This window comes from Streptomyces sp. NPDC027189 (assembly GCF_055566975.1).
In genome coordinates this window covers 452,472-544,587 of record NZ_JBVHRI010000005.1, presented here as the reverse complement: position 1 = coordinate 544,587, position 92,116 = coordinate 452,472, and the positions used below count along the sequence as shown (strand labels likewise).

The following is a 92,116-nucleotide window of genomic DNA, read 5'->3' as shown; positions in this document are numbered from 1 at the left end:
CCCAGAGGCGGCAACCGGCAGCTCAAGCGCGCGATGTTCCTGTCCGCGTTCGCCGCCCTGCACGATCCCGCCTCCCGTTCCTACTACGACCGATGTCGGGCCCGCGGGAAGACCCACACACAGGCTCTTCTCCGCCTGGCCCGACACCGCATCAGCGTGCTGTTCGCGATGCTCCGCGACGGCACCTTCTACGAACCCAGAACCCCACGCCTCGCTTGACGAAAGACATAGAGGCACCCCCCCCGAAAATGATCACCTGACAGGTGACAGGCAACCTTGATGTTCTATATCCAAACACAGGAGGACAAAGTATGAGGATCGCCCGCCTTGGATCCATTGCAGCCATGGGGCTCGCTGCCGTCGGTCTGGCAGCAGTACCAGCCCACGCCGACGGCGTCACCTATTCGACAGAAGGAGGAGCATACGTTGGCTTTAAGTCACTGGGAGACGAGTTCAGCATCTGCGACGAAAAAGCGGACGGCCACTCCGCGGTGCTTAGACTTTGGGTCAACGGCTCCTACTACACCACCGAGTGGAACCCAAACGGGGCTCACACTTGCGTGAAGTTGGACGAGAGCATCATAGCGGAAAATACCTCCATCTACTTCGAAGCCTGTATTGGCGAATATGGCGCCAGGGACATCTGGACGAGCACCTGCAATGGCAGGTCCGACCGCACCTAATGCAGCACACTTGACGGTCCGCCGGTTTCTACGGCGGACCGTCTTCTATCTTTTATACCGGTTACTGTAGCTAAAGGATCATCCCGCTACAGAAGTAAACTCGCCCCCGGGCGCGCGCGATCTACTTCGCTTCTTCGATAATGGCTGCGGTCGTGTGCGCTGAGTCTTTGGCTCGAAAGCAGACCAGGGGCTGCTGAATCGAGAGTGTGGAATCCGGAGCGACTAGCCTCGGCATTTCGTGACGGCTCGTCAGTTCAACTGGCGGGCCGTTTCGGCTTGTCGGGCTGGTGATGGGCAGGGGGCCCGGCTGTCGCGTCGGGTGGGCGCCGGGTTCCACGGCTCCGGCGGGGTGGTGCTGCTCGTAGGGACGGGAAAGTGCTGGTCAGCCGGGGTCAGGGAGGGTGTCGAGCCGGGCCCGGGCTTCCGTGATCAGGTGGGTCCAGGGCCAGTGGTGGGCGAGGCGGAGGTAGCGGCGGCGGCCGGTGGTGGCGAGCTGAGCGGCGGTGGAGAACAGCCGCAGGCGGAGCCGGCGGGGCTCCCACAACCGGGGCTTGCCGGTCAGGGCGAGCATCGGCATCCAGGCCAGCAGGTCGAGGGCGATCTGGACGATCTCCAGCCAGATCCGGTTCTGAGCCGTGTCATGGAGGGGGAGGTTGCGCAGGCCGGTGGCGCGGGCGGCTCGGATGCGGTCCTCGGCTCTGGCGCGCTGGCGGTGGCGCAGTTCGAGTGCGGCGATCGGCAGGTCCTGGGTGTTGGTGGCGAAGCAGGTCAGTCGCATCCCGTCGGCGTCGCTGAAGCGCAACTGGGCGCCTGGATGCGGCCGTTCCTTGCGCACGATCAGCCGCATCCCCGCTGGCCAGCCCTTGAGGCAGCCGCCGTCGAGTTCGGCCACCCAGGCTCCGTCGCGGATCTCGCCGCCCGGCTCGACCGCGACCGTCCAGGCGGTGGCCGGGATGCGGAGCACTGCGGCGTGGATGGCGTCGGTGATGGTCATGCCGACCGAGTACGACAGCCACCGGCCGCGCCGGGCCAGCCAGGCAACGAACTCGTGGGTGCCGCCGCCGGAGTCGGTACGGATCAGTGTCTGTCGCCCGCGTCGATACTTCTTGGGCAGCTGGGCCAGGGCCAGCTTCGCGGCGTCGATGTGGTCGGCGGCGGTATTGCTGCCCGCGTTGCCCGGCCGCAGCAGACCGGCGACCGGCTCCCCGCTGCCGCTGGGCCATGGTCGACGAAGCCCATCAGCGGGTGGTGCCCGAAGGTCTTCTTCCAGGTCGCGGGGGCGTCCTGCTTGCCGGAGTGAGCGATGACGAGCACTCCGTCGAGGTCCACGATCAGCTGTCCGCCCGCGTCCGGAGCCGACGGGCCAGCCAACTTCCACACCTGCTCACGGACTTCAGCCCGTGCCGTCCTGATCGCCTCAAGGGCCTTCGGCCCAGCCGAGGCCAGGGCGTCGACGAGGCGGGAGACCGTCGGGTCGGAGGCCACCGGCCCGAACACGCCCGGCTCGGCCCGCAGCACACCGACGTCCGCGAGGCAGCCCCCACCCAGCGCGACCGCCAGGGCCAAGATCAGCAGAATCTTGCCCGGGTCGTGCACTGTCCGCGGCTTGCGCCAGGGCGCCAGCGCGGTCGATATCGCCTGATCCAGCCCGGTCTTGCGGACGGTCTCCATCAGCAGCACGCCACCCGCCTGGCTGACCACTCCACGGCCACCGCCCTCGACGCGGACACGCGGATAGGACCCGATACGCTTCTTCACCTGGGAAGTGCTTCTTTCCTCGCAACCGACAGGACCGTCGACAAGCCCTATCGTTGCAGGTCAAGAGCACTTCTCTCGTTTTCGATCACACCTCGGACGCTGGCCCACGTGAAAGCGCAAGGCTAGTCAGCACCTCCCGCGCAGCGGGGGAACCTCAACGCCGCACCCTTCGGTACATGGGTTCCTCCCTGCCACGCCGTCCCGCAGCGATCGATCTCCTCCTGCAGATGAACGAGCGCCTGCTCATCAAACCCCTCATTCATACGCAGGGGAATCACGAAACGATCCGCCGCCTCTTCCAGGCAAGCATAAACAAGCTTGAACTCGTGGCGCCCGTACCGTGATCTTTAGAGGTCTCGTCCACCCGCTGCGGTCGTACAACCAATCGCCGAGACGCAGTTCCTTGTACGCGGCTCGGTACAGCACAGGAAATCAGAAAGTTGGCGATCGAACCGAGTACGCCAGCTCGGCGCCTGCTGTCGGTTACCCCTCACTGGCCGTTCTGTTCTTCGAGGTACTTCTCACGATTGCGGTTCTGCTCCTCGTTCGTCTCAGCGAAGAGCGTCTTGTCCTCGCTCACCGAGACGAAGTAATACCAGTTTCCCTCGGCGGGCTTGAGAGCAGCCTCAATCGCCTCGTCACCAGGATTGCTGATCGGCCCAGGGGGCAGACCCTTGATCTTGTAGGTGTTGTACGGGTCGTTGATCTTCCGCAGAGCGTCCACCGATCCGGTGGCCAACTTCGATTCGCCCCTCAGGTAGTTCACCGTCGAGTCGAAGTCGAGCAGGCCATAGGTCTCAGTATTGTCCGGCTTCAGTCGGTTGTAGACGACCCTTGCGACCCTTTCGAAGTCGTGCTTGTACTTGCCTTCCTTTTGAACGAGGCTCGCCACCGTCAGCAGCTGCAGCGGGTCCTTCAGGTTCAGTCCCTTGGCCTTGGCCTGAAGCCCGAAACCGGCGTACTTCTCATTCGCCATGTCGACCATCTGCTTCAGGACGTCCTTGGGCTTCATGCCCTTGGACACCGGATAACTGGACGGATAGAGGAATCCTTCCAGCGGGTCTTTGATGTCCTTGCTCGTATTGGCCCAGTCAGGGAGACCGAGAGCCCGCCATTCCTTCTCGGCTACGTCATTGGTCGTGCCCGATTTGAGCCCGAGACGACTGTCGATCATCTTGTAGATCTCGGTATTGCGCGTTCCTTCAGCGATGATCAGGTTATTATGGCTCTCGTTGCTGAGCATCAACGCCACGGCGTTTTCCGCCGACATTTCCTTCTTCAGCGTGTAGGTGCCCGCCTGAATGAATTTACCCTGGGGATTCCGCCCTTGGGCCGCAACAAAAGCGTCGATGCTCTTGACGACACCGTTCTCTTTGAGCAGTCGGCCGATGTCAGAACCGCCCGCACCCTTGGGGATGGTGACGGTCACCTGCCCGGCGCCCTCCCCCACATAGTCCGGCGTTGGCCCGAAACGGTCTTGGTAGAACTGGTAGCCGTAAAACCCGACGCCGGCGAGCCCGCCACCGAAGACCAGGGCGACCACCAGGCAAGCACAGCCGCTACGGCGCTTCTTGCCCTTGCCGCCGCTCCGCCCCTTCCGGTCACCGCGGGCACGGCCGCCCTTCGGATCGTCGCCGTCGAAGTCGTCGTCATCGTCGCCACGACCGGCGAAGAAGGCGTGTTCGCCCTGGTCGGGACCCGGATCCCAGTCCGTCTGCGGCTCGGGTTCGGCGCGCCGACGAGCCGGCGGCTCCGGCGGCGGGTAGGCGTCGGGGGTGCCGTAGAAGTCGGGCTGCTCCCCGTTGTACTGGCTCGCGTAGGGGTCGGCCGGATCGGCGGCGTACGGGACGTGCGGGTGCGTCCCCGTGCTCCAGCCGCCGTCGCTGTACTGCTGCTGTCCCTGCCCGCCGTACTGCTGTTGCCCCTGGTCGACGTACTGCTGCTGCGCTTGGCCGTTGTGCTGGTGCTGCACCTGGTCCGCGTACTGCGGGTGTCCCTGCGTAGGGAACTGCTGCTGGTCGTGGCCGTAGGCGCCCTGAGGGCCCGGACCCCAGTCGCCGTACTGCGCCTGCTGCTGTTGCGGCTGCTGCGGCTGCGGCTGCGGCTGCTGCGGATAGTGCTGCGGCTGGCCGCCGTAGGGGGACTGGCCGTCGGCAGCCTGTCCTCCCCATCCGCCGTCCCCGTACAACGGGTCCTCCGGATGCCACGGTTCGGAGCCTGCGCCCCGGCCATACTCAGTCATCGATCCCCTACGAGCCGCGAGGCGGTGGGTGCTGAGCGCCCGTGGCCCGGCATCCTACTTCGCCTCTCCTGCTGTGCGGCAGCTGTTCGAACACTGCCACGTCGCGCGGAACGTTACCGTATCGCGATCAGTTGACATTCATTTCTCCGGTCCGGAGTGTCCAGCAGTCGCCTGCTTGGCTTCCTGCTTCACAGCCGACAGCCCCGTCCGAGAAGCATCCCGTTGAGGTCTTACACCAGCTCCACAGGCTGTGACCGCCTGCCCGACGGCCAGAAGGTTCTTCGCCCCGTTCACGTCCCTGTCGTGGCGGGTGCTGCACGCGGGACATGTCCACTCGCGCACATTCAGGGGAAGCTTCCCCAGGTGGTGCCCGCATGTTGAGCAAGTCTTGCTCGACGGGTACCACTGGTCTACAACCACCAGCTGGCGCCCGTACCAGTTGCACTTGTACTCCAACATGCGCCGCAGCTCAGTCCACGCTGCGTCTGAGATCGCTCGTGCCAGCGAGCGGTTCTTCAGCATGCCGCGCACATTGAGGTCCTCGATCACGATCGCTTGGTTCTCACGAACGAGTCGAGTCGTCAGCTTGTGGAGATGATCTTTCCGACGGTCGGTAATACGGGCGTGGATCTTAGCTACGCTCCTGCGCGCCTTCTCCCAGTTCTTGGAGCCTTTCTCCTTGCGCGCCATGCCACGTTGCGCTCGCGCCAGGCGCCCACGATCACGACGTTCGTGCTTTGGGTTGGTGACCTTCTCCCCGGTAGAGAGCGTCACCAGCGACGTCAGGCCAGCATCTAAGGCGACCGCCTCATGCGCCGAGTCCGTCAACGGCTGGACGGTTGGATCCTCGACCAGGAGCGAAACAAACCATCGTCCTGACGGATCCCGTGAAACGGTCACACTCGATGGCTCGGCCCCATCGGGCAATAGCCTGGACCAGGTGATGTTGAGGGGTTGGTCCATCATGGCCAGGGTCAATCGGCCATCCCGCCATCGAAACGCCGAGCGCGTGTACTCCGCAGACGCACGCGACCTCTTCTTCACCTTGAAGCGGGGGTACTTCGCCCGGCCCTCCCAGAAGTTGACGAAGGCTGTCTGAAGGTGACGAAGCGTCTGCTGGAGCGGAACGGACGAGACGGCTGCGAGATACGCGTACTCCTCGGACTTCTTCCACTCGGTCAGCATGGCTGACGTCTGAACGTAGTTGACTCGCTCTTGCCTCTGATACCAGGCCTCAGTGCGCTCCTGAAGAGCCAGGTTGTAGACCTTGCGCACGCACCCGAAGGTGCGTGACAGCTGTGCCGCCTGCGCATCAGTCGGGTAGAAGCGGAACTTGAAAGCCCGCCGTACATGCTTGGTCTTCACATCTCACACGCTAAGGGCATTCTTTCTGAGATGAAGGCCAATCACGAGAATCAGGCGGTGACTTCGACGCCCTCGCCGGGAGACGTACCTGACACCCGTTCGGATTCCAGCGCCTGCTGCAGAATGATGACGGCGGCCGCCTGGTCGATCACCGACCTGCCCTTTTTGGACTTCACGCCCGAAGCGCGCAGGCCCTGACTGGCCGTCACTGTGGTCATCCTCTCGTCCATGAGCCGCACCGGAACGGGGGCGATCCCCCGGGCGAGCTCCTGGGCGAAGGCGCGGACCTTGACCGCGGCCGGGCCCTCGCCCCCCTTGAGGGAGCGAGGGAGTCCGACGACGACCTCGATCGGCTCGTACTCCTCGACGAGTTGCCTGAGCCGGCGATGGGCGGCCGGGATGTCACGCCCCGGGACCGTCTCCACCGGTGTCGCGAGGATCCCGTCGGGGTCGCACGAGGCGACCCCGATGCGGGCGTCCCCGACATCGATGGCGAGACGACGTCCTCTACGCATGTCCCTGTGCCTTACTTGGCCGTCTCGGCGACCAGGCGCTCGACCGCGTCGATGGCCTCGCCGATGGCGGCCGCGTTCTGGCCGCCGCCCTGGGCGACGTCCGGCTTGCCGCCACCGCCGCCGCCGAGGGTCTTGGCGGCGGTGCGGACCAGGTCACCGGCCTTGAGGCCGCGCTCGCGGGCGGCCTCGTTGCTGGCGATGACCGTCAGCGGCTTGCCGCCCGCCACGGTGAACAGGGCGACCACAGCGGCCCGGCCGCCCTGGATGCGGCCGCGCACGTCGAGGACCAGCTTGCGCAGGTCGTCGGCGGTGGTGCCGTCGGGGACCTGGCCGGTGACCAGGGCGACGCCGTGCACGTCCTTGGCGGACTCGACGAGACCGGCGGCGGCCTGCAGGACCTTCTCCGCTCGGAACTTCTCGATCTCCTTCTCGGCGTCCTTCAGCTTGCCGAGCATGGCGGAGATCTTCTCCGGGAGCTCCTCCGGACGGCCCTTGACCAGCTCCTGGAGCTGGGCGACGACCGTGTGCTCGCGGGCCAGGAAGTTGTAGGCGTCGACGCCGACCAGGGCCTCGATGCGACGGACGCCGGAGCCGATCGACGACTCGCCGAGCAGCTTCACCAGGCCCAGCTGGGCGGTGTTGTGGACGTGCGTGCCGCCGCACAGCTCCTTGGAGAAGTCGCCGATGGTGACGACGCGGACGCGCTCGCCGTACTTCTCGCCGAACTCGGCGATGGCGCCCTGCTTCTTGGCCTCGTCGATGCTCATGATCTCGGCCTGGACGTCCAGGTCGCGGGCGAGCACCTCGTTGATCTGCTGCTCGACGTCGGTCATCACGGTCGTCGGTACGGCGGACGGGGAGCCGAAGTCGAAGCGGAAGCGGCCGGGCTGGTTCTCCGAACCGGCCTGGGCGGCCGTCGGCCCGAGGGCGTCGCGCAGGGCCTGGTGTGTGAGGTGCGTGGCCGAGTGGGCGCGGGCGATGGCCTTGCGACGGCGTTCGTCGATGGAGGCCTGGGCCTTGGCGCCGACGGTGACCTCGCCGACCTGGACGACGCCCTTGTGGACGTACACCCCCGGGACCGGCTTCTGACAGTCGCGGACCTCGACGATGGCACCGGTGTCCACCTTGATGCGACCGGTGTCGCCGATCTGACCGCCGCCCTCGGCGTAGAACGGGGTGCGGTCGAGGACGATCTCGACCTCGTCGCCCTCGGTGGCGGCGGGCGACGAGACACCGTCGACCAGGATGCCGACGATCGTCGACTCGCCCTCGGTGCGGTCGTAGCCGATGAAGTCGGTCTCGCCGGCGGCGTCGGCGATCTGGCGGTAGGCGCCGAGGTCGGCGTGGCCGGTCTTCTTGGCCCGGGCGTCGGCCTTGGCCTGGTCCCGCTGCTGCTTCATCAGGCGCCTGAAGCCGTCCTCGTCCACCGAAAGGCCCTGTTCGGCGGCCATTTCGAGGGTGAGGTCGATCGGGAAGCCCCAGGTGTCGTGGAGCAGGAAGGCCTTGTCGCCGGCGAGGACCGTGCCGCCGGACTCCTTGGTCTCGGTGATGGCCGAGTCGAGGATGTTCGTGCCGGCCCTCAGCGTCTTGAGGAAGGCGGCCTCCTCGGAGAGGGCCACGGTCTCGATGCGCTTGCGGTCGGAGACGAGTTCCGGGTACTGCTGGCCCATCATCTCGATCACGACATCGATGAGGTCCTTGACGACCGGACCGGTGGCGCCGAGCAGCCGCATGTTGCGGATGGCGCGGCGCATGATGCGGCGCAGCACGTAGCCGCGGCCCTCGTTGCCGGGGGTCACCCCGTCGCCGATGAGCATGACGGACGTACGCATGTGGTCGGTGACCACACGCAGCGAGACGTCGGAGTCGTGGGCGGCGCCGTACTCGACACCCGTCAGCTCGGTGGCCTTCTTGATGACGGCCATGGAGGTGTCGATCTCGTACATGTTCTGCACGCCCTGCAGAATCATGGCGAGGCGTTCCATACCGAGGCCGGTGTCGATGTTCTTGCTGGGCAGCTCGCCGAGGATCTCGAAGTCCTCCTTCGAGGTGCCCTCGCCGCGCTCGTACTGCATGAAGACCAGGTTCCAGATCTCCACGTACCGCTCGTCGTTGACGGCCGGGCCGCCCTCGACGCCGAACTCCGGGCCGCGGTCGTAGTTGATCTCGGAACACGGGCCGCAGGGGCCCGGGACGCCCATGGACCAGTAGTTGTCCTTCTTGCCGAGGCGCTGGATGCGCTCGGCGGGGACGCCGATCTTGTCGCGCCAGATGGCCTCGGCCTCGTCGTCCTCCAGGTAGACCGTGATCCACAGGCGTTCGGGGTCGAGCCCGTAACCACCCTTGTCCTGGGGCGTGGTGAGCAGCTCCCAGGCGTAGGTGATGGCGCCTTCCTTGAAGTAGTCGCCGAAGGAGAAGTTGCCGCACATCTGGAAGAACGTGCCGTGCCGGGTGGTCTTGCCGACCTCTTCGATGTCGGGCGTGCGCACGCACTTCTGGACACTGGTGGCACGCGACCACGGCGGCTTGACCTCGCCGAGGAAGTACGGCTTGAAGGGGACCATGCCGGCGGGGACCAGGAGCAGAGTCGGGTCGTCCGCGATGAGCGACGCCGAAGGGACGACGGTGTGACCGCGCTCCTCGTAGAAGCTCAACCAGCGGCGGCGGATTTCAGCCGACTCCATCAGTGGTCCTCATTCCGGTTGTACGAGTACGTCGACCTCTCGACATACGTCGGGTTCTTGCTGTACTTCGGGTGGTCGCTGTTCTCGATGGCGGCGACGCGCCGGGGGGCGGGCAGTTCGGGATGGGTGTTGAGCCCGAGCGCCTCGTCGAGTTCGGCCTCCCGCTGGGCCATGCCGTCGCGGACGTCGAGCGCGAAGTCCTTGAGCCGGTGGCCTGCCTCGATCGCCTTGTTCGCGGCCTGTGCCGCGAGGCTTTCGGGGGTCAGCTGCTTGAGCTTGCGGTTGACCTTGGTGGTGGCCCACACACCCGCGGCTGCGCCGGCGGTGAACCAGAACGTACGGCGGAACATCGCTGCGTCAGTCCTTCTTCCGCTTTCCCCGTCGCGCGGACGGGACGGTGCGGCCCACGATCACGGTACGCCGGGACGCCTTGTCGGGCACATTCTCACGACGGCCTCCGATGGCCCGGCGCACGCCGTAGCCGAACGCCGCGACCTTCACCAGGGGGCCGCCGAAGGTGGAGGCGACGGTGGACGACAACGCCGACGCGTTCGACGTGACCTCCTGGACGTCCGAGGCGATGGCGTCGACCCGCTCGATCTGCGTCTGTGCGGAGCGCACGGCCGCGGAGGCGTCGGCGAGCAGCGGGACGGCCTGGTCGGTCACGTCCGCGACGAGCTTGGTGGTCGCCCTGAGCGTCTGGGCCAGCCTCGCCAGCGCGACGGCGAGGAAGGAGACCAGGATCGCCCAGAAGACGGCCACCAGGATCCCGGCCACCTCTCCACCGGACACTGTGCACCCGCTCCCTCATGCGTGCCTGAACATCGAAAAGTCGTCCCCCGAGCCTATCGCGCCGGGGCCGCGGCTCCGTACCGCATTAACGGCTGCTCGCAGCCGAGTTGCGCGAAGTGATGGTACGGACCGCTTACGGGCCAGTACGCTCCGTATCCCATGCGAGGTTCTCAGCGCTCCGCCCCTGCGGCGCCCGGCAATCTGCCCTTGGAACTCGACGCGTTCGTGGGGCGCTCGGCCGAACTCGCGCGGCTGACCGGGGCACTGGAGACGGCTCGCCTGGTGACCGTGACGGGCATGGGCGGCGTGGGCAAGTCGCGGATGGCGGCGCACGCCGCGGCGCGGACGGACGCGCGCGACGGGGCGTGGCGCGTGGAACTGTCCGCGGTGCGCGATCCGGACCTCGTCGAGTACGCGGCCGTCGAGGCCCTCGGTCTGACGGATCAGACGCCGCGGCCGCCGCGCCAGGTCCTGCTCGACCATCTCGCCGAGCGTCAACTCCTCCTCGTCCTGGACGGGTTCGAGCATCTGGCGGACGTGTGCGCCTCGCTCGTGGGCGAGCTGCTGCGCAGCGCGCCCGGGCTTCGCGTGCTGGCCGTGGGGCGCAGACCACTGGAGGTCGCTGGCGAGCGGCTGTTCCCGCTGGCGCCGCTGTCCGAGCCGGAGGCGGCGCAGCTCTTCGAGGAGCGGGCGGCGGCCCGGGTCCCCGGGTTCGCCCTGCACGAGGGCAACCGGTCCGACGTAGGGGAGCTGTGTCGGCGCCTGGACGGGATCCCGCTCGCGGTCGAACTGGCGGCGGGGCGGCTGAGCACCCTCTCCCCCGCGCAACTGCTGTCCCGGCTGAAGGACCGGTTCCGGCTGCTGACCGGCGGCGCGCGTGACGCGCTGCCACGACACCGGACCTTGCGTACGGCGATCGGCTGGAGCCACGAGCTCTGCACGCCCGAGGAGCGGCTGCTGTGGGCGCGGCTCTCGGTGTTCGCCGGGCCGTTCGACCTGGAGGCCGCCGAGTACGTGTGCAGTGGGGGCGGGCTGCACTCCGACGACGTCCTCGACGTGCTGGGCGAACTGCTCGCGCAGTCGGTGCTGTCCCGCGAGGAGACGGCGGCGGGCGTGCGCTACCGGATGCTGGACACGGTCCGGGCCTATGGGGCGGACTGGCTGGAGGCGACGGGCGACGCGGACCGGCTGCGCCGCCGTCATCGCGACTGGTACATGGGCCTGGCCACCTGGTGCGAGCTGGACTGGTTCTCGCCGCGGCAGGGCGAGGTCGCCACGCGCGTCGACACGGAGCTGCCGAATCTGCGCCGCGCGCTGGAGCACTGTCTGACCGAGCCGGGCGAGGTCCATCTGGGCCAGTACCTGGCCGGCAGCCTGTGGTTCTACTGGGTCGGCTGCGGTCGGCTGTCCGAGGGCCGGCATTGGCTGGAGCGCAGCCTCGAGCTGTGCGCGAAGGACGGGACGCAGGAAAAGTCGCGGCTGAAGGCGTTGTGGGTGCTCGGCTATGTGGCGGTTCTCCAGGGCGACACGGTGCCCGCGCTGTCCGCGCTTCTGGAGTGCCGCGAGGAGGCGGAACGCAGGGGCAACACGACCGCCGTGGCGTACGCGGAGCACCGCACCGGCTGTCTCGCGCTGGTCACGGACGACATGACGCGTGCCGAGTCCTTGCTGCGCTCGGCGCTGGACCGCTATCACGAGATCGGCGAGCTCAACAGCAATGTGCTGATGGGCCAGGTCGAGCTGGCGATGACCCTGGCGTTCCAGGGCGATCTGCGGGGCGCGGTGAGGCTGTGCGAGGACGTCCGCCGGGTCTGCGAGGACCACGGAGAGCGCTGGGCGCTGGCGTATGCGCTGTACGTCCTGGCGTACGAGGCCTTGGCCGAGGGGGATACGGCGCGGACCCGGGACCTCCTGGAGGAGTGCCTCGGCATCTCGCACACCTTTCACGATCTGCTCGGCACGGTCCTCTCGGTGGAGCTGCTCGCGCTGGTCACGGCGGTGGAGGGCGATCCGGCCGAGGCCGCGGTGCTGCAGGGGGCCGCGTCCCGGATGTGGCCGTCGGTGGGTCTGCCGCTGTTCGGCTCGGCGTACTACAACGCGCCGCACGAGCGGTGCGAGGCCATGGCCCGGGAGCGGATGGGCGACGAGCGGTACGCGGAGTGCGTCGGCGCGGGAACGCGGCTCGGGCAGGAGGCGGCGGTGGCCCGGGCGTTGGGGCCGGCCCGCGGCGGGCGCACGCTCGGTGCGGTGCCCTCGCCGCGCAGCGTTCCCCCGGAAAAGCGAGAACCCGTCGTCTCCCCCACCTCGAAGGGCGGGGAGACGACGGGCTGACGCGCAGGTGGTGCTACGTCCGCTGGAGGATCAGCGGGCGTAGTACTCGACGACGAGCTGCTCGTCGCAGATCACCGGGATCTCCTTGCGGTTCGGCTCACGGTCCAGGCGGAAGGCCAGGGCGCGGAGGTTCACCTGGAGGTAGCGCGGGGTCTCGCCGTCGGGGGCGAAGCCGCCCTCGCGGGAAACCTGGAACAGGGTCTTCTCGCGGCTGCGCTCGCGGACCATCACGACGTCGTCGGGCTTGACGCGGAAGGACGGCTTGTCGACCTTCTGACCGTTGACCTCGATGTGGCCGTGAACGACCATCTGGCGGGCCTGGTAGATCGTGCGGGCGATGCCCGAACGCAGGACCAGCGCGTCGAGACGACGCTCCAGCTCGATGATCAGGGCCTCACCGGTCTTGCCCTGGACCTTGGAGGCACGCTCGTAGGCGCGGACGAGCTGGCGCTCGGACACGTCGTACTGCGCGCGCAGACGCTGCTTCTCGAGCAGACGGACCTTGTAGTCCGAGTTCTGCTTGCGGCCACGGCCGTGCTCACCCGGCGGGTAGGGGCGGGCCTCGAAGTACTTGACGGCCTTCGGGGTCAGCGCGATACCGAGGGCACGCGACTTCTTGACCTTGGGGCGGGACTGATTCGCCACTTTTTCTCTTTCCTTGATTTCGGCTCACCAGAGTTAAGGGAGGTCGCAATCCGCAGCCTGGGAAACCCCGCGGGCCCTTACGGACCTGCTGGGCAGCCGCTCCCTGGTCTGGGCACATACGTGCAGCACGCGAGTGGCCCACCGACCGTTCCGGAAGACCGGGTGGTGGTGGGCTGCCCGCGACACCTTCGACGGTGCGCGACGCTCCTGGAATCCCTCCGTGGAGGCAGGGGCTCCGGCTGGATGTCCCGTTCTGGTGGTGCCGACCGGAGCCGGACACGGGACGCAGCGCTTCTGGTCATCCTACAGGGGGATCAGGAGCGCTTTCGACCAGAGGCCATCGGCGACCCTGCCCGGAGCCATCAGGGCTTTCCCCGGCCGAGGTGCTTCCTGGTCCACTCCACCGCGTCCGCGTACCGTGCCTCGGCGCCGTGCCGGGTCGGCGTGTAGTACTCGCGGTCCTTGAGCTCCTCCGGGGCGTACTGCTGGGCGGCGATGCCTTCGGGCAGGTCGTGCGGATACACGTACCCCTGGGCGTGCCCCAGTTTGGCCGCGCCCTTGTAGTGCCCGTCGCGCAGATGGAGCGGCACGGGTCCCGCGTGTCCCTTGCGTACGTCCTCCATGGCGGCGCCGATCGCCATCGTCGCGGCATTGGACTTGGGGGCCAGTGCGAGGGCGATGGTGGCATGGCTGAGGGTGAGCGCGGCCTCGGGGAAGCCGATCATGGCGACGGCCTGGGCGGCGGCCACCGCTATGGGCAGCGCGTTCGGATCGGCGAGGCCGATGTCCTCGCTGGCGGAGATCATCAGGCGACGGGCGATGAAACGGGGGTCCTCACCGGCCTCGATCATCCGGGCCAGGTAGTGCAGTGCCGCGTCCACGTCCGAGCCGCGGATGGACTTGATGAGCGCGCTCGCCACGTCGTAGTGCTGGTCGCCGTCGCGGTCGTACTTCACGGCGGCGCGGTCGACGGTCTCCTCCAGGGTCTGGAGGCTGATCTCCGTCTCGCCCTTGTCGAGCGCGGCGCCGGCCGCGGCCTCCAGGGCGGTCAGGGCGCGGCGGGCGTCCCCGCCGGCGATCCGCAGCAGGTGCTCCTCGGTGTCCTCGGGAAGCGCGACGGCGTCCTTGAGGCCGCGCTCGTCGGTGAGCGCGCGCTTGACGAGGCCGCGCAGGTCCTCGTCCGTGAGCGGTTCGAGGGTGAGCAGGAGGGAGCGGGAGAGCAGTGGGGAGATCACCGAGAAGTACGGGTTCTCGGTGGTCGCCGCGATCAGGGTCACCCAGCGGTTCTCGACCGCGGGCAGCAGGGAGTCCTGCTGGGCCTTGCTGAAGCGGTGGATCTCGTCGAGGAAGAGGACGGTCTCCTTGCCGAAGCCTCCGGTGGCACGGCGTGCTCCGTCGATCACCGCGCGTACTTCCTTGACGCCCGCGGTGATCGCCGACAGCTCCACGAAGCGCTTGTTGGTGGCCTTGGACACCACATAGGCGAGGGTCGTCTTGCCGGTGCCGGGCGGGCCCCAGAGGATCACCGAGGACGGTCCGGCCGGGCCGCCGTTCCCCTCGCCGACGAGTCTGCGCAGGGGCGATCCCGGCTTCAGCAGATGCTGCTGGCCCACGACTTCGTCGAGGGTGCGCGGGCGCATCCGTACCGCCAGGGGACTGGCGGACGGGTCCTTCTCCTGGCGTTCTTCTGCTGCGGCGGTGAACAGGTCGGGCTCCACGTGCAAAACCCTATGTCACGCCACTGACAACGCCGCCGGGCCCGGGAGAACAGGGAGGCTCAGCTGGTCCAGAAGTCCCACCAGCGGGTCAGGATCAGCATCCCGATGATCCCGATGTGCAGCACCGGCAGGACCCAGGTGAACTCGCCGAAGAAGCTCTTCAGCCAGCGCGGGGCGGGCAGGAAGTTGTTGCGGATGTTGGACGAGGTCACGTACCAGAACATGATGATCGTGGCGACCCAGGCGAGGGAGCACCACAGGCACAGCGAGTTGATGCGGTACAGCGACTGGAACTGCAGCCAGGTGCAGAATCCGACGCCGAAGAGTGTGCCGAAGTTGAAGGTCAGCCAGTACCAGCGCGGGAAGGTGGCCCGGGCGAGCAGGCTCATGCCGACGCAGATGACGATGCCGTAGGCCACCAGGCCCAGCATGGGGTTGGGGAACCCGAAGGCCGAGGCCTGGTCGCTCTTCATGATGTTGCCGCAGGAGACGACCGGGTTCAGGCTGCACCCGGGCACGAAGTTCGGGTTCTCCAGCAGCTTGAACTTGTCGATCGTGATGACCCACGCGGCAAGGAGACCGGCCGCACCCGTGATCACCAGCAGCAGGGCGAGGGCACGGCTGCCGCCGACCGTCCGGGGAGCGGCGACGCGTTCCTGGTCGGTCGGGACGTCCTTGACTGTCGTCTTGCTCATCACGCCGTTTCCGTAGCTTCGAAGGGGCCTTCGGGCAGGGCCATTGTGCCGCACGCGCCCTCGTGTCCACCGTTCGATGGACATAAGGAGGTACGCACGGTCGTCCCGGAGCGTTCGGTTCGGCGGGAGGCTCGTCGGCATGACAACACACGCGAACCAACTCGCGGTGGACGTACGGGGGCTGCGCAAGCAGTACGGAGACGTGACCGCCGTCGACGGCATCGATCTCGGCATACGGCAGGGCGAGGTGTTCGGCCTGCTCGGGCCCAATGGAGCGGGCAAGAGCACCACGGTGGAGATCCTCCAGGGCAACCGCGGCCGGGACGCGGGCGAGGTCTCGGTGCTCGGCGCGGATCCGGCGACGGGCACGCGCGCGTGGCGCTCGCGCGTCGGCATCGTCTGGCAGGACGAATCCGCGCCCGCCGAGTTGACGGTGCGCGAGACCGTGCGGCACTTCGCCCGCTATTACCCGAAGCCCCGCGACCCGGAGGAAGTCATCGGCCTGGTCGGTCTGGAGGAGAAGGCGGGCAGCCGAGTCAAGGCGCTCTCCGGTGGCCAGCGCAGGCGCCTGGACGTGGCGCTCGGTGTGATCGGCGGTCCCGAGCTGCTGCTCCTGGACGAACCGACGACCGGCTTCGACCCTGCCGCGCGGCGGCAGTTCTGGGAACTGATCCGGAAGCTCGCCGACGAGGGCACGACGATCCTGCTCACCACGCACTACCTGGAGGAGGCGGAGGCGCTCGCGCACCGTCTCGCGGTCATCGCGAAGGGCCGGGTGGTCGCCGAGGGCGAGCCGTCCGCGCTGCGCGAGCGCTTCGGCACCGAGGCGACCGTCGAGTGGACGGAGCCCGACGGCACCCCGCGCGAGGAGCGCACGGACACGCCCACCAGGACCGTCGCCGAGCTCATGCACCGCTTCGACGGCGAGATCCCGGGGCTGCGGGTGAGCCGCCCCACCTTGGAGGACGTCTATCTGCGGCTGACCGGGCAGGAGGACGCGCGATGACCACGACCGCCGTACGCGCGCACAGCGAGACCTCATCGGGCAGGCTGCCAGGCGCCTGGGGGCTCGGCCTCCAGCGGGGCGCCCTGGAGATCAAGCAGTTCTTCCGCCAGCGCGACCAGGTGGTGTTCACCTTCGCTTTCCCGGTCGTCTTCCTCTTCCTCTTCGCCTCGATCTTCAGCGACGACGTCCGGGGAGCCGGCATCACCGCCTCCCAGCTGTACGTCCCCGCCATGATGGCGGCGGGCATCATGTCCACGAGCTTCCAGTCCCTCGGGATCTCGATCGCGATCGAACGGGACGAGAAGGTGCTGCGCCGGCTGCGCGGCACACCCATGCCACCGGCCGCGTACTTCCTCGGCAAGATCTGGCTGGTTCTGGTGACCGGCGCCCTGGAGACCGCGATCCTGCTCCTCGTCGGCACGACGCTCTACGACGTGGACCTGCCCTCGGACCTCGGCACGTGGGCGGACTTCGCCTGGATCTTCGTCCTGGGCCTCACGTCCTGCGCCCTGCTCGGCATCGCGATCAGCTCGGTCCCGAAATCCGGCAAGAGCGCCACGTCGGTGGTCGTACTGCCCTTCCTGGTCCTCCAGTTCATCTCCGGGGTGTACATCGCCATCGACACCATCCCGGACTGGATGCTGAACATCGGCGCGCTGTTCCCGCTGAAGTGGATGTGCCAGGGGCTGCGCGGGGTCTTCCTGCCCGAGTCGGCGAAGGTCCTCGAACAGGCGGGTGGCTGGGAGTTCGGGCGGATCGCCCTGGTGCTCGGGGCCTGGTGCGTCGGAGGATTGCTGCTGTGCCTGCTGACTTTCCGGTGGAAGAACCGGCGCGACGGATGACGGGTCCGGCCGGAGCACGCGAGTCGAACACCTGGGACCGCTCGTTCCGGCTGTGGGACTCGTACTTCGCGATCGTTTGGGTGGCCACCCTGGTGTTCGTGCTGGGCACGAGCCATCCGGGGTGGCACATCCGCGTCGCCGCCGGCGCACTGCTTCTGCTGCTGATTCCCTGGTATCTGGCGGTCGGACGCCCCGTCCTCACGGCCGAGAGCCCGGACGAGCATCGCGCCCTCGGCTACATCGCGGGCGCGGTCGTGCTGTTCCTGCCGCCCGGCGTCCTGGTCGGCGAGACCCGCTTGATGACGTTCGCACTGGTTCCGCAGTGCTTCATCGGCCTCCGCCTTCGCCGGGCGCTGACGGCCGTGACCGTCATCAACATCGCGCCGGTGGTGGGCTGGGCGCTGCTCTGGTGGCCCAGTGACCAGGACGTCTTCTTCAACACCGTCTTCGCCGTGGTCACCCTCGTCTTCTCCGCGGCCCTCGGCAGCTGGATCATCCGCATCATCGAGCAGAGCCAGGAACGGGCCGAGCTGATCGCCGAGTTGGACGCCAGCCGCCACGAGATCTCCCGTCTCTCGGCCGCACACGGCGCGCTGGCCGAGCGGGAGCGGTTCTCCCGGGAGATCCACGACACCCTCGCGCAGGGCTTCACCAGTCTGCTGATGCTGGTCCAGGCCGTCGACGCCGAGCTGGACCACGACGTGCCCCAGGCCCGCCGTCACCTGGCCCTGATGGCCGAGACCGCCCGGCAGAACCTCGCCGAGGCACGGGCCCTGGTCACGGGCGGCGCGCCCGCCGACCTCGACGGCGCCTCGCTGCCCGACGCGCTGCGCCGGCTCGCCGCCCGCCATGACGCGACGGTCGACGTGACCGGCGCGGTGCGCGCGCTGCCCGCCGGGCCCGAGGTCGTCGTCCTGCGCTCCTGCCAGGAGGCGCTGGCGAACGCCCTTAAGCACGCGGGGAGTTCGGCCGCGGTCGCGGTCGTGCTGGCCTACGCCGACGATTCGCTGGCCGTCTCCGTGCGCGACGACGGCTGCGGCTTCGACCCCGCCGCACCGGTCGACGGCTACGGTCTGGCGGGGTTGCGCGCACGGGCCGCCGAGGTGGGCGGTACGGCGCAGGTACGCAGTACGCCCGGCACCGGCACGACCGTCACCGTGTGCCTGCCCGTCCCCAGGAGCGACTCGTGATCCGGATCATCCTCGCCGACGACCATCCCGTCGTACGCGAAGGGCTGCGCGCCATGCTCAGCGCCGAGCCCGACCTCGATGTGATCGCCGACGCGTCCAGCGGACCGCAGGCGGAGGCGCTGGCCGCCGAACTCCGGCCCGACATCGTCCTCATGGACCTGCGGATGCCGGAGGGCGGGGGCGTCGACTCGATCGTCCGTATGACGCAGGCGGGATTGTCGTGCCGGGTCATCGTGCTGACGACGTACGAGACGGACCGGGACATTCTGCGGGCGGTGGAGGCGGGGGCCGCGGGCTATCTGCTGAAGGACCTGCCGCGGGCCGAACTCGCGGACGCGGTTCGCGCCGCTGCCCGTGGGGAGACCGTCTTGGCGCCGTCCGTGGCCGCGCGTCTCGTGGACCAGCTGCGTACGAAGCCTGAGCGGCCGCGGTTGTCGGAGCGTGAGACCGCGGTGCTTCGGCTGGTCGCCGAGGGGTGCACCAACGCCGAGATCGGGCGTCGGCTCTTCATCGGGGAGTCCACCGTGAAGACCCATCTGCTGCGGGTCTTCGGGAAGTTGGGGGTGGATGACCGGACGGCTGCGGTGACCAGTGCGATGCGGTTCGGGTTGCTGGAGTGAGGCCCGCGGCGGAGCCGCTGACGGATGCAGTCGCCCCCTCCGCCCCTGCCTGTCCCGTACCTGGGGGCTGCGCCCCCAGACCCGCAAAAGACTGCGCGGTTCCCCGCGCCCCTTTTTAGGGCTGGTACGGGACGGGCAGGGGCGGAGGGGGCGAAACACCGCTCCGGCGCCCGCCCGCGCCCCTCAGCCCAGCCTCGACTCCAGCTCCGCCACGATCCCGTCGACGGACACCGCGGTCTGCTCGCCGGACTCCATGTCCTTGAGCTGCACCACGCCCTCGGCGAGATCCCGCTCACCGGCGACGATGGTGTACCGCGCACCCGACCGGTTCGCGTTCTTCATCGCGCCCTTGAGCCCCTTCGCGCCGTAGGAGAAGTCCGCCGCGACCCCGGCCTTGCGCAACGCCGTGACCACACCGAACAGCAGCCGCCGCGCCTCCTCCCCGAGCGGCACCGCGAACACACTGGTGGACGCGGGCAGTTCGAGCGAGACACCTTCGGCTTCCAGGGCGAGGACCGTACGGTCGACACCCAGCGCCCAGCCCACCGAGGGCAGCGCGGGACCGCCGATCATCTCGGACAGGCCGTCGTAACGGCCGCCGCCACCCACCGCGGACTGGGAGCCCAGACCGTCGTGGATGAACTCGAAGGTCGTACGGGTGTAGTAGTCGAGACCGCGCACCAGCTTCGGGTCGTCCTCGAAGGAGACACCCGCAGCCGTGATCAGCTCGCGCACCTCCTCGTGGTACGCCTTGCACGCGTCGCACAGGTAGTCCCGCAGGAGCGGGACTCCCACCAGCTGCTTCTGGACGTCGTCGCGCTTGTCGTCGAGGATGCGCAGGGGGTTGATCTCGGCGCGGCGGAGGGTGTCCTCGTCCAGATTCAGGCCGCGCAGGAAGTCCTGCAGGGCGGCCCGGTAGACGGGGCGGCACTCCTTGTCGCCGAGGGAGTTCAGCAGGATCCGGAAGTTGCGCAGCCCCAGCGAGCGGTACGCCTGGTCCGCCAGGATGATCAGCTCGGCGTCCAGCGCCGGGTCCTCGGCTCCGATCGCCTCGGCGCCCACCTGGGAGAAGTGGCGGTAACGGCCCTTCTGGGGACGCTCGTAGCGGTAGTACGAGCCCGAGTACCAGAGCTTGACGGGGAGGTTGCCCGCCTTGTGCAGGTTGGCCTCCAGAGCCGCGCGCAGCACGGAGGCCGTGCCCTCCGGACGCAGGGCCAGCTTGTCGCCGCCCTTGGTCTCGAAGGCGTACATCTCCTTGGTCACGATGTCGGTGGACTCACCGACCCCGCGCGCGAACAGCTCGACGTTCTCGAAGCCGGGGGTCTCGATGTAGCCGTAGCCGGAGTTGCGCAGCGGCGCGGCGATCGCCTCGCGCACCGCGAGATACTTCGCGCTCTCCGGCGGAATCAGGTCGTACGTGCCCTTGGGGGCCTTGAAGGTGCTCACGGAAGTCTCTCGTCACATTCCTCGTCGAGGAGCGGAGGTCGGGTCCGCTCCCAGGCCGGCGGCCACCTGCCGCACGTACGGATTGGTGGCGCGTTCCTGGCCGATGGTCGTCTGGGGGCCGTGGCCGGACAGCACCACGGTCGAGTCGTCGAGCGGCAGGCACACACGGGCCAGCGAGTCGAGGATCTCGGCGTGGGAGCCGCCCGGCAGGTCGGTGCGTCCGATGGAGCCGGCGAACAGCAGATCCCCGGAGAAGAACACGGACGGGATGTCCGCGCTCTCGGGCATCTGGAAGGTCACCGACCCCTTGGTATGACCGGGCGCGTGCGCGACGGACAGCTCCAGACCGGCCAGCGCCAGCTTCGCGCCGTCGGTCAGCTCCTTCACGTCGTCCGGCTCCCCCACCGTCAGCTCGCCCATCAGCGGCATTCCGATGGACCGGCCGAGCGCCTTCTCCGGGTCGCTCATCATGTACCGGTCCTCGGGGTGGATCCACGCCGGTACGTCGTGCGCTCCGCAGACCGGAACGACCGAGGCGACGTGGTCGATGTGTCCGTGGGTGAGGATGACCGCGACGGGCTTGAGCCGATGCTTCTTGAGTGCGTCCTCGACTCCCTGGGCGGCCTGATGGCCCGGGTCGATGATCACGCACTCCTCACCCGCGGCGGGGGCGACCAGGTAACAGTTGGTCCCCCAGGCCCCGGCGGGGAACCCGGCAATGAGCACGATCGTCCTTCGTGGTGGCGTACGCGGTTGTCTCGTACGAGGTGGGCGGCTGTGGATCAGAGCCTACCGGCGCTGCCGATTCCTCAGCGAACCCATATACGGTACGGGGCACACGCAGGCGGTCGGCTCACAAGACGCACGCGTCCCACTTGACGTACGAGACGCATGAGGAGAAAACCCGGTGGTCAGCCAGGAACAGCGGCGGCGTCAGCTCGCCCGGGAGAAGTTCTTGCGACAGCAGCAGCGGCGCACGGCCGCGCGACGCAAGACACACGCACGCAACGCGGTGGTCGCCTCGGTCCTCGGCATCGTCGTGGTGGGCAGTGTCGTGTCGTACGCGACCGGGGTCTTCAAGAACGACGACAAGAAGGCCAACGCGGGCGCCGAGGTGACCCCGAGCGCCACGCCGACGAGCAAGGCGCCGGATCCGTGCGAGAAGGCCGCGGCGGGCAAGGTGAAGTCGCTGAGCTGGAAGAAGGAGCCGGCGATCATCATCGACAAGTCCGCGGACTACACGATGAAGATGGCGACGACGTGCGGTGACATGGACATCGCGCTCAAGACGGCCGCCGCCCCGCACACCGTGAACTCGTTCAACTTCCTCGCGGCCAAGGGCTTCTTCGACCACACCAAGTGCCACCGGCTCACCACCGACGGCATCTACGTGCTGCAGTGCGGTGACCCGCAGGGCACCGGCGCCGGCGGTCCCGGCTACACGATCCCGGACGAGAACCTGAAGGACAAAAGCCTCACAGGCAACGTGTATCCGGCGGGCACCGTTGCGATGGCGAACCAGTACAACGCCCAGACGAAGCAGGGACGCCACACAGGTGGCAGCCAGTTCTTCCTCGTCTACCAGGACAGTCAGCTGCCGCCCGACTACACACCGTTCGGAACGGTGTCCGATGCGGGAATGAAGGTCCTCAAGAAGATTGCTGCCGCCGGTGCGCAGCCCGCCGATCCTCAGACGGGCAACACCGCACCGAACGCGACCGTGGTGATCAACAAGGCGACTGTCACGAAATCCTGACCGTCAACTGCGGAACTTCGGTCGCGCGGGATGCGGACAGGCAACCCGCTGGTCGCCTATGTTGGCCGTGACGAAACTGTGGACGATGCCAGGGGGCGCTGACGCCCCTGACAGGCATCATGTGGAGGAGGCGCTGTGAGCAGCGACCCGTGGGGCCGCGTCGACGAGACGGGGACCGTGTACGTGCGTACGGCCGACGGCGAGCAGGTCGTCGGTTCCTGGCAGGCCGGCTCTCCTGATGAGGCGTTGGCCTACTTCGAGCGCAAGTACGAAGGCCTGGTTGTCGAGATCGGCCTCCTCGAGAAGCGAGTGAAGACCACCGACCTGTCGGCGAAGGACGCCCAGACCGCCATCGACCACATCCGCGAGCAGGTGGACGCCCACCACGCGGTCGGTGATCTGGAAGCGCTGCGGAAGCGGCTGGACAAGCTCGTCGAGACGGTCGACGCGCGCCGTGAGGAGCGCAAGGCCCAGCGGGCCAAGCAGTCCGACGAGGCGCGGCACTCCAAGGAGGCGCTGGTCGTCGAGGCCGAGGAGCTGGCGCAGAGTGACCAGTGGCGGGCGGCCGGTGAGCGGCTGCGCTCCCTGGTGGACACGTGGAAGGGGCTGCCACGACTCGACCGCAAGTCGGACGACGAGCTGTGGCACCGCTTCTCGCACGCGCGCTCGGCGTTCTCCAAGCGCCGCAAGGCGCACTTCGCCTCGCTGGACGCGCAGCGCGAGGAGGCCCGCAAGACCAAGGAGAAGCTGGTCGCCGAGGCCGAGTCGCTGTCCGGCTCGGCCGACTGGGGTCCGACGGCGGCGCGCTACCGCGAGCTGATGGCCGACTGGAAGGCCGCGGGCCGCGCCCAGCGTGAGCACGAGGACGACCTGTGGAACCGTTTCCGCGGCGCCCAGGACGTGTTCTTCGCAGCGCGCAGCTCCGTCTTCGCCGAGCGAGACGCGGAGCAGTCGGAGAACCTCAAGCTCAAGGAGGAGCTGGCCGAGGAGGCCGAGAAGCTCGTCCCGGTGACGGACCTCAAGGCCGCCCGCGCCGCCTTCCGCTCCATCAACGAGCGCTGGGAGGCCATCGGCCATGTGCCGCGCGACGCCCGCCCGAAGGTCGAGGGCCGGATGCACGCGGTGGAGCGCGCTCTCCAGGAGTCCGAGGAGGCCGAGTGGCGCCGGACCAACCCGGAGGCACGCGCGCGTGCCGAGGGGCTGACCGGTCAGCTCCAGGCCGCCGTGGACAAGCTCCAGAGCCAGATCGAGGCGGCTCGCTCCGCGGGCAACACGTCCAAGGCAGACAAGCTCCAGAAGGAGCTCGAAGGCCGCCAGGCGCTGCTCGACCAGGCTCTGAAGGGTCTGCAGGAGTTCGGCGGCTGACAGGTCGACCGGTGGGTCGCCGCGGTGCGGCCCGGTTTTCCTTCGCAACGGCCCGGCGGTGGGTTTCCCACCGCCGGGCCGTTCCGCGTTCATGAGGGGGTTCGCCGACCGCCCTGCTCGGCGATGTCGAGGGCGTGCTTGAGCACCTCGCACGCCTGGATGTGATTGCCGGACTCCTGCAGCAGATCGGCGAGCCGCCGGCAGACGAGGATCGCTTCGGGCCCGTACAGCTTGTGCACCTGCTGGAAGGCGAGCTCCAGGACCTCGATCGCCTCCCGGATCTGCCCGGACTCGGCGAGCAGCTCGGAGAGTTCCAGTTGTACGGCGAGCAGGTCGCCCTGTCCGTCGCCGGCCTGCTCCTGGAGAGCGAGCCGCAGCACGGGGAGGGCGTCGCGGGTGTTGCCGGCGGCGCGCAGGGCCCGGGCCACGTTGAGGCCGGTGGCGACCATGGCGGCGTGTACGTCGGCGGCGAGGACGGGGCCCGCGGGCGTGTGGCGGCCGGCGCGGGCCTTGTTGCGGGCGAGGGGCAGCCGCCCCACGGCGTTCTCCTGGGAGCGCTGCGGCAGCGGGCGGTTCTTGGCGCGCAGGCGTTCCTCCAGGACGCGGTAGAGGGTGTCGAGGTCGATCAGTTCGGGTCCGTCGTGGACGCCGTGCCGCAGGACGGTCAGCAGCTCGCCGGTGAATGCGGTGTAGCGCTCGCCGTCGGGCGCCAGCGCCACCCGGTCGCGGGGCGAGGCGGTGAGCACGAAGGCGCCGTCGACGGCCGCCTGCGCGGCAAGCACGTCGCCGCCGACAAGAGTGCGTGCGGCGCGGCCGCTGAAGCAGCAGTCGAGGACAACGACCTTGCGCCGGGCGCGGGAGGCACGCAGGGCGGTCCGCAGATGCTGGTAGGCGACGGCGGTGTAGCCCATGTGGTCGCGGGAGTCGCCGAGCGCGAGGTACAGGTCCGCGGACTCGGAGTCGCGCATGCCATGCCCGGCGTAGTACACGATCAGGGTGTCGGTGGCCTCCTCGCCCGCCCGGTGGACGGGGTCGAGCATGGCCGGGGGGCTCTGCGGGTCGGTGACGACGGTGCAGTGCTGGACGGGGAGCCCCCAGACCGTGGCGTCGCACAGCTCGGCGGCCAGGTCCACCACGTTGGCCTCGACGGCGGGCAGTTGCGGCAGGTGACGGTACGAGGCGGTTCCTATGAGGACGGCCCGGGAACGCGTCGGGTCAGGGAGCGTCGAGGTCACGCCCGGCTTCCTCCCGGTCGAGGAGTTCGACGATCCGGCGCAGCGCCTCCTCGTCGCGTGCCGTGTCCAGTGTCAGGAGCACCTCGATCTCGCCGCGGCGCAGCGTGACGGCGGGGCCACTGCGCCGCGACGTCTGCCATTGGAGCACGGAGACGACCAGCGAGGCGGTGGACAGCCCGCTGCCGACGGCGAGTTGGAGCAGGTCGAAGCCCGATCCCATGTGGTGTGCGGAGAGCGGCTCGCCCATGATCCGGGCGCGTACGTCGAGCGTCTCGTCCTCGTGCAACCAGCGCAGCAGGGAGCGGAGTTCGTCCTCGGCACCCGGCGCCGTCGCGGCCCCCGTGGCCGCCGGGATCGCTGCGATCCCCGCGACGAAGTCAGTCATCGGTTCCGTCCGTTCTTGGGCCGACATGTCTGTTCACCTGGGAGAAAAGCTCCAGTGCCTCGCCTCCGGCACCGAGCCGGGCCAGGCACACCGCCTGCCAGTACTGGCTGGTCAGGGTGGTGGGATGTGCGGGGCCGAGCGACGACAGACAGACCGGTACGATCACCGACAACATCTGTGCCGCTTCCCGGAGTTCGCCGCGCAGCACCAGGTTGACCGCCTCCCGCTGCCTCGACAGCGCGTTCTGCGGGGTCATGCTGCTCAGGACGATACGGCGGGTGGCGTCGCTGAGGGTCGGCGGCCGGAACGGACCGGGCTGCGCGGCGTCCGGCGGTGAACCGGTGCGTGCCTCGGCCCAGTCGTACTCGGGTACCTCGATCACGCTCGGGTTCCGCTCAAGGGCGCTGTGCACGGCGTCGTCGCGGATGTGCAGCGCCAACAGGTCGGCGAGTGCGTCCGTGCCGTCTCCCGCCAGGAGTTCGAGCCGCGACTGGGCGAATGCCAGGGCGGGGCGGTCGCCGGGATCCTGCGCGCACAGCCGGTCCACGAGCTGTCGCAGGTCGGCCGGATACGGCAGATCACGGCCGCTCAGCCGGGGGATGCCGACTCCCAGCGCCCGCTCCACCACGGCACCGACGTCCATGGTTTCGCCGAACGGCAGCTCGCCCGTGATCATCAGGTACATGCACGCCCCGAGACCATAGAGGTCGGCGGACGGCCCCGGCAGCACCCCGCGGATGGTCTCCGGCGCGATGAACTGCGGGGTCCCCATCAGTACCCCGGTGCGGGTGATCGCCGACTCACCGGCGAGGCGGGCGAGCCCGAAGTCCTGGAGGACGACCCGTCCGTCCCTGCCGATGCCGACGTTGGAGGGTTTGACGTCGCGGTGCAGCACCCCGGCCTCGTGCGCCGCGGCGAGCGCCCCTGCGACACCGAGCGCCACCTCGCACACCGCGGCCGGCGCCAGCGGGCCCGTCGCCGCGACCAGATCCGCCAGGCTCATCCCGTCGAGCACCTGCATCACGAGGTACGGCGTGCCCTCGTGCACCCCGGTGTCGTACAGCGTGACCACGCCGGGGTGATCGATCCTGGCCAGGGCGCGGGCCTCGCGCCGGAAGCGGCTCAGGGTTTCGTTGTGTTCGGACAGCCCCTCGACGGCAGTCAGCAGCTTCACGGCGACACGGCGGCCCAGGAGCGTGTCCTCGGCCTCGTAGACGACGCCCATGCCGCCGCGCCCGAGTATCCGCACCGGCCGGTAGCGGTCCGCGACCAGCCCCGGGCCGGCTAATTCATCGCTTCCGCGACCGTCCATCTCGTCCCCCGTCGCCCGGTCAGGGCCTGCGCGCCGACGTCACGCGATACACGTCGTACACGCCCTCCACGCCCCGTACCGCCTTCAGGACGTGCCCCAGGTGCTTGGGGTCGCCCATCTCGAAGGTGAAGCGGGAGGTGGCGACGCGGTCGCGGGAGGTCTGGACGGCCGCCGACAGGATGTTGACGTGCTGGTCCGACAGGACGCGGGTGACGTCCGACAGCAGCCGGGAGCGGTCCAGGGCCTCGACCTGGATGGCGACCAGGAAGACCGAGGACTGGGTGGGCGCCCACTCGACCTCGAGGATGCGCTCGGGTTCGCGGGAGAGCGAGTCGACGTTGACGCAGTCGCTGCGGTGAACCGAAACGCCGCTGCCGCGGGTGACGAAGCCGATGATCGGGTCACCCGGTACGGGCGTACAACAGCGGGCGAGCTTGACCCAGACGTCGTCGACGCCCTTGACGACGACACCCGGGTCGGCGTTGGAGCGGCGTTTGCGGCCGCGGCCGCGCGCGGGCGGGACGCTCTCGTCGATCTCCTCGGTGGCCGCCTCCTCGCCGCCGAGTGCCTGCACCAGCTTCTGCACGACGCTCTGCGCGGCGACATGGCCCTCGCCGATCGCCGCGTACAGGGACGAGATGTCGGGGTAGCGCATCTCGTGCGCGAGGGTGACCAGGGAGTCGCCGGTGAGGATGCGCTGGATCGGCAGGTTCTGCTTCCGCATCGCGCGGGCGATGGCGTCCTTGCCCTGCTCGATCGCCTCGTCGCGGCGCTCCTTGGAGAACCAGGCGCGGATCTTGTTGCGGGCGCGCGGCGACTTCACGAAGCCGAGCCAGTCGCGGGAGGGGCCCGCGCCGGCCGCCTTGGAGGTGAAGACCTCCACCAAGTCCCCGTTGTCCAGGGTGGATTCGAGCGGGACGAGGCGTCCGTTGACCCGTGCTCCTATCGTGCGGTGGCCGACCTCCGTGTGGACCGCGTACGCGAAGTCCACCGGGGTCGCGCCCGCCGGGAGCGCTATGACGTCGCCCTTGGGTGTGAAGACGAAGACCTCGTTGCGCGACAGGTCGAAGCGCAGGGACTCCAGGAACTCGCTGGGGTCCTCGGTCTCCTTCTGCCAGTCGAGCAACTGGCGCAGCCACGCCATGTCGTTGACGGTGTCCTGGCCCGCGCTGCCCTTGGCCGCCCGGGGCACGTCCGTACGGATTTTGGAGGAACCGGCGACGGTCTCCTGCTTGTACTTCCAGTGCGCGGCGATGCCGTACTCGGCGCGGCGGTGCATGTCGAACGTACGGATCTGCAGTTCGACCGGCTTGCCGTTCGGGCCGATGACCGTCGTGTGCAGCGACTGGTACATGTTGAACTTGGGCATCGCGATGTAGTCCTTGAACCGGCCGGGGACCGGATTCCATCGCGCGTGCACGGTGCCGAGGGCGGCATAGCAGTCCCGCACGGTGTCGACGAGGACGCGGATGCCCACCAGGTCGTAGATCTCCGCGAAGTCGCGGCCGCGGACGATCATCTTCTGGTAGACGCTGTAGTAGTGCTTCGGGCGCCCGGTGACGGTCGCCTTGATACGGGCCGCGCGCAGGTCGGACTGGACCTCGTCGGTCACTATGGCGAGGTACTCGTCGCGCTTGGGGGCGCGCTCGGCGACCAGGCGGACGATCTCGTCGTACATCTTGGGGTAGAGGATCGCGAAGGCGAGATCTTCCAGTTCCCACTTGATGGTGTTCATGCCCAGGCGGTGGGCGAGCGGCGCGTAGATCTCCAGGGTCTCGCGCGCCTTCTTCTCCTGCTTCTCGCGCTTGAGGTAGCGCATGGTGCGCATGTTGTGCAGGCGGTCGGCGAGCTTGATGACCAGGACGCGGGGGTCCTTGGCCATGGCGACGACCATCTTGCGCACGGTCTCGGCCTGCGCGGCCTCGCCGAACTTGACCTTGTCGAGCTTGGTGACGCCGTCGACGAGGAGGCCGACCTGGTCGCCGAAGTCGCGGCGCAGGGTGTCGAGGCCGTACTCGGTGTCCTCGACGGTGTCGTGCAGCAGCCCCGCCATCAGCGTGGCCGGGTCCATGCCCAGCTCTGCGAGGATCGTCGTCACGGCGAGCGGGTGCGTGATGTACGGGTCGCCGCTCTTGCGCTTCTGACCGCGGTGCCAGCGCTCGGCGACCTGGTAGGCCTTCTCGATCTGCCGGAGCGTCGCCGTCTCGATCTTCGGGTCGTTGCTGCGCACTATCCGCAGCAGCGGCTCCAGGACCGGGTTGTACGGGTTGGAGCGCTGCACGCCGAGACGGGCGAGGCGGGCCCGCACGCGGTTGGAGGAGCCGCCGGTGCGGGCGGGCAGGCCCGCCGCCGGTCGGATCGCCGGGGTGCTCGCGGGTCGCTCGGGAGGAGCCGGCTTGGGCCGTGGCTGCTCCGCCGCCTTGTCGTCGGGCGCGGACTGGGCGTGCTCGACCGGCCCGCTCGTGGCGTTCTTCGCGGGCTTGTTCGCCGGGGCCGAGACAGGCTCGGGCTTGGCGGCGGTGAGTGGCTGGGCCTCGTCTGGCAAGAGGGCTCCTCGTGCGCGTTCCGGGTCCCCCGGTCAGGCTCCGGAAACCCCATGGTAGCGATCCTGAGTGTCGGACTCTCTTTCGGCCGCTGGGACGGCCTCGTACAGGAGGAACGCGAGAGGCGGGCGCCGGATTCCTCCGGGCCCGCCTCCGCGGTGTCCTGCGGGTGTCTCAGGCCTTTCCCGAGGCTTGCCCGGGGCTTTCCCCGGGGTGCTCGGACGCGACCCTCAGACTCGATCCTCAGACCTTGAGCAGCGCCTCCAGCGGAGCGCCCTCCAGGGCCGGCTCCAGACGGCCGCGGCCGCCCAGGAAGCCGAGCTCCATGAGCACGGCGACGCCCGCGACCTCGGCGCCCGCCCGGCGGATGAGCTGCAGCGAGGCCTCGGCGGTGCCGCCGGTGGCGAGCACGTCGTCGACGACCAGGATGCGGTCGCCCGCGGCCAGGTCCTCGGCGTGCACCTCGATCTCGGCGGAGCCGTACTCCAGGTCGTACGCCTGCGACAGGGTCGCTCCGGGGAGCTTGCCCGCCTTGCGTACGGGGATGAAGCCGAGCCCGGCGCGGACGGCGACCGGGGCGCCGAGGATGAAGCCGCGGGCCTCCAGGCCGACGATCTTCGTCGCTTCGTTGCGGACGGCGATGTCCGCCAGCGCGTCGGTGAGCGCGGTGAACGCCGAAGGGTCCGCCAGGAGCGGGGTGATGTCCTTGAACATCACGCCCGGCTCCGGGTAGTCGGCCACGTCGCGGATACGGCTGAGCAGCAGCTCCTCGATGCCGGTCATCGGCGCTTCCCCGAGGGACGGCCGCGGCCCCGGTTGCGGGACGCGGGCTGGTTGCGCGGGCCGACGACCGCGGGCGCGGCGTCCTCCGGCTCGTCGCCGTACGACTCCTCGCTGACCCCGGGCTCCAGGGACTCGCCCGTCGCGGCGGCCTGGGCCCGCTTGGCGAGCACGCGCTTGCGCAGGGCCTTCATCTGCGGCTCGCGCTCCTTGAGGTCGGCGACGAGCGGCGTGGCGATGAAGATCGAGGAGTACGCACCGGCCGCGAGGCCGACGAACAGCGACAGCGAGATGTCGTTCAGCATGCCCGCGCCGAGCACGCCGCCACCGATGAACAGCAGGCCCGCGACCGGCAGCAGCGCGACCACCGTGGTGTTGATGGAGCGGACCAGGGTGCCGTTGATCGAGCGGTCGGCGACCTCGCTGTAGGTGTAGCGGGTCTGCTTGGTGATGGCCTTCGTCTGCTCCTTGAGGCTGTCGAAGACGACGACCGTGTCGTAGAGCGAGTAACCGAGGATCGTGAGCAGACCGATCACGGTGCCCGGTGTGACCTCGAAGCCGACCAGGGCGTAGATGCCGACCGTGATGGTGATGTCGTGGATCAGCGCGACGAGCGCGGCCACGGCCATGCGCCACTCGAAGGCGATCGCCAGGTAGATCACGACGAGCACCATGAAGATCGCCAGGCCCTCCCAGGCCTTGTTGGCGATCTGGTCACCCCAGCTGGGGCCGACCAGGTCGGCGTTGATCTTCTCCGAGTCGACCTTCAGATCCTTGGAGAGCGTCTCCTTGATCTGGTCGGACTTGTCGGTGTCGATGCCGGCGATCTGGATGCGCAGGCTGCCGTCGCCGAGCTTCTGGACGATCGCGTCGTGGCCGGAGGCGTCCTGCGCGAACGACTCGGCCTGGGTCACCGAGACACTCATGTGCTTCGGGGTGGTGAAGACGGCTCCACCCTGGAACTCGATGCCCATGTTCAGGCCGCGCACCGTCAGGCCGAGGATGGCCGTGATGGTGATCAGGATCGAGATGCCGTACCAGATCTTGCGCTTGCCGACGAAGTCGTAGCCGATCTCGCCGCGGTGCAGTCGGGCGCCGAGGGTGCCGAGTTTCGACATCTCACGCCTCCTTCGTGTCGACGGGGGCGGAGGGGCGACGGGTGCGGCGCAGCGGCGGCTTGGCGCCCAGTCGCTTCGGGTCGAGGCCGGACCAGCTGTGGCCGCTCGCGAAGAACTGCTTGCGGGCGAGGATCGTCATCAGCGGCTTGGTGAAGAGGAAGACGACGACCACGTCGAGCAGGGTGGTCAGGCCGAGCGTGAACGCGAAGCCCTGGACCTTTCCGACGGTGACGATGAAGAGCACTGCGGCGGCGAGGAACGACACGAAGTCGGAGACCAGGATGGTGCGCCTGGCGCGTGGCCAGGCCCGCTCGACGGCGGGGCGGAGCGAGCGGCCCTCGCGGATCTCGTCCCGGATGCGTTCGAAGAACACGATGAACGAGTCCGCTGTGATACCGATCGCGACGATCGCACCGCAGACGGCCGGCAGGTTCAGCGCGAAGCCGATGGTGGGGCCGAGCAGCGCCATGATCACGTAGGTGAGGACGGCGGAGACCATCAGCGAGGCGATGGCGATGAGCGACAGGCCCCGGTAGTAGACCACCAGGTAGATGATGACCAGGCCGAGGCCGATCGCACCGGCGATCAGACCGGCGTGCAGCTGCTCGCCACCGAGGGCGGCGGTCACCGTGGTGACGCTCGACTCCTTGAAGGTGAGCGGCAGGGCGCCGTACTTCAGCATGTTGGCCAGGTCCTGGGCCTCGGTCTGGCTGAAGCTGCCGGAGATCTCCGCGTTGCCGCCGGTCAGCGCCTGGCTGACGTACGGGTCCGAGACGACCTCACCGTCGAGGACGATGGCGAACTGGTTCTGCGGGGTCTGGTTCTTCGCGAGCTCGCCGGTGATGCTGGCGAACTTCTTGGAGCCACTGGACGTGAAGTCCATGGTGACCTTCCAGCCCGCGGCGCTCTGCGTGTCGAAGACGGCGGAGGCCTTCTTGATGTCCGTGCCGGACACCGCGGCCGGGCCCAGGATGTACTTCTGCCACTGGCCGGAGGAGTTCTTGCCACAGGCCACGGTGGGGTCGGTGGGCTTGGCACCGTCACCGGCCTTGGCACGGGCGGCCTTGTCGGTGCAGTCGAGCGCGGCGTACTCGGCCTCGAGCTTGGCGGTCGCGGGGTTCACGCTGCTGCTCGGGGACGGGGAGGCGCTGGAGGAGGCCGAGGAGCTCGCGGAGCTGCTCGCCGACGGCGTGGAGTCGGCCTTCAGGGCGTCGGTGACCGCGCGGCCCTGGGAGGTGGCGGTGGCCGACGGCGTCGTGGAGCTCGACGGGGACGACGACGAGCTCGCCTTGTCGCCGGCCTTGCCGGAGGCGCTGGGCGAGGGGCTGGCCGACGCGTCGGACCCGGAGACCTGGGTGGTCAGGACCGGACGGAAGTAGAGCTTGGCGGTGGTGCCGACCTGCTCCCGGGCCTGCTTGGAGTTCGTGCCCTTGGGGATGTTGACAATGATGTTGTCGGATCCCTGGGTCTGCACCTCGGCCTCGGAGACGCCGAGACCGTTGACACGGCGGTTCATGATGTCGACCGCGGTGTCCATGTTGGTCTTGTTGATCGCGTTGGGCTGGCCCGGCTCGTTCTTCGCCGTGAGCGTGATGCTCGTGCCGCCGGCGAGGTCGATGCCGAGGCGCGGAGTGGGGTGCCCGGAGACGAACATCCCCCCGGTGAGCGCCGCGATGGCGATCAGGATGAGGGCCAGTGAGCGCCCCGGCCTGCTCTGGGCGCTCGCGCTCCGGCCCTTCTTCGGTGCTGCCACCTTCTCGTACTCCCTCTCGGGCCGCCCTGCGCCGGGTGAGCGCGCGGGCAGCCATGACATGGTGTCGGGACTCCGTGCGAGAACAGCACGTCCCGGGAAGCACGGGGCGCGAGCGGGTCGCGCCGCGCTCCCGGGTCGTGACTACTTCGCGTCGGCCTCGCCGTCGGTCTTCTTCGGCTCTGCTTCGTCGACCTCGTCGGCCTTCGCCGCGGCGGGCTCGTCGGCCGGTTCGTCCGCCGCGTCCTTCTTGCCGAGGTCGATGGGCTTGTCGTCGGAGGCGTCGGAAGAGGCGTCGGCGGCGGGCTCGTCGGTCTCGGTGAGGGAGGAGGCGTCGTCCGGAACGACCGTGCCGTCGGACTTCAGGTCGTGCTCGATGCCGTGGACGATGCGGTTGTACTCGTCGTCGGTCAGGACGGCGCCAATCGCGTTCTTCGCGAAGAGCAGGTCCACGCCCGGGGCAGCGTCAAGGAGGACCGTGTCCTCGTTGACCTCCTTCACCGTCGCGTACATGCCCCCGATCGTGCGCACGCCGGCGCCGGGCTGCATCTCATTACGCATCGACGCGGCCTGCTGCTGCTTGCGCTTGGCCGAGCGGGTCATCAGGAACATGGCCCCGATGAGCACGATGAACGGGAGGAGGGTGACGATATTCACGGGACGGAGTTTCCTTCGCACGACCGCGGGATGAGAGCGGCCTGGTGGATGGGGGTGGTCGGCGCCGCCCACAAGGGCGGCATCGGCGGAGTCTAAGCGAGTCCGCACGCATGGAACAACGCTCAGCATGGCACCGGGGTTCCTGTCCCGGCACGTACCCGCGCCGTCACGTCCCGAACAGGTCCTGTTGTCCGTTTCCACCGGCCGCCTGGCGGGGCGGGGTCAGGCCGAGATGCGCCCATGCCGCCGGTGTCGCCACCCGGCCACGGGGAGTACGCGCGAGCAGTCCCTCCCGTACGAGGAAGGGCTCGGCGACCTCCTCCACGGTCTCACGCTCCTCCCCCACCGCGACGGCGAGCGTGGACAGGCCGACCGGGCCGCCGCCGAAGAGCTTGAGCAGGGCTTCCAGGACACCCCGGTCGAGACGGTCGAGGCCGCGGGCGTCGACCTCGTACACCTTCAGCGCGGCCGCCGCGATCTCGCGGGTGATGATCCCGTCGGCCTTGACCTGCGCGTAGTCGCGAACGCGGCGCAGCAGGCGGTTGGCGATACGGGGGGTGCCCCTGGAGCGGCCCGCGATCTCGGCGGCCCCTTCGGAGCCGATCTCGACGTCGAGCAGGTTGGCGGAGCGGTGGATGACACGCTCCAGCTCGGCGGGCTCGTAGAACTCCATGTGCGCGGTGAAGCCGAAGCGATCGCGCAGTGGGGGCGGCAGCAGTCCCGCGCGCGTGGTGGCGCCGACCAGGGTGAACGGGGGCAGTTCGAGCGGGATGGCGGTGGCGCCGGGGCCCTTGCCGACGATGACGTCGACGCGGAAGTCCTCCATCGCCATGTAGAGCATCTCCTCGGCGGGCCGGGACATCCGGTGGATCTCGTCGAGGAACAGCACCTCTCCCTCCTGGAGGGAGGAGAGGATCGCGGCGAGGTCTCCGGCGTGCTGGATCGCGGGGCCGCTGGTGATGCGGATCGGGGCGCCCATCTCGGCGGCGATGATCATCGAGAGGGTGGTCTTGCCGAGTCCGGGGGCGCCCGAGAGGAGCACGTGGTCGGCGGTGGCGCCGCGCGCGCGTGCGGCACGCAGGACGAGGTCGAGCTGCTCGCGGACCTTCTCCTGGCCGATGAACTCGTCCAGGTCCTTGGGACGCAGGGCGGCCTCGACGGCCTGGTCCTCGCGGTCGGCGGACGCCCCGACGAGCCGCTCGGCGGCGGTCTCGTCGGTCGTGTCGTCCCAGTTCATTACGTGTGCCTCGCGGTGTGGTGGATCGATCGGGGCTCAGGGCTGCGGGTGGTTCAGCGTGCTCTGTTGAGGGTCTGCAGGGCCGCCTTGAGGAGCTGGCCCACCTGGGGAGTGCCCTTGGCGGCCTCGGCCTGCGGGGCGACCGCGGAGACCGCCTCGTCGGCCTCGCGCGTCGCGTACCCGAGACCGATGAGTGCGGCGTGCAGCTGGTCGCGCCAGCCGTTGCTGACCGGAGCGCCGATGCCCGTGCTGGTGCCGAGGGGTTCGCCGAGGCGGTCCTTGAGCTCCAGGAGGAGCTTCTGGGCGCCCTTCTTCCCGATGCCGGGAACAGCGGTGAGCGCCTTCTCGTCTCCGGTGGACACCGCCCGGCGCAGGGCGTCGGGGGTGTGCACGGCGAGCATGGCCTGCGCGAGGCGCGGGCCGACGCCGCTCGCGGTCTGCAGCAGCTCGAAGGTCTGCCGCTCGTCGTCGTCCACGAAGCCGTACAGGGTCAGCGAGTCCTCGCGGACGACGAGGGAGGTGGCGAGCTTGGCCTGCTGTCCCATGCGGAGCCCGGAGAGTGTGTTGGGCGTGCACTGGACCGCGATGCCGATACCGCCGACCTCGACCACCGCGGAGTCGGGGGCGAGGGCGGCGACCGGGCCGCTGACGAAGGCGATCATGCGGTACGGCCTTTCGATGCGAGTTTCGATGCGTGCAGGGCGGCGGCCTGCTGGAGCCGGTTCTGCGCGACTGCCTGCTGAAGTCTGTTGTGGGCGGGGGCGCGCCAGATGTGACAGATGGCCAGGGCGAGGGCGTCGGCGGCATCGGCGGGCTTGGGCGGCGCGTCGAGCCGCAGCAGACGCGTGACCATGGCACCCACCTGGGCCTTGTCCGCACGTCCATTGCCGGTGACGGCGGCCTTGACCTCACTCGGGGTGTGCAGCGCCACGGGGATGCCGCGCCGGGCGGCGCAGAGCATGGCGACGGCGCTGGCCTGGGCGGTGCCCATCACCGTGCGCACATTGTGCTGGCTGAACACCCGCTCCACGGCGACGAATTCGGGCTCGTGCTCGTCGAGCCACTGCTCGATGCCCTGCTCGATGGCGACGAGACGCACGCCCAACTCGGCGTCCACCGGGGTCCGTACGACACCGACGCCGCGCATGGTCAGGGGCCGGCCCGCGACTCCTTCGACCACACCGACTCCGCACCGGGTCAACCCGGGGTCAATGCCCAGTACCCGCACCCCTGCCCCCCATCTTCGATCTCCGCCAGCTACCGCTGGAAGGTGCCCCCAGTTTGTGCAGGCTATCGGGTGCCACCGACAAAGCGACGGGCCGACAGGGTGTGTCCCGTCGGCCCGTCGCGCTGTCTGTGCCCTCAGGCGTCGACCTTCGCCATCACGTCGTCGCTCACGTCGAAGTTGGCGAAGACGTTCTGCACGTCGTCGCTGTCCTCGAGGGCGTCGATCAGCTTGAAGATCTTCCGAGCGCCCTCCTCGTCCAGCTCGACCTGCATGGTCGGGACGAAGTTGGCGTCGGCGGAGTCGTAGTCGATTCCGACTTCCTGCAGGGCGGTGCGCACCGCGACCAGGTCGGTGGCCTCGGAGATGACCTCGAAGGACTCACCGAGGTCGTTGACCTCCTCGGCACCCGCGTCGAGCACGGCACCCAGGACGTCGTCCTCGGTCAGCTCGCCCTTGGGGACGATCACGACGCCCTTGCGGTTGAAGAGGTACGAGACGGAGCCCGGGTCGGCCATGTTGCCGCCGTTGCGCGTCATCGCGACGCGGACGTCCGAGGCGGCGCGGTTGCGGTTGTCGGTGAGGCACTCGATGAGCACCGCGACACCGTTCGGGCCGTAACCCTCGTACATGATCGTCTCGTAGTCGGCGCCACCGGCCTCGAGACCGCCGCCCCGCTTGATCGCGGAGTCGATGTTCTTGTTCGGAACCGACGACTTCTTCGCCTTCTGCACGGCGTCGTACAGCGTCGGATTTCCGTCGAGGTCCACGCCACCCATGCGCGCCGCGACCTCGATGTTCTTGATCAGCTTCGCGAAGAGCTTGCCGCGCTTGGCGTCGATCACGGCCTTCTTGTGCTTCGTCGTGGCCCATTTAGAGTGGCCGGACATCTGCCTGTCTCCTTCGCGTAACCCATCCGGTACGAACTCCCCCAGACTTCAAGAGCTTGGGGGGACGCCCAGATCCTACAAGGACTCCGGTGTCCGGTTCGCGCGCACCATGTCGACGAACAGGCCGTGCACGCGGTGGTCGCCGGTCAGTTCCGGGTGGAACGACGTGGCGAGCGCGTTGCCCTGGCGTACGGCGACGATGTGGCCGTCGTGCTCGGCGAGCACCTCGGCCTCGGCACCCACGGACTCGACCCAGGGGGCGCGGATGAAGACGCCCTCTACAGGATCGCCCTCGACACCCTGGACGTCGACCGCCGCCTCGAAGGACTCGTTCTGACGTCCGAAGGCGTTGCGGCGCACGATCATGTCGATGCCGCCGATGGTCTCCTGGCCCGAGCGCGGGTCGAGGATCTTGTCGGCGAGCATGATCATGCCCGCGCAGGTGCCGTAGACGGGCATGCCGTCTCGCACGCGCGCGCGGAGGGGCTCCATCACTCCGAAGAGTGCGGCCAGCTTGGAGATGGTGGTGGACTCGCCGCCGGGGATGACCAGGCCATCCACCTCGGCGAGCTCCTCGGGGCGCCGCACCGGCCTGGCCACGGCATCAGCCGCGGCCAGCGCGATGAGGTGCTCCCGTACGTCGCCCTGGAGTGCCAGGACGCCTATGACGGGGGTGTTCATGGGTGGTGTGCCTTACCAGCCGCGGTTGGCGTAGCGCTCGGCCTCGGGGAGGGTGTCGCAGTTGATGCCGACCATGGCCTCGCCCAGGTTGCGGGACGCGTCCGCGATGATCTTGGGGTCGTCGTAGAAGGTGGTCGCCTTCACGATGGCGGCCGCGCGCTTGGCCGGGTCGCCCGACTTGAAGATGCCGGAGCCGACGAAGACGCCCTCGGCGCCGAGCTGGCGCATCAGGGCGGCGTCGGCCGGGGTGGCGACGCCACCGGCGGAGAACAGCACCACCGGGAGCTTGCCGAGCTCGGCGACCTCCTTGACCAGCTCGTACGGGGCGCGCAGCTCCTTGGCGGCGGCGTACAGCTCGTTGTTGTCGTAGCCGCGCAGCCGGGCGATCTCGTTCTTGATCTGGCGCAGGTGGCGGACGGCCTCGACGACGTTGCCGGTGCCGGCCTCGCCCTTGGAGCGGATCATGGCCGCGCCCTCGGCGATCCGGCGCAGGGCCTCGCCCAGGTTGGTGGCGCCACAGACGAAGGGGGTCGTGAACGCCCACTTGTCGGAGTGGTTGACCTCGTCGGCCGGAGTGAGGACCTCGGACTCGTCGATGTAGTCGACGCCGAGGGACTGCAGGACCTGGGCCTCGACGAAGTGGCCGATGCGCGACTTGGCCATGACGGGGATGGAGACCGCGTCGATGATCTCCTCGATCATGTTCGGGTCCGACATACGGGCCACGCCGCCGTCCTTGCGGATGTCGGCGGGGACCCGCTCCAGGGCCATGACGGCCACGGCGCCGGCGTCCTCGGCGATCTTCGCCTGCTCGGCGTTGACCACGTCCATGATCACACCGCCCTTGAGCTGCTCGGCCATGCCGCGCTTCACGCGGGCGGTGCCGGTCTCGGGAGTCTGGGCGGAGTTGGAGAGCGTGCTGGACACGGGTTGACCTCACTCGGTGGAAGAGGGTTTGGTGCAGCACCGAGGAAACGTGAGGGGAGCAGGCCACAGCAAGGGCCAATGGGGAGCCGGTGGATTCTTTTCGCCCCCGCCGCCCCTGCCCATTCCCGACACCTGGGGCTCCGCCCCAGACCCCTGGGTGGCTTTTCGGCTGCGGGTGAGTGGGGGCTTGTCGCGCCGGTCCCCACGCCTCTGAAGGGGCACGGGGACCGCGCAATCCAGGGGCGGAGGGGGCTGACAAACCCGGCCTCAGCTCGTCGGGCGGTCCGCCAATGCCGTCGGGGGCTCGTCGTCCATCTCGAAGGCCATGGGGAACGGGGCATGGCCGGCGAGGTGGAACCAGCGGACCTTGCGGTGGCGGCGGAGCGCGCGGGCGGCGCGTACGGCGTCGTTGTGGAAGCGCCGAGCCATCGGCACCCGCCGCACGGCCTGAGCCAGCTCACTCGCCGCCTCCTCACCGCCGGGAGCCTCCCGCACGGCCTCGACCTGGGCCACCTCCCCGAACACGGCGCGCAACGCCTGGCTCAGCTCGCTCTCGGCCACCTCCCGCTGCTCCTCCTCGGCCTGCCGAGCCGCGTGCGCCGCCTCGTACAGCACGATCGAAGCGGCCGGATCGAGGACCCCGGACGTGGCCAACTCCTGTGCCACGGAGGCCCGGCGCAGCAACTGCGCGTCGAGAGCGGCGCGGGCGGCGTCGATGCGGGCGTGCAGCCGGTCCAGTCGCCCGGCGGTCCAGCTCAGATAGAGGCCGATCGCGACGAGGCCGACGAGGATCCAGATGAGAGTTGCGGTCACGGGCGGCAAGGCTACCCGGGTACGGTCACCGCTCTTCGAGGTCCCAGGCGCAACGGACACCGCCGTGTCCGGCGAAGGAGTCGGGCGTCTTCTTGCAGCGCGCCGCGACCCGGTAGCGGTAGCGGTTGCAGTTGCGGTGAGGCGTGGCACAGATGGGACCCGCCGCGGATCACGCGCGGTTCGGCGTCCACCCCGGAGAACCGGCCGACACCCACCGCAGACAACCGGCCGGCGCCCACCCCGGAGAACTGGCCGACACCCACCGCAGACAACCGACCGGCGCCCACCCCGGACAACCGACGGACGCCCACCCCGGACAACCGGCCGACACCCACCGCAGACAACCGGCCGACACCCACCCCGGACAACCGACGGACGCCCACCCCGGACAACCGGTCGACATCCACCGCAGACAACCGACCGGCGCCCATCTCGGACAACCAACCGGACCGACCTCCCCGCGCGCGGGTGCGCAGCACGACGCTCCCCCGCCCGAGGTCTCCGGCACTCAGTCCCGCGCCAGCCCGAACCGCGCCCGGAACCCGGTACGTTCGTCGGTGGCCACCGCCGCCGCCCCGTCCGTCACCGTCTCGTAGACGGACAGGATGTCCGCCCCGACCGTCGACCAGTCGAAGCGCCGTACGTGTGCGCTCCCCCGCTCGCGCAGTTCGGCCCGGCGCTCCGGGTCGCCGAGGAGCCGCAGCGCGGAAGCGGCCAGCGCATCGGCGTCCTCGTTGGCGAACAGCTCGCCCGCCGCACCCTGGTCGAGGACCTGGGCGAACGCGTCGAGATCGGAGGCGAGCACGGGCGCTCCCGCCGACATCGCCTCCACGAGGATTATCCCGAAGCTCTCGCCGCCGGTGTTGGGCGCCACGTACACGTCGACGCTGCGCAGGAAGCGGGCCTTGTCCTCGTCGCTGATCATGCCGAGGAACTCGACGCGCGAGCGCATCTCGGCGGGCAGGGACTCCACCGCCTCCTCCTCGTCACCGCGCCCGGCGACCAGGAGCCTGATCTGCGGGCGCTCGGCGAGGATCTTCGGCAGGGCCTTCATGAGCACCGGCAGACCCTTGCGGGGCTCGTCGATCCGGCCGATGAAGCCGAGGGTGTCGCCCTGCCACTCGGCCTTGGGCTTGGCGCGGGCGAAGAAGTCGACATCGACACCGTTCGGGATGACGACCGCGTCGCCGCCCAGGTGCTCGACGAGAGTGCGGCGCGCGTACTCGCTCACCGCGATCCGCGCGCTGATCTTCTCCAGGGCCGCCTGGAGGATCGAGTACGCGGCGACCATCGCCCGGGAGCGCGGGTTGGAGGTGTGGAAGGTGGCGACGATGGGGCCCTGCGCGGCCCAGCACGCGAGCAGGCCGAGTGACGGCGAGGCGGGCTCGTGGATGTGGATCACGTCGAAGGTGCCGTCGTGCAGCCAGCGCCGCACCCGGGCCGCCGACAGGAAGCCGAAGTTCAGGCGCGCCACGGAGCCGTTGTACGGCACGGGGACCGCGCGGCCCGCCGAGACGACGTACGGAGGCAGGGGTGTCTCGTCGTCCGCGGGAGCGAGGACGGACACCTCATGGCCGAGGCGGATGAGGTGCTCGGCCAGGTCGCGGATGTGGAACTGGACGCCGCCCGGCACGTCCCAGGAGTACGGGCAGACGATGCCGATCCTCACGGGGTCCCTTTCTCAGGGTCCTTCTCGGAGTTCTCGGAAACTTTCCCGGTGTTGTCAGGATCCTTCCCCGGGTCGAGGTCCTTGAGCCACAAGCGCTGCAGCATGTGCCAGTCCTCCGGGTGGTCGGCGATCCCCGTGGCGAAGGCGTCGGCCATCGCCTGTGTCATGACAGACGTCTTTTCCGCCCGGGTACCTGTCTCGGGCACCTCGACGGGGGGATGCACGCGCCCCTTCATCACGGGCGAGTCGTCGTACCAGAGCGTCACCGGAAGGAGCAGGGCTCCGGTCTGCTGAGCGAGTAGGGCCGGTCCCGCGGGCATCCGGGTCGCCTCGCCGAAGAACTTCACCTCGACGCCGGACGAGGACAGGTCGCGTTCGGCGACGAGGCAGATCAGCCCGCCGTCGCGCAGCCGCCGGGCCAGCGTGCCGAACGCGGTGCCGCCGCTGTGCGGCAGGACCTCCATGCCGAGGCCCTCGCGATAGGCGACGAAACGGTCGTACAGCGATTCGGGCTTGAGGCGCTCGGCGACCGTCGTGAAGGGCGTCTCCAGCTTGGTGGTGACCCAGGCGCCCGCGAGATCCCAGTTGCCCATGTGCGGGAGGGCGAGGATGACACCCCGGTCGGAGGCGATGCCGTCCGTCAGGCGGTGCACGTCTTTGACCTCGAAGCCCGTCTTCACGCGCTCCTCGCTCCAGGCGGGCAGCCGGAAGGACTCCATCCAGTAGCGCAGGTACGAGCGCATGCCCGCCTTGGAGAGCTCGGCGAGCCGCTCCGGCGTCGCGTCGGGCACCACGCGCGCGTAGTTGCTCTCCAGGCGCTGTACGCCCTTGCCGCGCTTCTTCCAGGCGAGGTCGGCGATGGTCCGGCCGAGCCGCACGGCGACCGGCTCGGGGAGCTTCTTGACGGTGCTCCAGCCGAGCGCGTACGCCCCGTCGACCAGCCGGTCCTGGAGGCTCGTCACGACGTGGCCCCGCTGTTCTGGGCCGCGGACGCGGCGTCCGCCTCCGCGGCCTCGCGGCGCACCGTGACGACGCGCTGGATCAGCGTCACGAGGCTGCCGACCGCGACGATCCACAGAGCGATGGGCAACAGCACCTGGATGCCGGGCACACCGAATGTGTGCAGGCCCGCGAGGCCGGCCGCGACCAGCGAGATCACCAGCCGCTCGGCGCGCTCCACCAGTCCGTTGACCGCGACCGGCAGCCCGATCGACTCGCCGCGGGCCTTGGTGTACGAGACCACCTGGCCGCTGGCCAGGCAGAAGATCGAGACGGCGCACAGGACGTTGTTGTCGCCGTTGCCCGCGTACCAGAGCGCGAAGCCACCGAAGATCGCGCCGTCGGCGACCCGGTCGAGCGTCGAGTCGAGGAAGGCGCCCCAGCGGCTGGAGCGGCCGAGCTGGCGCGCCATGTTGCCGTCGACGAGGTCCGAGAACACGAAGAGCGTGATGACGATCGTGCCCCAGAAGAACTCGCCCCGGGGGTAGAAGACCAGCGCGCCCGCCATGACTCCGGCCGTGCCCAGGAGGGTGACCGTGTCGGGGCTTACCCCCCGGCGGATGAGAAACGCGGCGAACGGTGTGAGGACACGCGTGAAGAATGCACGCGCGTACTTGTTCAGCATGGCCTTCCCGAGGGTCGGTGTCGCCGCGCGGCCCCTGCTGGCCACCGGCTGGCCCATCGTAGCCACGCGCGCGCGTGTGCGACGGTCGGGCACCCGCACCCGTGTCATGACGGGATGCCGTCGGTGTCACGGCGCGATCGAGTCCGCCGTATGGACGCACCGTGACGTGAGTGCAAAGCTCGAATACACCGCGGGCGTCATCGGAGCCGCACCGCACGCGGATCCGCTTGCCCGCGCCCAAAGAGACCTCACCGTGCACGGGAGGCAAGGCCATGGGCGACAAGGCGAACGCACACCCCGGAGCCGCCGGCAGGGCTACAGCGGCCGACCACCCCGCGTCCGTACGGAATGTGGTGCTGGTCGGCCACAGCGGATCGGGCAAGACGACATTGGTGGAAGCTCTCGCGCTCACCGCGGGAGCAGTGAACCGGGCGGGCCGCGTGGAGGACGGCGGCACCGTCTCCGACTACGACGAGATCGAGCACCGGCAGCAGCGCTCGGTGCAGCTCTCCCTGGTACCCGTCGACTGGGACGGATACAAGATCAACATTCTGGACACCCCCGGATACGCCGACTTCGTCGGGGAACTGCGGGCCGGTCTGCGAGCAGCGGACGCGGCCCTTTTCGTCGTCTCGGCCTCGGACGGCGTGGACGGCTCGACCCGGATGGTGTGGGAGGAGTGCGCGGCCGTCGGCATGCCACGGGCCATCGTGATCACCCATCTCGAAGCCGCCAGAGCGGACTTCGAAGAGATGACGCGGATCTGCGCGGAGGCCTTCGGAGCGGACGACCCCGACGCCGTACTGCCCCTGTATCTGCCGCTGCGCGGCGAGGAGGGCCCCGACGGGCACGCGCCCGTGACGGGTCTGATCGGGCTGCTGTCCCAGCGGCTGTTCGACTACTCCTCCGGGGAGCGCAAGGAGGCGGAGCCGGGACCCGAGCAGCTGCCGTCGATCGAGGAGGCACGCAACCGGCTCATCGAGGGGATCATCGCCGAGAGCGAGGACGAGACCCTCATGGACCGCTATCTCGGCGGCGAGGAGATCGATCTCAAGACGCTGGTGCAGGACCTGGAGCGGGCTGTTGCGCGGGGAACCTTCTTCCCGGTGCTGGCCGCCGCTCCGGCCGCCGACGGCGCCCGCCAGGGCCTCGGCACGGTCGAACTCCTCGAACTCGTCACGGGCGGCTTCCCGACCCCGCTGGAGCGCGAGGCCCCCACGGTGACCACGCCGGCCGGCGAGGCGCGCGCGGTCAAGGCCTGCGACCCGAACGGGCCGCTGGTCGCGGAGGTCGTGAAGACGGCGTCCGACCCGTACGTGGGCCGGGTCTCGCTCGTCCGTGTCTTCTCGGGCACCCTGCGTCCCGACGAGACGGTGCACGTGTCCGGGCACGGGCTGACCGACCGGGGGCACGAGGACCACGACGTCGACGAGCGCGTGGGCGCCCTGTCCAGGCCGTTCGGCAAACAGCAGCGCGCCCTCACGCACTGCATCGCGGGCGATCTGGCGTGCGTGGCGAAGCTGAACCGGGCCGAGACCGGGGACACCCTCTCGGCCAAGGACGACCCCCTGCTCATGGAGCCGTGGCAGATGCCCGACCCGCTGCTTCCGCTCGCCATCCAGGCGCACAGCAAGGCCGACGAGGACAAGCTCTCGCAGGGCCTGGGACGGCTGGTCGCCGAGGACCCCACCATGCGCCTGGAGCAGAACCAGAACACCCACCAGGTCGTCCTGTGGTGCCTGGGCGAGGCCCACGCGGACGTCGCCCTGGAGCGGCTGCGCAACCGCTACGGCGTCCAGGTCGACGTCGTTCCGTACAAGGTCTCCCTACGGGAGACGTTCGCGGACAAGTGCGCCGGGCGCGGGCGCCATGTGAAGCAGTCCGGCGGGCACGGCCAGTACGCGATCTGCGAGATCGAGGTCGAACCGCTGCCGAACGGCTCGGGCATCGAGTTCGTGGACAAGGTCGTCGGCGGCGCCGTGCCCCGGCAGTTCATCCCGTCCGTCGAGAAGGGCGTCCGCACCCAGGCCGCCAAGGGCGTGGCCGCGGGCTATCCCCTCATCGACGTACGGATCACGCTGCTCGACGGCAAGGCGCACTCCGTGGACTCCTCCGACGCCGCGTTCCAGACGGCCGGCGCGCTCGCCCTGCGCGAGGCGGCCGCCGACGCCAAGATCCATCTCCTGGAGCCGGTGGCCGAGGTGACTGTCCTGGTCGGCGACGACTATGTGGGCGCTGTGATGAGCGACCTGTCGGGGCGCCGCGGCCGAGTCGTCGGCACCGAGCAGACTGGGGGCGGACGCACCCTCGTACGGGCCGAGGTCCCGGAGATCGAGATCGGGCGGTACGCCGTCGATCTGCGCTCTCTCTCGCACGGCACCGCGCGCTTCAACCGCAGTTACGCGCGGCACGAGCCGATGCCGCCGCAGATCGCCGAAAGGATCCGCGAACAGGCCCAGGACGCCTGAGGGTTCGGTGCCTCATCGGTCGGCGGACGGCTTCGGCCGTCCGCCGACGAATGTCGGTCCCGGCCGATACTCTGAGAACCTGATCAAGACGATGACCTGATCAACAGGTGTGCGGGGCACGGAAGTCGGGAAAGGCCGCAGGAGCGGGTGCGGCGGCGATGGGGGCGGAAGTGGCATTCGACGGTTTCGATTTCACTCCCGGGGCGCAGGTGCCGCTCTCGGGCTCCGCGGGCCAGACGGCGGCGACCTTCGCCCTGGCCTCGGCGGCGTACCGGGACAACGGGGTCGAGGAGATCCTCAAGGCCGACAACGACTGGCACAAGTCCACCGTCAAGTCCGGAAAGATCAAGCTGTTCGCGCCGAACCTGGGCGAGGCCTTCGCGCGAGCGGTGCAGGATCGCATGCTGGGCGCGGGCCGCAAGCCGCTGATCCAGTCCTTCGGCACCGAGCCGCAGGTCGTCGTGGAGCACTGCCTGGCGGCGAACCGCATCCGCAGGGAGCGGGACAACTGGCTGTCGGCCGTGATGGTGCTGTGCGGGCTGCTCTTCCTGCCCGGGCTGCTGGTCTGGCTGCTCGTCTTCCAGATCCGCACGCAGATCGCCAAGCGCGAGGACAAGCGCGCCTCCGCCCTCGGGACCACGCTCCTCGTCGCCGTCGGCGCCCTCGCCGTGCTCTTCTTCGTCCGCATGCCGTTCACCGGCTTCTGGGCCTGGTACGCGCGTGCGGCGATCGTGCTCCCCGTCGTCGGCTGGCTCTGGGCCAAGCAGATCTGCGAGCGCACGGCCAAGGACCTGCGCGACCGCTGGGACAGTCTGCTGTCCGGCGGCGGCATCGGCGCCAAGATCCCCGAGGCCGTGCCCGGCAGTCCCGGCGAGACGGCGGCCGAGCGGCTGCGCCAGTCCCTCGCTCGGCTCACCGCCGAGCAGCAGTCCAACTCGGTCTTCTACGCGGGCCCCAAGGGCATACTCGGCATGGGCACCCGCTGGGGCTCCTGGCAGCTCGCCGAGGACCTGGTGCCGCGCGACGCGGACAAGGAGATCCACCCGTTCCGCAGCTGGGACGTCATCCGGTCCATCCACGACCAGCTGCGCATGCTGGAGCGCGGTCCCCTCAACACCGGTGGTTTCCCCGCCCCTTCGATAAAGCACTGGGTCGTCACGCCGATCGGTGAGAACGCGAAGGCGGTGTCCCGGCCGGCCGGTACGGACGTGGACGCGTACACGATCAAGACCCACGCCATCCAGGACATCTGCAACAAGCAGCAGTTCGGCAGCGGTGACCGGCACTACCTCGGGGTCCAATGGACACTCTGGGACGGCCAGTTGATCATCACCATGCTGATCACCGTGACCGTGCTGCACGAGACACTGCGCATCGAGGTCACGGGGCACGCGCTGGGTCCGGTGAACCCGCTCTTCACGACGAAGCCGGAGGCGCCGACCAAGGAGGTCGCGAAGGCCGTCAAGTTCTGGGAGACCCGCAAGGTGAATCTGCCGCTGGTCACCACGGACGAGGTCGTGCGGCTCGCGGCGCGGGCGCCCTTCACCTGGTATCCGCCGTTCCTCAATTGGCTCGGCGGGACCCTGACGCTGCCCGAGCCCTTCGGGCTGCGGCACGCCTGGGCCGATCAGCCGTGGCGGCACCGCTTCATGGCGGACGACGCGCTGCGGGCCGCGACGCCGGTGCTGCGCGTGGTGCACGCCGCAGCGATCAGGGTTCTGGAGGAGAACGGCGTCGACACCGAGAAGTTCGGCACGCGCTCGTCGTTCCTCAGCACCCAGGTCCAGGATCCGATGCCTCGGAAGGCGGACCTCTACGACGCGTAGCGCCTGCTGCGGCAGGGCACCGCTACGACGCCCAGCGGCTGCGGCAGGGCACCGCGAGGTCGCCCCGCCATCGAAGAGGCACTAGGCGGCCGTCGGCCAAGCCTCCGCCAGCATCTTGCGGGTGTCCGCCAGGAGCTGGGGCAGGACCTTGGTGTGGCCCACGACCGGCATGAAGTTCGTGTCGCCGCCCCAGCGGGGGACGATGTGCTGGTGGAGATGGGCGGCGATACCGGCGCCCGCGACCGTGCCCTGGTTCATGCCGATGTTGAAGCCGTGCGCGCCCGAGGCGGTGCGCAGCGCGGTCATGGCCTGCTTGGTCAGCTCGCCCAGTTCGGCGGTCTCCGGGTCCGTCAGGTCCGTGTAGTCGGCGACGTGGCGGTAGGGCACGACCATGAGGTGGCCGCCGTTGTACGGGTACAGGTTGAGCACGGCGTACACCTGCTCGCCGCGCTTGACGATCAGCCCGTCCTCGTCGGACTTGGCCGGGATCGAGCAGAAGGGACAGCCGTCGTCGGCCCCCGGACCGGTGGGCTTGTTCTCGCCCTGGATGTAAGCCATCCGATGGGGCGTCCACAAGCGCTGGAACGCATCCTGCGTTCCCACTCCGATCTGCTGCTCCGGCTCACTCGTCATGTTGTGCAGCATATGACTTCGCCCGTTCGCGGCGTGTCGGCGGGTGCCGCGGGAAAGGGCCCCCGGCCAAGCTGGGGCGATGGACGACGACAGCCCACAGGTCCGCTGGGAGCGGCGCACCGAGGTCCCGCTCGCCCTGGCCTCGCTGCTGTTTCTCGCCTCGTACGCGGTCCTTGTCCTGGGTCACGGTCTGCCCGCCGCCGCGCTGAGCTGCTGCCTGGCGGCGATGGTGGCCGCCTGGGTGTTGTTCGGCGTCGACTACGCGGTGCGCTGGCGGCTGAGCGGGCAGCGCCTCCGCTTCGTACGGACGCACTGGCTGGACACCGTGGTGCTCGTCCTGCCGCTGCTGCGTCCCGTGCGCATCGTGAAGGTTTACGACGCCGTGCAGCGCCGCCACGGGCAGCCCCGGCTCTCCCTGCACGTGCGCGTGATCGTCTACTCGGGTCTGTCGGTCACGCTGATCGGTTTCGCGGGCGCCCTCGCCGTCTACCAGGCGGAGCACGCGGCGCCGCACGCCACGATCCGGACCTTCGGGGACTCGGTGTGGTGGACCTGCTCCACGCTGTCGACGGTGGGGTACGGGGATGTGACACCGGTGACGCCGAAGGGGCGCGCGATCGCAGTGGGGCTGATGGGGTGCGGCCTCGCGCTGCTCGGCGCGGTGACGGGGTCGTTCTCGTCGTGGCTGCTGCAGGTGTTCGCCCGTGAGGGCGACGAAAGACCCCCGGGGAGCTGAGCTCTCCGGGGGCCTCACCTCACGTACGTGCCGGAAGAACGCTGAATGCCTCACATACGTACGCGTCGAAACCGTAGGCGTCAGACCTGCGCGCGCTCCTCGACGACCTGCACGATCTTGGCGATCGCCTCGTCGACCGGGATGCCGTTCTCCTGCGAGCCGTCGCGGTAGCGGAAGGAGACGGCGCCGGCCGTCATGTCCTCGTCGCCCGCGATGACCATGAAGGGCACCTTCTGCTTCTGCGCGTTGCGGATCTTCTTCTGCATGCGGTCGGAGGACGCGTCGACCTCGACGCGCAGTCCGGCCGCCTTGGCCTTCTTGGCGAATTCCGCCAGGTACGGCACGTGCGCGTCGCCGATCGGGATGCCGATCGCCTGGACAGGCGCCAGCCACGCCGGGAACGCGCCCGCGTAGTGCTCCAGGAGCACCGCGAAGAAGCGCTCGATCGAGCCGAACAGCGCGCGGTGGATCATGACCGGCTGCTGCTTGGTGCCGTCCGCGGCCGTGTACTCCAGGTTGAACCGCTTGGGCTGCTGGAAGTCGACCTGGATGGTGGACATCTGCCAGGAGCGGCCGATGGCGTCCTTGGCCTGGACGGAGATCTTCGGGCCGTAGTACGCGGCGCCGCCCGGGTCGGGAACCAGCGGGAGGCCCTGCTTCTCGGCCGCCTGGCGCAGCGCGTCGGTGGCCTCCTCCCACTCCGCGGCCTCGCCGATGAACTTCGGGGAGTCGTCGCGGGTGGACAGCTCCAGCTCGAAGTCGTTCAGGCCGTAGTCGCGCAGCAGGTCCAGGACGAAGGTGAGCAGCGAGTCCAGCTCGCCGGCCATCTGGTCCTTGGTGCAGTAGATGTGCGAGTCGTCCTGCGTGAAGCCGCGGGCGCGGGTCAGGCCGTGCACGACGCCCGACTTCTCGTAGCGGTAGACCGTGCCGAACTCGAAGAGCCGCAGCGGCAGTTCGCGGTAGGAGCGGCCGCGCGCCTTGAAGATCAGGTTGTGCATGGGGCAGTTCATCGCCTTGAGGCGGTAGTTCTGCCCGTCGAACTCCAACGGCGGGAACATCGCGTCCGCGTAGTTCGGCAGGTGCCCCGAGGTCACGAAGAGGTTTTCCTTTGAGATGTGCGGGGTGTTGACGAACTCGTATTCCGCGTCCTCGTGGCGCCGGCGCGAGTAGGTCTCCATCTCCCGGCGGACGATGCCGCCCTTGGGGTGGAAGACCGCGAGGCCGGAGCCCAGCTCCTCCGGGATGGAGAAGAGGTCCAGCTCGGCGCCGAGCTTGCGGTGGTCGCGCTTCTCGGCCTCGACGAGGAAGTCCAGGTACGCCTTCAGCTCGTCCTTGGTCGGCCAGGCGGTGCCGTAGATGCGCTGGAGCTGCGGGTTCTTCTCGCTGCCGCGCCAGTACGCGGCGGCCGAGCGCATCAGCTTGAACGCCGGGATGTTCCGGGTGGTGGGCAGGTGGGGACCGCGGCAGAGGTCCTTCCAGCACAGCTCGCCGGTCTTGGCGTCGAGGTTGTCGTAGATCGTCAGCTCGCCGGCGCCGACCTCGGCGTCGGCACCCTCGGCGGCCTGCGCGGCGTTGCCCTTGAGGCCGATGAGCTCCAGCTTGTAGGGCTCGTCGGCCAGCTCCTCGCGGGCGGCGTCGTCGGAGGTGACCCGGCGCGAGAACTTCTGTCCGCGCTTCTGGATCTCCTGCATCTTCTTCTCGATGCGCTTGATGTCCTCGGGCGTGAACGGCTCGGCGACATCGAAGTCGTAGTAGAAGCCGTCCTTGACCGGCGGGCCGATGCCCAGCTTGGCCTCGGGGAACAGTTCCTGCACGGCCTGGGCCATCACGTGCGCGGTGGAGTGGCGCAGGATGTTGAGGCCGTCCTCGGAGGAGATCTCCACACCCTCGACGGTCTCGCCGTCCTTGAGCTGGTACGCGAGGTCCTTGAGCTCGCCGCCCACACGGGCCGCGACGATGGTGCGCTCGCCGTCGAAGAGATCGGCGGCCGTAGTGCCCGTCGTCACCACGCGCTCTTCCCGCTCGGAATCGCGTTGGATGATCACACGGACGTCTGACACCGGACTCTCCTGCCTGAAGGTGGGCGCGCCGCGACTCGCGTGCGCAGACAGGAATCGTACCGAGCCCGGGGTCCCGTTCGCGAAACGGATAACCACGGCCCCGTCTCAGTCTCCGCTGCACGCCTCCTCGAAGAAGTCCAGGTTCTCCTGGAGCGACTTCATCAGCCGGTCCCGCTCGGCCTCATCCACCTGCACGGGTACGACTCCGGAGGCATCCGTGAGCCTGCGGAAGCCGCCGCGGCTCTCCAGCCGTCCGTGCACCCGCACCGGCAGTCCGACGAGATGGGCATGGCCCGCTATCCGGTACGCCTCCTCGTCGAGCGTCATGCGTACGTGCGGGACCTCGGCGCCGGCGATGACCCGCAGCCGTACGGTGCCCTCGCCGCGCGGCCCCGACCTGCGCATCCGCACCACGGCGCCGGTGAGGCGCACCGGCACGGAAGGCTCCTCGCGCAGAAAGCGGGCTCCGGCCTCGCGCAGGACGGGCAGGTCGCCGGGCGAGAACTCGACGGGCTCGGCGGGTGTCGCGCCGCCCTCGGGGACACCGGCGGCGGGCGCCCACTCGACGGCGATCCGGGCCCCCTCGGTGCCGCGGACGAGGGCCACCAGGGCCTCCATGAGCTCGTGGCTGACGCCCGCCTCGACCGCCGCGTCGAAGGCGTCCATGCCGCCGGTGGCCCGCTGGTAGTCGATGGCCTCCCGGGCGGCGTACAGAGCCTGGTGCAGGCGGATGGCGAGCGGCCGCCCGGTGTCGACGGGCACGAAGGCGGTGAGCCTGCGCCCTCCGGGTTCGGCGCCGACCAGGACGTTCTCCAGGGAGGCGGAGGCCGACCTGCGGTGCCGGGCGCCGTAATAGCCCGCACGCGCGCGCGTGGCGAGCGCCCCCGCGAGCAGCATCTGGCGGGCGGCCGCGCGCAGCTGCTCCTCGACGGTCCAGGGCGCGGCGCCCACGGGCCCGGTCGGGACGTCGCGCCACCAGCGGATCTCGTCGCTCGGCACGGCGAGCGCGACGAGTACGTCGCGCGCGGACGGCGAACCGCTGCGGGAGAGCGCGACGAGCGCTTCGCCGAGCAGGTCGTCGCTGTCGGGGAAGGCCCGGTTCTCCGGCACCAGCAGGCTGGTGCCGGCGCCACCGGGCCCGGGTGGGGTCCACCGGCCGTACCGTCCCGGCGCGCCGCCGCGCCGCTGCCAGCCGTGCCGCTGCAGCAGGGCGCTGAGCACTGCGGGGTCGACCTGGCCGGGCGCGGGCGGCTCGCTCCAGAGGGCCTCGGCCGGATGCGGCCTGACCGGTCGCAGGGCTTCGTCGATCGGGCGGTGCGTCATGGTCTGCCTCCCGTCCCGACCCGCGTCATGATCTCGCAGAGCGCCCGGTCGTCGAAGATCCGGGCCGTCGGTATTCGGACGGTGGTCCTGCGCCGGCCGGTGATGGCGTGTCCGGCGAGGTTGGTCCAGTAGCAGCAGTGCCGCAGGTCGAGTCGGTCGTGGCTGGCGCGCAGCCAGTCGTCCTGGGACCTGGGCACGAGCATCACGACCAGGATCTTGTGCACCGAGACCGGGGTGCGCGCGAGCTTCGCCAGGTGCTCGTTGTCGAGCGTGAAGGAGAAGGCGGGCCCCGGCGGGTTCGGCGGGATCTGGTACGTGCACTTGAGCTGCACCTTGATGGTGACTTCGTCGTCGACCGTGTGCCCGGGGGCGCTGTGGCTGACGTGCCAGTCGATTCCGTTGTCCGGAAATGGCTGGGACAGCGAGCAGCCTGCGGCCGCCGCGACGGCGTGCAGATAGCCGACCTGCAACGTCTCCATGCAGGCGGTGGTGGCGAGTGTGCCGCGATGGGGTGCCGTCCGCTGGGGCAGCAGCCCGCCCCGTTCGGGCTGCGCGAGTGCCATGAGTCCAACAGCCTTCCAAACCAAGTGTTTCCCCGCGACGGGCCGCTGAACTGCAAAGACCCGTACCTCTGTTGTCTCCCCCCGGCGTACGGCGCAAACAGCCCGGGTATCACCAAACGGGCAGAAGACGGTACGTCAGCTGCCGTGGGTGAACGAGGAGTTGTGTACGTATGACGTGCTGGTACGAGGGGCCCTTGGCCGCGTTCGACACGGAGACCACGGGCGTGGACGTCGAGACCGACCGGATCGTGTCGGCCGCCGTCGTCGTCCAGGACGCCCCGGGTTCCCGTCCGCGGGTGACCCGATGGCTGGTGAACCCGGGAGTGCCGGTGCCCGCGGGGGCGACGGCGGTGCACGGGCTCACGGACGAACATCTGCAGCGCAACGGCCGCTGGCCGTCGCCGGTGATGGACGAGATAGCCCGGGAGCTGGGCGAACAGGCCGCGGCGGGCCGTCCGCTCGTGGTGATGAATGCGCCTTTCGATCTGACGCTTCTTGACCGGGAGTTGCGCCGCCATCGCGCCTCCTCCCTCGACCGCTGGTTCGAGGCGACGCCGCTGCGCGTGCTCGACCCCCGGGTCCTCGACAAACATCTGGACCGCTATCGCAAGGGCCGCCGCACCCTCACCGACCTGTGCGCGCACTACGACGTGGTCCTGGAGGGCGCGCACGACGCGGCGGCCGACGCGCTGGCCGCGATGGATGTCGTACGCGCGGTGGGGCGCCGTTTCGCGGCCCGCCTGGAGCGGCTCACGCCTGCCGAGCTGCACACGCTGCAGGCGGTGTGGCACGCGGCACAGGCACGCGGACTGCAGGCGTGGTTCGCGCGCAGCGGCTCGGAGGAGGCGGTGGATCCGGCGTGGCCGCTGCGTCCGGACCTGCCCGCGGCAGCGGCCTGAAGGCACGGAGAAACGGTCCGTGAGCACAGAAAAACCGGTCCGTCTGTGACGGACCGGCCTTCTCCGGGTGGGCGATACTGGGTTCGAACCAGTGACCTCTTCGGTGTGAACGAAGCGCTCTCCCACTGAGCTAATCGCCCGGGAACGCACTGAACCATACAGGTCCCGGCGGGTCTCGTTCAAACCGCTTCCAGGTAGGCCCTGAGTCCGCGCCGCCCCGCCCGCATCATCAGCGCGTGGTTGGCGCGGAAGACGGGCCGCCCCGGCACGGCGAACCGCCGCAGCAGCGGCTTGCTCACCACAACCTCCTGGTCGTACTGGGCACGGGTGCCCGGCCCGTCCGCGGTGAGCGTCCAGCGCGCCCAGCCGTCGATGTCGCCGGACATCGCGATCTCCAGGACGCCGCCCGCCGCGTCGCGCCGCACCTCCCGCCCGGTGAACGTCATGTCATACGGAAGGACCGAGCGGATCCGGATGACGCCGCTGCGCTCGTCGACAGGGATCACCTCGCGCACCTGGGGCCACCAGCGGGGGTAGTCCTCGGCCTGTTGCAGCACCACGTACACGGCGGAGGGCGGCGCGGGCAGATCCCACACACTGCGGAAGCGGTAAAGGCTCCAGTCCATGGACCGAGTGTGCCCGGCCGCGGTACCGAGTGTGCTCGTCCGTGGATCTGAGTACGTCCTGAGTACGCACACTCATGCCGGCGAACGTGACCGGGACCACACTCCGGAGCATGACCCGCATCCCGCCCCCGGCCGAGGAGTTGCGACTCCTCGACGCCGAGCTGCGGCAACTCGACTCCCGCCGTGCCGTGTTGCTGGCGCGCCGCGCCTGGCTGGTCGCGGCCCTTCAGCCGCCCTCCGCGCCCTCTGCGTCGCCCGCGCCGTCTGTGCCGTCTGCGCCCCGGGCCGTCCCCGCACGTCGGCCCGAGACCACCGCACCCGGCGTCCAGAACGTGCTCCTGCTGCTCGGCGGCATCCTGCTGACCGTGGCCGCCGTCGCGTTCACCGTCGTCAGCTGGGGTCACCTGGGAATCGCCGGGCGGGCACTGGTCCTCGGCGCGGTGACGCTGGCCGCGCTCGGTGCACCCGTGCTCCTCCTCGGCCGCGGGCTGCGCTCGACGGCCGAGTCGGTGGCGGGACTCGGCCTCGCGCTGACGGTCCTCGACGTCTACGCGCTGCACGAGGTCGCGCTGCCGGACGCCGACGGACTCGGGTACGCGTCCATCGCGTCGGCGGTGCTGGCCGTGGTGTGGGCGGCGTACGGTCTCGCCGTAGGCGCGCTGCACCGGCCGGCCGCACAGCGGACGGACATCACCCGTGCGGGAGAGCGGACGGACACCACCGGCGCCGGAGAGGGCAAGGCCACCACCGGCGTACGTCTCTCCCGGCTCCCCCTGCGGCTGCCCCTGCCCACCGCCGTGGCCGCGGCCCAGCTCCCGCTGCTCCTCTGGGCGGCGGCGGCCGACGCGAGCGCCCGCACCGTCACGGCAGTGCTGCTGGTGACGGCCGCGTCCGACACGCTTCTCGCGCTGCGGATCCCCGTGACGTCCGTCCGTGTGGTCGCCGCCGTCGGCGCGTACGGCCTGGGCGGCTGGGGCACCTTTGCCGCCGGTTGGCTGTCCTGGACGGCCTCCGGCCCGAGCGCCGCCGCCCGTGCGGCGGCGCTCCTCCTCCTTGCCGCGGCGATCGCCCTGGTGGCGGCCTGGCACGCCCCGAAGCCGAACGCCGCGACCGGCCTCGCCCTGGCGGGCGGTCTCATCACCGTCGCCGCACTCGGCGGCGTCCTGCGCTCGTCGCTGCCCGACGACTGGACGATCCCGGGCCATCTGGTGTGCGGCATCGCCCTCTTGGCCGCCGTACGCACTCGCTGGCCCGAGCCGGTGCGACGCGGCCTGGCCTGGGCCTCCGGCTCCGTGCAGGCCGTGGCGGTGGTGTGGGCGCTGCCCCCGGCCGCCATCGCCCTGCTGGGCCCGGTCGGCTGGGCGGAGAAGATCTGGTCGGGCGCGCCGACGACCGCCCGGGACGCGGTGACCATGGACGTGCCCTGGCCCGCCCACGCGGCCACGGCACCCATCGTCCTCGCGCTCGTCGCCGGAGTCCTGGTGGTGGCGGTCCGCGGCACCGCCTGGCGTCCGCAGGCCCTGATCTGCGCGCTGACACTGGCCTGGGCGACGGCGCTCGCGCTTCCGGCGGCTCTCGAACTCCCCTACGTGGCGGGACTGTTGGCGCAAGGCCTCACGACGGTGGCCGCCCTGACGTACGCCGCCCGCCCGGCACAGCCCAAGGCGCACCCGCTCCTGCTGGCCCTGCTCACCTCCCTCGGTCTCGCGTTCCTGTCGCTGGCCTCCGAGGGTGCGACCCTCACCGTCCTCGCCGCACTCGCCGTCCTGTTCGCGGCCGCGGCGTGGCGCCCCGGCCTCGGCCCGGTCGCGGCGCCCGCGTCCCTCGCGTACGCCACCGCCCTGGCCTGCGCCGCAGGAAGCTCCCTCGGCTGGCAGCCGCAGCACACCGCGCTGCTCGTCCTCGTGGTGCCGGTCGGCGCGGCCCTCCTCGCGGCGCGCCTGAGCGACTCGTCCGTGGCCGTGCCGGTGGAGGCGACAGGAGCTGTCGCGGGTCTGCTCGCCATCGCGCTCTCGGTCACCGATCCCCCGATGCTGGCCCTGGTGCTGGCGCTGTGCGGCGTGATCGCCGCGGGCACGGCCGTGCGGGAGGACCGACGTTCCGTCGGATACGCGGCCGCCGGCCTGTTCGTGGCGGCCACCTGGGTCCGTCTGGCGGCCTGGGGCGTCGGCTCCCCGGAGGCGTACACGCTCCCGGTGACCGTCCCGGCGCTGCTGGTGGGGGTGGTCAGGCGCCGTGAGGACCCCCGGGTCTCGTCGTGGACGGCGTACGGACCGGGGCTGTCCGCCACGCTCGTGCCGAGCCTGTTCGCGGCGTGGGGCGACGCCCACTGGTCGCGCCCGCTGCTGCTCGGCGCGGCGGCGCTGCTGGTCACCCTCGTGGGCGCCCGGAACCGCCTCCAGGCGCCGCTCGTACTGGGCGGCACGGTGCTCGCGCTGGACGGGCTGCACGAACTCGCCCCGTACATCGTTCAGGTGGTCGACGCGCTTCCCCGTTGGGTGCCTCCCGCACTCGCCGGTCTGCTGTTGCTCGCACTGGGTGCGACGTACGAGCAGCGGATCCGCGACGCGCGGCGAGTGCGGGAGGTGCTGGGAAGGATGGACTAGCGCGTCCTCAACGGGCGTACAGCTACGGCATCTTGTCGCCCAGCAGCGCTAGGTTCTCGATGGCGGCGAGGCCGTACAGCGCGGTGTCGTTCGTGTAGACCCAGTTGGCCTCGCTGCCCGGCACCAGGGTGACCGGGCCGTTCAGCTTCTCCGTCTTCCAGGGCGAGGACTCCGTGTAGCCGTCGGAGTTGTAGAACTTGCTCCACGCGCGCGTGGCGAGCTTCGCGTCGCCGGTCTGTACGGCGGCGTACGCGTCGAGGCGCGAGTGCCCCTGGAAGAGCAGCAGCGTGCCGAAATTGGAGCCGTAGCGGGCGGCCTGCTCGGCCTTGGTGGCGTTGAAGTAACGGCAGTAGTCGAGGTACGCGTCCTTGAAATCGGGCATGTCGACGAGGTCGATGAGCTCGGCGCACAGCTCGTTGAGGCCGAAGACCGCCGAGAGATGCGAGACTCCGACCACGGGCGTCGAGGCGATCGCGAACCTGCCCGTGTCGAGGTCGTACAGCCCGCTGCCCTGCACGAATCCATTGGGCTGGGCGGCGATGGACTCCATTGTCGACAGCACGCGCGCCTTGGCCTTCTCCCACTTCGGGCCCTTGCGCTCCCACTCCGTCAGCCACGCCGAGACGAGCCCGCTCCAGTCCGTGCCGAAGCCGATCGACAGCGCATGGCGGTCCGGGGTGTACGGCTCGGTGCGGATCTTGCGGATCGGGTCGAGGACCAGGAACGTCTCGTCGGAGTCGACATTGGCGTGCATGAGGTCGCCGACCCGCTCGTCCGCGGTGAGGAAGTAGTAGTAGCGGCGGTACGTGGTGTTGGCGATGCGCTGCTGCTTGGCGCTGTCGGCGTAGTGCTGGACACCGTGCCGGGTGCCGAGGCCCGCCCACTGGCCGAGGTGGTAGACGTCGACCTCGCCGGTGTGCCGGGTCATCGCCTCGGCGAAGCGGAAGATGTCGGCGCGACCGCTTCGGATGTACGCGAACCACAGCCAAAGGTCCGGCGACAGCTCGGAGTTGTCCCAGGCGTAGCCGCCGACGTCGTACCGCCACTGGTGCCTGACCGGGTCGTACGAGTGCATGATGTCGCCGTAGTCCCAGAAGCCGTACCAACGGCGCATCTCCACCTGGTCCTTGTAGTAGGTGAAGAGGAAGTCGAGGTGGTCCTCGATCTTGGCCTTGGCGGCCGTGGAACGGTCGGGCTCGGAGTAGAGGCCGGGACCGAAGACCTTCGCCTTGATGAGCTGCTTGGGCGGGGCGGCGAGCTGCGGCAACACCCGTACGGCTTTGACCTGTTCGGCGAGCTTCCCGGGGGTGGGCGTCGACTCGTTGGCCCAGAAGAGGAGTTCGGAGGTGCGTGCGATGCCGTACGGGGTGCCGAAGCCCGGCTCGTAGTCCTCGTAGGTGATGTTGAGGCCCTCCAGCTGTTCGGCGTAGGTGTCCTGGCCCATGCCGTCGTGGTAGAAGCGCAGGTCCATGGGCTGCGCCTCGGGCGACCAGAGCCAGAGGGTGACCTCGGCCTCGTCGGTGTGGGCGTCGCGGATGTCGAGCTGGGCGGGGAACTTCTCCCAGAAGTCCCGCAGTCCGAAGGAGAATCCGCCGCTCGGCCCCCCGACATAGCCGAAGCCCGACGCGCGCTGCCCGCCCCCGGCGCCGATCCAGCCGTACCCCTTCTTCGTGCGCTTGCGCAGCGTGAAGCCGTCGGCGGAGAGCTGGGCGAGGGTGTAGTCGCCCCACTCGGGGATGTACTGCAGCCGCGTCGTCACCCGCTGGTCCCAGGTGGACGGGTCGGGCAGCTTCTCGCCCGCGAACTGGGCCGCCTGCACAGCCGCGCCCGGGTCGCGCCGCAGCCCGGTGACGCCCTTGACGGCCTCGCGCAGCAGACCGGTCCCGTCGCCGCCGACGCGGATGTGGCGGTCGTACGAGGCATCCCGCATCGGCACGGTGAAGCGGACGCCGAGCCCGCGGATGAAGTCGCCGCTCGCCTTCCCCGGCTCCTGCTTCCCGTCGAAGGTGATGGTGTGCACCATGCGGAAGGAGTCGGCGCCCGCGTAGAAATACAGCCGGATCGAGAACGGCAGCCAACTCCGGTCGCCCTTGCGGTGTTTGCCGTCGATGCGGACGACGGCACGCACCGGGCCCTCCTGCTCGACGTCGACCTCGGAGATGGCGCTCTCGAAGCGCTCGGACTTCTCCGCGCCCTGATCCTCGTCCTCGATCTCCGGCTGGCGGATGAGGACCAGCCGGCCGTTCTTGGCGATCTCGGTCGAGCCGCGCGTCACGGACTTGACCAGCGTGGAGCCGCTCTTGCCGATCTTCGCGGTGATGACCCCGGTCGATATGTCGATGGTGCCGCCGCTCTTGTCGACGGTGACCTTCTTGTCGGGCGCGGCCGGATCCCCCGCGGTGAGCGTGAGCTTCCCCGAGTCCGAACTCACCGCGTGCGCCGTCCACTTGAGGGAGCCGTCCGGCCAGTAGGCGATCGGCCAGGACTGCACGGGCACGGCCTTGCCGTCGGCGTCCGTGAGCGCGAAGGTCTGGTCCTCCTGGTATGTGCCCTTCGGCCACGGCACGCCGACCGTGGAGCCGGGGGCGGCGCCGAGGCCGCCGTCCTCCAGCCAGTCCAGGGTCACGGGGTCCGCGCCCGCGGCCTCGGCTCTGGGCGCGGCCTGCGCGTGCGTACCGCCCAGCGCCCAGCTGAACTGGGCGGCGGCTCCGGCGACGGCGGCCGCCTTGAGAAGGGACCTGCGGGGGATGGGAGACATGGCCTTCCTTTCCGTGCGGGAAGCTTTTCCGGACGAATGGTCAGGGGCATGACAGGGAGAGGTGCGACGCCGGGGCGCCGACCTGTGCGGGGCGAGGGAAGGTCAGCGGCGCCGGTACCGCTCCTCCACGGCGACGGCCGCCGCCGCGACGGCCCCCAGGACGGGGACCGCCAGCGGCGCGATGAACAGTGCGGAACAGGCCACCAAGGCCACTCCGCCGATCAGCAGGAAGGAACCTGCCGGGTCGAGAACGGTGCGCCGCCCGGCGTCCGCCAGCAGCGCGCGCCAGGACGCCCCCGGCTCCCAGGACGCGGTCGCGCGCAGCCCGGCGACCGCCCCTCCGATCAGGGCGAAGAGGCCGACGGCCCCGACCAGCGGGCCACCGGGGATGCCGGCCCGTACGGCCTGGACGTCCACCCAGATCACCGCCGCCGCGACCCAACCGGCGAGCCCGGCGATCCAGCCGCGCCGGACGGCCGCCCGGAAGTCGGCCACGAACTCCCGTCGGCCGCCCGCCTCATGGGCCGTACGCCGCCGCAGATGCCGCGCGCCGGCCGCGAACGCGGCGGGGTAGGTGACCAACGGCAGCGAGGCCACCGCGATCCAGACTCCGGTGAGCAGACACTCCGCGAACACGGCGAACCGCTCGGCGAAGACGGATTCGCGGGGCGCCCTGCGGGACTTCGCCTTCGCGTGCGCTTGTGGATGCGCCTTGGCCCGCGGCTGGGTGGTGGCCATGTCAGCCCTTCAATCCTGACGTCGCCATACCGTCGATCAGATACCGCTGGAAGGCGAGGAAGAAGAGGAGCACGGGCAGCAGCGCGACCAGCGACATCGCGATCATGCCGCCGTAGTTGGCGACTCCCTCCTGGTCGCGGAACATCATCATGCCCAGCGAGACCGTGTACTTGCTGGGCTCGTTGAGGTAGATCAGCGGGCCCATGAAGTCGTTCCAGGCGTTGATGAAGGTGAAGATCGCGCTGGTGATGAGGGCAGGCCGGCACAGCGGCAGCACGATCGACCAGTAGATCCGCAGATGCCCGCACCCGTCGAGCCGGGCCGCCTCGTCCAGCTCCCGGGGCAGGTTCCGCATGAACTGCACCATGAGGAAGACGAAGAACGCCTCGGTGGCCAGGTACTTGCCGATCAGCAGCGGCACATAGGTGTTGACCAGCTCCATCTTCTGGAACATCACGTACTGCGGGATGAGCAGCACGTGATACGGCAGCAGCAGCGTGCCGATCATCAGCGAGAACAGCAGGTTCCGCCCGGCGAACCGGATCTTGGCGAAGGCGTACGCCGTCAGCGAGCAGGAAATGAGGATGCCGACGACGGAGCCGAGCGCGTAGATCAGGGAGTTCTGGAAGAAGGTGGCGATCGAGATGTCGGCGATGCCGTCGGCCAGTCCCTTGAAGTTGCCGAGGATGGGACTGGTCGGGAACAGATCCAGACTGCCGATGATCTCCCGGCTGGGCTTGAACGAGGCGCCGATGACCCAGATCACGGGATAGAGGACGACCGCGAGGATCAGCAGGGCGCCGATGTGCCAGCCCAGCGAGCCGGCGCGCTTGCGGCCACCGAGTTCCATGGGCTTGCGCAGGGTGGTGCTCATCGGGCGTCCTCCTCGTAGTGCACCCACCGCTTCTGCGACCAGAAGAGGACGGCCGTCACCAGCGCGACGGCGAGCAGCAGCATCCAGGCCATGGCGGACGCGAAGCCCATCTGGGACTCCTTGAAGCCCTTTTGGTACAGGTAGCAGGTGTAGACGAGCGTGGCGTCGGCCGGTCCGCAGGTGGCGTTGGAGACCACATACGCCGAGCCGAATATCTGGAAGGAGTGGATGGTCTCCAGGAGCACGTTGAAGAAGAGCACCGGCGAGATCATCGGCAGCGTGATGCTCCAGAACCTGCGGAACGGCCCCGCGCCGTCCACCTCGGCCGCCTCGTACAGCTCCTTCGGCACCTGCTTGAGCCCGGCGAGGAAGATCACCATGGGGGCGCCGAACTGCCAGACGGTGAGCGCGACCAGGCTGTAGAGCACCCAGTTCGGGTCGCCGACCCAGCCGCCCGTGTGGAAGCCGAAGAACGACTGCGTACGGTCCACGATGGCGTCGTCGGAGAAGAGCGCGCGCCAGACGAAGCCGACGGAGACGCTCGCGCCGATCAGTGACGGGGCGTAGAACGCGGCCCGGTAGAAGGCCTGGCCGCGGCGGCTCTGCGCCAGCAGCAGGGCGACCCCGAGCGCCAGCAGCAGCTTGAGCGGCGTCCCGATGACGACGTACTTGGCCGTCACCTCGACCGACTTCTGCCACCGGGGATCGTCGAACATCTTGGTGAAGTTGTCGAAACCGATCCACTTCGGTGAATTGAAGAGGTTGTAGTCGGTGAACGCGAAGTAGAGCGAAGCGACCATCGGGCCCGCGGTGAGCAGCAGGAAGCCCGCGATCCACGGGGACATGAAGAGATAACCGGCGAGATTCTCCCGGCGCCCCCGCCGCTTTACGGTGGCGGGGGCCGAAGGGCGTATCTCCGGGGCGTCGGGCGGAGAGTCCTTGACGAGCGTCACGGCGGTTCCCATCAGGCGGCGAGGGCGGTCTTCGCCTCGGAGAAGAACTGCTTCACCGCGTCGGAGACCTTGGTCGTGCCCTGCGACATGTCACCGCCGATGCGCAGGAAGGCGGCCTCGACGGTGTCGGCGCCGGCCGGATGCGGGGTGATGGTGCCGAGCACTCCGGCCGCGGCGACATCCGTCTCGTACTGCGCGATCGCCTTGTTGGGGGCGTCGGCCGGCTTGTACGCGTCGAACTGCTCGGTGGTGGCGAGGATGCCGCGGTCGTAGCCCATGATCTTGCCGACCTCGGGGTCGTGGACCATGAAGTTGATGAACTGGGCGACTTCCTTGGGGTGCTTGGTGCGCGCGGAGGCGCTCAGCATCAGTGAGGCGAGGTACTGCCCGGTCTGCTTGCCGTCGGTCGTCGGAATCGGAGCGAGGCCGTAGCTGCTGTCGCCCTCCGCGGTGTATCGGACCGTGAAGTTGTCCCAGGTGAACTCGGAGGCGGCGTGCCCCGCCGAGAGCGAGGACTTCGGCTTGTCCTGCTCGACCCGCTTGGGGTCGGTGATGATGCCGGCCTTGACGCGGTTGTAGCCGTCCGTCCACCACTCCGTCAGATCGGCCTCGTCGAAGCCGAGTCCGTCCTTGGTGAAGAACGCCTTGCCGTTCTGCCGGAGGTAGAGGTCGTACAGGTACATGATGCTGAAGTAGCCGGTGTCGCCCGGCACCTTCTGGGAGTCATGGATCTTCTTGAGGGCCGCGAAGTACTCGTCCCAGGTCCAGCCCTGCTTGGGCGTGATGCCCGCCTTCTTGAACACCTTCTCGTCGATGACAAGGGACATGGTGTTGGATCCGACGGGAATGCCGAGCTGCTTTCCGTCGACCTGACCGACCTTCTCGACCCCGGCGCGGAAGTTCTCCAGGCTCAGATTTCCCGCGTCTATCTGGGACTTGAGATCGAGGAGTACCCCCCTCTTGTCGTACTTCCGAAGAAATCCGACGGCGTTCTGGAATACGTCCGGCGGATTTCCACCGGCGGCCTGGGTCTGGAACTTCTCCCAAAAGGCCACGTAATCCTGGAAGTCCGTCTTCACCTTGATCTTCGGGTACTTCTTCTCGAAGAGCGCGATGGACTGATTGATCCTCTTCGCCCGCTCGTCGGCACCCCACCAGGCGTAACGGATCGTCACCGTCCCGTCCCCGGAACTGCCGCTGTCCCCGCCGCAGCCCGTCGTCGCGGCCAGCCCCAGCGTGGCCAGCGAAGCTCCGGCCGCCTTGAGGACCGTCCGCCTCTCAACACTCCCGTTGTTTCCCACAGTCGGGCCTCCCCGCAACGTCGTCGTCGCCGCATGAATCGTTTCAAGTAAGCGCTTGCTGGCACAAGGTACGGAGGGCTTTCGGGCACGTCAATGATTCGGACAGGAATTGATGGGATGCGGTTTGCCTGCAGGGCGGCGGGGGCGGAGGTGCGGTTCGCCCGTTGGGGCGTGACTGTGCAGGTCGGGGGCGTGTGGTCGACCTGTCGGACATGATGCGGTGGGTCGCGTGGGGTGGGGGCGGGGCCGAAAAGTACTGCGGGGCGCTGGGGTTGGGCGGAGGTGGGGCGAACTGAGGGTGAGGAGTGGGGGGCTGCTGGGCTGGGACGGAGCCGGGCCGAGCGGCGTGACAGGCTCGGCTCTGACAGAGCCGGGACACCCTGCCAGGCTCGGCCCGAGCAGCGGGCGAGGCACCGTGCGGGGGCCAACTTGAACAGCGCCGGGGATACCTCCTAAAGGCTCACCCCAGGCAGGATCCAGGGCACCCCGAATAGCCCGAGCGGGCTCAAGGTCCGCACCCGGAAGGGTCGTTCACGAGGTGCGAAAGTGGATGCTGGAGCGCTGTCGGCCCGCGCCGGTCAGGCCCGGATCGGCGCAGGTCAGCGGGCGATCGAATGCGGCGCCGGACAGCAGCCCGTCCGCCGGGAGGTCAAGCGACGGCGCCGGCTGCGGTGCCCCTTCGGGCGCCCACCGACTCGGCACCGGCCGCCTTGGCCCACCGTCAGGCTGCTACATCTCAGCAACGCGCACCGTCGGGGTTCCACGCCTCAGCAACACGCACCGTCACACCGCCGCGTCTCAGCAACGCGCACCGTCAGGGTTCCACGTCGGCAACCGTCCCGGCACCGGCACCCCCGCGGCCTGGACAACCCCTCGACGCCTCCAAGCAACGTCAACTGCAGTGCTCCCAGCGGGTCAACCCACTCCCGCGCACCCCGGCGCTCCCACGTCCTCAACTTCCCCATGGCAAAGCCCCCGCCGCACACCCAGGAACGACGAAGGCGACCTGGGTCCACGCATTCCGTGGACCCAGGTCGCCTACCGCGTACGTGGGCGATACTGGGATCGAACCAGTGACCTCTTCGGTGTGAACGAAGCGCTCTCCCGCTGAGCTAATCGCCCGGGCGCAGGGAGAACATTACCCCATGTCAGGGGGTGGCTTCGACCAGTCGAGGTGCCTCAGGACGGCACCCGAGCGGGCTCCCTCACTCCTTGATGTTCCAGGGCATCGCAAGGCCGAACTTCCAGACGTAGACGCCGACTAGGACCGCGACGATCACCAGGCCGACGGTCGTGAGGATGATGTTGCGACGCCGCACCTTGGGGTCGAGCGCCGCCTGAGTCGCCTCCGTGACCTTGCGCTTCGTCCAGCGGAGCACCAGCTGCGCCCAGACGAACTCGGTCGCCCAGATCGCCATGCCACCGAAGATCACCAGCCAGCCCGGCCCGGGCAGCGGAAGCATGATCACGCCCGCGACGACCACCGCGAGCCCCACGATGAAAACGCCCACCTGCCAGCTCAGGTGCAGCGCGCGGCGCGCCTTGATGAAATCCGGCGCTCGCGAACCGAGCGCTCGCTCACCCTTCGCCCCGTCCTCGGCCATGGCGACCTCGCCCGGCTCGTCACTCCCCGTATTCATACGACCAAACCCTACCCGAGAGAAACCAGTCACCGGAATGGCCCTATCCGGCGAACGCTCTCTCGGCCGGATGAGTTACGTAAAGGCACGCAAAACACTCAGAGGGGTTTACAACGGCACCGTAGGTGGCATGTCGATTTCGCCGACGTGCGAATCCCCGAGCGCACACTGAGCGAAAGGCCCTGGCGCTTATGAACACCACGGTCAGCTGCGAGCTGCACCTGCGCCTCGTTGTGTCGAGCGAGTCCTCACTGCCTGTTCCCGCAGGACTGCGGTATGACACGGCCGATCCCTACGCCGTGCACGCCACCTTCCACACCGGAGCCGAGGAAACCGTCGAGTGGGTGTTCGCCCGCGACCTCCTCGCCGAGGGCCTGCACCGGCCCACCGGTACCGGCGACGTCCGAGTCTGGCCGTCCCGTAGCCATGGACAGGGCGTCGTATGCATCGCCCTGAGCTCCCCGGAGGGCGAGGCTCTGCTCGAGGCCCCGGCGCGGGCCCTGGAGTCGTTCCTCAAGCGAACAGACGCTGCCGTGCCCCCCGGCACGGAACACCGGCACTTCGATCTCGACACGGAGCTCTCACACATCCTGGCCGAGAGCTAGCGAGGCATCACAGAGCCGCCCGGCGCCGTCCACTCGGGGAGACGGCTCGGGCCTAGACAACCGCATAGGGCACAACCGCATAGGGCACGACCGCATAGGGCACAAAACACCGGCGCCGTCGCCGCGGACCACCGCGGAGGCGGCGCCGGCGTGCGTGCCCGGCCCGCCGTTGCCCCTACGCCGCTCCCCCGCGACCGCTCTTCGCGGCGCGGAGCCACTACCATCGGCCAGCATCGGGCGGGCGCCCGCCCGACCCCCAGGCCAGGGAGCGAAACGTGCTGATCACCCACGACACCCGGTGCGCCCTCGACGCCGTGGTGGATCTGGTGAACACCGCGCCGGAGGACCGGACGACGGACGGGCTCGCGGATGTCGCGCTCCTCGCCGATTTCGTACGAAAGCACGAAATCAGCGATGTCGGTGTGCTGTCCGAGCATGATCTCGCGGCCGTGCGCAAGGTCCGCGACCGGTTCGCCGGGATCTTCGCCGCCGACGACCCGCGGACCGCCGCCGCGCTGATCAACGAACTGGTCGCCGCCGCGGGCACCACCCCCCGGCTCACCGACCACGACGGCTACGACTGGCATGTGCATTACTTCGCGCCGGGCGCCTCCGTCGCCGACCACCTCGCGGCCGACTGCGGGATGGCGCTGGCCTTCTTCGTGGTCGCCGGGGAGCAGGAACGGCTGCGCCGCTGCGAGGCCCCGGACTGCCGGCACGCCTTCGTCGACCTCTCCCGCAATCGCTCCCGCCGCTACTGCGACAGCCGCACCTGCGGGAACCGCCTCCACGTCGCCGCCTACCGGGCACGCCGGAAGGAAGCGGCGGGCTGACGGACGCATCCCCACCACGCTCGACACGAGGAGGTGGCGGGCTGACGGAGCCCTCGGCGGGTGACGCCAGGGGCTCCGTGTACGGCTCAGAGCAGCAGCAGGTCGTGCAGCGAAGCCATGAGCAGCAGACAGCCGATCACCGCAAGGAAGATCATCAGCGGCGGCTGGGAGAGCGCGAAGAGACAACCACGCCGCTCCTCGGGCGGGGCGGCGGTGTCGCTCTGTGTTGTGTCCAGCATCTCGCGGCGATGATGGCGCAGCTGACACCCGTTGCGCGATCAACACGCCCAGAAAATGCGGGAGTTCGCCAGATCTTGCGACGGACGTGCTCGAACATGAACGCTTTCGCGCACGCTATGAGGCCCCCGTGAAGCTTTGTGTCGTTTCAGCTGGTCATGGGCGGCTCATATGCCGTGCTTCTTCAGGATGGCCTCGATGTCACTGAAGTCGTCCCCGGAGCCGGTGGCGCGGGGCGTCGCCGCGGGGCTGGCGGCCGGGCGTGCCCCCTGGCCCAGCGAGGGCGCCGAGGCCGCCGGGGCCACCGCCTCGCGCTGGGCGGCGGCCTTCGCCGCCTTGCGTTCCTTGCGCGTCCCGCCGCCGCGCCGCTCTATGGCCCGCGTGGTCATGAACAGCAGCCAGGCGCCGCCGAGCACGACGAAGCCGGCCCACGCGGTCGGGCTGAACGCGGTGTCGGCCAGCCAGCCGACCACCCCGGTCATCACCAGGCCGACCGGCACGAGCGAGTATGCGGCGATGCGGGCGGCCGCGAGGAAGCGCTTGCGGTAGGCCGTGACCGCGGCGATGCCCAGGCCGGCCGCGGAGACGGCGGAACAGACAGTCTCGGCAATCATCCGGTCCTCCAGGGCAGGGCTCGGTCGGGCAGGGTCGGTTCGTCCCTTCCATCCTGCACCGCCCGACGCCCGGTATGCCATGCTCCGGGCGGACCTCAGGGACATCTCCGGGTCGGCGTCCTCCCCAGGTCCCGGTTGGGGCGCCCCCGCCGGGGCTGGGAGACTTGTCTCCATGAACGACTCCTCCCCCGCCCGCCCGGCCGCCGCCGTCCTGGACGTCTGGTGCGAACTCCAGTGCCCCGACTGTGACAGCGCCCTCGCCGACCTGCGCGCGCTGCGCGCCCGCTACGGCGACCGTCTGGAGCTGCGACTGCGGCACTTCCCACTGGAGAAGCACAAGCACGCCTTCGCCGCGGCGCAGGCCGCCGAGGAGGCCGCGGAGCAGGGCCAGGGCTGGCCGTACGTAGAGGCGGTGCTCGGCCGCGTGGCGGAGCTGGACCGTAAGGGAGAAGCCTTCCTGGTCGAGGTCGCCCGTGAACTCGGTCTGGACGCCGAGGAGTTCGACACGGCCCTGATCGACGGCCGGCACATCCTGATCGTCGACGCCGACCAGGCCGAGGGGAAGGCCATCGGCGTGACCGGCACCCCGACGTACGTCATCGGCGGCGAACGCCTCGACGGCGGCAAGAGCCAGGAGGCGCTGCGCGAGCGCATCGAGGAGATCGCCGACCGGCTGCTGGCCGAGCAGGAGGCGTGACGCCCAAGGGGGCCGCTTACAGCAGGTCCTTGTACAGATAGCGCGCCGTCGTCCGGTAGCCGAGTGACTCGTAGAGCCGCTCGGCCGGGGCGTTGCCCGAGAAGACGTTGAGACCCATGCGGTTCATCCCGGCGGTCACCGCCTGCACCTCGGCGAGCAGCATGAGCGTACGGCCGTGGCCCCGACCTCGATGCGCCGCGTCGACCTGGACGTTGTAGACGAAGGCGCGGCCGCCGTGCTCCCCCAGCCACAGGTCGCCGACCCGGGTGCCTTGGTGTTCCAGGATGGTGAACCACATGTTCTCCGTGGCGAGGCCCCGCGGCAACAACTGGTCGTGGTCCCGGTTCGACTTGGCGTAGGCCTCCGCCTCCGCCAGGCCGCGCCGGATCCAGTCCCGCGCGAAGTCCTCCCGGCCATGCTGGTCCCAGACTTCGTACTCGGCCTGTGTCATCGGGCGGCCGACGCTCCCGGCGGGCACCCCGGGCGGGGTGTCGCCGAGCAGTTTCTCCATCCCGCGGTTGCGGGTGACGTAGCCGAGCGCCTCGGCAAGCCTCAGCCCTGCTTCGGCGTCGCCGGGGACCGCCAGCTCGATCTGCTTGCAGCCCCAGCCGCGTGCCACCTCCTCGGCGGCCAGCGCCGCCACGGTGCCCCGCCCGCGCCCACGGTCCGGCTCATCGATGCGGAGCTCGCGGATCAGGGCGACGGACGCCCCGAAGTTGCGGTCGGTCGCAAGGCGTACGACACCGACGGGACGGCTGTTCACACACACTTGGTAACGGCGCGAACGCGTCCCGTCAGCGGCGTGCTGAAGCGGCTCGGTCGGCCGCAGGGTGGTGGTCATCAGGGGTGTTGTACCCGCTGCGGGGTGCGAGGTCAGCTGAATTTATTCAGCCGTCAAGCGATCAAACGATCGGCAGACCGCGAAATCGAGCGAGCGATCAGGGATCGAGGTCGTCCCCGGCCCGCTCGTCGAAGATCCGCATTGCCTTGGCGGTCACCGGGCCCGGCGCGCCCGGGAGTTCACGGGTGTCGACCCGGTGCACGGCCTGCACGTCGCGCAGCGTGGAGGTCAGGAAGACCTCATCGGCGCGCTGCAGGACCTCCAGCGGCAGTTCGGTCTCCTTGGCACCGGTCCACTCGACGGTCAGGGCGCGTGTGATGCCGGCGAGGCAGCCGGAGGCGACCGGCGGCGTGTGGATCTCGCCGTCGAGGACGACGAAGACATTGGACCCCGTGCCCTCGCAGAGCTGACCGACCGTGTTGGCGAACAGCGCCTCGGACGCGCCGTGTTCGCGCGCGCGGGCCAGGGCGACCACGTTCTCGGCGTACGAGGTGGTCTTGAGGCCGGTCAGCGCGCCGCGCTCGTTGCGGGTCCAGGGGACCGTGACGACGGCGGTGGAGTCGGGGCGCCGGGAGGACTCGCCAAGGGCGACGACCAAGGTCGGGCCGTGCTCGCCGCGGTCGGAGCCGAGCGGCCCGTGGCCGCCGGTGTACGTGATCCGCAGGCGGCCGAGCGGCATCGGGTTGGCGTCCATGACCGCGGCGCAGGCGCGGCGCACCTCGTCGAGGTCGGGCTCGGGCAGGCCGAGGCCGCGGGCCGAGCGGGCCAGCCGGTCGAGGTGGCGGGTCAGCGCGAACGGCCGCCCGTCGACCGCCTTCACGGTCTCGAAGATGCCGTCACCCACGGTCAGTCCGTGGTCGAAGACGGAGACGCGGGCGGTCTCGATGTCCTGCAGCCCACCGTCGAGCCAGATCTTCACGTAAGGGTCCCTCCACTCGCCTCGTACCCTCCCGACGCTACCGCGAGCAGTCGCGCGGCCTTCAGCTCGGTCTCCCGCCACTCCCCCTCGGGGTCCGAACCCCAGGTGATGCCGGCGCCCGTCCCGAACCGCAGGACCCCTTCGTCCCGGTCGATCCAGAAGGTGCGGATACCGACGGCGAGCTGCCCGGTGCCGCGGTCGGCGTCGACCCAGCCGATGCCCCCGCAGTACGGGCCGCGGGGAGCGGTCTCCAGGGCCTCGATGATCCGCAGGGCGCTGGACTTGGGGGCGCCGGTGACGGAGCCGGGCGGGAATGCGGCGGCGAGCAGCTCGGGCCAGCCGGCGCCCTCGCGCAGCTCGCCGTGGACCGTGGAGACGAGATGGACCAGGCCCGGATGCTTCTCGACGACGCACAGGTCGGGGACGGTCACGGTGCCGGTGGCGCAGACCCGGCCGATGTCGTTGCGGACGAGGTCCACGATCATCACGTTCTCGGCGTAGTCCTTTTCCAGGAGGTCCGCTTCGGTGCGTCCGGTGCCCTTGATCGGGCCGGACTCGACGATCCGGCCGTCGCGGCGCAGGAAGAGTTCCGGGGAGGCCGTGGCTGTCTCCACTCCGTGCGCGGGCAGCCGGATCGTTCCTGCGTAGGGCGCCGGGTTGCCCCGGGCCAGCAGCGAGGTCAGCGCGTCCACGTCCGCGTCGGGTGCGATCGGCGCGGAGAGCACCCGGCAGAGGTTCGCCTGATAGACCTCGCCGGCCGCGATGTGCTCGCGGATCCGTCGTACGCCCTCGGTGTACGCCGCGCGGTCCAGGGACGACTTCCAGTCGTCGGGCGCCGGTCCCCGCCACTGCCCGGGCACCGGTGCGGGCACGGGTTCCTCTCGTACGTCCCGGAAGCGGGCGCAGATCAGACGGCCCTCGAAGTCGGCCGAGACGGCCCAGAAACCGGTCGAGTCCAGGGCCGCGGGGTCGCTGGTGACGTCGAGGAGACCGGTGGCGACGAGGCCACCGAAGCGGGCGAGAGGAGGGAGGTCGAGCACGCAGTCGAGTCTATGGTGGGTGACCTGCGGGTGCCCTGACCATGTCCTTGGGCGGACAGACCGCAGCACGCTGCACAAACGCGTTTTTGTGCTGGCCCCGGAATCCGCTAGAGTTCAACACGTCGCCGGGACGCGCAAGCCGAACGGAAACGACAAGCGGACGTAGCTCAGTTGGTAGAGCGCAACCTTGCCAAGGTTGAGGTCGCCAGTTCGAACCTGGTCGTCCGCTCGCAGAAAGTGGGGGATCTTCCCGAACCCCTACGCTCCTGGTGGAGTGGCCGAGAGGCGAGGCAACGGCCTGCAAAGCCGTCTACACGGGTTCAAATCCCGTCTCCACCTCCAAGGACGATTAGCTCAGCGGGAGAGCGCTTCCCTGACACGGAAGAGGTCACTGGTTCAATCCCAGTATCGTCCACTGGATCTTCCAGCACGTACGGCAAGATCCGAACCCGCGCGATTAGCTCAGCGGGAGAGCGCTTCCCTGACACGGAAGAGGTCACTGGTTCAATCCCAGTATCGCGCACGCAGTACCGGCAGTACGCGTGGCTTGGGCCGCGTGACCTGCGCGATTAGCTCAGCGGGAGAGCGCTTCCCTGACACGGAAGAGGTCACTGGTTCAATCCCAGTATCGCGCACCAGCCGAAGCCCCCGGCCGTCTCGTACGGTCGGGGGCTTCGTCGTATGGCCGCGACCGTGCGTACGACGAAGGGGCCCCTCCGCTGAGGAAGAGGGCCCCTTCGGTCGTTCAGCACGTTCAGTTCGTCAGGACGAGAAGAGCATGTGGCCGAAGCTCTTGTGGCGGTGGTGGCCGCCGTAGTGACCGCCGTGGCCTCCGTGACCGCCATGCTGCGGGGCGCCCCAGGCGGGCGCGGGGGCGGACGGGTACGCCTGCGGGCCGGCCGGGGGCGGCGGCCCGGGCTGCTGCCACTGGGACTCCAGGCGGGTCAGCGCCTCCAGCTCGCCGTAGTCGAGAAATATCCCGCGGCAGCCGCTGCACTGCTCGATCTGGACGCCATTGCGGTTGTACGTGTGCATCGGCGCATGGCACTTCGGACACTGCATGCTCGGCTCAACTCCTCGCCGGTCGGTACTGCTTCCGCCAGGACAGACTCCGCCCGGCTTCGGTCGGTTGCACCTTACGTCGCGAAACCGTGCGCCAACTCGGGCGGGACGGTGCCCATTCGGTCACAGGCGTCGATCACGGCCTGCTGCACCTCGTCCAACGGGTGCCCGGCGGCGACGGATTTGGCGATCGCCAGGGCCGCCGTCTGCACGGTGAGGGCGCGGGCCACGACGTCCAGGGCGGGCCAGGGGTCGCCGGTGACGGGCACGGCCGGGCCACCGGCGCGCCGGTAGGCGGTCAGGAAGCGCAGCCACTCGTCGGGCGGGAGCAGGCCGCAGGCGTACCAGGCGGCGGGGCGGGCCAGGTCCCAGGCCGGGGCGCCCACGCCCAGGTCGTCGACGTCGATGAGGAGCCAGGGGCCGTTCGGCGCGGGGTGGCGGACGAGCTGGCCGAGGTGCAGGTCGCCGTGGCACAGGGTCGTGGCGTCCGGCACCGGGGCCTCGGCGCGGGCCCAGGGCGGGAGACCGGCCCAGGCGCGCAGGACCGGGGCGGCGGCCGGGTGCGGGCCCGCCGCTCGGAGCCGGGCAATCGCGCGGGCCGCCTTGGCGGGGCCGCGCATGGGCGGCAGGCCGTGCGGCGCGGGGGTCCGGTGGAGGCGGGCCAGCAGGGTGGCGGCGGCCTCCCAGGGGGCCGCTTCGGGGTTCTCGGGGTCGACCGGGCTGCCGTACGGCCAGAACGTCACCAGGCGGCCGTGCAGGTGGACGGGTGTGGGGGTCTGCGGGGGCAGGAGGACGCCGGGGAGTTCGGCGGCGGCGGAGAGGCGGGCGGCGAGTTCCTCGGGGCCCGCGTCGGGGGCGTGCGCTTTGGCGACGGTGTCGCCGTGGCGGACCACGGTGCCGTCGTCGCGGTCGGCGAGGACCGTGTCCTTGGTCCCGCAGGGGCAGGGGCCCGGCACGGGGTGGACCGCGCCCCGCACCTTGGCGGTGAGTGCGGGCAGCAGGGTGTCTGCGGTCACGGGTCCCCCTGGGGTGTACGGCGTCTGGGGTGAGCGTACGCAGGTGGGGTGCCGTGGGGTGGGGTACCCGGCGTAGGTGAACGGTGCCCGGCGCGGGTGAGGGGTACCGGCGTAGGTGAATGGTGCCCGGCGCGGTGAGGGGTACCCCGCGCGGGTGCTGAGCTCGGGGGGTGCGCTGCCCGGCGCTTGCGGGGTGCCGCTGCGCCCACCCGTGCCGCCCCTAGCGGCACGCATGCCCGCAGCTGGGACGAGAGGCCGCCGGGCCGCCGCACGCATGCCCGCAGCTGGGACGAGAGGGGAGCCGCCGGGCCGCCGCACGCATGCCCAGGGGCGCCGCCCCGCCGCGCCATTGCCCACAGCCGGGACGAGGCGGTGGGCGAGCTTCTCGCTGTGACCGTGCAGAAAAATGCCCGCGCAGCTCCCCAGCTGCGCGGGCATTTTGTGCCGTCCGCCGCACCCCCGTCCCCACGGGGTTTCATGGCCGGATGTCCCCGCCCGGACCGCTCTTCCGGGCCTGGGGCGCCGCTCAGCGCCCCAGCATCACGCCCACGGACGACGCTTGTGTGACCACCGCGTCCCAGCCGCCGAAGACGACTACGAGCAGGGCCGCCAGGGGAAGGACCATCGCTGTCGCCACCAACGGGTGGCGCTGACCCTGGCGGCGGGTGCCGAACGCGGCGCTGTACGCCTTGCGTCCCTGCGTGCGGAGCGCTGTCCGCGGTGCCGTGTGGGCCATGGTCCCTCTCCTGACCGAGCTTCTGTTGTGGTTGGCAGCGGCGGGTGTCTGACCTCGGGGGACGAGTGCTGCACCCGCCGCTTGACCTCAAATCTAGGCGCGCGGCGCCGGTGGGTCGTCATGCCCTCGTACCGATTGGCGGGCCTCCCGGAGGATGAGCGATGACCTGCGGAGTACTCCCCTGGGTGGAGATGAGGACCTAGGTCTCAGGGTCTTCCCGGAGGGGGCGCCCGGTGTGCCCCGACTGTTCCGAGCTGTCCTCCCTGGGCACCGGCTGCTCGACCAGCGCCAGCACCCGGGTCGCCATGAAGCGGGCGGTGCGCACCACTGATCCGCTTCGGGTGACTTCGCTCACTTCCACGACACCTCGGCGTACCGCCGTTTCCACCCGGCGGCCCGCCCTGCTCGCCACCACCTCGTACGTACGCGTCGTGTCCCCGGCGTCCACGACTATCTCCACACGGTCACCCTTCACGGGCCCAATCCCCCTTCTGCGACGGATGGTTGGGATGACAGGCAGCCCAAAGTCGTCCTGTTCACACGCTCCCTGACCACCTTTCAAGTTTCCCACCCGGCACTGACAATCGATCGGGCCGAGAGGGCGCGGCCTCTGCGCGCGCTCGGCCGCGGAAACGTAAGCTGTGGCTCGTCAAACGGACCGGGCAGCGGGGATGGACATGGCGATGATGCGCCTGAGGCGCGAGGACCCGCGTGTCGTCGGCTCGTTCAGGCTTCACAGACGGCTTGGCGCCGGCGGGATGGGCGTGGTCTACCTGGGCTCCGACCGGCGTGGCCAGCGGGTCGCGCTGAAGGTGATCCGACCGGATCTGGCGGAGGATCAGGAGTTCCGGTCGCGGTTCGCACGCGAGGTCTCGGCCGCCCGACGCATCAGGGGCGGATGCACGGCGCGGCTCGTCGCCGCCGATCTGGAGGCGGACCGGCCGTGGTTCGCCACGCAGTACGTGCCAGGGCCCTCCCTGCACGACAAGGTCGCCGAGGAAGGCCCGCTGTCGGCCGCCGATGTCGCCGCCGTCGGTGCCGCCCTCTCCGAGGGGCTCGTCGCCGTGCACGAGGCCGGTGTCGTCCACCGTGATCTCAAGCCGTCCAACATCCTGCTGTCCCCGAAGGGACCGCGGATCATCGACTTCGGCATCGCGTGGGCGACCGGGGCCTCGACACTCACGCATGTCGGTACGGCCGTGGGCTCGCCCGGCTTCCTCGCGCCCGAGCAGGTGCGCGGGGCCGCTGTCACGCCGGCCACGGATGTGTTCGCGCTCGGGGCCACGCTCGCCTACGCGGCGACTCAGGACTCGCCCTTCGGGCACGGCAGTTCCGAAGTGATGCTCTACCGGGTTGTGCATGAGGAGCCCCAACTGCACGGCGTTCCGGACGCACTGGCTCCGCTCGTACGCGCGTGTCTGGCGAAGGACCCCGAGGAACGGCCCACCACCCTCCAACTGTCCCTGCGGCTCAAGGAGATCGCGGCCCGCGAGGCACAGGGCATGGCGGATGTGCGGCCGCCGGCGCCGCGCACGGATCCCGACCGGCCGACGGGGCGCCTGGCCGAGCAGTACGCCGAGCAGCGCACCCAGCGGCGTCCGCAGGGCACTCCCCCGCCGCGCACGGGCGGGACGAACGGCGGCACGAGGTCGGCGCAGTCGGGTTCGCGCCCCACGCCCGCACGGAACACCGGCCGCTCCGGCAACAGGCCGACGCCCCGCAGTGGTGCCGGGCGTCCCGGGTCCCGAACCACCGGGACCGGCCGGCGGCCGGCCAACCCGCGACTGCTGCGCCAGCGGCTCTTCGTGTTCGTCGTGGTGACGCTGCTCGTCGCGCTCGGCATCGCGGCGGCCCAGGGGTGCCAGGGACCGGCACGCGGGCTGGACGACGGCGGCACCCACAAGGACGTACGACAGGAGCAGTCGTACGCACCACTGCCCACCGGGGACCTGATGTCCCAGCGGTACCGGAGTGAGATCCGGCAGGACGGCTAGGGCCTGACGGTCGCCGTCAGGGCATCAGAGCTGCGGGCGGCCCGTCGCCACCGCGTAGAAGGCGACCGCGGCCGCGGCGCCCACGTTGAGCGAGTCGACGCCGTGGGCCATGGGGATGCGAACCCACTCGTCTGCCGCCATCAGGGCTTTCGTCGACAGGCCGTCGCCCTCCGCACCCAGCATCAACGCGACCCGGTCCATGCGGTGCGGGGCCGCCTCGTCGAGGGACTTCGCCTTCTCGTCCGGGGTGAGCGCGAGCAGGTTGAAGCCGGCGTCGCGGACCGTCTCCAGGCTCTTGGGCCAGGAGTCGAGGCGCGCGTACGGGACCGAGAAGACCGCCCCCATGGAGACCTTCACGGAGCGGCGGTAGAGCGGGTCCGCGCAGTCCGGGGAGAGCAGGACCGCGTCCATGCCGAGAGCGGCGGCGGAGCGGAAGATCGCACCGATGTTGGTGTGGTCGTTGACCGACTCCATGACGACGACCCGGCGCGCCGACTGCAGGAGTTCCTCCGCCGTCGGCAGCGGCTTGCGCTGCATCGAGGCGAGCGCGCCGCGGTGCACGTGATAGCCGGTGACCTGCTCGGCGAGCTCCGGACTGACCGCGTAGACCGGGGCCGGGAGCTCGTCGATGACGTCGCGCATGACATCGACCCACTTCGCGGACAGAAGCATCGAGCGCATCTCGTACCCGGCGTCCTTGGCCCGTCTGATGACCTTCTCGCCCTCGGCGATGAACAGGCCCTCGGCGGGTTCGCGCTTGCGGCGCAGCTCCACGTCGGTCAGGCCCGTGTAGTCGCGCAGACGCGGGTCGTCGGGGTTCTCAACGGTGATGAGATCGGCCACAGGGTGATACTGCCTTGTCCTGGGTGCGGTGCCAACGGCTGGGAACGGGTTGGGTTACCCGTGGTTACTCAGAAGCCTTCGTCGGGCTGTGCACGCCCACGTTCACGACCTCGCCGATGACGATCACCGCCGGCGGCTTCACGTCCTGCGTCCGTACGGTCTCGGCGACCGTCGCCAGGGTCGCGTCGACGCGGCGCTGTGCGGCGGTCGTTCCCTCCTGGACCAGGGCGACGGGGGTGTCGGCCGGCTTGCCGTGCGCGACGAGGGCTTCAGCGATCTTGCCGATCTTGTCGACGCCCATGAGGACGACGAGCGTGCCGCGGAGCTTGGCGAGGGACGGCCAGTCGACGAGGGAGCGCTCGTCGTCGGGGGCGACATGGCCGCTGACCACCGTGAACTCGTGGGCGACCCCGCGGTGCGTGACCGGGATGCCCGCGGCGCCCGGAACCGAGATCGAGCTGGAGATGCCGGGCACGACGGTGCAGGCGATGCCCGCCTCGGCCAGTGCCTGCGCCTCCTCCATGCCCCGGCCGAAGACGAACGGGTCGCCGCCCTTGAGTCGTACGACGGACTTGCCCTGCTTGGCGTGCTCGATCAGCGCGTTGTTGATGGCCTCCTGGGCCATGTAACGGCCGTACGGGATCTTCGCCGCGTCGATCACCTCGACGTGCGGCGGGAGTTCGGCGAGCAGGTCGCGCGGGCCGAGGCGATCCGCGATGACCACGTCGGCCTCGGCGAGCAGGCGGCGGCCGCGGACCGTGATCAGGTCCGGGTCGCCGGGTCCGCCGCCGACAAGGGCGACGCCGGGGGTGCGAGAGCGGTGGTGCGGAGCCACCAGGGTGCCGTCGCGGAGGCCCTCCACCACGGCGTCGCGGATCGCCGCCGTGTGGCGGGGGTCCCGGCCCCGGGCGTCCGTCGTCAGGACCGCGACCGTCACGCCCTCGCTGTGGCCCGTCGCCGGGGTCCACGCCGTCGCCGCGTCGGCGTCGTCGGAGCGGACGCACCAGACGCGGTGGCGCTCCGCTTCCACGGAGGCCTGGGTGTTCGCCTCGTGGTCGCTGGTGGCGATCAGGGCGTACCAGGCGTTGGCCAGGTCGCCTTCTTCGTACAGGCGCCTCGTCCAGGTGATCTCGCCCGCGTCCGCCATCGCCTCCACGGAGGGGGTGGCCTCCGGTGAGACGAGGTGGATGTCCGCGCCTGCAGCGATGAGCGCCGGGAGGCGGCGTTGGGCCACCTGGCCGCCGCCGAGGACGACTACGCGGCGGCCGGTGAGGCGGAGGCCTACGGGGTAGGCGGGGTGTTCGGCCATGGCGGTGCGGCTCCTCGTGCGGGGCTTTGCTGGGCGGGGCCCCTACGGCTCTGGAGTTGCCCCTGACATGCGGATTTTAGGGTGCGGGGCCCGTGGGGGGCTGGGCTGGGTGGGGTTTCTTTCCCCAGGCCCGCCCCTTCCCGAAACCGGGGGCTGCGCCCACGGACCCCCGTTCGTCTGCGGGCAGTGGGCGGCTGTGCCCACCCGTTCCGCACCAGTGGCGGGACCGCCCACTGCCGCGGCGCCTACTTTTCCGTTACCCCTGCCGAATCGAAGGTCGCCACCTCGTGCATCGCCCTTGCCGCGCTCTGGACCACCGGGAGGGCCAGGAGGGCGCCCGTGCCCTCGCCCAGGCGGAGGTCCAGGTCGACCAAGGGACGCAGGCCCAGCTTGTTCAGGGCTGCCACGTGGCCGGGTTCCGCGCTGCGGTGGCCGGCGATGCAGGCCGCGAGGACCTCGGGGGCGATGGCGCGGGCCACGAGGGCCGCGGCGCCCGCGCTGACGCCGTCCAGGATGACCGGCGTACGGAGAGAGGCGCCACCGAGGAGGAGGCCGACCATGGCGGCGTGTTCGAGGCCGCCGATGGCCGCGAGGACGCCGATGGGGTCGGCGGGGTCCGGCTGGTGGACTTCGATGGCGCGGCGGACGACCTCGGTCTTGCGGGCCAGGGTCTCGTCGTTGATGCCGGTGCCCCGGCCCGTCACCTCGGACGGGTCGGTGTCTGTGAAGACCGAGATGAGGGCCGCCGACGCCGTGGTGTTGGCGATGCCCATCTCGCCCGTCAGGAGGGCCTTGTTGCCCGCCGCCACCAGATCCCGGGCCGTCTCGATGCCCACCTCGATGGCAGCCGTGACCTCTTCGCGGGTCATCGCGGGGCCCGTCGTCATGTCGGCGGTGCCCGCCCGTACCTTGCGCGGGAGGAGGCCCGGGGTCGCGGGCAGGTCGGAGGCGACGCCCACGTCGATGACGCAGACCTCGGCGCCCACCTGGTTGGCGAACGCGTTGCAGACCGCGCCGCCGCCCAGGAAGTTGGCCACCATCTGGGCGGTGACCTCCTGCGGCCAGGGGGTGACGCCCTGGGCGTGCACGCCGTGGTCGCCCGCGAAGATCGCGACGGCGGCGGGCTCCGGGATCGGCGGCGGGCACATCCGCGACAGGCCCGACAGCTGCGCGGAAATGATCTCCAGCATGCCGAGCGCGCCCGCGGGCTTGGTCATCCGCTTCTGGCGCTCCCACGCCTCGCCGAGCGCCTTGGCGTCGAGCGGGCGGATGTTGGAGACCGTCTCGGCGAGCAGGTCGTGCGGCTCCTCGCCGGGCAGCGCGCGACGACCGTACGTCTCCTCGTGCACGACCCACGACAGCGGGCGGCGCTTGGACCAGCCGGCCTGCATCAGCTCGGGCTCGTCCGGGAACTCGTCGACGTAGCCGACGCAGAGGTACGCCACGACCTCCAGGTGCTCGGGCAGGCCGAGGGCGCGGACCATCTCACGCTCGTCGAAGAAGCTGACCCAGCCGACGCCGAGGCCCTCGGCGCGGGCCGCGAGCCAGAGGTTCTCGACCGCGAGCGCGGAGGAGTACGGGGCCATCTGCGGCTGGGTGTGGCGTCCCAGGGTGTGGCGGCCGCCGCGGGTCGGGTCGGCGGTGACGACGATGTTCACCGGGGTGTCGAGGATGGCCTCGATCTTCAGTTCCTTGAACTGCTTCGCGCGGCCCTTGGGCAGCGACTTGGCGTACGCCTCGCGCTGACGCTGGGCGAGTTCGTGCATGCTCCGACGGGTGTCGGCGGAGCGGATGACGACGAAGTCCCAGGGCTGGGAGTGGCCGACGGACGGCGCGGTGTGCGCGGCCTCCAGGACACGGAGCAGCACGTCGTGCGGGATCGGGTCGCTGCGGAAGCCGTTGCGGATGTCGCGGCGTTCGCGCATCACGCGCAGTACCGCCTCGCGCTCGGCGTCGTCGTAACCGGCGGCCGCCGGGCCGGTGGACTCTCGTACGTCTTCCACTGCGGCCGTGCTCTCTTCCTGGTCGGCGACCTGGGTGTGCAGGTCCTCCGCTTGCTGTGCGACTACGGGTTCCGGGTCCGCGGGGAGTGGCTCCGGTACGGGGGGTGTCTGGGTCCCGGTTTCGCCGTGAGGTTCGCGGGGCGCCGGCACGACTGCCGGAGCGATCTGCTCCGCTTCCTCGACGGGAGTCTCCGAGGGTTCCTCCGCGGCCTCCTCGACCGGGGCGGGCGCCACCACGGTCGTCTCCTCCGCGGGCTCCTCGGCCGCGGGCTCCTCGACCGCGGGCTGCTCGGCCGTGGGCTGCTCCTCCGCCGGGAGGGGCGGCACAGTCATGGCGTGCGGCGGGGTCGGGGCCAGGTGCGGGGTCGTCGGCACCATGCCCTCGACGGGCACGAACTGGCCCAGGGGCTGATCCGCCTGGGGCTCCAGGGGGGTGCCCGGGAGCCCGGAAGCGCCTGCCGCGTCGCCGCCGGCGGCACCGGGGAAGTGCTGCTCGCCGTGGGGTCGGCCCACGGACGCCTGGGGGGCCTCCGCGTGGGCGGCCACTCCTACCCGGACGCCGTGCGACGCCTCGGCGGCACCGGTCTCGGAGAACGCGGCCGGGTCCGCGAACTGCTGGACCGGGAAGGCTTCGAGGCCGGGGACCGCCCGGCCGTGCGAGGCGTCCGCCGAGAGCACGGCCGGCGCGGGCTCGGGAACCGCGGCTGCCGCGAGCGGTTGCGCAGCCTCCGCGTGGGATCCCGTTTCCGTGAACTGGGCGGCCGTTTCACGGATGTGGGCACCAGGGTCCGCGAACTGTGCGGGCTGGGCGGAGAACTGGGCCGCGGGCTCGGCCGGTTCGGCTCCGTGTGCGACCGGTTCGACGATGGCCTGGTCGGCGATCTGCGGTGGGGTCACGTGCTCCGCCTGCGCGGCCTGCTCGGATACGAGGTCCGGCACGGGGGCGAGGTCGGGAACCGGGGCGAGGTGCTGCGCGGGTGTGAAGTGCTCGCCGTCCGACGGGATCTGCGGCGGTACGGCGTCGTGTGCGGGCGCCTGGGCGTTGCCTGCGTGTCCGGCGAATCCGGTGTCGTCCGTCGCCTGGAGAGCGTGCGGAATCTCCGGGGCCGCCGGGAAGGGCGTCGCGTCCGTAGTCCGCTGGACCCGCGGGTCCAGCGAGCCGTCCGTGCTGGCCGTGGCCCCGGGCACCTGGGCGCCCGCCGGTTCCTGGAGGGCGAGCGAGCCCTCCGGGGCCTGGGGTCGCTGCGTCGCGGGCTCGGCAACCTCAGGGATCTGGGGAGCGTGCGCGAGCCCCGGGACCTCAGCGGCCTCCAGAGCCTGCTGCGCGTCCGTGAACTGCGGCGCATTCGCGACCTGGGCCGCGTCGGGCACCGAGTCGGACTCGGTGGTCGGCACGGCCTCGGGCGTCTGCACCGCCTCCGGGACGACCGTTTCTGCAGCGCCCACCTCGGACGCCACGGGCGGAGCGCCCCACGGCACCGCGCCCTGCGGCGGAGTCTCCTCGAACTGCGGCACATCGAGGTACTCGGGCCCCACCGTCGGCGGACCCCCGTGCCGTGCGGGAGTTACGGGAGCGGCGGCCACAGGAGCATTGGCGGGGACCGGCGCACCCGCCGGGCCACGGTCGGCCAGCGAGCGCACCGGGCTCGCGGAGCCGTCCGGCGTCGGCGGCCCGAGGTGCAGCGGGCGGCGCGGCGGCGTCGGCTGGGGGGCGGGCGCCACGTTCGGCATGCGGACGCCGCCGAGGTCGACCGAGCCGCTGTCGCGTCCGGCCATCTCGTGCGCACCCGGCTCGTGCGCACCTGGCTCGTGCGGGCCCGTCTCGTGGACGAACGGCATCGGGGCCGGTGGCGGCACCTCGTTGCCCCACGCGCCCTGTGCTCCCGGCGCGCCCGGCATCAGCAGCAGATCGTCGTCCTCGGCGGGGTTCTCGGAGGGGTCGAGGAAGGTGTACGCGCCCGGCGCGGTGACGCCCGGCTGCTCCACCATGCCTGCGTTCTCCGGCAGTCCCTCGCCCGGGACCTGGCCGGTGTCGGTCATGCGTACCCCTCGCCCATCGGTTAGTGCTTCCAAGTCCAGCTCGCCCGGAACGGCGCACCGACCGCCCCACTGTGAAGAACGAGCGTGCGTGCCCAGCGGCACGAACGACCGGCCAACAAAGACGACAAAGCCATTTACTGGCATTGTCCCGGTCGTCCCGCCTTCGCGACACCTTGATCCGCGAGGGCCCGCTGTGGACTGCGCCACGTTGCGCATCCTCCGGTTCTGCCGTACCACACACGCCTCAAAACGGGCGCGCTTTCCGGACATTGACCGACGAAAGGCCGATCACCCGGGAGCGGTACAACGATCGGCCAGCCTACCGCGCGCAGTACGACAACAGGATCACGGGGCGCGATCCGGCAGACGGCCGCTGAGCAGGAACGCGACGCTCCGTTCCTTCTCCGTCCAGGCCCTTGTATCGAGTTCGACGGACTGAATGAGGGCGCACTCGACCTCGTAGCCGTGCTCCGTCAGGTCCCGGCCGATGAGTTCGGCCGCGTCGCGGGTGGCGGCGTGCGTCACGATGCGCTGCGGACGGCGGTCGGCGACGGCCGAGACCACCGCCGCTCCCCCGCCTCCGACGCGTACGACATCGGGCTCGGGCAGGTTCTCGAGAATGTGCGGCGCGGTGCCGTTCACGATCTGCATCTGGACGCCGAAGCGACGGGCGGAGTCCTCGGTGCGGGCGCAGCAGCCCGGGTTGCGGTCGACCGCGATGACGGCGGCGCCGGTGCGCGCGGCCTCGGTGGCGAAGGCGCCGCTGCCGGAGCCGATGTCCCACACGAGGTCGCCGACGCGCGGGCCCAGGCGGGCGAGTTGGGCGGCGCGCAGCAGATCCGTTTCGCCTTCGCCGAGCGCACCGCCGTACGCCTCGGCGGGCAGCGCCCAGCCGCGCGGTCCGTTGCCCGGGTCGCGTCCGGCGATCCAGCCGCCGCCCTCGGCCGCGGCCATGAAGGCGCCGATGACGATGACGACGTTGGGGTCGCGCCAGGTGTGGTCGGCGGCCTTGTCGGAGGTGACGACGGTGACCTGTTCGCGGGCGGTGCCGAGTTCCTCGCAGATGACGAAGGTGCGGTGCACTCCCTCGAGGAGCAGACCGAGTTCGGCGGGGCCGGCGCCCGGCGAGGTGAGTACAGCAACCTTGGTGTGAGCGCGGCACACATTCACCGCGCGTCGCAGCGTGCGGGGGTGTGCGACGACCACCTGTGCGTCGTCCCAGGGCATTCCGGCGCGGGCGAAGGCGGCGGCCACCGAGGAGACGGCGGGCACCACTTCGACCTCCAGGCCGAACTCGGGGCCCCGCAGGGTGCGCACGACACCGAAGAAGCCCGGGTCCCCGTCGGCGAGGACGACGGCGGTGCCCCGGTGGTTCGCGATCCGGCGTGCGGCGAGGGAGACACTGCCGAGGCGGATGCGCTCGGCGGCCTGGGGCACCTCGGGCAGCGCGAGGTGGTGGGCCGCGCCGGCCACCAGCGTGGCGGCACCGAGTGCGGAGCGCGCCGCGGCGGTCAGCGGCGAGCCGTCCCAGCCGATCACCGTGACCCGGTCGGCCATCGTCGTCAGTCTCCCGAAGGTTTGCGCAGGTCGTCAGGGGGCAGCCCGAGAGCGGGCTCCGTGAGGGTACCTGGTACGGCTGGGCAGTGCCGCTTCGGGCTCCGGCGCGTGGGAGCGGTCCCGCGGATTCAGGTAGGCGGTTCCAGGGTCCCGGGGCGCGGCTCCCGTAGTTCTCAGTTCCAGTCGGAGAACGACGTGAAACCACCGGTGTCGGCGAGCTGCTCACCGACGCCCTCGAGGTCCTCCGGCAGCAGGCTCCACACGATGAAGTCGGTGCGCAGATCGACCCAGGTTCCGTCCTCGGTGCGGGTGCGCGCTATACAGGCGTTGCGCAGCACGCCCTCGCTGATGCAGCCGATCTTCTGGGCGACCTGCTGCGAGGCGGTGTTGTCGGCCGCCGTACGCAGCTCGATCCGCTCGAACTTCTGGTCGCCGAAGAGCCATTGCGCGGTGGCGAGCGCCGCCTCGGAGGCATAGCCCTCGCCGCGCGCCCACGGGGCGATGATGTACGAGAGTTCGGTGGACCGCACATGCCAGTTCGTCTTGCCGAGCTGGATGATGCCGACCAGGCGCTGGGTGAGGAACTCGGTGACGGCGAGGTCGAGTCCGCGGCCCTCCGTGCGTTCCGTGGGCGCGTACTCGGTGATCCAGGTGCGGGCGCCGTCCTCGGTGAAGGGCTGCGGCACCGACGTCCAGGCCGCCACCATCTCGTCGTTCATCATCTCGGCCAGGGCGGGTACGTCGTCCTCGTCGAGCGCACGCAGGACCAACCGCTCCGTGCTGATGGAGATGTCGGGGAAGGTGCTCGTCATGCGCCGCTCCGTAACCTTCGGGGACTTGGGGCCCTCGAAATCCTTCGGGCCCGCTGAACTGCCCAGCATGCAGCATGAAAGCACTGAACTGCACCATGGGGTCCACTCCAAGTGATGGAGTGGACCCCGTGCGGTGACGAGGGGCGCGTCAGCCGGAAGTGACCGACAGGACCGAGCCCTTGTACTTGTCCGCCTGAGCCTGCTCGCCGCCCTCACCGATTCGCGCTTCCGGCCACCCCCTACGGCGGGACGGCCACGGATCGCATCGAACCCGAGCCACCGGCGCTCACGGTGAGCCCGAGGGCCGGTGCGCGACCGCCGCGGAGATGACGTGCTTGCGCATCGCGTCCGCCCCCTGTGAAACGGCTGGACCTACTAGAACGACGGGATGACGGAGCCGGCGTACTTGTCCTCAATGAACTTCTTGACCTCGGGCGAGACGAGGAGCTTGGCGAGCTTCTTCACGCGCGGGTCGTTCTCGTTGCCCTTCTTGACGGCGAGGAAGTTGCCGTACGGGTTGTTCTTCGCGGACTCCAGGACGAGGGCGTCCTTGGCGGGCTTGAGGTCGGCCTCGATGGCGTAGTTGCCGTTGATCACCGCGGCGTCGACGTCGTCCAGGGAACGCGGGGTCTGGGCCGCCTCCAGCTCCTTGAACTTGAGGTTCTTCGGGTTCTTGGTGATGTCCGCGGGGGTCGCTTCGTTGCCCACGCCGTCCTTGAGCGTGATGAGTCCGTTGGCTGCGAGCAGCTTGAGGGCACGGGCCTCGTTGACGCTGTCGTTCGGGACGGCGATCGTCGCACCGCTCTTCAGGGCGTCGGCGCTCTTGACCTTGTGGGAGTAGAGGCCGAGCGGCTCCAGGTGCACCGTGACGACGGGCACGATGTGGGTGCCGTTCTTCTTGTTGAAGTCGTCGAGGTACGGCTGGTTCTGGAAGTAGTTGGCGCCCACCGAGCCGTCCTCGGTCGCCGTGTTCGGCGTCACGTAGTCGGTGAACTCCTTGACCTCCAGGTCGAGTCCCGCCTTCTTCGCCAGGTTCTTCTTGACGAAGTTGAGGATCTCGGCGTGCGGGGTCGGGCTCGCGGCGACGACCAGCGGACCGCTGGTGTCGGAGGAGGCGGAGTCCTTGTCCGAGCCGCAGGCGGTGAGCCCGAAGGTGAGGGCTCCGGCGGCGAGGACAGCGGTGGTGATCTTGGCGGTGTTACGCACGAAAAGTGCCTTTCCTTATGGGTGGAGCGACCCCGTCTTGGGTGGTACGGGGAGTTCGGGGGGGTGGTCAGGAGACCTTGCCGGCCTCGGCCGTGGCGACTTCGGCGGTCGGCGCCTCGGTCTTCAGCAGCCTCAGCTTCGGCGCGGCACCGGAGTGCCCGCCGCGCCGGTGCAGCCCGCGGGCGGCGTAGTCGCCGGCGAACTGGATGACGGAGATGACGACCGCGAGGATGGCGACCGTGATCCACATCAGTCCGGTCTCGAAGCGCTGGTAGCCGTAGCGGATCGCGATGTCGCCGAGGCCTCCGGCGCCGACCGTGCCGGCCATCGCCGAGTAGCCGATGAGCGCGACGATCGTGGTGGTCGCGGAGGAGATCAGCGACGGCAGCGACTCCGGTACGAGGACCTTGCGGACGACGGTCCAAATGTTGCCGCCCATCGACTGCACGGCCTCGACGAGCCCGCCGTCCACTTCGCGGACAGCCGTCTCGACGAGCCGCGCGAAGAAGGGGATCGCGCCGATGGCGAGCGGCACGATCGCCGCCTCGCGACCGATCGTCGTCCCCGTGATCGTGCGCGTGAAGCTCATCAGCGCGACCATCAGGATGATGAACGGCATCGAGCGGGCGATGTTCACGACCTGTCCGATGACCTTGTTCGCAACGACGTTCTGGAGGAGTCCGCCGCGGTCGGTGAGGACGAGCAGGATGCCGAGCGGGAGGCCACCGACGATCGCGATGAGCGTCGACCAGCTGACCATGTAGAGCGTGTCCCAACACGCCTGGGACAGCAGCGGCTGCATCTCGGACCAGGTCACTTGGCACCTTCCTTCACCAGTACGGGCTCCTGGCCCTGGATGTCGATCTGCAGTCCCTGTTCGCGGAGGAAGCCGATGGGCACGACGTTCTCCTCGTAGCGGCCGGGCAGTTCGATGCGCATCCGGCCGACCTGCTTGCCCGCGACGGTGTCCATCGCGGCGCCCAGGATCGAGATGTCGATGTTGTAGGTGCGCGAGAGCTGCGAGATGACGGGCTGGGTGGCGGCCTCGCCGTGGAAGGTGACGTCGATGACGGTGCGGTCGTCGCCGGAGGCGTCGCCGCTGACCGGGAAGAGCGCGGAGGCCAGTTCGGAGCCGGGCGTCGCGAGCAGTTCGCTGACGGTGCCGGACTCGACGATCCTGCCGTTCTCCATCAGGGCGGCCGAGTCGCAGATGGTCTTGACGACGTCCATCTCGTGAGTGATGAGCAGGACGGTCAGTCCCAGCTGCCGGTTCAGGTCGCGCAGCAGCTGGAGGATGGAGCGGGTGGTCTCCGGGTCGAGGGCGCTGGTCGCCTCGTCGGAGAGCAGCACCTTCGGGTCGCCGGCCAGGGCGCGGGCGATGCCGACGCGCTGCTTCTGGCCGCCGGAGAGCTGGGCCGGGTAGACCTTCGCCTTGTCGGAGAGGCCGACCAGGTCGAGGAGTTCGAGTGCCTTGCGCGAGCGCTCCTTGCCGGAGACGCCGAGGATTTCGAGCGGCAGCTCGACGTTGTCCTGGACGGTGCGCGAGGACAGCAGATTGAAGTGCTGGAAGACCATCCCGATGCGGCTGCGCGCCTTGCGGAGCTCCCTGCCCGCGCGCGGGCCGCGGCCTGCGAGGGCGGTGAGGTCCTGTCCGGCGACGGTGACCGTGCCGGAGGTGGGACGCTCCAGGAGGTTGACGCAGCGGATGAGCGAGGACTTGCCGGCGCCGGACTGGCCGATGACGCCGTACACCTCGCCTTCGCGGACGTGCAGATCGACGCCGTCGAGGGCGGTCACTTCACGGCCGCGCGAGCGGTAGACCTTGGTGAGGCCCGTTGTCGTGATCACTGGGGTTTCCGTCACTGTCGAGTGCAGGGCGTGGGTGTGCGCCGGGCACGGGTGCATTCGGTCGGGAACGCGGCACGGTTCTCGCGATGGCGATGGAACCGGAGGGAACCGGGGGGAGAACTTGTGCGCGGGGCAGCCTCAGTCACGTACGCGGTACGGACAGGGCGCGGCGGTCTCGCTTCGGGGCGCGAGACCAGGCGGTGGTGCGGGGGCCCTCTAGAAGGCGCACATTCGACACATACAACGAGCACCGGGCGTCATGGTCGCCTCGGTCGCAAGGGTGCGGCTGCTCGTCGTGGTCATGGGATCAAGTAAAGCAGACCCACAGGAGAGGCCTGCCACCGCTGTCCGAATAGCGGACAGCGGTGGACACCCATCAGCCTCAGGTGGAGATCTCCACTCCCTGGGCCGTGACCAGTACGGACAGGGCCGAGAGGTCCTTGACCACCAGGTCGGCGTCCAGCTCGTGGGCCTGGTGGGTTGTGGCCAACGCCACGGTGGTCATGCCGGCGGCGCGGCCGGCCTGGAGACCGGCGGGGGCGTCCTCGAAGACGACGCAGCGGGCCGGGTCGACGCCCAGTTCGCGGGCGGCCAGGAGGTAGGGCTCTGGGTCGGGCTTGCCGCGGGTGATGTCGTCGGCGGCGATCAACGTCTTGGGGCGGATGCCGACCTCGTCGAGCCGGGCCTCGGCCAGCCGCCGGGTGGCGGAGGTGACGACGGCCCAGCGCTCGGCGGGAAGGGCGTCGAGCAGCGCGAGGGTGCCGGGCAGCGCCTCGACCGCGCCCGGTACGTCCTCGACCTCCAGCTGCTCGATGCGCGCGAGGGCCTCGGGGACGATGTCGGCGGGCAGCAGGTCGGCGGCTATCTCGACGGCGGGGCGGCCGTGCAGTTCGATCCGGGCGAAGTCCTCCGCCGTGATGCCGTACTCCTGCGCCCATCGGGTCCAGCACCGGTCGACCGACTCAAGGGATGAGACGAGCGTTCCATCGTTGTCGAACAGCAGGGCTTCAGCGTGGATCTTCATGCCCTCGACCCTACGGGGCACCCCGGGGGTGCGGGCATCGGGTCTTTTGGCCCGTAATAGGGTCACGGCATGTTTGATGCCCTGACGGTCGCGACTGCCGTCGCCGCGCTCGCGCTCGCCGCCTGGTGCGGCTGGGCCGCCTACCGTGATCAGCCCACCAAGGACTGGCACTTCATCGGCATGGCCGTGGTGTCGCTGCTCGCCGTGGTCCAGCTGGTGATCGGTATCGTCCAACTGGCGCGCGGCGAGAAGCCGGAGCAGGGCACGACGATCTTCGTGGCGTATCTGCTCGGCGCCTTCGCCTGCATTCCGGCCGCGGGTTTCATGTCGCTGGCGGAGCGCACCCGTTGGGGTTCGGTCACGGTGGCGGCCGGCGGCATCGTCCTCGCCGTCCTTGAGGTGCGGCTCTATGACATCTGGGGAGGCTGAGATGACGGCCACGGAGGAGAACGGGACCGTGCCTCAGGAGAAGAAGCCGACGGAAGACAAGCCGGTGGCGGAGAAGCCGACGGAAGAGAATCCGGTGGCGGAGAAGCCGACGGAAGACAAGCCGGCGAAGAACAAGCGGACGCGGCTCATCTCCGGCCCGGGCATGCTGCTGCTCTGGCTGTACGGCGTGATGGTCGTCGGCGCCGTCTCGCGCTCGGCGGTGCAGATCTCGACCGAGTTCGACAAGGCACCGCTCGCCTACTCGCTGTCCGCGGTCGCGGGCGTCGTCTACGGCTTCATCACGTACTCGCTCGTGCGCGGCGGTGAGACGGCCCGCAAGGCGGCGCTGGTGTGCTGCGCCGCCGAGCTCGCGGGCGTGCTGACCGTCGGGACCTGGACGCTGGTGGAGCCGTCCGCCTTCCCCGACGCCACGGTGTGGTCGGACTACGGCATGGGCTATCTGTTCATCCCGGTGCTGCTGCCGCTGTCGGCGATGTATTGGCTGCGCAAAGCGCGTACCGCCGGTTCGGCAACCGCCGTTCGGTAACCGCGCATTCGGTAGCGGCTACGCGCTGGCGACGAACGCGCCCGCCTCGACGCCCTTCGCCAGGGTCACCAGCGTGAGCCGCTCGTCGACGCGCTCCTGGGAGACCGGGGCATAGCCGTGCTTGCGGTAGAGGCGGAGATTGCGGTCACTGCGGTGGCCGGTGAAGAGCTGGAAGGACTTGGCCGCGCCGTCCTCGCGGAGCCGGGCCTCGATCGCGGCGAGCAGGCGTCCGCCGAGGCCGTGGCGCTGCATGCGCGGGTGGACGATGAGCTTGTTGATGCGGGCCGTGCCATCGGTGTCGACGGCGCCGCGGACCGAGGCCACCACCTCTTCTCCGAGCCGGGCCACCAGGACGGTGCCACCCGCCAGCTCCGCCCTGAGGGAGTCGAGCGGCTGGGTGAGCGGCTCGATGCCGTAGTCGCCGTACAGTTCGGCCTCACTCTGGTAGCAGAGGTACTGCAGCTTGAGGATCTGCTCTGCGTCCTGCTCGGACGCCGCCGAGATGGTCACGCTCATGCCCATGTGTGCATGCCTCCCGCTCACCTGTTCCACCGGATGTCCCTCACTCCTATCCCCGCCGTCAGCGGGCCGCAACCTCCACCGTGAGCAATCGCCGCAGACATCCCAGACATCTGGAGCGTTCCGGGCCAAGGCTGCCCTGTGAGATACCCAACTCGCCCGCGATCTCCCGGTAGGTGAGGTCCTGCGGGGAGAGGAGCGCCGCCATCAGGCTCGGGCAGCGACCGGGCAGCCGTCGTACGGCGTCGTGCAGCGCGCGCCGGCGGTCGGCGGTCATCGCCTCCTGCTCCGGGCCGGGATCGCAGTCGTCGGAGGGTTCGGCGGCGTACGGCTGTTCAATGCGGGCCGTACGGCGGCTGCGGCGGGCCTCCAGGCGCACGGCGCGGCGCAGCCAGCCCTGCGGATCAACGGGTGGGCCGTCGTTGTCGAGTCGCTCCAGGAGGCGCAGCCAGACGGCCTGTTCCAGGTCGCCCTGCTCGGCGCCGGACGCATATGCCTCCGCCGAGGCCTCGGCGGCGAGGAGTGGGCGCAACATGGCCACCATGTCGTGGGTCATATGCGGCACGACGCGGCCGCCCCGGCACGAGGTTGCCGGGGCGGCCGACTGTCACCCCAATCGGGGTGAGGGGGTCATCCGTTGACGCGGGTCATCCGTTCAGGAAGTCCGCGCGGGCGAGCAGCGCGGTGTCCGCGTTGTCGGAGAAGACGCCGTCGATGCCCGTCTCGAAGTAGGTCTGGAACGCGCCGAAGGCGTCACCGTAGGCGGTCGGGTCCGTGCCCTTCCGGAAGTTCGCCGCCAGGAAGGGGTTCTCGTTGCGCATCGTGTACGGGTGCAGGATCAGGCCCCGCTTGTGCGCGTCGGCCACGAGTGAGGTCGGCGTGGTGAGGTTGCCGCTCGCGTCCTTCGGGATGATCAGGTCGAGGGTGGGGCCGATGCCCTGCGCGTAGCCGGCGATCTCCCTGAGGCCCTTGGGGGTGATCAGGTCGGCGACCGTGCGCGGGTCGCCCGCCTCGACGAAGTCCCAGGGGCGGCTGGTCGCGGTGGAGAGCAGGACGACCAGGGGGTTGTCGACGAGCTCGTTCAGCCGCTGGATGCTGGTCGGCTCGAACGACTGGAGGATGACCGGCGAGTTCCGCTTGTCCTTGCCGTACTTGTGCAGCAGCTTGGCCACCCGCTCCTCCAGGCCGAGGCCCAGCTTGCGGAAGTAGGTGGGGTGCTTGGTCTCGGGGTAGATCCAGACCTGCTTGCCGCGCTTGCGGGTCTGCTCGTCCTGCCAGCGGAGCACCTCTTCGAAGGTGGGGATCTCCCAGCGGCCGTTGTAGAGGGTGTTGTGCGGGCGGTTGGCCGGGATGCGCTCGACAGCGCGCAGGGTCTTCAGCTCGGCGAGCGTGAAGTCCTCGGTGAACCAGCCCGTCGTGGCGACCCCGTCGAGGGTCTTGGTGGTCTTGCGGTCGGCGAACTCGGGGTGCGCCGAGACATCCGTGGTCCCGCCGATTTCCGGCTCGTGACGGCATACGAGGTGGCCGTCCTTGGTGGGCACCAGGTCGCCCGCCTCGACGATGTCCGCGCCCATGTCGAGGGCCAGCTGGTACGAGCCGAAGGTGTGCTCCGGCCGGTAGCCGCTGGCCCCGCGGTGGCCGATGATCGTCGGCACGGGCAGGCTGTTCAGGCCGCCGCCTCCGTGCTGCGCGTCCGCGGCTCTCGCCGTGCCCGCCGTCCCCAGTGCCGCCGCGCCCGCGCCGAGCACCGCCGCGCCGAGCAGCGCCCGCCGTCCGGTCCCGCGTGTCCGCTCGTTCGACTCCTGCGTTCCCATGAGCGCCTCCGTCGTCCTGTCTTCGCCAGTGCGGGCCGATCGTAGGGGCGCGCCCGTGACGGGCGGGAGACGCCGTCGGGAACACGGGGGTGACGCTGGATGTCGTGCGAGGACCGAGATCTGACGATCCGTCGGCTTGACGTGGATCGGATCGGGTACGCGACCGTGGGGCCCCCGGGCGATGCCGGGGTCGCGCCCACTGGGCCTGACGGGCGATGTCCGTCACATCGTGGCGGTCACGTTACGCGCGGCCGACGGAGCGACACCGCAGGTAAAGCTGCGTCAACAGTGAGTAAGACCTCGGTGAACCCGATGTGCCCGATGTGCAATACCCCGGGCGGCGCGAGTATCGTCCTCACCTGCACAGACTTCATACCGATCCCTTGACACCGGAGGGCCCGTTGTCCCGCTTCGCGCTCATCAAGGCAGTGCTCGGACCGATCATGCGCCTGATGTTCCGCCCACGGGTGGAGGGCGTGGAGCACATCCCGGGCGACGGTCCCGTCATCCTGGCCGGCAACCACCTCACGTTCATCGACTCGATGATCCTTCCGCTGGTCTGCGACCGGCAGGTGTTCTTCATCGGCAAGGACGAGTACGTCACCGGCAAGGGCTTCAAGGGCCGTCTGATGGCCTGGTTCTTCACCGGTGTCGGCATGATCCCGGTGGACCGGGACGGCGCGAACGGCGGTGTCGCGGCACTGATGACCGGGCGCCGCGTCCTGGAGGAGGGCAAGATCTTCGGGATCTACCCCGAGGGCACCCGCTCCCCCGACGGCCGTCTGTACCGCGGCCGCACCGGCATCGCCCGGCTGACCCTGATGACCGGCGCCCCGGTCGTGCCGTTCGCGATGATCGGCACGGACAAGCTGCAGCCGGGCGGGGCGGGGATGCCGCGGCCCGGCCGCGTCACGGTTCGCTTCGGTGAGGCGATGGAGTTCTCGCGGTACGAGGGCATGGACCGTGACCGGTATGTGCTGCGGGCCGTGACCGACTCCGTCATGACCGAGGTCATGCGGCTGTCGGGGCAGGAGTACGTGGACATGTACGCCACGAAGGCGAAGGCCG

82 protein-coding genes, 7 tRNA genes and 3 pseudogenes (1 of these 92 running past the window's edge) are annotated in these 92,116 nt (G+C 69.9%); 27 read left to right on the top strand and 65 right to left on the bottom strand.

All coding sequences use genetic code 11. The annotated features are described in order from the left end of the window. Positions 1 to 219, top strand: a pseudogene (locus ACZ4RZ_RS16130) (IS110 family transposase); the annotation flags it as partial. 92 nt (positions 220 to 311) lie between these two features. Beyond that, positions 312 to 683 carry a hypothetical protein gene (locus tag ACZ4RZ_RS16125; RefSeq protein ID WP_467745050.1) on the top strand — a complete coding sequence of 124 codons (372 nt, stop codon included), beginning with the start codon at positions 312 to 314 and terminating at the stop codon, positions 681 to 683. A gap of 382 nt (positions 684 to 1,065) precedes the next feature. Here ACZ4RZ_RS16125 and ACZ4RZ_RS16120 read toward each other — a convergent pair. Beyond that, positions 1,066 to 2,441: pseudogene (locus ACZ4RZ_RS16120) on the bottom strand (IS1380 family transposase). 176 nt (positions 2,442 to 2,617) lie between these two features. Here ACZ4RZ_RS16120 and ACZ4RZ_RS16115 point away from each other — a divergent pair. Next, the gene (locus tag ACZ4RZ_RS16115; protein ID WP_467745049.1) at positions 2,618 to 2,785 is read left to right on the top strand and encodes a hypothetical protein; all 168 of its coding nucleotides are present in this window, start codon (positions 2,618 to 2,620) and stop codon (positions 2,783 to 2,785) included. A 146-nt stretch (positions 2,786 to 2,931) separates the two neighbouring features. Here ACZ4RZ_RS16115 and mltG read toward each other — a convergent pair whose 3' ends face one another. From mltG to ACZ4RZ_RS16085, 6 genes are all read right to left on the bottom strand, one after another. Continuing rightward, the gene (gene mltG, locus ACZ4RZ_RS16110) at positions 2,932 to 4,683 is read right to left on the bottom strand and encodes an endolytic transglycosylase MltG (protein ID WP_467745047.1); all 1,752 of its coding nucleotides are present in this window, start codon (positions 4,681 to 4,683) and stop codon (positions 2,932 to 2,934) included. A 138-nt stretch (positions 4,684 to 4,821) separates the two neighbouring features. Further along, positions 4,822 to 6,048 carry an RNA-guided endonuclease InsQ/TnpB family protein gene (locus tag ACZ4RZ_RS16105; RefSeq protein WP_467745046.1) on the bottom strand — a complete coding sequence of 409 codons (1,227 nt, stop codon included), beginning with the start codon at positions 6,046 to 6,048 and terminating at the stop codon, positions 4,822 to 4,824. A 50-nt stretch (positions 6,049 to 6,098) separates the two neighbouring features. After that, on the bottom strand, positions 6,099 to 6,563 hold the full coding sequence (gene ruvX, locus ACZ4RZ_RS16100) for a Holliday junction resolvase RuvX (protein ID WP_467745045.1): 465 nt from the start codon (positions 6,561 to 6,563) through the stop codon (positions 6,099 to 6,101). An 11-nt stretch (positions 6,564 to 6,574) separates the two neighbouring features. Then, complete coding sequence (alaS, locus tag ACZ4RZ_RS16095; protein ID WP_467745043.1) at positions 6,575 to 9,247, bottom strand: alanine--tRNA ligase; 2,673 nt, start codon at positions 9,245 to 9,247, stop codon at positions 6,575 to 6,577. After that, the gene (locus ACZ4RZ_RS16090; RefSeq protein WP_467745041.1) at positions 9,247 to 9,597 is read right to left on the bottom strand and encodes a DUF6167 family protein; all 351 of its coding nucleotides are present in this window, start codon (positions 9,595 to 9,597) and stop codon (positions 9,247 to 9,249) included. The genes alaS and ACZ4RZ_RS16090 overlap by 1 nt, the downstream gene beginning before the upstream one ends. A gap of 7 nt (positions 9,598 to 9,604) precedes the next feature. Further along, positions 9,605 to 10,039, bottom strand: a complete 435-nt coding sequence (locus ACZ4RZ_RS16085; RefSeq protein WP_189188020.1) for a DUF948 domain-containing protein — start codon at positions 10,037 to 10,039, stop codon at positions 9,605 to 9,607. 159 nt (positions 10,040 to 10,198) lie between these two features. On the opposite strand from ACZ4RZ_RS16085, the gene ACZ4RZ_RS16080 reads away from it, so the two are divergent. Continuing rightward, positions 10,199 to 12,370, top strand: coding sequence for an ATP-binding protein (locus ACZ4RZ_RS16080; protein ID WP_467745040.1), 2,172 nt, complete (start codon positions 10,199 to 10,201; stop codon positions 12,368 to 12,370). A gap of 30 nt (positions 12,371 to 12,400) precedes the next feature. Here ACZ4RZ_RS16080 and rpsD read toward each other — a convergent pair whose 3' ends face one another. From rpsD to ACZ4RZ_RS16065, 3 genes are all read right to left on the bottom strand, one after another. Next, on the bottom strand, positions 12,401 to 13,015 hold the full coding sequence (gene rpsD, locus ACZ4RZ_RS16075; protein WP_369245232.1) for a 30S ribosomal protein S4: 615 nt from the start codon (positions 13,013 to 13,015) through the stop codon (positions 12,401 to 12,403). A 362-nt stretch (positions 13,016 to 13,377) separates the two neighbouring features. Beyond that, positions 13,378 to 14,733, bottom strand: coding sequence for a replication-associated recombination protein A (locus ACZ4RZ_RS16070; RefSeq protein ID WP_467745038.1), 1,356 nt, complete (start codon positions 14,731 to 14,733; stop codon positions 13,378 to 13,380). 59 nt (positions 14,734 to 14,792) lie between these two features. Then, positions 14,793 to 15,428, bottom strand: a complete 636-nt coding sequence (locus ACZ4RZ_RS16065) for a vitamin K epoxide reductase family protein (protein ID WP_467745036.1) — start codon at positions 15,426 to 15,428, stop codon at positions 14,793 to 14,795. Between the two features lie 139 nt (positions 15,429 to 15,567). Between ACZ4RZ_RS16065 and ACZ4RZ_RS16060 the strand changes: the two genes are divergently transcribed. From ACZ4RZ_RS16060 to ACZ4RZ_RS16045, 4 genes are read left to right on the top strand one after another with little or no spacing between them, the layout of a single operon-like run. Further along, the gene (locus tag ACZ4RZ_RS16060) at positions 15,568 to 16,434 is read left to right on the top strand and encodes an ABC transporter ATP-binding protein (RefSeq protein ID WP_467745034.1); all 867 of its coding nucleotides are present in this window, start codon (positions 15,568 to 15,570) and stop codon (positions 16,432 to 16,434) included. Continuing rightward, entirely contained in the window at positions 16,431 to 17,276 is an 846-nt protein-coding gene (locus ACZ4RZ_RS16055) for an ABC transporter permease (protein WP_467745032.1), read from the top strand. The genes ACZ4RZ_RS16060 and ACZ4RZ_RS16055 overlap by 4 nt, the downstream gene beginning before the upstream one ends. After that, positions 17,273 to 18,466 carry a sensor histidine kinase gene (locus ACZ4RZ_RS16050; protein ID WP_467745031.1) on the top strand — a complete coding sequence of 398 codons (1,194 nt, stop codon included), beginning with the start codon at positions 17,273 to 17,275 and terminating at the stop codon, positions 18,464 to 18,466. Before ACZ4RZ_RS16055 ends, ACZ4RZ_RS16050 begins: the two co-directional genes overlap by 4 nt. Then, positions 18,463 to 19,086: a response regulator gene (locus ACZ4RZ_RS16045; protein WP_467745029.1), complete on the top strand. Its 624-nt coding sequence runs from the start codon at positions 18,463 to 18,465 to the stop codon at positions 19,084 to 19,086. Before ACZ4RZ_RS16050 ends, ACZ4RZ_RS16045 begins: the two co-directional genes overlap by 4 nt. 183 nt (positions 19,087 to 19,269) lie before the next feature. Here the strand turns inward: ACZ4RZ_RS16045 and hisS are convergent, their stop codons facing one another. After that, on the bottom strand, positions 19,270 to 20,532 hold the full coding sequence (gene hisS, locus ACZ4RZ_RS16040; RefSeq protein ID WP_467745027.1) for a histidine--tRNA ligase: 1,263 nt from the start codon (positions 20,530 to 20,532) through the stop codon (positions 19,270 to 19,272). Between the two features lie 12 nt (positions 20,533 to 20,544). Then, complete coding sequence (locus ACZ4RZ_RS16035) at positions 20,545 to 21,258, bottom strand: MBL fold metallo-hydrolase (protein ID WP_467745025.1); 714 nt, start codon at positions 21,256 to 21,258, stop codon at positions 20,545 to 20,547. 181 nt (positions 21,259 to 21,439) lie between these two features. Between ACZ4RZ_RS16035 and ACZ4RZ_RS16030 the strand changes: the two genes are divergently transcribed. Together ACZ4RZ_RS16030 and ACZ4RZ_RS16025 are read left to right on the top strand one after the other, a co-directional pair. Further along, positions 21,440 to 22,288, top strand: a complete 849-nt coding sequence (locus ACZ4RZ_RS16030) for a peptidylprolyl isomerase (RefSeq protein ID WP_467745024.1) — start codon at positions 21,440 to 21,442, stop codon at positions 22,286 to 22,288. 135 nt (positions 22,289 to 22,423) lie between these two features. Then, entirely contained in the window at positions 22,424 to 23,653 is a 1,230-nt protein-coding gene (locus ACZ4RZ_RS16025) for a DUF349 domain-containing protein (protein ID WP_467745022.1), read from the top strand. An 89-nt stretch (positions 23,654 to 23,742) separates the two neighbouring features. On the opposite strand, the gene ACZ4RZ_RS16020 is transcribed toward ACZ4RZ_RS16025, so the two are convergent. The 19 genes and pseudogenes from ACZ4RZ_RS16020 to pgsA all read right to left on the bottom strand — a co-directional run bounded on the left by ACZ4RZ_RS16020 (position 23,743) and on the right by pgsA (position 42,556). Further along, complete coding sequence (locus ACZ4RZ_RS16020) at positions 23,743 to 24,888, bottom strand: caspase family protein (protein WP_467745020.1); 1,146 nt, start codon at positions 24,886 to 24,888, stop codon at positions 23,743 to 23,745. Continuing rightward, positions 24,869 to 25,273 (bottom strand): effector-associated constant component EACC1, encoded by a 405-nt coding sequence (locus ACZ4RZ_RS16015; RefSeq protein ID WP_467745018.1) that lies wholly within the window; start codon positions 25,271 to 25,273, stop codon positions 24,869 to 24,871. The genes ACZ4RZ_RS16020 and ACZ4RZ_RS16015 overlap by 20 nt, the downstream gene beginning before the upstream one ends. Beyond that, positions 25,266 to 26,585, bottom strand: coding sequence for a serine/threonine-protein kinase (locus ACZ4RZ_RS16010; RefSeq protein WP_467745017.1), 1,320 nt, complete (start codon positions 26,583 to 26,585; stop codon positions 25,266 to 25,268). The genes ACZ4RZ_RS16015 and ACZ4RZ_RS16010 overlap by 8 nt, the downstream gene beginning before the upstream one ends. A gap of 19 nt (positions 26,586 to 26,604) precedes the next feature. After that, on the bottom strand, positions 26,605 to 29,130 hold the full coding sequence (locus tag ACZ4RZ_RS16005; protein WP_467745016.1) for a RelA/SpoT family protein: 2,526 nt from the start codon (positions 29,128 to 29,130) through the stop codon (positions 26,605 to 26,607). Between the two features lie 241 nt (positions 29,131 to 29,371). Beyond that, the gene (locus tag ACZ4RZ_RS16000) at positions 29,372 to 29,911 is read right to left on the bottom strand and encodes an adenine phosphoribosyltransferase (RefSeq protein WP_467745014.1); all 540 of its coding nucleotides are present in this window, start codon (positions 29,909 to 29,911) and stop codon (positions 29,372 to 29,374) included. Next, on the bottom strand, positions 29,908 to 31,026 hold the full coding sequence (gene secF / locus ACZ4RZ_RS15995; RefSeq protein ID WP_467745012.1) for a protein translocase subunit SecF: 1,119 nt from the start codon (positions 31,024 to 31,026) through the stop codon (positions 29,908 to 29,910). The genes ACZ4RZ_RS16000 and secF overlap by 4 nt, the downstream gene beginning before the upstream one ends. A gap of 1 nt (position 31,027) precedes the next feature. Next, the gene (secD, locus tag ACZ4RZ_RS15990; protein WP_467745010.1) at positions 31,028 to 32,779 is read right to left on the bottom strand and encodes a protein translocase subunit SecD; all 1,752 of its coding nucleotides are present in this window, start codon (positions 32,777 to 32,779) and stop codon (positions 31,028 to 31,030) included. A 141-nt stretch (positions 32,780 to 32,920) separates the two neighbouring features. Next, complete coding sequence (gene yajC, locus ACZ4RZ_RS15985) at positions 32,921 to 33,433, bottom strand: preprotein translocase subunit YajC (RefSeq protein WP_467745008.1); 513 nt, start codon at positions 33,431 to 33,433, stop codon at positions 32,921 to 32,923. A gap of 166 nt (positions 33,434 to 33,599) precedes the next feature. Next, positions 33,600 to 34,670, bottom strand: a complete 1,071-nt coding sequence (ruvB, locus tag ACZ4RZ_RS15980; RefSeq protein ID WP_467745006.1) for a Holliday junction branch migration DNA helicase RuvB — start codon at positions 34,668 to 34,670, stop codon at positions 33,600 to 33,602. A 53-nt stretch (positions 34,671 to 34,723) separates the two neighbouring features. Next, entirely contained in the window at positions 34,724 to 35,332 is a 609-nt protein-coding gene (gene ruvA, locus ACZ4RZ_RS15975) for a Holliday junction branch migration protein RuvA (protein ID WP_467745004.1), read from the bottom strand. Continuing rightward, the gene (gene ruvC / locus ACZ4RZ_RS15970) at positions 35,329 to 35,898 is read right to left on the bottom strand and encodes a crossover junction endodeoxyribonuclease RuvC (protein WP_467745003.1); all 570 of its coding nucleotides are present in this window, start codon (positions 35,896 to 35,898) and stop codon (positions 35,329 to 35,331) included. The genes ruvA and ruvC overlap by 4 nt, the downstream gene beginning before the upstream one ends. A gap of 134 nt (positions 35,899 to 36,032) precedes the next feature. Next, the gene (locus ACZ4RZ_RS15965; RefSeq protein ID WP_467745002.1) at positions 36,033 to 36,785 is read right to left on the bottom strand and encodes a YebC/PmpR family DNA-binding transcriptional regulator; all 753 of its coding nucleotides are present in this window, start codon (positions 36,783 to 36,785) and stop codon (positions 36,033 to 36,035) included. Between the two features lie 75 nt (positions 36,786 to 36,860). Next, on the bottom strand, positions 36,861 to 37,466 hold the full coding sequence (gene pdxT / locus ACZ4RZ_RS15960) for a pyridoxal 5'-phosphate synthase glutaminase subunit PdxT (protein ID WP_467745000.1): 606 nt from the start codon (positions 37,464 to 37,466) through the stop codon (positions 36,861 to 36,863). Positions 37,467 to 37,478: 12 nt separating this feature from the next. Next, complete coding sequence (gene pdxS / locus ACZ4RZ_RS15955) at positions 37,479 to 38,327, bottom strand: pyridoxal 5'-phosphate synthase lyase subunit PdxS (RefSeq protein WP_467745076.1); 849 nt, start codon at positions 38,325 to 38,327, stop codon at positions 37,479 to 37,481. Between the two features lie 333 nt (positions 38,328 to 38,660). Further along, a complete protein-coding gene (locus tag ACZ4RZ_RS15950) occupies positions 38,661 to 39,206 on the bottom strand; it encodes a LemA family protein (protein ID WP_467744998.1) in 546 nt (181 codons plus the stop codon). A 25-nt stretch (positions 39,207 to 39,231) separates the two neighbouring features. Further along, positions 39,232 to 39,385 (bottom strand): annotated as a pseudogene (locus tag ACZ4RZ_RS15945) (SUMF1/EgtB/PvdO family nonheme iron enzyme); the annotation flags it as partial. 329 nt (positions 39,386 to 39,714) lie between these two features. Then, entirely contained in the window at positions 39,715 to 40,875 is a 1,161-nt protein-coding gene (locus ACZ4RZ_RS15940) for a glycosyltransferase family 4 protein (RefSeq protein ID WP_467744996.1), read from the bottom strand. Beyond that, complete coding sequence (locus ACZ4RZ_RS15935) at positions 40,872 to 41,837, bottom strand: phosphatidylinositol mannoside acyltransferase (RefSeq protein ID WP_467744995.1); 966 nt, start codon at positions 41,835 to 41,837, stop codon at positions 40,872 to 40,874. Before ACZ4RZ_RS15935 ends, ACZ4RZ_RS15940 begins: the two co-directional genes overlap by 4 nt. Continuing rightward, positions 41,834 to 42,556, bottom strand: a complete 723-nt coding sequence (pgsA, locus tag ACZ4RZ_RS15930) for a phosphatidylinositol phosphate synthase (RefSeq protein WP_467745075.1) — start codon at positions 42,554 to 42,556, stop codon at positions 41,834 to 41,836. Before pgsA ends, ACZ4RZ_RS15935 begins: the two co-directional genes overlap by 4 nt. A 215-nt stretch (positions 42,557 to 42,771) precedes the next feature. On the opposite strand from pgsA, the gene ACZ4RZ_RS15925 reads away from it, so the two are divergent. Together ACZ4RZ_RS15925 and ACZ4RZ_RS15920 are read left to right on the top strand one after the other, a co-directional pair. After that, the gene (locus ACZ4RZ_RS15925; protein ID WP_467744993.1) at positions 42,772 to 44,967 is read left to right on the top strand and encodes an elongation factor G-like protein EF-G2; all 2,196 of its coding nucleotides are present in this window, start codon (positions 42,772 to 42,774) and stop codon (positions 44,965 to 44,967) included. A gap of 158 nt (positions 44,968 to 45,125) precedes the next feature. Then, complete coding sequence (locus ACZ4RZ_RS15920; RefSeq protein WP_467744991.1) at positions 45,126 to 46,793, top strand: hypothetical protein; 1,668 nt, start codon at positions 45,126 to 45,128, stop codon at positions 46,791 to 46,793. 81 nt (positions 46,794 to 46,874) lie between these two features. Here the strand turns inward: ACZ4RZ_RS15920 and ACZ4RZ_RS15915 are convergent, their stop codons facing one another. Beyond that, complete coding sequence (locus ACZ4RZ_RS15915) at positions 46,875 to 47,438, bottom strand: HIT family protein (protein WP_189187989.1); 564 nt, start codon at positions 47,436 to 47,438, stop codon at positions 46,875 to 46,877. 67 nt (positions 47,439 to 47,505) lie between these two features. On the opposite strand from ACZ4RZ_RS15915, the gene ACZ4RZ_RS15910 reads away from it, so the two are divergent. After that, positions 47,506 to 48,162 (top strand): potassium channel family protein, encoded by a 657-nt coding sequence (locus ACZ4RZ_RS15910; protein WP_467744989.1) that lies wholly within the window; start codon positions 47,506 to 47,508, stop codon positions 48,160 to 48,162. An 80-nt stretch (positions 48,163 to 48,242) separates the two neighbouring features. On the opposite strand, the gene thrS is transcribed toward ACZ4RZ_RS15910, so the two are convergent. The 3 genes from thrS to ACZ4RZ_RS15895 form a co-directional block, all read right to left on the bottom strand. Continuing rightward, the gene (gene thrS, locus ACZ4RZ_RS15905) at positions 48,243 to 50,222 is read right to left on the bottom strand and encodes a threonine--tRNA ligase (protein WP_467744988.1); all 1,980 of its coding nucleotides are present in this window, start codon (positions 50,220 to 50,222) and stop codon (positions 48,243 to 48,245) included. A gap of 105 nt (positions 50,223 to 50,327) precedes the next feature. Then, complete coding sequence (locus ACZ4RZ_RS15900) at positions 50,328 to 51,545, bottom strand: hypothetical protein (RefSeq protein WP_467744987.1); 1,218 nt, start codon at positions 51,543 to 51,545, stop codon at positions 50,328 to 50,330. Next, entirely contained in the window at positions 51,542 to 52,108 is a 567-nt protein-coding gene (locus ACZ4RZ_RS15895; protein WP_362020980.1) for a DUF4365 domain-containing protein, read from the bottom strand. The genes ACZ4RZ_RS15900 and ACZ4RZ_RS15895 overlap by 4 nt, the downstream gene beginning before the upstream one ends. A gap of 170 nt (positions 52,109 to 52,278) precedes the next feature. On the opposite strand from ACZ4RZ_RS15895, the gene ACZ4RZ_RS15890 reads away from it, so the two are divergent. Beyond that, positions 52,279 to 53,007 (top strand): 3'-5' exonuclease, encoded by a 729-nt coding sequence (locus tag ACZ4RZ_RS15890; RefSeq protein WP_399076378.1) that lies wholly within the window; start codon positions 52,279 to 52,281, stop codon positions 53,005 to 53,007. Positions 53,008 to 53,075: 68 nt separating this feature from the next. On the opposite strand, the gene ACZ4RZ_RS15885 is transcribed toward ACZ4RZ_RS15890, so the two are convergent. Next, positions 53,076 to 53,147: transfer RNA gene (locus ACZ4RZ_RS15885), tRNA-Val, on the bottom strand. A gap of 39 nt (positions 53,148 to 53,186) precedes the next feature. After that, entirely contained in the window at positions 53,187 to 53,633 is a 447-nt protein-coding gene (locus ACZ4RZ_RS15880; RefSeq protein ID WP_467744985.1) for an SRPBCC family protein, read from the bottom strand. Positions 53,634 to 53,707: 74 nt separating this feature from the next. Here ACZ4RZ_RS15880 and ACZ4RZ_RS15875 point away from each other — a divergent pair, with 74 nt between their 5' ends. Next, positions 53,708 to 56,239, top strand: a complete 2,532-nt coding sequence (locus ACZ4RZ_RS15875; protein WP_467744983.1) for an SCO7613 C-terminal domain-containing membrane protein — start codon at positions 53,708 to 53,710, stop codon at positions 56,237 to 56,239. Positions 56,240 to 56,261: 22 nt separating this feature from the next. On the opposite strand, the gene ACZ4RZ_RS15870 is transcribed toward ACZ4RZ_RS15875, so the two are convergent. From ACZ4RZ_RS15870 to ACZ4RZ_RS15840, 7 genes are all read right to left on the bottom strand, one after another. Then, positions 56,262 to 58,997, bottom strand: a complete 2,736-nt coding sequence (locus ACZ4RZ_RS15870; protein WP_467744982.1) for an exo-rhamnogalacturonan lyase family protein — start codon at positions 58,995 to 58,997, stop codon at positions 56,262 to 56,264. Positions 58,998 to 59,099: 102 nt separating this feature from the next. Then, the gene (locus ACZ4RZ_RS15865) at positions 59,100 to 59,735 is read right to left on the bottom strand and encodes a hypothetical protein (protein WP_467744980.1); all 636 of its coding nucleotides are present in this window, start codon (positions 59,733 to 59,735) and stop codon (positions 59,100 to 59,102) included. A gap of 1 nt (position 59,736) precedes the next feature. Next, positions 59,737 to 60,609 (bottom strand): carbohydrate ABC transporter permease, encoded by an 873-nt coding sequence (locus ACZ4RZ_RS15860; protein WP_467744978.1) that lies wholly within the window; start codon positions 60,607 to 60,609, stop codon positions 59,737 to 59,739. After that, positions 60,606 to 61,574 carry a carbohydrate ABC transporter permease gene (locus ACZ4RZ_RS15855; protein WP_467744976.1) on the bottom strand — a complete coding sequence of 323 codons (969 nt, stop codon included), beginning with the start codon at positions 61,572 to 61,574 and terminating at the stop codon, positions 60,606 to 60,608. The genes ACZ4RZ_RS15860 and ACZ4RZ_RS15855 overlap by 4 nt, the downstream gene beginning before the upstream one ends. After that, positions 61,574 to 62,863, bottom strand: a complete 1,290-nt coding sequence (locus ACZ4RZ_RS15850; RefSeq protein ID WP_467744974.1) for an ABC transporter substrate-binding protein — start codon at positions 62,861 to 62,863, stop codon at positions 61,574 to 61,576. Before ACZ4RZ_RS15850 ends, ACZ4RZ_RS15855 begins: the two co-directional genes overlap by 1 nt. A 1,050-nt stretch (positions 62,864 to 63,913) precedes the next feature. After that, positions 63,914 to 63,985 (bottom strand) — tRNA-Val (locus ACZ4RZ_RS15845). A gap of 83 nt (positions 63,986 to 64,068) precedes the next feature. Next, positions 64,069 to 64,503: a TIGR02611 family protein gene (locus ACZ4RZ_RS15840; RefSeq protein WP_467744972.1), complete on the bottom strand. Its 435-nt coding sequence runs from the start codon at positions 64,501 to 64,503 to the stop codon at positions 64,069 to 64,071. A 191-nt stretch (positions 64,504 to 64,694) separates the two neighbouring features. Between ACZ4RZ_RS15840 and ACZ4RZ_RS15835 the strand changes: the two genes are divergently transcribed. Then, the gene (locus ACZ4RZ_RS15835) at positions 64,695 to 65,108 is read left to right on the top strand and encodes an SsgA family sporulation/cell division regulator (RefSeq protein ID WP_003959770.1); all 414 of its coding nucleotides are present in this window, start codon (positions 64,695 to 64,697) and stop codon (positions 65,106 to 65,108) included. A 275-nt stretch (positions 65,109 to 65,383) separates the two neighbouring features. Then, positions 65,384 to 65,941: a CGNR zinc finger domain-containing protein gene (locus ACZ4RZ_RS15830; protein WP_467744970.1), complete on the top strand. Its 558-nt coding sequence runs from the start codon at positions 65,384 to 65,386 to the stop codon at positions 65,939 to 65,941. Between the two features lie 86 nt (positions 65,942 to 66,027). Here ACZ4RZ_RS15830 and ACZ4RZ_RS15825 read toward each other — a convergent pair whose 3' ends face one another. Then, complete coding sequence (locus tag ACZ4RZ_RS15825) at positions 66,028 to 66,180, bottom strand: hypothetical protein (RefSeq protein ID WP_010988207.1); 153 nt, start codon at positions 66,178 to 66,180, stop codon at positions 66,028 to 66,030. Between the two features lie 165 nt (positions 66,181 to 66,345). Continuing rightward, positions 66,346 to 66,792: a hypothetical protein gene (locus tag ACZ4RZ_RS15820; protein ID WP_467744968.1), complete on the bottom strand. Its 447-nt coding sequence runs from the start codon at positions 66,790 to 66,792 to the stop codon at positions 66,346 to 66,348. Positions 66,793 to 66,964: 172 nt separating this feature from the next. Between ACZ4RZ_RS15820 and ACZ4RZ_RS15815 the strand changes: the two genes are divergently transcribed. Then, entirely contained in the window at positions 66,965 to 67,489 is a 525-nt protein-coding gene (locus ACZ4RZ_RS15815; RefSeq protein ID WP_467744966.1) for a DsbA family protein, read from the top strand. A gap of 16 nt (positions 67,490 to 67,505) precedes the next feature. Here ACZ4RZ_RS15815 and ACZ4RZ_RS15810 read toward each other — a convergent pair whose 3' ends face one another. The 3 genes from ACZ4RZ_RS15810 to ACZ4RZ_RS15800 form a co-directional block, all read right to left on the bottom strand. Further along, a complete protein-coding gene (locus ACZ4RZ_RS15810) occupies positions 67,506 to 68,330 on the bottom strand; it encodes a GNAT family N-acetyltransferase (protein ID WP_467744964.1) in 825 nt (274 codons plus the stop codon). 97 nt (positions 68,331 to 68,427) lie between these two features. After that, positions 68,428 to 69,249, bottom strand: a complete 822-nt coding sequence (locus tag ACZ4RZ_RS15805; protein ID WP_467744963.1) for an aminotransferase class IV — start codon at positions 69,247 to 69,249, stop codon at positions 68,428 to 68,430. Next, complete coding sequence (locus ACZ4RZ_RS15800; RefSeq protein WP_467744962.1) at positions 69,246 to 70,289, bottom strand: chorismate-binding protein; 1,044 nt, start codon at positions 70,287 to 70,289, stop codon at positions 69,246 to 69,248. The genes ACZ4RZ_RS15805 and ACZ4RZ_RS15800 overlap by 4 nt, the downstream gene beginning before the upstream one ends. Positions 70,290 to 70,445: 156 nt before the next feature. Here ACZ4RZ_RS15800 and ACZ4RZ_RS15795 point away from each other — a divergent pair. From ACZ4RZ_RS15795 to ACZ4RZ_RS15775, 5 genes are all read left to right on the top strand, one after another. Continuing rightward, a tRNA-Gly gene (locus tag ACZ4RZ_RS15795) sits at positions 70,446 to 70,518 on the top strand. A gap of 39 nt (positions 70,519 to 70,557) precedes the next feature. After that, positions 70,558 to 70,631, top strand: a tRNA-Cys gene (locus ACZ4RZ_RS15790). Position 70,632: 1 nt separating this feature from the next. Further along, positions 70,633 to 70,704 (top strand) — tRNA-Val (locus tag ACZ4RZ_RS15785). A gap of 36 nt (positions 70,705 to 70,740) precedes the next feature. Continuing rightward, positions 70,741 to 70,812, top strand: a tRNA-Val gene (locus ACZ4RZ_RS15780). Positions 70,813 to 70,852: 40 nt separating this feature from the next. Beyond that, positions 70,853 to 70,927 (top strand) — tRNA-Val (locus ACZ4RZ_RS15775). Positions 70,928 to 71,051: 124 nt separating this feature from the next. Here ACZ4RZ_RS15775 and ACZ4RZ_RS15770 read toward each other — a convergent pair. The 4 genes from ACZ4RZ_RS15770 to ACZ4RZ_RS15755 form a co-directional block, all read right to left on the bottom strand. Further along, on the bottom strand, positions 71,052 to 71,351 hold the full coding sequence (locus tag ACZ4RZ_RS15770; protein ID WP_467744960.1) for a TFIIB-type zinc ribbon-containing protein: 300 nt from the start codon (positions 71,349 to 71,351) through the stop codon (positions 71,052 to 71,054). 74 nt (positions 71,352 to 71,425) lie between these two features. After that, a complete protein-coding gene (locus ACZ4RZ_RS15765) occupies positions 71,426 to 72,367 on the bottom strand; it encodes a phosphotransferase family protein (protein WP_467744958.1) in 942 nt (313 codons plus the stop codon). Positions 72,368 to 72,893: 526 nt separating this feature from the next. Next, on the bottom strand, positions 72,894 to 73,103 hold the full coding sequence (locus ACZ4RZ_RS15760) for a hypothetical protein (RefSeq protein WP_189187967.1): 210 nt from the start codon (positions 73,101 to 73,103) through the stop codon (positions 72,894 to 72,896). 199 nt (positions 73,104 to 73,302) lie between these two features. Further along, positions 73,303 to 73,578 carry a hypothetical protein gene (locus ACZ4RZ_RS15755; protein ID WP_060902353.1) on the bottom strand — a complete coding sequence of 92 codons (276 nt, stop codon included), beginning with the start codon at positions 73,576 to 73,578 and terminating at the stop codon, positions 73,303 to 73,305. Positions 73,579 to 73,774: 196 nt separating this feature from the next. Between ACZ4RZ_RS15755 and ACZ4RZ_RS15750 the strand changes: the two genes are divergently transcribed. Next, positions 73,775 to 75,097, top strand: a complete 1,323-nt coding sequence (locus ACZ4RZ_RS15750) for a serine/threonine-protein kinase (protein WP_467744956.1) — start codon at positions 73,775 to 73,777, stop codon at positions 75,095 to 75,097. Between the two features lie 24 nt (positions 75,098 to 75,121). On the opposite strand, the gene ACZ4RZ_RS15745 is transcribed toward ACZ4RZ_RS15750, so the two are convergent. The 9 genes from ACZ4RZ_RS15745 to ACZ4RZ_RS15705 all read right to left on the bottom strand — a co-directional run bounded on the left by ACZ4RZ_RS15745 (position 75,122) and on the right by ACZ4RZ_RS15705 (position 87,739). After that, a complete protein-coding gene (locus ACZ4RZ_RS15745) occupies positions 75,122 to 75,940 on the bottom strand; it encodes a TrmH family RNA methyltransferase (RefSeq protein ID WP_467744954.1) in 819 nt (272 codons plus the stop codon). Positions 75,941 to 76,004: 64 nt separating this feature from the next. Further along, positions 76,005 to 77,249: a uroporphyrinogen-III C-methyltransferase gene (gene cobA / locus ACZ4RZ_RS15740; RefSeq protein WP_467744952.1), complete on the bottom strand. Its 1,245-nt coding sequence runs from the start codon at positions 77,247 to 77,249 to the stop codon at positions 76,005 to 76,007. Positions 77,250 to 77,494: 245 nt separating this feature from the next. Further along, complete coding sequence (gene cobT / locus ACZ4RZ_RS15735) at positions 77,495 to 81,292, bottom strand: nicotinate-nucleotide--dimethylbenzimidazole phosphoribosyltransferase (RefSeq protein WP_467744950.1); 3,798 nt, start codon at positions 81,290 to 81,292, stop codon at positions 77,495 to 77,497. 345 nt (positions 81,293 to 81,637) lie between these two features. Next, complete coding sequence (cbiE, locus tag ACZ4RZ_RS15730; protein ID WP_467744948.1) at positions 81,638 to 82,849, bottom strand: precorrin-6y C5,15-methyltransferase (decarboxylating) subunit CbiE; 1,212 nt, start codon at positions 82,847 to 82,849, stop codon at positions 81,638 to 81,640. A gap of 173 nt (positions 82,850 to 83,022) precedes the next feature. Further along, positions 83,023 to 83,661 (bottom strand): GNAT family N-acetyltransferase, encoded by a 639-nt coding sequence (locus ACZ4RZ_RS15725; protein WP_467744946.1) that lies wholly within the window; start codon positions 83,659 to 83,661, stop codon positions 83,023 to 83,025. 375 nt (positions 83,662 to 84,036) lie between these two features. Next, positions 84,037 to 84,867 carry a MetQ/NlpA family ABC transporter substrate-binding protein gene (locus tag ACZ4RZ_RS15720; RefSeq protein WP_467744944.1) on the bottom strand — a complete coding sequence of 277 codons (831 nt, stop codon included), beginning with the start codon at positions 84,865 to 84,867 and terminating at the stop codon, positions 84,037 to 84,039. A gap of 67 nt (positions 84,868 to 84,934) precedes the next feature. Further along, the gene (locus tag ACZ4RZ_RS15715; protein ID WP_467744942.1) at positions 84,935 to 85,684 is read right to left on the bottom strand and encodes a methionine ABC transporter permease; all 750 of its coding nucleotides are present in this window, start codon (positions 85,682 to 85,684) and stop codon (positions 84,935 to 84,937) included. Continuing rightward, the gene (locus ACZ4RZ_RS15710) at positions 85,681 to 86,772 is read right to left on the bottom strand and encodes a methionine ABC transporter ATP-binding protein (protein ID WP_467744940.1); all 1,092 of its coding nucleotides are present in this window, start codon (positions 86,770 to 86,772) and stop codon (positions 85,681 to 85,683) included. Before ACZ4RZ_RS15710 ends, ACZ4RZ_RS15715 begins: the two co-directional genes overlap by 4 nt. 325 nt (positions 86,773 to 87,097) lie before the next feature. Next, positions 87,098 to 87,739 (bottom strand): HAD family hydrolase, encoded by a 642-nt coding sequence (locus tag ACZ4RZ_RS15705; RefSeq protein ID WP_467744938.1) that lies wholly within the window; start codon positions 87,737 to 87,739, stop codon positions 87,098 to 87,100. A gap of 69 nt (positions 87,740 to 87,808) precedes the next feature. Here ACZ4RZ_RS15705 and ACZ4RZ_RS15700 point away from each other — a divergent pair, with 69 nt between their 5' ends. Continuing rightward, positions 87,809 to 88,168, top strand: coding sequence for a hypothetical protein (locus tag ACZ4RZ_RS15700; protein ID WP_467744936.1), 360 nt, complete (start codon positions 87,809 to 87,811; stop codon positions 88,166 to 88,168). A gap of 163 nt (positions 88,169 to 88,331) precedes the next feature. Further along, positions 88,332 to 88,715, top strand: coding sequence for a hypothetical protein (locus ACZ4RZ_RS15695; protein WP_406177581.1), 384 nt, complete (start codon positions 88,332 to 88,334; stop codon positions 88,713 to 88,715). An 18-nt stretch (positions 88,716 to 88,733) separates the two neighbouring features. On the opposite strand, the gene ACZ4RZ_RS15690 is transcribed toward ACZ4RZ_RS15695, so the two are convergent. The 3 genes from ACZ4RZ_RS15690 to ACZ4RZ_RS15680 all read right to left on the bottom strand — a co-directional run bounded on the left by ACZ4RZ_RS15690 (position 88,734) and on the right by ACZ4RZ_RS15680 (position 91,048). Further along, positions 88,734 to 89,237, bottom strand: coding sequence for a GNAT family N-acetyltransferase (locus tag ACZ4RZ_RS15690; protein WP_467744935.1), 504 nt, complete (start codon positions 89,235 to 89,237; stop codon positions 88,734 to 88,736). A gap of 58 nt (positions 89,238 to 89,295) precedes the next feature. Further along, positions 89,296 to 89,790: an RNA polymerase sigma factor gene (locus ACZ4RZ_RS15685; RefSeq protein WP_467744933.1), complete on the bottom strand. Its 495-nt coding sequence runs from the start codon at positions 89,788 to 89,790 to the stop codon at positions 89,296 to 89,298. Between the two features lie 91 nt (positions 89,791 to 89,881). Continuing rightward, positions 89,882 to 91,048 carry a glycerophosphodiester phosphodiesterase gene (locus tag ACZ4RZ_RS15680; protein ID WP_467744932.1) on the bottom strand — a complete coding sequence of 389 codons (1,167 nt, stop codon included), beginning with the start codon at positions 91,046 to 91,048 and terminating at the stop codon, positions 89,882 to 89,884. A gap of 383 nt (positions 91,049 to 91,431) precedes the next feature. Between ACZ4RZ_RS15680 and ACZ4RZ_RS15675 the strand changes: the two genes are divergently transcribed. Further along, positions 91,432 to 92,116: the 5' portion of a lysophospholipid acyltransferase family protein gene (locus ACZ4RZ_RS15675; RefSeq protein WP_467744930.1), read on the top strand. 5 nt of this gene lie beyond the right edge of the window; the window shows 685 of its 690 coding nt (coding positions 1–685); the start codon lies at positions 91,432 to 91,434; its stop codon lies beyond the right edge, outside the window.

Coding starts and splice junctions, on each gene's coding strand:
- ACZ4RZ_RS16125 (WP_467745050.1), top strand. CDS start 312: ATGAGGATCGCCCGCCTTGGATCCATTGCAGCCATGGGGCTCGCTGCC.
- ACZ4RZ_RS16115 (WP_467745049.1), top strand. CDS start 2,618: ATGGGTTCCTCCCTGCCACGCCGTCCCGCAGCGATCGATCTCCTCCTG.
- mltG (WP_467745047.1), bottom strand. CDS start 4,683: ATGACTGAGTATGGCCGGGGCGCAGGCTCCGAACCGTGGCATCCGGAG.
- ruvX (WP_467745045.1), bottom strand. CDS start 6,563: ATGCGTAGAGGACGTCGTCTCGCCATCGATGTCGGGGACGCCCGCATC.
- alaS (WP_467745043.1), bottom strand. CDS start 9,247: ATGGAGTCGGCTGAAATCCGCCGCCGCTGGTTGAGCTTCTACGAGGAG.
- ACZ4RZ_RS16090 (WP_467745041.1), bottom strand. CDS start 9,597: ATGTTCCGCCGTACGTTCTGGTTCACCGCCGGCGCAGCCGCGGGTGTG.
- ACZ4RZ_RS16080 (WP_467745040.1), top strand. CDS start 10,199: ATGCGAGGTTCTCAGCGCTCCGCCCCTGCGGCGCCCGGCAATCTGCCC.
- ACZ4RZ_RS16065 (WP_467745036.1), bottom strand. CDS start 15,428: ATGAGCAAGACGACAGTCAAGGACGTCCCGACCGACCAGGAACGCGTC.
- ACZ4RZ_RS16060 (WP_467745034.1), top strand. CDS start 15,568: ATGACAACACACGCGAACCAACTCGCGGTGGACGTACGGGGGCTGCGC.
- ACZ4RZ_RS16055 (WP_467745032.1), top strand. CDS start 16,431: ATGACCACGACCGCCGTACGCGCGCACAGCGAGACCTCATCGGGCAGG.
- ACZ4RZ_RS16050 (WP_467745031.1), top strand. CDS start 17,273: ATGACGGGTCCGGCCGGAGCACGCGAGTCGAACACCTGGGACCGCTCG.
- ACZ4RZ_RS16015 (WP_467745018.1), bottom strand. CDS start 25,273: ATGACTGACTTCGTCGCGGGGATCGCAGCGATCCCGGCGGCCACGGGG.
- ACZ4RZ_RS16010 (WP_467745017.1), bottom strand. CDS start 26,585: ATGGACGGTCGCGGAAGCGATGAATTAGCCGGCCCGGGGCTGGTCGCG.
- ACZ4RZ_RS16000 (WP_467745014.1), bottom strand. CDS start 29,911: ATGACCGGCATCGAGGAGCTGCTGCTCAGCCGTATCCGCGACGTGGCC.
- secF (WP_467745012.1), bottom strand. CDS start 31,026: ATGTCGAAACTCGGCACCCTCGGCGCCCGACTGCACCGCGGCGAGATC.
- ruvB (WP_467745006.1), bottom strand. CDS start 34,670: ATGAACTGGGACGACACGACCGACGAGACCGCCGCCGAGCGGCTCGTC.
- ruvA (WP_467745004.1), bottom strand. CDS start 35,332: ATGATCGCCTTCGTCAGCGGCCCGGTCGCCGCCCTCGCCCCCGACTCC.
- ACZ4RZ_RS15965 (WP_467745002.1), bottom strand. CDS start 36,785: ATGTCCGGCCACTCTAAATGGGCCACGACGAAGCACAAGAAGGCCGTG.
- pdxT (WP_467745000.1), bottom strand. CDS start 37,466: ATGAACACCCCCGTCATAGGCGTCCTGGCACTCCAGGGCGACGTACGG.
- pdxS (WP_467745076.1), bottom strand. CDS start 38,327: ATGGCCGAGCAGCTCAAGGGCGGTGTGATCATGGACGTGGTCAACGCC.
- pgsA (WP_467745075.1), bottom strand. CDS start 42,556: ATGGGCCAGCCGGTGGCCAGCAGGGGCCGCGCGGCGACACCGACCCTC.
- ACZ4RZ_RS15925 (WP_467744993.1), top strand. CDS start 42,772: ATGGGCGACAAGGCGAACGCACACCCCGGAGCCGCCGGCAGGGCTACA.
- ACZ4RZ_RS15920 (WP_467744991.1), top strand. CDS start 45,126: ATGGGGGCGGAAGTGGCATTCGACGGTTTCGATTTCACTCCCGGGGCG.
- ACZ4RZ_RS15915 (WP_189187989.1), bottom strand. CDS start 47,438: ATGCTGCACAACATGACGAGTGAGCCGGAGCAGCAGATCGGAGTGGGA.
- ACZ4RZ_RS15910 (WP_467744989.1), top strand. CDS start 47,506: ATGGACGACGACAGCCCACAGGTCCGCTGGGAGCGGCGCACCGAGGTC.
- ACZ4RZ_RS15900 (WP_467744987.1), bottom strand. CDS start 51,545: ATGACGCACCGCCCGATCGACGAAGCCCTGCGACCGGTCAGGCCGCAT.
- ACZ4RZ_RS15895 (WP_362020980.1), bottom strand. CDS start 52,108: ATGGCACTCGCGCAGCCCGAACGGGGCGGGCTGCTGCCCCAGCGGACG.
- ACZ4RZ_RS15890 (WP_399076378.1), top strand. CDS start 52,279: ATGACGTGCTGGTACGAGGGGCCCTTGGCCGCGTTCGACACGGAGACC.
- ACZ4RZ_RS15880 (WP_467744985.1), bottom strand. CDS start 53,633: ATGGACTGGAGCCTTTACCGCTTCCGCAGTGTGTGGGATCTGCCCGCG.
- ACZ4RZ_RS15875 (WP_467744983.1), top strand. CDS start 53,708: ATGCCGGCGAACGTGACCGGGACCACACTCCGGAGCATGACCCGCATC.
- ACZ4RZ_RS15870 (WP_467744982.1), bottom strand. CDS start 58,997: ATGTCTCCCATCCCCCGCAGGTCCCTTCTCAAGGCGGCCGCCGTCGCC.
- ACZ4RZ_RS15865 (WP_467744980.1), bottom strand. CDS start 59,735: ATGGCCACCACCCAGCCGCGGGCCAAGGCGCATCCACAAGCGCACGCG.
- ACZ4RZ_RS15860 (WP_467744978.1), bottom strand. CDS start 60,609: ATGAGCACCACCCTGCGCAAGCCCATGGAACTCGGTGGCCGCAAGCGC.
- ACZ4RZ_RS15855 (WP_467744976.1), bottom strand. CDS start 61,574: ATGGGAACCGCCGTGACGCTCGTCAAGGACTCTCCGCCCGACGCCCCG.
- ACZ4RZ_RS15840 (WP_467744972.1), bottom strand. CDS start 64,503: ATGAATACGGGGAGTGACGAGCCGGGCGAGGTCGCCATGGCCGAGGAC.
- ACZ4RZ_RS15835 (WP_003959770.1), top strand. CDS start 64,695: ATGAACACCACGGTCAGCTGCGAGCTGCACCTGCGCCTCGTTGTGTCG.
- ACZ4RZ_RS15825 (WP_010988207.1), bottom strand. CDS start 66,180: ATGCTGGACACAACACAGAGCGACACCGCCGCCCCGCCCGAGGAGCGG.
- ACZ4RZ_RS15820 (WP_467744968.1), bottom strand. CDS start 66,792: ATGATTGCCGAGACTGTCTGTTCCGCCGTCTCCGCGGCCGGCCTGGGC.
- ACZ4RZ_RS15815 (WP_467744966.1), top strand. CDS start 66,965: ATGAACGACTCCTCCCCCGCCCGCCCGGCCGCCGCCGTCCTGGACGTC.
- ACZ4RZ_RS15810 (WP_467744964.1), bottom strand. CDS start 68,330: ATGACCACCACCCTGCGGCCGACCGAGCCGCTTCAGCACGCCGCTGAC.
- ACZ4RZ_RS15770 (WP_467744960.1), bottom strand. CDS start 71,351: ATGCAGTGTCCGAAGTGCCATGCGCCGATGCACACGTACAACCGCAAT.
- ACZ4RZ_RS15760 (WP_189187967.1), bottom strand. CDS start 73,103: ATGGCCCACACGGCACCGCGGACAGCGCTCCGCACGCAGGGACGCAAG.
- ACZ4RZ_RS15750 (WP_467744956.1), top strand. CDS start 73,775: ATGGACATGGCGATGATGCGCCTGAGGCGCGAGGACCCGCGTGTCGTC.
- cobA (WP_467744952.1), bottom strand. CDS start 77,249: ATGGCCGAACACCCCGCCTACCCCGTAGGCCTCCGCCTCACCGGCCGC.
- cobT (WP_467744950.1), bottom strand. CDS start 81,292: ATGACCGACACCGGCCAGGTCCCGGGCGAGGGACTGCCGGAGAACGCA.
- cbiE (WP_467744948.1), bottom strand. CDS start 82,849: ATGGCCGACCGGGTCACGGTGATCGGCTGGGACGGCTCGCCGCTGACC.
- ACZ4RZ_RS15725 (WP_467744946.1), bottom strand. CDS start 83,661: ATGACGAGCACCTTCCCCGACATCTCCATCAGCACGGAGCGGTTGGTC.
- ACZ4RZ_RS15710 (WP_467744940.1), bottom strand. CDS start 86,772: ATGCACCCGTGCCCGGCGCACACCCACGCCCTGCACTCGACAGTGACG.
- ACZ4RZ_RS15705 (WP_467744938.1), bottom strand. CDS start 87,739: ATGAAGATCCACGCTGAAGCCCTGCTGTTCGACAACGATGGAACGCTC.
- ACZ4RZ_RS15700 (WP_467744936.1), top strand. CDS start 87,809: ATGTTTGATGCCCTGACGGTCGCGACTGCCGTCGCCGCGCTCGCGCTC.
- ACZ4RZ_RS15695 (WP_406177581.1), top strand. CDS start 88,332: ATGCTGCTGCTCTGGCTGTACGGCGTGATGGTCGTCGGCGCCGTCTCG.
- ACZ4RZ_RS15690 (WP_467744935.1), bottom strand. CDS start 89,237: ATGGGCATGAGCGTGACCATCTCGGCGGCGTCCGAGCAGGACGCAGAG.
- ACZ4RZ_RS15685 (WP_467744933.1), bottom strand. CDS start 89,790: ATGACCCACGACATGGTGGCCATGTTGCGCCCACTCCTCGCCGCCGAG.
- ACZ4RZ_RS15680 (WP_467744932.1), bottom strand. CDS start 91,048: ATGGGAACGCAGGAGTCGAACGAGCGGACACGCGGGACCGGACGGCGG.